The organism is Paracoccus lichenicola, from assembly GCF_009708075.1.
Taxonomy (GTDB): domain Bacteria; phylum Pseudomonadota; class Alphaproteobacteria; order Rhodobacterales; family Rhodobacteraceae; genus Paracoccus; species Paracoccus lichenicola.
Genome location: NZ_WMBT01000001.1, coordinates 217952 through 332973, shown reverse-complemented (window position 1 = coordinate 332973; position 115022 = coordinate 217952). Strand labels below are relative to the sequence as shown.

The following is a 115022-nucleotide window of genomic DNA, read 5'->3' as shown; positions in this document are numbered from 1 at the left end:
GTGTATTTCAAGACCTTCGGGATGCCGCTGGTGATCTTCGTCTTCCTGATGGCGAACGCCGGCCTTTACCGCGCCCATTCCATCGAGGTTCCGACCGACGACGCCACGAAATAGGCTCAGGCCCGCACCCCGCCGAACTGCGCGGGCCGGGCCAGCAGGCGCGACCAGCGCGGTTGGGTGCCGCCGGGCAGGCGGGCGCGCAGCATCGGCAGCGACAAGGCCCAGGGTTGCGCCAGGGCGGTACGGTAGAAATCGAACAACCCGCGCCGCAGATAGGGCGTCCAGTGCGACAAGCGCAACGGGCGCCGTTCGACCGGAAAGCCCAGGCGGTCCAGGGCGGCCAGCGTCGCCCCTTCGTCGATCTGCACGTCCAGCCAGTTGCCCGCCGGGCGGTCCAGCCCAAAGCCCAGGGCCTGCCTGCGCCCGCGGTCCAACCACAGCTCCATCGCGAAGTCGAACAGGTCGTTCTCGCGCGAGGTGATGTTCAGCACCTCGGCCCGCCGCCCGGCGGGACTGTCCAGCGCCGCGGCGGCGGTATCACGGAACTCGGCTCCCGCCAGCAGGACCAGCCGTCCGATGCTGCCGGGATCGGCGTGGCGCAGCGCCTGCAAGGCAACCCGCGCGCCCAAGGAATGACCGATCACCGCGACCGGCCTGTCTGCCCGCTCCGCCACGGCGGATGCCAGCGCCGCGACCGACCGACCCGCGTCCCCCGCGCGGCCGTAAGCCCGGCCCAGCATCCCCCGCGCTTCCCAGCCAAAGGCGATGGCCAGCCCCTCGTCCTCGGACCCCCCGCCGAAGCCGAGCGCGCGGGGCCATGACACCGCCCGACGGATCGAGCAATCGGGATCGAGCGACAGGATATGCCGGTGCGGATCGCACCGGGCGGCGGCAGGCGAATAGCGGTAGCCGTGGATCATCAGGATGACCGGCGCATGGCCGGGCAGATCGGCCAGCGCCCCGGCCAGCCCGGGGGGCAGCGCGTGATCGGCATCGACCTTGATCACCGGCATGGACAGCGCCTCCCCTTCCTTGCCCAAAAGGGCATAGGCCAAGGGTGCAACACCGCCGTGAAAGAAGCGTTAAGGCCGCGTGACGCCCGTTGCGCGGCATTTTAGTCAGGCCGGAACCTGCCCATTGGGGGCCATGCCGTTTTCGCCATTGAATTTTCCCTGCCACCCCCTCTATGTTGCGGCTATGCGTCATGCGATCCTCAATCGCGGGTTGTGGGGCGCAAACAGTTTCGCAGCGCGGCACCTCTGGCACCGATTCACGGAAGGCGGCATGTGTCACGCGGAAAACCCGCCCGCGGCGCGCAGTGTCGTGCGACCGGGCGACATCAGACAGCGGCGCGGCGGGTTCTGCCTTCGCGTCAACCGTAAGGAACAGACGCGATGACGCGCGCACGGGATGGACAGGATCGGGACGGGGGGGCCTTGCGCCTTTCCCGCCCGGTCGCCATTGCCGCTGCCGCGCCCGCGTCCCCATCACAACGCGGCCTGCATTCGGGGGTGCCACTGGCGCCGCCCGGCGCGCGCCTGCGCGAAAGACATACACATGGCAAAGAAAATGCTGATCGACGCCACCCATGCCGAGGAAACTCGGGTGGTCGTGGTGGACGGAACCAAGGTCGAGGAATTTGATTTCGAGACCGTAAACAAGCGCCAGATCTCGGGCAACATCTACCTGGCCAAGATCACGCGGGTCGAACCCTCGTTGCAGGCGGCCTTCGTGGATTACGGCGGAAACCGCCACGGTTTCCTGGCCTTCGCGGAAATCCACCCGGATTACTACCAGATCCCCGCCGCCGACCGGGACGCCCTGATCGCCGAGGAACGCGCCTATGCCGAGGCGCAGGAGGCCGAGGATGCGGCCCGCGCGCGTCGCCGCCAGTCCCGCGCCGAACGCGCCGAGACGGGCGACGAGGTTGCCGCCGAGGATGCCGAAGCCGCGGCCGATGAGGAGCAGGCAACCGACGCCGACGAAACCGGCGACGACACCGATGCCGAGGAGGCAACCGTCACCGACGCGTCCGACAAGGACGAGGAGATCGAATCGGTCGCTGAGGAAGACGTGGCCGAGGAAATTCGCGTCCAGAAGAAGCCGCGCCCTCGCCGCTACAAGATCCAGGAAGTGATCAAGGTCCGGCAGATCATGCTGGTCCAGGTCGTCAAGGAGGAACGCGGCAACAAGGGCGCCGCGCTGACCACCTATCTGTCGCTGCCGGGCCGTTATTGCGTCCTGATGCCCAACACCGCGCGCGGCGGCGGCATCAGCCGCAAGATCACCAACGTCGCCGACCGCAAGAAGCTCAAGGACATCGCCGGGGAACTGGACGTGCCGAAAGGGGCGGGCCTGATCATCCGCACGGCGGGCAGCCAGCGCACCCGGACGGAAATCCGGCGCGACTACGAATACCTGCTGCGCTTGTGGGAACAGATCCGCGACCTGACCTTCAAGTCGGTGGCCCCCGCCCCGATCTATGAGGAAGGGGATCTCATCAAGCGGGTGATCCGCGACCTTTACAGCAAGGACATCGACGAGGTCCTGGTCGAGGGCGAGCGCGGCTATCGCGTCGCCAAGGACTTCATGAAGATGATCATGCCCGACCACAGCCGGGCCGTGCAGCAATACACCGACCAGATGCCGCTGTTCGCGCGCTACCAGGTGGAAAGCTACCTGTCGGGCATGTTCAACCCGACCGTCCAGCTGAAATCCGGCGGCTATATCGTCATCGGCATCACCGAGGCGCTGGTCGCCATCGACGTGAACTCGGGCCGTTCCACCCGCGAAGGCTCGATCGAGGAAACGGCGCTCAAGACCAACCTGGAAGCCGCGGACGAGGTGGCGCGCCAGTTGCGCCTGCGCGACCTTGCGGGCCTGATCGTCATCGACTTCATCGACATGGAGGAACGGCGCAACAACGCCGCGGTCGAGAAGCGTCTGAAGGACAAGCTGAAATCGGACCGCGCGCGCATCCAGGTGGGCCGCATCTCGGGCTTCGGCCTGATGGAGATGTCGCGCCAGCGCCTGCGTCCGGGAATGCTGGAATCCACCACGCAGCCCTGCGCGCATTGCCACGGCACGGGCCTGATCCGGTCCGACGACAGCCTGGCCCTGACCATCCTGCGCGCCATCGAGGACGAGGGCACGCGCAAGCGGTCGCGCGAGGTTCTGGTCAAAGCGCCGGTGGCGGTGGCCAACTTCCTCATCAACCAGAAGCGCGAGCATATCGCCGGGATCGAGGCGCGCTATGGCCTGTCGGTCCGGCTCGAGGCCGATCCGTCGCTGATCTCGCCCGATTTCGCCATCGAGAAGTTCAAGACGGCGATCCGCAACGTTCCCGAAGTGTCGGCCTCGGTCTTGTCGGTCGATGCCGACTTGATGGCCCAGATCGACGACGAGGACGAGGATCTGCCCGAGGAGATCGAGACGGAAGCGGAAGCCGAAGCCCCCGACAGCGCCGAGGCCGCCGGGACAGAGGATGAGAATGGCGAGGGCCGTTCGCGCCGCCGCCGTCGCCGCCGCCGGAAGAATGGCGAGCGAGCCGAGGGCGAAACGGCCGAGGCGGGCGACGAAGCCGATGACGCGGCCGAGGACATGGCCGAGGCCGCCGATGGAGCCGCCGATGGATCCAGGGCCGCCGACGCCGAGGGGAACGGCCGCCGCCGCCGCTCGCGGTCGCGCAACCGCCGCCGGGGTGGCGATCTGTCCCCCGCCGGAGGCCTGCCCGAGGTCGTCGATCTGCAGGACGCCCCCGGCGACCAGGCCGAATCGCTGCCCGGCCTGAACGCCCGGCCCGAGCCGGCCCTGGCTGCCGAGGAGGAGGGCGAGATCGTCCCGCTGTCCGAGATCGCGTCCGAACCCCAGGCGTCCGAACCCGAGCCGCAGGCCGAGGCCTTCGTGCCCGCCGACGTGGTCGCGGTGCATGTCGAGGAAACGGTGATCGACGCCCTTGTGGTGGAGACGGCCGAGCCTGAAACCGCCGAGCCTGAGAGCGCCGAGCCTGAGAGCGCCGAGCCTGACGCCCCCCAGGAACAGCCTGCTGCCGCGCCCGAACCCGAGGCCGAGCCGGTTGTGGAAACCCCCGCCGAGCGTGAACCCGAGATGGCCGAGGCCGAGGCCGACCGGCCCAAGCGCCGCGGTTGGTGGTCGGGCAACCGCTGATCTTGCAAGGGGCGCGGGTCACACCGCGCCCTTTTCGCGCAGGCGTGACGCCATGACCCATGGCGGGCGCCGCCGCAGCGGCTAGACTGCGCGCCATGTTGGGAATCGAACTCGCCACCGCCGCCTTCCTGCCCGCTGCCCTTGTGGCCTTGCTGGCAGGCGTCCTGTCCTTCCTGTCGCCCTGCGTGCTGCCCATCGTGCCGCCCTATCTGGCCTACATGACCGGAGTGGGCGTGAACGGGCTGAAGGCGCAGGAACGCAGCGCCGTGCTGCCCGCGCTGTTCTTCGTGCTGGGCCTGTCCACGGTGTTCCTGATCATGGGCTTCGCGGCCTCGGCCTTCGGGCGGGCCTTTCTGCAATATCAGGAACTGCTGGCCAGGATCGCAGGCGGCGTGGTGATCGTGATGGGCCTGCATTTCCTGCACGTGATCCGCATCCCCTTCCTGGACCACGAGGCGCGGATCGACACGGGCCAGCAGGGCGGCGGCGCGTTCGGGGCCTATGTGCTGGGACTGGCCTTCGCCTTCGGCTGGACCCCCTGCATCGGCCCGCAACTGGGCATGATCCTGTCGCTGGCCGCCACCGGGGGCGAGATGTCGCGCGGCACCGCGCTGCTGGCCGTCTATGCGCTTGGCCTGGGGATCCCCTTCCTGCTGGCCGCCATCTTCATCAACCGCGCCATCGGGCTGATGAACCGCATCAAGCCCTGGCTGCACGTGATCGAACGCGTGATGGGCGCGCTGCTGCTGGTCGTGGGGGCGATGCTGCTGACCGGGGCCTTCTCGGCCTTTTCCTATTGGCTGCTGGAAACCTTTCCGGGGCTGGCGAGCCTGGGCTGATACCGCATGACGATCCCCAGTAGCGCGGCCCCGATTTTCGCGCTATGCTGACCGCCAGACCCGGAAAAACCGGGCAGGATCAGAGGCAGTGACGGCGGTATCCCCATGACCGAGATGGTCTTTGGCACGACGCCCGTGCGGGCGGGCGACCCGATTCTTCCACGCTGGTGGCGCACGCTGGACAAGTGGTCGCTGGCCTGCGTGCTGGGGCTGTTCGCCATCGGCATCCTGCTGGGGCTGGCGGCGTCCGTGCCCCTGGCGGAAAAGAACGACCTGCCGCGCTTCTACTATGTCCAGCGGCAGGGGGTCTTCGGCGGCATGGCGCTGGTCATCATGCTGGTGATCTCGATGATGTCGCCGCGCCAGATCCGGCGCATCGGCGTGACCGGTTTTGCGGCGGCCTTCGTGCTGATCCTGCTCTTGCCCTTCATCGGCGAGGATCATGGCAAGGGCGCGACCCGCTGGCTGTCCGTCGCCGGGATCTCGATGCAGCCGTCCGAATTCCTGAAACCCGGCTTTGTCGCCATCTGCGCCTGGTTCCTGGCCGCGGCCCAGATGATCGGCGGCCCGCCGGGCAGGCTTTATTCCTTCGTCACCGCCATGGCCGTGGTCGTCCTTCTGGCCCTGCAACCGGATTTCGGGCAGGCATCCCTGGTGCTGTTTTCCTGGCTGGTGATGTATTTCATCGCGGGCGCGCCGATGGTGCTGCTGCTTAGCGTCATGGGGATCGCGGCGGCGGGCGGGTTCTTCGCCTATGGCGCGTCCGAACACTTCGCCCGCCGGATCAACGGGTTCCTGAACCCGGAAATCGACCCGCGCACCCAGATCGGCTATGCCACCAAGGCCATCCAGGACGGCGGCTTCTTCGGCGTGGGCGTGGGCGAGGGCAGCGTGAAATGGTCGCTGCCCGATGCGCATACCGACTTCATCATCGCGGTCGCGGCCGAGGAATACGGCACCATCATGGTTCTGGCGATCATCGCGCTCTATTGCACCATCGTCGTCCGCTCGCTTTTGCGGCTGCTGCGCGAACGCGATCCCTTTGCCCGCATTGCGGGGGCGGGGCTGGCCTGCGCCTTCGGCGTGCAGGCGCTGATCAACATGGGCGTGGCCGTGCGCCTGCTGCCCGCCAAGGGGATGACGCTGCCTTTTGTCAGCTATGGCGGGTCGTCCGTCATCGCCTCGGGCATCGCCGCCGGGATGCTGCTGGCGCTGACCCGGACGCGCCCCCAGGGCGAGCTGGCCGAGATCCTGCGGCGGGGACGCTGATGGCTGCGCCCACCAAGACACCCCTGGCCCTGATCGCCGCCGGAGGGACCGGCGGCCACATGTTTCCCGCCCAGGCCCTGGCCGAACTGCTGCTGGCCGAGGGCTGGCGGGTCAGGCTGTCCACCGACGACCGCGGCGCGCGCTATGCAGGCGGCTTCCCGGATGCGGTGGAACGCAGCATCGTCCGGTCGGCCACCACCGCGCGGGGCGGGTTGCGGGACAAGCTGACCGCGCCGCTGAAGATCGCGGCGGGCGTGCTAGCCGCGCGCGCGGCGTTCCGCCGGAACCCCCCTGCCGTGGTGATCGGCTTTGGCGGCTATCCGACGATCCCGGCGCTGTCGGCGGCGCTGTCGCTGGGCGTGCCGCGCATGATCCATGAACAGAACGGCGTGATGGGCCGGGTCAACCGCCTGTTCGCGCCCCGGGTCCATCGCATCGCCTGCGGCACCTGGCCCACCGCCTTGCCCCAGGGCGTCACCGGCATCCACACCGGCAACCCCGTCCGCCAGACGGTGCTGGACCATGCCGCCACCCCCTATGCCCCGCCGGGCGACGGTCCGCTGCACCTGCTGGTGATCGGCGGCAGCCAGGGCGCGCGGGTGCTGTCGGACGTGGTGCCCGCCGCCATCGCGGCCCTGCCCGACGACCTGCGCGCCCGCCTGCATGTCAGCCATCAGGCCCGGGCCGAGGACGGCGCGCGCGTGACCGAAGCCTATGCGAATGCAGGCATTGCCGCCGACGTGCAACCCTTCTTTGCCGACGTTCCCGAACGTCTGGCCCGGGCGCAACTGGTCGTCAGCCGGTCGGGCGCCTCGTCCCTGGCCGACATCACCGTGATCGGGCGGCCCGCGATCCTGATCCCCTATGCTGCGGCCACCGGCGATCACCAGACCGCCAATGCGCAGGCCTTGGCCGAAACCGGGGCCGCGCTGATCCATCCCGAATCGGTGCTTGACGCACCCGGCCTGACGCGCGACATCCGCGCGATCCTGAACGACCCCGCCCGCGCCGCCCAGATGGCCGCCGCCGCCCTGTTCCTTGCCCGGCCCGACGCGGCGCGGCGCCTTTACGACCTTGTCACGGAGATTGCCCGATGAACGCCGCCACCAAACTGCCGCACGAACTGGGACCGATCCACTTCATCGGCATCGGCGGCATCGGCATGTCGGGCATCGCCGAGGTGCTGCTGACGCTGGGCTATGACGTGCAGGGCAGCGACGCGAAGAAATCGAAGATCACCGACCGCCTGGAAACCCTGGGCGCCCGCGTCTTCGAGGGCCAACGGGCCGAGAACATCGGGGCCGCGGGCGTCGTGGTGATTTCCACCGCGATCAAGAAGGGCAACCCCGAGCTTGAGGAAGCGCGCCGCCGCGGCCTGCCCGTGGTCCGCCGGGCCGAGATGCTGGCCGAACTGATGCGGATGAAATCCAACATCGCCATCGCCGGCACCCACGGCAAGACCACCACGACCACGATGGTGGCGACGCTGCTGGACGCGGGCGGCTTGGATCCGACCGTTATCAACGGGGGCGTGATCCATGCCTATGGGTCCAATGCGCGGGCTGGAGCGGGCGAATGGATGGTGGTCGAGGCGGATGAAAGCGACGGCAGCTTCAACCGCCTGCCCGCCGACATCGCCATCGTCACCAACATCGACCCCGAACACATGGAGCATTGGGGCAGCTTCGACGCCCTGCGCCAGGGCTTCTACAACTTCGCCTCGGGCATCCCGTTCTACGGCCTGGCCGTCTGCTGCACCGACCACCCCGAGGTTCAGGCCCTGGTCGGCAAGCTGACCGACCGCCGCGTCGTGACCTTCGGCTTCAACGCCCAGGCCGACGTGCGCGCGATGAACCTGCGCTATGACGACGGCATTGCCCATTTCGACATCGCCCTGCAAGGCGAAGGCCCGACCGAGACGGGTGACATCGAGATGATCGAGGGCTGCACCCTGCCCATGCCGGGCGATCACAACGTCTCGAACTGCCTGGCCGCCGTGGCGGTGGCCCGCCACCTGGGCATCAAGAAGGCGGAAATCCGCGAGGCGCTTGCCAAGTTCGGCGGCGTCGGTCGCCGCTTCACCCGCGTGGGCGAAGTGGGCGGCGTCACCATCATCGACGACTACGGCCACCATCCGGTCGAGATCGCCGCCGTCCTGAAGGCCGCGCGCCAGGCCACCAAGGGCCGCGTGATCGCCGTCCACCAGCCGCATCGCTATTCGCGCCTGTCGAACCTGTTCGACGATTTCTGCACCTGCTTCAACGAGGCCGACGTGGTCGCCATCGCCGAGGTCTATGCCGCGGGCGAGGATCCGATCCCCGGCGCCAGCCGCGACGACCTGGTGGCGGGCCTGATCGCCCACGGCCACCGCCACGCCCGCGCCATCCTGGACGAGAACGACCTGGAACGGCTGGTCCGCGAACAGGCGCGCCCCGGCGACATGGTGGTCTGCCTGGGGGCCGGGACGATCTCGACCTGGGCCAACGGCTTGCCGGAACGGTTGCTGGGGCGGGCCGCATGATCCACTCGGCGGTCCTGGCGCTTGCGGTGGTGATAGGCTGGCTGATCCTGGCCCGCCTGGCCCGCAGCCTGCGCAGGCGCCAACGGCAGCGCGCCTTGTGGATCCTGGTCGCCACGGGCGTCCCCATCCTGGGCTGGCTGACCTATACCTGCGGTCCTTGGGCGGGCATCGCCTTCCTGTCGGTGGGCGTGCTTGTGCTGGTCCGCCTGCCGCTGCGGACACGGACCCGGGCGGCCCCGTGATTCCCTTCTACCTGGGTATCGCCCTTGTGGTGCTGTGGTCCGTCTGGACCGGGGCCTCCCGCATCGGCGCGCGATCCTTTCGCCCCCTGCTGACCGCGCTTGCCGTGCTGCTGGCGGGGGCAGGGGCCTGCTGGCTGATCGGGGCGCAGAAGACGGGGCACGCTCATTCCGGCCTGCTGGGGACATTGGCGACGATGCTGCTGATACTGGCGGCAGGCTCGCTGGCCTTCGGCGCCGCGCTGCGCGGGCTGCATGACGCGACCCGCCGCCGGGTGGCCGCGGAACCCGCCACGCCCTTGCGGCCCGCCTGGGACATCTGGGGCCTTTGCGCGCTGGCCGCCCTGGCCGTTACGGCCAGCCTGCTGGAATGATCCCGCGCGGTTGACCAAGGCACCCCCGCTGGCTACCACACCCGCCATGATGACCGATCTTCCCCCCACCCGTGGCACCCTGACCCCCGACCGTCCCCTGGACAGCCTGACCTGGCTGCGCGTGGGCGGACCCGCCGACTGGCTGTTCCAGCCCGCGGACGAGGACGACCTGGCCGAGTTCCTGCGCGGCCTGGACCCCTCGGTCCCGGTCTTTCCCTTGGGCGTCGGCAGCAACCTGATCGTGCGCGACGGCGGCATCCGGGGCGTGGTGATCCGCCTGGGGCGCGGCTTCAACGGCATCACGGTTGAAGGCGACCGGGTGGTCGCGGGCGCCGCCGCGCTGGATGCCCATGTCGCCCGCCGCGCGGCGGACGCGGGGCTGGACCTGACCTTCCTGCGCACCATTCCGGGCAGCATCGGCGGGGCGGTCCGCATGAACGCGGGCTGTTACGGCAGCTATGTCGCCGACCACCTGGTCGAGGCCCGGGCCGTCACGCGGGCAGGCGAGCGAATCGTCCTGACCCCCGGCGACCTGCGTTTTGCCTATCGCCACGCCGACCTGCCCCCGGGCTGCGTCGTGACCGAGGCGACGTTCCGCGCATCCCCCGCCGATCCCGACGCGCTGCACGGGAAGATGGCCGACCAGCTGGCCAAGCGCGACGAGACGCAGCCCACCAGGGAACGCAGCGCCGGATCGACCTTCCGCAACCCGGCAGGCTACAGTTCCACGGGCCGGGCGGACGATGTCCACGACCTCAAGGCCTGGTCGCTGATCGACCGGGCAGGGTTGCGCGGGCACAGCTGGGGCGGGGCGCAGATGTCGGAAAAGCACCCGAACTTCCTGCTCAACACCGGCGGCGCGACGGCTTCGGAACTGGAAGCCCTGGGCGAACTGGTCCGCCGCCGCGTGCTGGAGGACAGCGGCCACGACCTGCAATGGGAGGTGATCCGGGTGGGTGATCCCATGTCACAACCACAAGCTGATTAACGAATTACCCAACAATCTTTGGCAGATAGCGAAAATTACCCTTTTGTGATTTTCCTGCATCAGCTATCCTTTCATCCCAAGGGCAGGACCGGGGCAAACCCGGCTGCGCGGGGACAGAAAATCCCGGGTCAACCGGGGCGAAAGGCAAAAACGTGGCGGGCAGGTCGAGCAGGACAGCCCATACCGTAGCCGTTCTGATGGGCGGACCCTCGGCCGAGCGCGAGGTGTCGCTGTCATCGGGGCGCGAATGCGCGAACGCGCTGCGGGTGGCGGGCTATGACGTGATCGAGGTCGAACTGGGTCCGGACCGGGGCGGCGACCTGGTCGCGCGGCTGGCGGGCCTGCGCTGCGATGTCGTCTTCAACGCGCTGCATGGCCGGTTCGGAGAGGACGGCTGCGTCCAGGGCATCCTGGAGTGGCTGGACCTGCCTTATACCCATTCGGGCGTGCTGGCCTCCGCCTTGGCGATGGACAAGACGCGGGCCAAGGACGCGCTGCGGGTCGCAGGTCTGCCGGTGGTCGAAAGCATCATCGCCTGCGCCGCCGAGGTGCGCGCCCGTCACGTCCTGCCGCCCCCTTATGTGGTCAAGCCGAACGACGAGGGATCCTCGGTCGGTGTCTATATCGTCCACGACGGTGCCAACCAGCCGCCGCAACTGGCCCCCACGATGCCCGCGCAGGTGATGGTCGAGACCTATGCGCCGGGGCGGGAACTGACCACGGCGGTGATGGGCGACCGCGCCCTGGGCGTCACCGAGATCGTGACCGAGGGCTGGTATGACTATGCCGCGAAATACTCGGTCGGCGGATCGCGCCATGTGATCCCCGCCGGGATCCCCGCTGACATCACGGCGGCCTGCCTGGATTACGCGGTCCGCGCGCACCGGGCGCTCGGCTGCCGGGGGCTGTCGCGCACCGATTTCCGCTGGGACGATTCACGGGGCCTCGACGGGCTGATCATCCTCGAGGTGAACACGCAGCCCGGCATGACGCCCACCTCGCTGGCCCCCGAACAGGCCGCCCATGCGGGCATCGACTTTCCCGCCCTGATGCGCTGGATGGTGGAGGATGCGCTGTGCCCGAGGTGATCGACCACCGCCCGAACCGGGCCTTGCTGCCGGCGGACCGCATCAGGCGCGACCCCGCGCCCTCGCGCCTGCAATACCGGCTGGAACGCATGTGGCTGCGCCCGATCTGGCGGCGCGCGGTGCGGATCGGCGTTCCGGCGGCTCTGGTCGTCCTGATCGCAGGTCTCTGGCTGTCGGACCCGGACCGCCGCGCGCTGCTGTCCGACGGCGTGCAACAGGTCATGGACAAGGTCCAGAACCGCAAGGAATTCCAGGTCACGACCATGGTGGTCGAGGGCGCTTCGCCCGTGGTGGACGGGGCGCTGCGCCAGATGCTGCCGGTCGATCTGCCCGCCTCGTCGTTCGACATCGACCTGGCGGCGCTGCGGTTGCAGGTGATGCAGCTGGACGTGATCGAATCGGTGGACCTGCGCATCAAGCCGGGCGGCATCCTGTCCGCCGTGGTGAAGGAACGCGAACCCGCCGTCCTGTGGCGTCATGCGCGGGGGATCGAGATCCTGGACCGGACCGGGCACCGCGTCGCCTCGGTCACGTCGCGCGACGTGCGGGCCGACCTGCCGCTGATCGCGGGCGAGGGCGCGGATCTGGCCGTCCCCGAGGCGCTGTCGCTGATCGACGCCGCCGGGCCGATCCTGCCCCGCGTGCGCGGCCTGGTGCGCAAGGGCGAGCGCCGCTGGGATCTGGTGCTGGATCACGGGCAAAAGATCATGCTGCCCGCCGAAGGGGCGGTGATCGCCTTGCAGGCCGCCATGGCGCTGGACGGGGCGCAGGACATGCTGGGCCGCGACATTGACACGGTCGATCTGCGCGACCCGTCGCGCCCGGTCCTGCGGCTTGGGCTGGACGCGCGCAACACCATCCGCGAGGCCCGCGGCCAGGCGCTGCTGGGACCGGACGGCAAGGTCATCATTCCGGAAGACGACAAGAAGGGGGGCTGAACGATGGCGGAACTTTACCAGACGCAACGCGCGATGCGGAACATCCGCCGGGCCGCCCTGCAACGCGGCGTGATCGGCATCCTGGACATCGGCACGTCCAAGATCGCCTGCCTGGCGCTGCGCTTTGACGGCACCGGCACCTTCCGCGAAACCGACGGCGTGGGACCGATGGCGGGGCAGGTCAACTTCAAGGTGATCGGCGCGGCCTCGACCCGCTCGCGCGGGATGCGCCGGGGCGAGATCGACGTGATGGCCGAAACCGAACGCGCCATCCGCACGGTGGTCGCCGCCGCGCAAAAGGTCGCGGGCACGCGCGTCGATCACGTCATCGCCTGCCTGTCGGGCGGGCGCCCGGCCTCCTACGGGTTGGCCGGGGAAATCACGCTGGAAACAGGCCGCGTCCATGAACATGACGTGGCCCGCGTGCTGGCCGCCTGCGATGCGCCCGACTTCGGCCGGGGCCGCGAGGTGCTGCACGCCCAGCCGGTCAACTTCGCCGTGGACAACCGCAGCGGGCTTGGCGATCCGCGCGACCATGTGGGCAACCGGCTGGCCTGCGACATGCACCTGCTGACGGTGGATGGCGACGTGATCGGCAACCTGGTCCAGTGCATCCGCCGTTGCGACCTGGAGCTGGCGGGCATCGCCTCGGCCTCCTATGCCTCGGCCCGCGCCGCGCTGGTCGAGGATGAACAGGAACTGGGTTCGGCCTGCATCGACTTTGGCGGCGGCGGCACGGGCGTGTCGATTTTCGTTAAGAAACACATGATCTTCGCCGACAATGTTAAGATCGGCGGTCAACTGGTCACCCAGGACATCGCCCAAGGGTTGCGGGTGCCGCTGCCGGTGGCCGAACGCCTCAAGACCCTGAACGGCGGGGTCGAGGCGACGGGCCGCGACGACCGCGACATGCTGGACCTGGGCCAAGACGCGTCAGGCTGGGACGGAGAGCGCCGCGCGGTCAGCCGCGCCGACCTGATCGGCATCATGCGCCCGCGGGTCGAGGAGATTCTGGAAGGCGTGCGCGAAGTCCTTGATGCGGCAGGATTTGACGCGATGCCCAGCCAGCAGATCGTCCTGACCGGCGGGGGCAGCCAGATTCCCGGTCTGGACGGGCTGGCCGCGCGCATCCTGGGACCGAACATCCGGTGCGGGCGTCCGCTGCGCATCGACGGGCTGGCCCACCAGTTCACCGATCCCGGCTTTTCCAGCGCGGTCGGGCTGGCGCTGTTCGCCGCCCATCCCCAGGACGAATGGTGGGATTTCGAGATGCCCGCCGACAGCTATCCGACCCGCAGCCTGCGCCGCGCCTATCGCTGGTTCAGGAACAACTGGTAAGTCCTTGAGGGCAAATATGTGGTGACCCGGGCAGGGCCACCACATGCTGTCGCATTGGCAAGATACCGCCGAAATCACCTGCGAATACGGCCAGATTTTGCGGTTTTTGCGTGTTTTTTAAGTGACGGAACACCGGCTGCCCGCTAGGATTGAGACTGGCACGAGGGATTCGACGGGCGGCAGGTCATGACCCGATCGACATAGCAAAAACAGGCGGAATCATGAACCTCAATCTGATGATGAACGACGAGGACGAACTGAAGCCCCGGATCACCGTCTTTGGGGTCGGTGGCGCGGGCGGCAACGCGGTCAACAACATGATCGAGAAGAAGCTCGACGGCGTCGAGTTCGTGGTTGCCAACACCGACGCGCAGGCTCTTGCCGGGTCCCGTGCCACCAGCCGCATCCAGATGGGTCCGAAAGTGACCGAAGGCCTGGGCGCGGGCGCCAAGCCCTCGATCGGCGCCAAGGCCGCCGAGGAAACCATCGAGGACATCGTCGATCACCTGATGGGCGCCCACATGTGCTTCATCACCGCCGGCATGGGCGGCGGCACCGGCACCGGCGCCGCCCCGATCATCGCCCAGGCCGCGCGCGAGATGGGGATCCTGACCGTCGGCGTCGTGACCAAGCCCTTCCAGTTCGAGGGCACCAAGCGGATGCGCCAGGCCGAAGAGGGCGTCGAGGCCCTGCAGAAGGTCGTGGACACGCTGATCATCATCCCGAACCAGAACCTGTTCCGCCTTGCCAACGAAAAGACCACCTTCACCGAAGCCTTCGCCCTGGCCGACGACGTGCTGTACCAGGGCGTCAAGGGCGTGACCGACCTGATGGTGCGTCCGGGCCTGATCAACCTCGACTTCGCCGACGTGCGCGCCGTGATGGACGAGATGGGCAAGGCCATGATGGGCACCGGCGAGGCCTCGGGCGAGAACCGCGCCCAGGAAGCCGCCGAGCGCGCCATCGCCAACCCGCTTCTGGACGAGATCAGCCTGAACGGCGCCAAGGGCGTGCTGATCAACATCACCGGCGGCTACGACATGACCCTGTTCGAGCTGGACGAGGCCGCGAACGTCATCCGCGACAAGGTGGACAGCGACGCCAACATCATCGTGGGTTCCACGCTGGACCCGGACATGGACGGTTCGATCCGCGTGTCGGTCGTGGCCACCGGCATCGACGCCAGCGCCGCCGCGGCCGAAGTCCCGGCCCCCCGCCGCACCATGGCCGAGCCGCTGACCCAGCATCCTTCCGTTTCGCAAAAGGCCGAAGCCGCGCCCCAGCAGCAGGACGACCTGCCGCCCCGGCGCGTCGCCCCGCCCCTGGCCGAAACCCGTCCGGCCGCGCCGGCGCCCGCCGCCCCGGCGCGGGTCGAGGACGACATGCCGGCCCCGGCCTATCAGCGCAGGGAACCCGCGCAGCCGGCGATGCTGAACGTCCGGGAGGATGCGGGCTTCATCGCCCCGCGCGCCCCGCAGGGCGCCGCTTCGCGCGGCCAGGCCTCGCCCGAGACGCTGGAGCGTCTGCGCCGCGCGGTCGAACACAAGGGCGAACGCAACCAGCAGCCCGCCCCGCAACCGGCCGAGCCTGCCCGCCCCCACAGCCGCATGGCCGGTCTTGGCCGCATGTTGGAACGGATGGCGGGACATGACGCCTCGGCGCCGAAGCCTCCGGCGGCCTCGATCTCGGAACGGGTGAACGAACGCGTGGCCGTCCGCGCCCGCCAGCAGGAAACCGATTTCGACGATCTGGCCAGCCCCGATGCGGGCCAGGACAATGTCGAAATTCCCGCCTTCCTGCGCCGCCAGGCGAACTGAGGAGGTCACATCTCTGACCGGGGAAAAGGCCGCGCCACGCGGCCTTTTTCTTTTGCATCCTCAAGGTTTTCAGCCCTTCCAACCCCCTTGCCGCAGCACCGGCCCGGCGATTGTTTCATGCCGTCACAAAACGTTAGTTGAAGGATCGGCACCCTGGCCCTAGGTGCTTCGTTGAACCGGTGGACGATGTCGTTCCGGTCCAGGAAGAAGGCAGGAAGCCATGCAGGCGACGTTGAAGAAGATGGTGACCTTTGGGGGCGTGGGGCTGCATTCCGGCGCCCCGGCGCGGCTGGAGATCCATCCCGCGCCCGCAGGCCATGGCATCGTCTTTCGCCGCAGCGACCTGACGCCCGCCGTGGAGATTCCGGCCCGCTGGGACCATGTGACGCCCTCGAAGCTGTGCACGCTGATGGATGACGGCCAGGGCACGACGCTGTCCACGGTCGAGCATGTGATGGCCGCGCTGGCGGGCACGGGGATCCACAACGCCCTGGTGATCGTCGATGGTCCCGAGGTTCCGATCCTGGACGGGTCCGCCGCGCCCTTCGTGCGGGGCATCCTGCGCGCGGGCATCGCGATGCAAGCGGCGCCCCTGCGCGCCATCCGCGTGCTGCGCCCGGTCGAGGTGCGCGAGGGAGAGGCCTTTGCCCGCCTGGCCCCGGCCGATCACCTGGAGATCGACTTTCAGATCGACTTCACGGATGCGGCCATCGGCCGTCAGGAAAAGCGGCTGGACATGGCCAACGGCGCCTTCCTGCGCGAACTGGCCGACAGCCGCACCTTCTGCCGCCAGGCGGACGTGGACGCGATGCGCCGGAACGGGCTGGCGCTTGGCGGCACCTATCTGAACGCCGTGGTCGTGGACGGCGCGCGGGTCCTGTCGCCCGGCGGTCTGCGCCACCGGGACGAGGCCGTGCGCCACAAGATGCTGGACGCCATGGGCGATCTGGCGCTGGCCGGGGCGCCTCTGCTGGCGCGCTATACCGGGCACCGCGCGGGCCATGCGATGACCAACCGGCTGCTGCGCGCCTTGTTCGCCGATCCGGCGGCCTGGCAGTGGGAGACCTGCTCGCCCGCGCTGGAGGACCGCCTGCCGGGTGCGGGGGTCGCGGCCTATGACCTTGTGGCGACCGATTGGGCCGCCGCCTGAGGCGGCCTTTCGCGGCGCGGGATATGTTCCATAAAACGCACGTTGAATTCAACGGATTGCCATTTTGCGCCCCCTGATGTTCTGTGTTAGAGGGTCCGGGCAGCGCGGCCCGAAGGGGTTTGCTGCAAGGAAGAAGTCTTAGGCAGGGTGAAGATGGCGCGCTCGAAAATCTCGGCTTCCATGATGGCGGCGGTTCTGGCGGGCCTGGTGCTGACCGGCTGCGGGGGCCGTGGATCCTCTGGCGCCGACACGAAGAACCTGGACCGCTTCACCGCCGAGGAAATCTACAAGCGCGGCGAATTCGAGCTGGAAAACAGCCGCAGGCCCGAGGATGCGGTCATCTACTTCTCGGAGGTGGAGCGGCTGTATCCCTATTCCGAATGGGCCAAGCGCGCGCTGATCATGCAGGCCTATTCCAACCACCGCGCCCAGAATTACGAAGAAGCGCGCAGCGCGGCGCAGCGGTTCATCGACACCTATCCGGGCGACGAGGACGCGGCCTATGCGCAATATCTGCTGGCCTTGTCCTATTACGACCAGATCGACGAGGTGGGCCGCGACCAGGGCCTGACCTTCCAGGCGCTGCAATCGCTGCGCACGGTGATCGAGCAATATCCCGACAGCGAATACGCCCGCAGCGCGATCCTGAAGTTCGACCTGGCTTTCGACCACCTGGCCGCCAAGGAAATGGAGATCGGGCGCTATTACCTCAAGAAGGGGCATTACAGCGCCGCGATCAACCGCTTCCGCGTCGTGGTCGAGGAATTCCAGACCACCGGCCAGACGCCCGAGGCGCTGCTGCGCCTGGTCGAGGCTTATCTGGCGCTTGGCCTGACGGACGAGGCGCAGACGGCGGGGGCGATCCTGGGCCACAACTTCCGGTCCTCGCCCTTCTATCAGGATGCCTACAGCCAGTTGCGCGGACGCGGACTTGCGCCCGAGGCGCGCGGCGACAACTGGCTGATGAACGTGTATCGCCAGATGATCCAGGGCCGGTGGCTGTGACGGTGGGGTGAAACCCCACCCTACGGGGGTTTATCCATGCTGCGATCGCTGGACATTCGGAACATGCTGCTGATCGACCGGCTGTCGCTGGCCTTCGGTCCGGGACTGAACGTGCTGACCGGGGAAACCGGGGCGGGCAAGTCGATCCTGCTGGACTGCCTGGGCTTCGTGCTGGGCTGGCGCGGTCGGGCCGACCTGGTCCGCCAGGGCGCGGCCCAGGGCGAGGTGACGGCGGTCTTCGACCTGCCCCCTGGCCATCCGGCCCGCGCCGTGCTGGCCGATGCGGGGATCGAGCTTGAGGACGACGAATTGATCCTGCGCCGCGTGAACGGGGGCGACGGGCGCAAGACCGGCTTTGTCAACGACCGCCGTGTCTCGGGCGAGGTGCTGCGGCAGTTGTCGGACACGCTGGTCGAACTGCACGGCCAGCATGACGACCGCGGGTTGCTGAACCCGCGCGGCCACCGTGCCCTGCTGGATGCCTTCGGTGGCACCGACCTGACGGCGGTGCGCGCCGCATGGACGGCCCGCCGCACCGCCCGCCGTGACCTGGACGAGGCCGAAGCCCGCCTGACCGCCGCGCGCGCCGAGGAGGATTTCCTGCGCCACGCCGTCAAGGAACTGGACGACCTGATGCCCGAAGCGGGCGAGGAAGCCACGCTGGACACCCGCCGCCGCGCCATGCAGGGCGCCATCCGCATCCGCGAGGACGTGGCCCGCGCGCTGAAGATGCTGGGCGGCGACGGGGCCGAGGGCGCGATGCTGGACGCGACCCGTTGGCTGGAAGGCGCCTCTGACCGCGCCGAGGGGCGGCTGGACGAACCCCTGGCCGCGCTGTCCCGCGCGCTGGTGGAACTGGGCGAGGCGCATCGGGGGGTCGAGGACGCGCTGTCGGCGCTCGATGTGGATCCGTCCCAGCTGGAGGCGACCGAGGAACGGCTGTTCGCCCTGCGCGCGCTTGCCCGCAAGCACAACGTGCTGGCCGACGACCTGGCGGGGCTGGCGGACGAGTTGCGTGACCGGTTGGGCCGGATCGACGCGGGCGAGGCGCAGATCGCCGCCCTGCGCCGGCAGGTCGAGGACGCCGAGGCCCGCTATGACGCCGAGGCCGAGGAAGTGACGCGGGCGCGGACGGATGCCGCCATTGCCCTGGACCGCGCCGTCACCGCCGAACTGGCGCCGTTGAAGATGGAACGCGCGGTGTTCCGGACGCTTGTCACGTCCGGCGAACCCGGCCCTGACGGGCGCGACGACGTGGCCTTCACCGTCGCCACCAACCCCGGCGCGCCTTCGGGGCCCCTGGACAAGATCGCATCCGGCGGGGAACTCTCGCGGTTCCTGCTGGCGCTGAAGGTCTGCCTGGCGCGGGGCAACGACGCCCTGGTGCTGATCTTCGACGAGATCGACCGGGGCGTGGGCGGGGCCACTGCCGATGCCGTGGGGCGGCGGCTCAAGCGCCTGTCCGAGGATGCGCAGGTTCTGGTCGTCACCCATTCGCCGCAGGTCGCGGCGCTTGGGACCAATCATTTCCGGGTGTCGAAGTCGGTCCATGACGACATGACCACCTCGACCGTGGCGGCGCTGTCCGCGCCCGAGCGGGTCGAGGAGATCGCCCGGATGCTGTCGGGCGACCGGATCACCGACGCCGCCACGGGGGCGGCGCGGGCGCTGTTGCAGGGCTGACCCCTTATGCGCTGATGAAGTCGCGCACGAAGGGGGTCGCGGGCTTGGCACGGATGTCCTGCGGCTTGCCGATCTGTTCGATCCGGCCCATCGACATGACCACCACCAGATCGGCCAGTTCCATCGCCTCGTCCTGGTCATGCGTGACGAACACCGTGGTCAGCCCGGTTTCGTCATGGATGTCGCGCAGGCCCTGGCGCAGTTCCTTGCGCACCTTCGCGTCCAGCGCGCCGAAGGGTTCGTCCAGCAGCAGCATCCGGGGTTCGATGGCAAGGGCGCGGGCCAGGGCCACGCGCTGACGCTGGCCGCCGGACAGTTGCGTCGGATAGCGGGTGGCGATTTCCGGCAGCTGGATCAGATCCAGAAGCTTGGTCACGCGCCGGGCGATCTCGGCCTTGGGGGGGCGCTGGCCGCGCGGGCGGGCGCGCAGGCCATAGGCGATGTTGTCGAACACCGTCATGTGCCGGAACAGCGCATAGCTTTGGAACACGAAGCCCGCGCGGCGTTCCTGCACCGTCAGGCCGGTCGCGTCCTGGCCGTTGAACAGGACGCGCCCCGAGGTCGGGAATTCCAACCCGCCCAGGATGCGCAGCAGCGTGGTCTTGCCCGAACCGGACGGCCCCAGCAGGGCCACGAGCGCGCCCGAGGGGATGTTCAGCGACACCGGCAACAGCGCGGTGGTGCCGCCGAAGGTCTTGGCGATTTCGTCGATGTCGATATGCATGATCGGTCCCTTCAGTGGCGGCGGATGGCGGCAAGCTGGTCGGCGTGACGCAGCTCCAGCAGGGTCTTGAGGCACAGGGTGACAAGCGCGAGCGCCGTCAGCAGCGCGGCCATGCTGAAGGCCGCGACAGACAGGTATTCGTTGTACAGCATCTCGATGGTGATCGGCATGGTGGCGGTCTGGCCGCGGATCTTGCCCGACACGACCGCGACCGCGCCGAATTCGCCCATTGCGCGGGCGGTGCACAGCAGCGTGCCGTACAGCAGCGCCCAGCGGATGTTGGGCAGGGTCACGGTCCAGAAGGTCCGCCAGCCGGAGGCGCCAAGGGTCAGGGCCGCTTCCTCCTCGGCCCGGCCCTGTTCGATCATCACGGGGATCAGCTCTCGCGCGACAAAGGGGAAGGTCACGAAGATCGTCGCCAGCACGATGCCGGGGATGGCGAAGACGATGGGCCAGCCATGCGCGATCAGCCAGCCGCCGAGGGCGGAGTTGGCCCCGAACAGCAGCACGATGCAAAGGCCCGCAACGACCGGGCTGACCGAAAACGGCAGGTCGATCAAGGTGATCAGGAAGGCCTTGCCGCGGAAATCGAACTTGGTGATGAACCAGGCCGCCGCGATGCCGAAGGCGGCGTTCGCGGGCACGGCGATGGCGGTGATCAGCAGCGTCAGATGGATCGCCGACCGGGCATCGCGGTTGCCCAAGCTTTCGACGGCGGCCAGCCAGCCGTCCTTCAGCGCCTCGGCAAAGACGACGGCCAGGGGGGCGAAGACCAGCACGGCCAGGCCCGCGACGGCGATGCCGATCAGGGCCGCGCGCAGCAGGGGGGCTTCCTCGGTCGCGGTGCGGAACGTGGGCAGGGTGGTGTCAGACATGGCCCATCTTCCTTCGGCTGACGATCTGGATCAGGTTGATCGCCAGCAGCATGGCGAAGGAAATCACCAGCATGGCGATGCCGATGGCGGCGGCGGCGTCATAGTTGAACTCCTCGAGCTGGATCACGATCAGCAGGGGCGCGATTTCCGTGCGCAGGGGGATGTTGCCCGCGATGAAGATGACCGACCCGTATTCGCCGACCGCCCGGGCCAGGGCCAGGGCGAACCCGGTCAGCGCGGCGGGCGTCAGCATGGGCAGGATCACGTGGCGCAGGGTGTAGAGGCGGGACGCGCCCAGGGTGGCGGAAGCTTCCTCGACCTCGCGGTCGATTTCCTCGATCACCGGCTGGACGGTGCGGGTGACGAAGGGCAGGCCCACGAAGACCAGGGCGATGAAGATGCCCGCCTGGGTATAGGCGATCTTGACGCCCAGTTGCACGGCCAGGCTGCCGAAGGTCCCGTTCGGCGCATACAGCGCGGTCAGCGCAATGCCCGCCACGGCGGTCGGCAGGGCGAAGGGCAGGTCCACGGCGGCGTCCAGCAACCGCTTGCCGGGAAAGCGATAGCGGACCAGCACCCAAGCCAGCAGCACGCCGAAGACCAGGTTGAACAAGGCCGCCAGCAGCGCCAGCTTGAAGGACAGGATCAGCGAGGCCATGACGCGCTCGCGCCCCACCACCTCGAGGACATTCGACAGGCCGAAACTGGCGCCCTTCATCAGAAGGGCGCCGATGGGCAGCAGCACGACGATGGACAGCATCGCCAGCGTGATGCCCGCCGACAGGCCGAGGCCGGGCATCGCCGTCTTGTGGACCAGGGGACGCGCGGTCATGGTCACTTGGCCACGTAGATCTGGTCGAAGATGCCGCCGTCACCAAAATGTTCGGGCTGCACCTTCTTCCAGCCGCCGAAATCCTGAATGCTGACCAGATCCAGCTTGGGAAAGCGGGCCACGTCCGCAGGATCGGCGGCGCTGGTATCCCAGGCACGGTAGTAGTGCTTGAAGGCCAGCGCCTGGCCTTCGGGGGAGTAAAGGAAGTCCAGATAAGCCGTCGCCAGTTCGCGCTGCGCGTCATTGGCGATGTTACCCTCGACAATCGCGACCGGGGGTTCGGCCAGGACGCTGACCGAGGGCACGACGATGTCGAACTGATCCTCGCCGATTTCCTCGAGCGCTAGATAGGCCTCGTTTTCCCAGGCCAGCAGCACGTCGCCGATGCCGCGTTGCGCGAAGGTGGTGGTGGCGCCCCGCGCGCCGGTGTCCAGCACCGGGACGTGGGTATAAAGCTGGCCCACGAAGTCCTGCGGGTTCTGGCCGTTCTTTTCCGCCCAGGCCCAGGCCGCGAGATAGTTCCACCGCGCCCCGCCCGAGGTCTTGGGGTTCGGCGTGATCACCTCGACCCCCTCTTTCACCAGATCGCCCCAGTCGGCGATGCCCTTGGGGTTCCCTTCGCGCACCAGGAACACGATGGTCGAGGTATAGGGGCTGGAGTTGTGCGGCAGCTTGCCCTGCCAGTCGGCGGGCAGCTTGCCGGCTTCGGCGATCTTGTCGATGTCGGATGCCAGGGCCAGCGTCACCACCTGCGCGGCCAGCCCGTCGATCACCGCGCGGGCCTGCGCGCCCGATCCGCCGTGGCTGGTCTCGATGGTGGGGGCCTCGTGTCCGTCGGCGGCCCATTTCTCGGCAAAGGCCGCATTCACGTCGCGATAGAGTTCCCGCGTGGGGTCATAGCTGACGTTCAGCAGCGTTTCGGCGCTGGCCGGGGCGGCGACTGCCAGGCCCAACAGCAGGGCGCCGATGCGGCTGGAATTCGATCCGAACATTTAACGTCTCCTGAAGCGATTCGTCATTGGTGGGTGCGGGTGGCCAGCGGTTCGATCCGAGCCTCCCACAGGGCGGGGTCGCGCCCTTCCAGCAGGGAGGCTGCGGCAGCCTGCGGTTCCCGGCTCAGCGCCAGAAGGGGGGCGCCGTTGACGCGGTGGACCTGGCCCGTGCGCCGGTCGATCAGGCGCACCGAATAGAGCGGGGGCGTCTTAGCGTCGATGGTCTGACTGATGATCGTCATCTGCGTCGCTCCTCTGGCTGGCCGTTTTCTATGCCACAAATAACGACAGGGAAAGTCGTGTTTAGCAAGAGGAGAGATCTGCTGAAAATGCGGGTGAGGAGAGAAGATTATTCTCTCTACGTCATGAAAAAGGCCCGCCGTCCGGGCGGGCCTTTCAAGCGGCGCGGCGGTCGTGTCAGGCGGGGATCACCTTGTCCAGGACCGCCCGCAACCGGGCGACGGTGCCGTCCACGTCCTTCAGCTTGTCCAGGCCGAACAGGCCCAGGCGGAAGGTGGAAAACCGGTCCCCCTCGTTCACCGCCAGCGGAACCCCCGCCGCGATCTGCATCCCTTGGGCCGCGAACTTCCTGCCGTTCTTCACGTCAGGATCGTCGGTATAGCTGACCACCACCCCCGGCGCGGCAAAGCCGGGCGCCGCCACCGACCGCACCCCGCGCTGCGCCAGCATGTCGCGCACCGCATGGCCCAACCGCCATTGCGCGTCGCGCGCGGCGTCGAATCCCATCGCCCGCGTTTCCTCCATCGCGTCGCGCAGGCCCAGCAGGGCGTCGGTCGGCATGGTGGCGTGATAAGCGTGGCCGCCATCCTCGTAGGCTTGCATGATCGCGCGCCATTTCTTCAGATCCAGGGCAAAGCTGTTGCTGTCGGTCGCCGCCAGCCGTTCCGCCCCGCGTTCCGACAGCATCACCAGACCGGCGGCAGGGGACGCCGACCACCCCTTCTGCGGGGCCGAGATCAGCACGTCCACGCCCGTCGCCGCCATGTCCATCCAGACCGCACCCGAGGCGATGCAGTCCAGCACCATCAGCGCGCCCACGTCATGCGCGGCATCCGACAGCGCGCGGATATAGTCGTCGGGCAGGATCAGCCCGGCCGAGGTTTCCACATGCGGCGCAAAGACCGCGTCGGGCCGCGCCTCGTGGATCTTCGCCACCACCTCGTCGATGGGCGGGGGCGCATAGGCGGGCTGCGGTTCGTTCCCGGCGGGGCGGGCCATCGCCACGGTGGTCTCGCGCGCGAAGCCGCCGGTGTCGAAGATCTGGCTCCAGCGATAGCTGAACCAGCCGTTGCGCACGATCAGGGCGTGGCCCGTGCCGAACTGGCGGGCGACCGATTCCATCGCATAGGTGCCGCCGCCCGGCACGATGGCAACCTGCGCCGCGCCATAAACCTCGCGCAGCGTGGCGGACAGGTCGCGCATGACCCCCTGAAACCGCTGCGACATGTGGTTCAGCGAGCGGTCGGTGAACACGACCGAGAATTCGTCCAGGCCATCGGGGTCGATGTCGGGGTGAAGATGGGGCATCGCGCTCTCCTGTCCAAGCCGGGTGCAGCCTAGCGCCCGGCGGCGGGGGGCGCCAGACAGCCAAAGGCCGCAGGGTCAGCCGGGAACAAGCGCGCTCAGCCCGATCAGGATCATCGCCCCCGCCGTCACGTAACGCAAAAGCCGGGCCGTCCCCGGCGTGCGGCCGCGCATGGCGGTTGAAAACAGGATTGCCAGGGCCGAATACCAGATCAGGCTTTGCAGGATAATCAAGCCGAATATCCGGGCATAAAGATGATCCGGCGCGGTTGCAGGCATGGCTGCCAGAAACGTCCCCAGCCAGAAGGCAATGGCGAAAGGATTTGCCAGGGCCGTCAAAAGCCCGACCAGGAACGGCTGTCCCCCGGCCAGTGCCGGACGGGGGGACAGGGGCAGGACCAGCATCCGCAGGCCGATCCCGATCAGATACAACGCCGCCACGGCCCGAAGGCCCAGGAAAAGCTGATGGTTCCAGGCGACCACCGCGCCTGCGCCAAGCATCGCGATCCCGGCCCACAACCCCGTTGCCGCGACCACGCCCGCCGCCGCCGACAACCCGTCCCGCCGGGATCCGGTGCTGGCCACGCAGCATATCGCGAAGGTATTGGGACCGGGCGTCATGGCCATGGCAAGATGCAGGCCGGATATGATGAATATATTCGTTGAAACATCCATTTCGGAAATCCTTGCAATAAGGAAAATATAAAATGAATCGTTCAATATTAATATTATTATTTTCATAAATCCATTCGCCCCCTGTTTCGGATCGGCGAACAGGCCCCCTTGCGGCCCCCCCGTCCGGGCGACTACCCTTGTTGCCGACAGCAACACCGCAGGGTCTTCATGCGCATCGGCATCCTTCAATGCGGCCAGGCGCCCGCCGAACTGAAGCAGGACATGGGCGATTACCCCGACATGTTCGTCCGGCTTCTGGACGGGCGCGGCTTCGATTTCCGCACCTATCACGTCGAGGCGATGGAGTTTCCCGCGTCCGTCCATGACGCCGACGGCTGGCTGCTGACCGGATCGCGCCATGGCGCGTACGAGGATCACGAATTCATCCCGCCCCTGGAACGCTTCATCCGTGACGCTTATGCCGCAGCGGTCCCGATGGTCGGCATCTGCTTCGGCCACCAGATCATCGCGCAGGCGCTTGGCGGCACGGTGGTCAAGCACCCGGACGGCTGGTCGGTCGGCACGCAGGATTACGACTTCGGCGGGGAAACGGTGCGGCTGAACGCCTGGCACCAGGACCAGGTGGTGGTCCTGCCCCCGGACGCGCAGGTGGCAGGGCGCAACGAATTTTGCGAAAACGCCGCGCTGATCTATGGCGACCGGGCCTTTACCGTGCAGGCGCATCCCGAATTTTCCGACGGCTTCATCCAGGGCCTGATGGACACCCGCGCCCCCGGCGTCGTGCCGCAACCGCTGCTGGACCGCGCGGCGGACCGCATGGGCGAACCGAAGGGGGCGTCCCTTGTCGCCGACCGGATCGCGGCCTTCTTCAAGCAGCCCCGTGCCATCGCCAAAGGTGCCGCATGAGCGACTGGATCGAACGCCTGCCCCAGGCCGCCCGCGACTTCGTGGCCGGCCGCCGGCTGGACGAGGTCGAATGCATCCTGGCCGACATCGCGGGCGTCGCGCGCGGCAAGGCCATGCCCGCGTCGAAATTCGCGCGGCAGGACAAGTTCTATCTGCCGAACTCGATCTTCCTGCAGACGATCACGGGGGAATGGGCGGACAATCCGGCGGGGGCCTTCACGGAACCCGACATGATCCTGACGCCCGATTTCAGCACCGCGACCGCCGCGCCCTGGACCGCCGACTGGACGCTGCAAGTGATCCACGACGCCTATGACCAGCAAGGGAACCCGGTTCCCATTGCGCCGCGCAACGTGCTGAAACGCATCGTGGGTCTTTACGCAGAACGCGGCTGGAAACCCGTCGTGGCGCCCGAAATGGAATTCTTCCTGGTCGCCCGCAACATCGACCCCAACCAGCCGATCATCCCGCCCATGGGCCGGTCGGGCAGGCGGGCCGCCGCCAAGCAGGCTTATTCCATGTCGGCGGTGGACGAATACGGCAAGGTCATTGACGACATCTATGATTTCGCCGAGGCGCAGGGGTTCGAGATCGACGGCATCCTGCAGGAAGGCGGCGCGGGGCAGGTGGAAATCAACCTCAACCACGGCGATCCGGTGGCGCTGGCCGACGAGATCTTCTACTTCAAGCGCCTGATCCGCGAAGCCGCGCTGCGCCACGACTGTTTCGCCACCTTCATGGCCAAACCGATCGAGGGCGAGCCGGGCAGCGCCATGCACCTGCACCATTCGATCATCGACATGGCGACGGGCCGCAACATCTTTTCGGACGAAAAGGGGGCCGAGACGCCTGCCTTCCTGCATTTCATCGCCGGGATGCAGAAGCACCTGCCCGCCGCCGTGGCGCTGCTGGCACCCTACGTGAACAGCTATCGCCGATACGTCCCGGACTTCGCCGCGCCCATCAACCTGGAATGGGGCCGCGACAACCGCACCACCGGATTGCGCGTGCCGATTTCCAGTCCCGAGGCGCGGCGGGTGGAAAACCGGCTGGCGGGCATGGACTGCAACCCTTACCTGGGGATCGCGGCCAGCCTTGCCTGCGGATACCTGGGCCTGATCGAGGGCGAGAACCCCCGCGCCGAATGCCTGGGCGATGCCTACATGTCGGAAGACGAGCTGCCCTATAACCTGGGCGACGCGCTGGACATCATGTCCGAAAGCGCCCCCATGCGCGGCGTGCTGGGCGAGGATTTCACCGCCGTCTATGAATCCGTGAAGCGCAACGAATACAAGGAGTTCCTGCAGGTCATCAGCCCCTGGGAACGCGAACACCTGCTGCTGAACGTATGAAGCTGCTCTATGCCAACGACCGGCGCGGGGAATATCCGCCCAGCGTCTATGCCGAAACCTGCGCGGCCCTGGACCGTTTTCCGCCGCTGAAGGGGGAAACGCGCGCGGATGTCGCGGTGATCGGCGGGGGCTACACGGGCCTGTCCGCCGCGCTGCATCTGGCGCGGGCGGGGCGGGACGTGGTGCTGGTCGATGCGCATCGGGTGGGCTTTGGCGCGTCGGGGCGCAACGGCGGGCAGATCGGGTCCGGCCAGCGGCAAGAGGTGGACTGGCTGGAACGCCAGTTCGGCCGCGACACGGCCCGCCGGCTGTGGGATCTGGCCGAGGAGGCCAAGGCGCTTGTCCGGTCGCTGGCGGCGGAAAGCGGCGTGCCGATCCGCGACGGCGTGGCCCATGCCTGCCGCACAGGGTCCGAGGTCGCCCATGCCGCCCGGATGGCCGAACATCTGGCCGCGCGTTACGATTACGACAAGGTGCAGCCCCTGGACCGCGACGGCTTGGCCGCGCATCTGGGAAGCAAGGCCTATGCGGGCGGCGACGTGGATTGGGGCGCGGGCCATGTGCATCCGCTGAACCTGGCCTTGGGCATGGCGCGGCTGGCCCTGGCGGCGGGGGTGCGTATCCACGAAGGCACCCATGTCCACCGGATCGAACACGGCACGGCGACCACCAAGACCCGCGTCCTGTGCGACACCGGCCGGATCCTTTGCGATCACGTGATCCTGGCCGGAAACGGCTATCAGGGGCGGCTGGACGCGCGGGTCGCGGCGCGGGTCATGCCGATCAACAACTATGTCGTCGCGACCGAGCCGCTGGGCGACTGCTTCCCCGAGATCCTGCCGCGCCGCATTGCCGCCGCCGACACCAAGTTCGTCGTGAATTACTGGCGGCTGGACGACGACCGCCGCCTGATCTTCGGCGGGGGGGAAACCGCGACCTATCGTTTCCCCAAGGACATCGCCGCCCTGGTGCGCCCGCATCTGCTGTCGGTCTATCCGCAACTGGCGGACGTGGCGATCACCCATGCCTGGGGCGGCACGCTGGCGATCACCATGAACCGGATGCCGCATTTCGCCCGGCCCGCGCCGAACTGCCTGTCGGCGGGCGGTTACAGCGGCCACGGGGTCGCGATGGCGACACTGGCGGGCAGGCTGATGGCCGATGCGGTGGGGGGCCAAGAGGACGGGTTCGACGCCATGGCCGCGATCCCGGCGCGGCCCTTTCCGGGTGGGTCGATGCTGCGCAGTCCGCTGCTGGTGGCGGGGATGGCCTGGTATGGCTTGCGCGACCGGCTGGGGTTCTAGCGCCCGCCGGCCACGCGCCTGCGTTGCAGGGCGGAATCGCGGTCGGTCACGCCAAGCAATCCCGACACCAGGCGGATCGCCGTTTCCTCGTTCGCGGCGCGATGGTTGTCGGCAAGCGAGATTTCCCACATCGCGCCGATGATGGCCATGCGGTCGTCCAGCGACACGCGGTCCTTGATCAGGCGCGTGAAGCGGACGGTGTCGGGCGCCTCGGCCTCGATCATCTCGGCCACGGAACGACGTTCGGCGGCATCGGCAAGGCCCAGGCCGTGCAACCGGGCCAGCACCTGGTCGATCCGCCGCTTTTCGACCGCGTTGTAATGGTCGTCCGCGCGGGCCACGCGGACCAGCAGCGCGGCCACCGCAACCTCGGCATCGTCCGCGGCCAGGGGCCTCGGCTCGGTGTCTTCCGTGAACAGGCGGTTCAGGAGATTGCGGAACATGCCTTCACCTTACGATGTCATGAACAACATTCAAGGATTAAGGGTGCGGCTATTCTTTTGTTATACCTCACGTTGACCGACCGGCAAAGTCCCGCCGTCCGTCAGTATCTCTGCGGCACATACAGGTCGCGCGACAGCACGTCGCGTTCGTAATCGGGGTTGAAGACCCGGTCGGGCAACGTCACCTCCTCATGTTCGACATCGCCATAGGGGATCATGCTCAGCAGGTGGCTCATGCAGTTCAGGCGGGCGCGCTTCTTGTCGTTGGCGGGCACGATATGCCAGGGCGCCTCGGGGATGTTGGTGTGTTCCAGCATGTCCTCCTTGGCCTTGGTATAGGCTTCCCAGCGGACGCGCGATTCCAGGTCCATGGGCGACAGCTTCCACTGCTTCAGCGGATCGTGGATGCGCATCAGGAAGCGCATCTGCTGTTCCTCGTCGGTGATGGAGAACCAGTATTTCACCAGCCGGATCCCCGACCGGACTAGCATCCGTTCGAATTCGGGAACGTCCAGGAAGAACTGGTCCACCTCTGCCTCGGTGGCGAAACCCATCACGCGTTCCACGCCCGCGCGGTTGTACCAGCTGCGGTCGAACAGCACGATCTCGCCGCCGGCGGGCAGGTGGGGGACGTAACGCTGGAAATACCATTGGGTCTTTTCGCGGTCGGACGGGGCGGGCAGGGCGACGGTGCGCACCACGCGGGGGTTCAGGCGCTGCGTGATGCGCTTGATGGCGCCGCCCTTGCCCGCGCTGTCGCGGCCCTCGAAGATCACCACGACCTTTTCCCTGGTGTGGGCGACCCAGTCCTGCAGCTTGATCAGTTCGGTCTGGAGCCGCAGCAATTCGCGGAAATACAGCCTGCGGTCCATCTGTTCGGGCCGCTTGTCGCGATAGATGCGGCGGATCTCCTCGGACAGGACGGCGTCTTCCAGCTCGATCTCGTAGTCTTCGTCCAGGGTTTCCTGAAGCTCGGCTTCCAGCCAGTCCTTGGGTTCTTGGTTCATGGTCCACTCCGGCTCATCAAGGTTCGTCTAGGGGCCGAACGTAACGAATTTGCGGCGGTCCCGTGTTCCTGCACGAGTTTGTCAGCGGCCAAAGCGCGCGGCGCAGGCGGGGGTGACGGCCAGCACGAAATCGGCGCGCCCGCCGTCGACCGTGCCGCACCATTGGCCGGTGACGGTGAACAGGCTGCGCGTGCCGCCTGCCGGGCGATAGGCGATGCGGCGGCCGGTCACGTCGAACAGGTTCAGCACGCCGCCGGGATTGGTCGCGTAATAGCCCAGCACGCCCCCGTCGGCGGTGATGATCAGGCGCTGTGCGTTGTCGGGATTGCCGGGCCGGTTCTGCCAGGTCGTGCCGGCATTGGCGGTGTTGCCGGACGAATTCCAGGCGGCGTGCGGGGAATTGGCGGGGCTGGCCGGGTTGTTCGACGGATGGCCCGGCCCCAGGTCGAAGGGCAGGCGGGTCTGGTCCAGGACGATCAGCGGCGCATCGGCATGGACCGCCGTGGCGGCCAGGAACAGGGCGATGGCCGGGGGCAGGCCGCGCATCTCAGTCCAGCGCGGGCGGATCGGGGCGGATCCGCATGGCTTCGGGCAGGTCCGCCGATCCTTCGGCCCGGTCCCGGTGCAGGGACGCGCGCGCCAGCATCATCAGCGTGACGGGCGTGGTCACGATGATGCAAAGGCCGATGACGAATTCGTGGATCACGGCCCGCCCCTCGATCGCGCTGAACATCAGGGCGGATGCGATGATGATCCCGCCCGTCCCCCAGCTGGTCGCCAGGGTGGGCGCGTGAAGCCGGTCATAGAAGCTGGACAGCCGCGCGAATCCAAGCGCGCCGATCAGCGTCAGGGTCGAACCCAGGACGACCAGGATGGCGACCGGGATGGCCACGGCCAGGGGCACGGCCTGAAGCGGGTTCATTCGATCACCTCGCCGCGGAACAGGAACTTGGCCAGCGCGACCGAGGTGACGAAGCCCATGATCGCGACCACGGTCGCCGCCTCGAAGAAGAAGGCCGTGCCAAGCTGCATTCCGGTGACCAGGAACAGAAGCATGATCGAGACATACAGCGCATCCAGCGCCAGCACCCGGTCCTGCGCGCGCGGGCCGCGCAGGATCCGCGTGCCGACCAGGCAGCCCGCCAGCGCAAGGGCCACCTGGGCGTAACCCAGGGCGATGGTCAGGATCGTCGCGCTCATTCAAAGATCTCCATCAGCATCGGTTCATAGATCTTGCCGATCACGTCGCGGTAATGATCGGCCTGGGCGGCATCGAAGACATGCAGCGTCAGCGTGCCCGTTTCCACGACATATTCAAGCCAGGCCGTGCCGGGCGTGGCCGTCAGGATGATCGCCAGCAGCGCCAGGGCGTTCTCGTCGGTGATCTTCAAGGGGATCTGGACAAAGGCCGACCGGCGCGTGCCGCGTCCTTCGGTCAGCAGCAGGCGCGCGACATTGATGTTGGACTGGACGATGTCCCGGAACAGCGTGGCGGCCAGGCGCGGGATGACGCGCCAGCGCCTGACGCGGGGCTTGGCCGGATGCAGCGCCGAATAGGCCCGGCCCGCGACCAGCGACAGCGCGGTGCCCAGGATCAGGTAGCCCAGCGAGAAACGCGTCAGCATCAGCCACAGCATCACCATCGAAAGCGACAGCACGGGATGGGGGATCAGCCTGGTCACGGTTGGGCGCCCTCCTCGGGGCGGTCGGCCACGCGGGGGGTCGCGAAGACGCCATAGGCATAGGCCACCGTGTCATGCAGCGCGGCGGCGGTGCCGGATGTATAGCGCAGCATCGCCTCGGCCTTGAAGCTGGTGAAGGCAAGGACGACCAGCAGCCCGACCACCGGGGCGATTTCCAGCGCCAGCACGCGGGGCAGGGCCGAATCGCCGGCCCAGAAGGTCTGGATGCCGATCCGCGCCATGCCGACCAGGGTCGCGAACCCCGACACGACCAGCAGGGCGATGAAGGCCCAGGCCAAGCCCGCGGGCAGGGCGGTCTGCGCGATCAGCGCCTGCACCATCGCCAGCTTGCCGATGAAGCCCGGCAGCGGCGGCAAGCCCGCCAGCATCAGCACGCAAAGCGCAAAGCAGATGCCCAGCACGGTCATTGCCGGAAGGGCCAGGCCCGCGTCCGGCACCTCGTCCAGGTCGGAATCGTCCAGGCCGTAGGCGTCGGCGGTCAGCGCCAGCATCGCGGCGATGCCGCCGTCCTCGCGGTCCATCGGCTCGATCAGCAGGAACAGCGCGCCGGTTGCCAGGACCGATCCGATCAGATAGTAAAGCGCGCCCGACAGCATCGCCGGACCTCCGCCCGCCAGGGCAAAGCCGGTGATGCCCAGCACGGTGCCCGAGGAAATCAGCACCGAATGCGCGGCCATCCGCCCCAGGCCTTGCGAGGCGAGGATCCCCAACAGCCCGAACAGAACCGTGGCCATCCCCAGAACGATCAGGATATTGGCCCCGAACCCCGCCGAGGGCCCGCCCGTTTCGCCGAACAGCAGCATCGACAAGCGCAGGATCGCATAGACGCCGACCTTGGTCATGATCGCGAACATCGCCCCCACCGGCGCGGCAGCGGCCATGTAGGCCGTGGGCAACCAGAAGGACAGCGGCCAACTGCCCGCCTTGACCAGGAAGGCCACCGCCAGCACCGCCACGCCCGCGTGCAGCAGGGGCCGATCCTCGACCGAGACCGAGGAAATCAGGTTCGCCAGATGCGCCATGTTCAGCGTGCCGGTGACGCCATAGATCAGGCTGACCCCGATCAGGAACAACAGCGAGGCGGCCAGGTTCATCGCGATGTAATGCATCCCCGCCCGCACCCGCAACTGCCCCGAGCCGTGCAGCAGCAGGCCATAGGACGCCGCCAGCAGGATCTCGAAGAAGACGAACAGGTTGAAGATGTCGCCGGTCAGGAAGGCGCCGTTCAGCCCCATCAGCAGGAACTGGAACAGGGAATAGTAATGCGGACCCTGCCTGCTCCAGCCCGCCTGGGCATAGACGAGCGACGGAATCGCCAGCAGCGCGGTCAGCACCAGCATCATCGCGGCCAGCCGGTCCAGCACCAGCACGATCCCGTAGGGCGCGGCCCAGTCCCCCAGCAGATAGAAGCTGATGCCCTCGGCGTCGCTGATGTCGCCGCCGGTCTTGGCGCGCACCACCAGTTCGACCGCGATCAGCAGTTGCGCGGCGGCCGACACGATGGACAGCCAGAACTTTGCCTCGCGCCGCTGCCGGTCGTCGTAAAGCAGCATCAGGGCGCCCGTGACGAAGGGGATCAGGATCGGCGCGATGATCAGGTGTTCGTTCATTGCTGGCTGCGCTCCTTCCCGTCCACGTGGTCGGTGCCGGTCATCCCGCGCGAGGCGATCATGACCACCAGGAACAGCGCCGTGGTGGCGAAGCTGATGACGATGGCGGTCAGGACCAGCGCCTGCGGCACGGGATCGGCGTAAAGCGTGGGGTCGATGAAGCCGCCCTTGGGCATGATCGGCGGCGCGCCCGGCGTCAGGCGGCCTGTCGAGAAGATGAACAGGTTGACCGCATAGGACAGCAGGCACAGCCCGATCACGACCTGGAAGCTGCGCGGGCGCAGCACCAGCCAGATGCCGGATGCCGACAGGATGCCGATGGCGGCGGACAGGATGATCTCCATCAGGCGGCCTCCTTCCGGGGGGCTTCGTCGATCTCGCGCCTGCGGCTGGCGCGCAGCGACTGGTGGGCGATGGCGACCAGCATCAGCACCACGGCGCCCATGACGGTGGCAAAGACGCCGATGTCGAACAGCATCGCGGTGGCCGCCGGAACCTCGCCGATCAGGGGAATGTGGACATAGCGCGCGTGCGCCGTCAGGAAGGGATAGCCGAAGAGCCACGCCCCCATGCCGGTCGCCGCCGCCGCCAGCAGGCCGATGCCCATCCAGCGGATCGGCAGGACCGTGATGCGCGATTCGACCCAGCGGACATTGGTGCCGATATACTGGATCAGGAAGGCGATGGCCAAGGTGACGCCTGCCGCGAAGCCCCCGCCCGGCAGGTCATGGCCGCGAAAGAAGAAATAGCCCGCGACCATGATCAGGACCGGGAACATCCAGACCATGATGACCGAGGGCACGTAAAGATAGTCGTCCAGCGACGGGCTGCCGTCCACGGTCTGCTGGGCAGGTGCCGCGATGCTTTCGGGCGCGGGGCGAAAGCGGCGCAGCAGCGCATAGACGGTCAGCGCGACGATCGCCAGAACCGCGATTTCGCCGAAGGTGTCGAAGGCGCGGAAATCGACCAGGATGACGTTCACGACATTGGTGCCGCCGCCCTCGTAATAGGCATTGCCCAGGAACCAGTCGCCCACGTTGTCGATCAGCGGCCGCGTCATCAGGGCAAAGGCGATGGAGGCCAGGCCCAGGCCCCCCGCGACCGCGATCACCAGGTCGCGCCCGCGCCGGATCTTGGCGGGCAGCAGCTTGTCCTCGGCGATCTCGGACCGGCGCTTGGGCAGCCAGCGCAGGCCCAGAAGCAGCAGCACGGTGGTCGCCACCTCGACCAGCAGCTGGGTCAGCGCCAGGTCGGGCGAGGAAAACCAGGCGAAGGTCAGGCAGGTCACGACCCCCGCGCCGCCCAGCAGGACCAGGGCTGCAAAGCGGTGATACTTGGCCTGCCAGGCCGCGCCGACGGCGCAGGCCGCGCCCACCAGCCACAACAGCGCGAAAGCCGGGTTCGGCGCGTGCAGCCGCAGGTCGGACGCGAAGAACAGCACCCCCCACAGCGACCCGCAGGCCACCGCGATGGCCGCCAGGACCAGCAGGCGAAGCTGGGGCTGCAACGCCTCGGTCGAAAGCCAGCGCAGCGCAAGGCGCGGCAGCCGCCAGGTCAGGCGGAACAGGATCCAGTCGTAAACCCGCTGGCCCCGGATGCGGTGCAGCAGGAAGGGGCCTTCGGGACCATGCGGGATGGATTTCGCGCTGAAGGCATAGATCAGCGTGCCGACCCCCAGGGCGATCAGGCTGAGGATCAGGGGCGCGTTGACGCCGTGCCAGACCGCGATGTGGTAATAGGGCATGTCGGCCCCCGCGACCGACCGGGCGGCGGTGTTGATGAACGGTCCCAGCGTCAGGGCGGGGAAGATACCCACCAGCAGGCAGATCAGGACCAGCAGCTCGACCGGGCGGCGCATCCAGGCGGGGGGTTCGTGGGGCGCTTTCGGCAGGCCGGTCGCGGGCGGTCCGAAGAACACGGTGGCGATGAAGCGCAGCGAATAGGCGACCGACAGGCTGCTGCCGACGATGGCGAAGTAGGGCAGGGCGTCGTCCAGCCAGGTGCCGTTGTGCCAGTCCACGGCCTCGGCCAGGAACATCTCCTTGGACAGGAACCCGTTCAGCAGCGGCACCCCCGCCATGGCCGAGGCCGCGACGATCGCCAGCAACGCGGTGAAGGGCATCGGCCGAAACAGCCCGGACAGGCGGCGCATGTCGCGGGTGCCGGTCTCGTGGTCGATGATGCCGGCAGCCATGAACAGGGACGCCTTGAAGACCGCGTGGTTGCAGATGTGAAAGATCGCGGCCAGGATCGCCACCGGCCCGCCGATCCCGGCCAGCGCCGTGATCAGGCCCAGGTGGCTGATGGTGGAATAGGCCAGCAGGCCCTTCAGGTCGTGACGATACAGCGCAACCGCCGCGCCCAGGACCAGCGTGATGCAGCCCGCGCCGGTCACGATGAAGAACCAGGCCTCGGTCCCGCCCAGGACGGGAGAGAAGCGGACCAGCAGGAACACGCCCGCCTTCACCATGGTCGCGGAATGCAGGAAGGCGGATACCGGCGTGGGCGCGGCCATGGCGCCGGGCAGCCAGAAATGGAACGGGAACTGCGCCGACTTGGTAAAGGCGCCCAGCAGGAACAGCACCAGCATCGGGCCGTACAGCGGATGCGCGCGCACCCGGTCGCCCGCCCGCAGGATCATCCCCAAGTCGTAACTGCCCGCCGCATGGCCCAGCATCAGCATCGCCACCAGCAGGCACAGCCCGCCGAAGGCGGTGACGATCAGCGCCGTTCGCGCCCCGTCCCGCGCCGCCGCCCCCTGGTGCCAGAAGCCGATCAGCAGGAACGACATGAACGAGGTCAGTTCCCAGAACACCACCATGACCAGCACGTTGCCCGAGATCAGGATGCCCTGCATGGCCCCTGTGAAGGCCATCAGCAGCGCATAGAAACGCGGCAGGCTGTCGCTTTCGGCCATGTAGTAGCGCGCATAGATCACCACCAGCACGCCGATGGACAGGACCAGCGTCGTGAACAGCCAGGAAAAGCCGTCCAGCCGCAGCGCCATGTTCATGCCGAGCGATGGCACCCATTCCAGGCTGGCGCGCAGGACATTGCCCGCCTGGATGCCGGGCAGGAAACCCGCCAGGACCACCAGCCCCCCCGCCAGCGACAAGGCCGACAGCCAGGTCGAGGCCCCGCGCGCCCTTGGCGGCAGGGTCAGCAGGATCAGCGAGGTCGCGAAGGGAAGGCAGGCCAGCAACAGGAACAGATTGTGTTCGGCCATGCTTGCCCTGCCCTTGCCCTGTCAAACGTGTCGCGAACCCCGCGCATGTCGGTGGGGATCCTGTTCCGGGATAGCGGGAACAAGCGGCACCAAGCGTTCCGGGGGTTTGAACCCGAATGCCTTTCGCCCCGCCCAAGATCAAGGCTGGATTATCGGCAAAGACCAGATTTTTCCAACTTTTTCGTGACCCGGCCCTGAAGGGGCGCCGGGGCTGCGGCAGATTGCCCCGGCGCCGTCAGACCTCGACCTCGATCCGGCCCATGGGATGGGAACAGCAGGCGAGGATATAGCCCTCGGCGATGTCGTCGTCGCTGATGCCGCCGTTGTGGACCATGTGCACCTCGCCCGAGATTTTCCTGATCTTGCAGGTGCCGCACAGGCCGAAGGTGCAGCCGGACGGGATGTTCAGCCCCGACCGCTTGGCCACCGCCAGAACCGTGTCGGTTTCCGCGCAGGGGGCGGTGACGCCGCTGGCGGCGAAGGTGATCTGGGCCTTGGCGCCTTCCTCGGGGGCCACGTCGTCGATCACCGGGGCGTCGGCCTCGGTCCTGACGGGGGCGCCGAAGCTTTCCTGGTGGTAATGGTCCATGTCGAAGCCCAGCGACACCAGCATGTCGCGCACCGACTGCATGAAGGGTTCCGGCCCGCAGCAGAAGACCTCTCGCTCCAGGTAATCTGGCGCCATCAGGCCCAGCATGATCTGGTTCAGGCGGCCCAGATAGCCGGTCCAGGCGGTGAAGGGGTCGTTCTGCTCGACCGTGAAGCGCAGTTGCAGGCCGGGCACGCGGTCGGCGAACTGTTCCAGGCGGCGGCGGAAGATGATGTCGGACGGGCTGCGGGCGGCGTGGACGAAGACGATGTCCGGCATCTCGCCCGAATCCCACGCCCAGGTGGTCATCGACATCATCGGCGTGACGCCCGACCCGGCCGAGATGAACAGGTGCTTCTTCGCCGGGTGCCGCAGGCTGGTGAAGATCCCCGACGGGCCATAGGCCTTGATCCGCATCCCCGGCCGCAGGTGGTCCAGCATCCACCGGGTCGCCAGCGACATGCGCTGCGCCTTGACCGTGACCGAGATCGACAAGGGCCGCGACGGGCTGGAACTGATCGTGTAGGTCCGCTGGATGTTGCCGCCGGGCAGGGGCAGGTCCAGCGTCAGGAACTGCCCCGGCTGGTAATCGAACCACGCCCCCGACGGCGCCCGAAAGGTGAAGGTGGCGGCGTCCGCGGTTTCGGGGACCACCATCGCGCATTCCAGCAACTCGTCGTCGGACCACGGTTCCGTGGCCCAGTTCAGGCGTGGTTTCTTCATGTGGTCCTTCACTCCGCCGCGACGCTTGCCGGGGTCAGGCGCCGGGCCATCAACCCGCAATACCAGTCGATCAGGTGGATGACGCCCGCTTCCTGCGTGGGCGAATAGGGACCGGGCTGATAGGCGGGCGACAGGATGCCGCGCTGATTTTCCTCGACCACCTGGCGGTCCTCGTCATTGGTCGCCAGCCAGACCTCGGTCAGTTTCTGAAGGTCGTAGTCCACGCCCTCGACCGCGTCCTTGTGGACCAGCCATTTCGACGTGACCTCGGTTTCCGTGGGGCTGATGGGCAGCACGCGAAAGACGATGGCGTGATCGGGCAGGAAGTGGTTCCAGCTTGACGGGAAGTGATAGAACATCAGGCTGCCCGCGTCGTTCCAGGGGATCGTCCCCATGCGGCGCGACACGGCCGCCTTGCCCGACATGGTGAAGCTTTCCTGGTTGTCCATCAGCGGCACGCGGGCCATGCGCCACTGCATGTCGGGCGTGTTGACGAAGCGCGAGGGCAGGTTTGCCGCATCGCAGCGCGCCCAGTGGTCCAGGATCTCGGGCGAGGCCGAATTCGGGCCTTCCATCACCGTCATCAGCGGATCGTCGGAATAGGTCCGGCACAGCGAGGGGTGGGAACCGCCGCAGTGATAGCATTCGCGGTTGTTTTCCATCACCAGCTTCCAGTTGCCCTTCTCGATGATGGTCGAGGTGAAGGCGACCTTGCTGTCGGCCAGGCCCGAAGGCGCGACATAGCGCGTCAGGTTGGCGGCCAGGTCGTTGATGGCGGGCGGGATCTGGGCCAGGCAGATGAAGACCATGCCGCCCAGATCGACGCAATGGACCGGCTTCAACCCGTATTTGCTGGCGTCGAAGTCCTCGCCCATGTCGCGGGCATACAGAAGCTTGCCGTCCAGGTCATAGGTCCACTGGTGATAAGGGCAGACCAGCTTCGGATTGGACCCGTTCGTCTTGGCGCACAGCCGCTGGCCGCGGTGGCGGCAGACGTTGTGGAAGGCGCGCACGCGGCCATCCCCGCCGCGCACCACGATCACCGGATAGGCGCCCACGTTCAGCGTGACGAAGTTGCCGGTCTTGGGGATTTCGCAGGACGGCAGCGCGAAAAGCCATTCGCGATACCAGATCTGTTCCAGGTCGTCCTGGAAGGCCTGCTGCCCGCAATACAATTCGCGGGGCAGGGAAAAGCCGGGGACGCGTTCGGCGATCAGGCTGGCGGTCGAGGTCGTGTTCATGTCTGGACCCATGGAGGTGCTGGCTGCTATGGGGTGCAAATTAGCCGCATCCTGGCAAGGCCATGGCAAAATTACGACCTTGCAGGGCGCGATTGAGACATGGGCCAAATCATCGTTCCCCGACCGCCGGATGGCTTCCGAAAGTTATCCACAGGGAATTTCCCGGAGAGGCTGGAACCTCGTTCGCCTTCCATATATTGTTAGGGTGAAGATGATTTGTCCCAGATGATGTGGCTGCAACGGTTTGTGGTTGTTTCGCAACAGATGGGAAAACGTCTGGACCGGATGGAAAGACACCGTTTGCCTGCCCTTGGCGGTTGCGGCAGTCTGACAGGAAAACGACACCGGGCAGGCCTGATGGAACGGCGCGTGGGACTTCGTCCCGCGGCCTGTTTGGCCCTGCCCAAAGCAGAAGGAGCAGTGGGCATGACCATCACCGTTTATTCCAAACCCGCCTGCGTGCAATGCACCGCGACGACGCGCGCGCTTGACGCCCGCGGCCTGTCCTATGACGTGATCGACCTGACCGAAGACGAGGCCGCGATGGCCCGCGTCGTGGCACTTGGCTATCGCCAGGCGCCGGTGGTGATCGCGGGCGATGCGCATTGGGCGGGCTTCCGGCCCGACATGATCGGCCGGCTGGCCTGACCGGCCATGGCGGGCCTGGTCTTCTATTCCTCGGCCTCGGGCAACACGGCGCGATTTGTCGCGCGGTTGGGCCTGCCCGCGCTGCGGATCCCGATCCGGCCCGCCGATCCGATGCCGGCCGTGGACGCGCCCTTCGTGCTGATCTGCCCGACCTATGCCGACGGGCAGGGGCGCGGCGCGGTGCCGAAGCCCGTGATCCGGTTCCTCAACGATCCCCGCCGCCGCGCCTTGCTGCGGGGCGTGATCGGCGCGGGCAACCGCAATTTCGGCGCGACCTATGCGCTGTCGGCCCGCGTCATCGCGGAGAAATGCGACGTCCCCGTGTTGTGGCGGTTCGAGCTGGCGGGGACGGAAACCGATATTCAAAAGGTCCGCGCGGGCCTTCATCAATTCCGGGGGTTGGAATGCTTGACGGTCTGAAACCAGAACTGGACTATCACGCGCTGAACGCGATGCTGAACCTGTATGACGCCGACGGGCGCATCCGGTTCGACGCCGACCGCATGGCCGCGCGGCAGTATTTCCTGCAGCACGTGAACCAGAACACCGTCTTCTTCCATTCCCTGGACGAGAAGCTGGATTACCTGGTCGAGGAGGGTTACTACGAACCCGAAGTCCTGGACCAGTATTCCAGGAACTTCCAGCGCGCGATCTGGGACGCGGCCTTCAAGCGCAAGTTCCGCTTTCCCACCTTCCTGGGCGCGTTCAAGTATTATACCAGCTATACGCTCAAGACCCGCGACGGGCAGCGTTACCTGGAACGCTATGAAGACCGTGTGGTCATGGTCGCCCTGACGCTGGCGCGCGGGGACGAGGCGCTGGCCATGCGCTTCATGGAGGAGATGCTGTCGGGCCGCTTCCAACCCGCCACGCCGACCTTCCTCAACGCCGGGAAAAAGTCGCGGGGCGAGCTGATTTCCTGCTTCCTGCTGCGGATCGAGGACAACATGGAGTCCATCGGCCGGTCAATCAATTCCGCCCTGCAACTGTCCAAGCGTGGCGGTGGCGTGGCCTTGATGCTGACCAACCTGCGGGAAGCCGGGGCGCCCATCAAGGGGATCGAGAACCAGTCGTCGGGCGTGATCCCGGTGATGAAGCTGCTGGAGGATTCGTTCAGCTATGCCAACCAGCTTGGCGCGCGGCAGGGGGCGGGGGCGGTTTATCTGAACGCCCACCACCCCGACATCATGCGCTTCCTGGACACCAAGCGCGAGAACGCGGACGAGAAGATCCGCATCAAGACGCTGAGCCTTGGCGTGGTGATCCCCGACATCACCTTCGAGCTGGCGAAAAAGAACGCCGACATGTACCTGTTCTCGCCCCACGACGTGCAGAAGGTCTATGGGGTGCCGTTCTCGGAAATCTCGGTTTCCGAGAAATACGCCGAGATGGTGGACGACAAGCGCATCAAGAAGCGCAAGATCAACGCGCGCGAGTTCTTCCAGACCATCGCCGAGATCCAGTTCGAGAGCGGCTATCCCTACATCATGTTCGAGGACACGGTGAACCGCGCCAACCCCGTGCATGGCCGCATCACCATGTCGAACCTGTGCAGCGAAATCCTGCAAGTCAACGAGGCGTCCGAGTTCAACGAGGATCTGAGCTATTCCCACCTGGGCACGGACATTTCCTGCAACCTGGGCTCGCTGAACATCGCCGCGACCATGGACGGTCCCGACTTCGGCGGCACGGTCGAGGCCGCGATCCGCGCGCTGACCGCCGTGTCGGAAATGTCTGCCATCGAGGCTGTCCCGTCCATCCGCCGCGGCAACGACGAGGCGCACGCGGTGGGCCTTGGCCAGATGAACCTGCACGGCTTTTTGGCGCGGGAACGCATCCATTACGGCAGCCCCGAGGGGGTGGAGTTCACGTCTGTCTATTTCGCCGCCGTGGCCTTTCACGCGATCCGCGCGTCGAACCTGCTGGCGCAGGAAAAGGGGGCGAGTTTCCGTGATTTCGAGAAGTCGAAATACGCGGACGGCACGTTCTTCGACAAATACGTCAGCCGCGACTGGCTGCCCACGCTGCCCGACGTGGCGCGGGTCTTCGGGAACGTGACCCTGCCCACGCGCGAGGATTGGGCCGCGCTGAAGGCCGACGTGATGAAGCACGGGCTGTACAACCGCAACCTCCAGGCGGTGCCGCCGACCGGGTCGATCAGCTATATCAACAACTCGACCAGCTCGATCCACCCCATCGTGTCCAAGATCGAGATCCGCAAGGAAGGCAAGATCGGCCGCGTCTATTACCCCGCAGCCTTCATGTCGAACGACAACCTGGAATACTATCGCGACGCCTACGAGATCGGTCCCGACGCGATCATCGACACCTATGCCGCCGCGACGGAACACGTGGACCAGGGCCTGAGCCTCACGCTGTTCTTCCCGTCCGAGGCTACGACCCGCGACATCAACCGCGCGCAGATCCATGCCTGGAAGAAGGGCATCAAGACGATCTATTACATCCGCCTGCGCCAGACCGCGCTGGAGGGGACCGAGGTCCAGGGCTGCGTGTCCTGCACGTTGTGACGGCCGTTGCGCCGGGGGTTTCACACCCCCGGACCCCCGTGGGATATTTATGCAAAGATGAAAGGGGTTCTTCGGGATGAAGGATCAGGTGATGCAGACGGTCGCGCGCGCGATCAACTGGAACCGGCTGGATGACGACAAGGATCTGGAGGTCTGGAACCGGCTGACGGTGAACTTCTGGCTGCCGGAAAAGGTGCCGCTGTCCAACGACGTGCAAAGCTGGGCCACGCTGCGGCCCGCCGAGCGCGAGCTGACGATCCGCGTCTTCACCGGGCTGACGCTGCTCGACACCGTGCAGAACACGGTCGGCGCGCCCTCGATGATGCCTGACGCCATCACCCCGCACGAGGAAGCCGTGCTGTCCAACATCGCCTTCATGGAGGCGGTCCATGCGCGGTCCTATTCCTCGATCTTCTCGACCCTGTGCCTGACCAAGGAGGTAGACGAGGCCTTCCGCTGGGCCGAGGAGAACCCCCATCTGCAAGCCAAGGCGCGGCTGATCCTGGAGGAATACAAGGCCGGGTCCGATCCGCTGAAGCGCAAGGTTGCGTCGGTCTTCCTGGAAAGCTTCCTGTTCTATTCGGGCTTCTACCTGCCCATGTACTGGTCCTCGCGCGCCAAGCTGACCAACACCGCCGACCTGATCCGCCTGATCATCCGGGACGAGGCGGTGCATGGCTACTATGTCGGCTACAAGTTCCAGCGCGGCTTGGAGCGCGTGGACGAGGCGCGGCGGGCGGAACTCAAGGACTTCGCCTTCTCGCTAATGTTCGAGCTTTACGACATCGAGCAGAACTATACCGCCGAGCTTTACGACGGCATCGGGTTGACCGAGGACGTGAAGGCCTTCCTGCATTACAACGCCAACAAGGCGCTGCAGAACCTTGGTTATGAAGCCCTTTTCCCGCCTGCCGCCTGCGAGGTGAACCCCGCGATCCTGGCCGCGCTGTCGCCTGACAGCGAGAACCACGATTTCTTCAGCGGGTCGGGTTCGTCCTATGTCATCGGCAAGGCCGTCGCGACCGAGGACGAGGACTGGGATTTCTGAAGCCCGCGCAGGACGGCGGGGATCAGGTCCGGCAGGTCGTCGGCGATCAGGCCGGGGCCGAAACCGCGGGCGGTCTGGGCGTGGATGAGCGTGCCTAGGCTGGCGGCGTCCAGCGGTTGAAACCCGCGCGCCAGAAGGCCGGCGATCATCCCCGCCAGCACGTCGCCCGCGCCTGCGGTGGCGAGCCAAGGCACGTCGAAGGCGGAATGGAGGCGGGCGCTGCCGTCGGGGGCGGCAATGACCGTATCGGGGCCTTTCAGCAGGACCACGGCCCCGCAGCGGGCGGCGGCTTCGCGGGCGGCGTCCAGCTTGGAATAGGCGGGACCTTGGGTCCACTCGATCATTTCGCAGTTGTAGCGTGCCATGTCGGCGCTGAACTGGGCCAGCCGGCCAGGGTCGCCTGCATCGACATGGCGGAGTCGGGCAGGCGGCTTCGGCCCTTCCATCTGCCGCGCGAGATCCGGGAACAGGCGGGCGAACTCGCCCATGTGCGGGGTCAGCACGCAGTCGCGGTGAAGCGCCGCCATGAGGGCAGGGTCATGCGACAGGGCGGTCAGCGCATCGGCATCCAGCACGGTGGCGCGTCGGGCGGGCAGGGCGGCCGCCAGCAGGTCCGCCGACCGGTCGATGCCGCAGCCGGGACCGAAGCACAGGGCGTTGATGCGGCTGTCCGCCAGGGCCTCGCGCAGGTCGCCGCCGCCGTCGATGGCGCGGCGCATCAGGGCATCCGGCTGGCCCGCGTGTTCAGGCAGCGCGTCTTGCGGCGGCGCGATGGTCGCAAGACCCGCGCCGATCCGCAGCGCCGTGCGGGCGGACAGGCGCGCGGCGCCGCCCTTGGCGGGGCCTCCGGCAAGGATCAGGGCGTGGCCGTGGCCGTATTTGTGCGGGCTTGCGGACGAATGCTTCCCCAGCCGGTCCGACAGCGGAACCCCGATCCGCCGCCCGTCGCGAATGTCGAACCTTGGCCAGATCGCCTCCAGCCTGGCTGGCCGCTGGCCCAGGCCGCCCGGATGGCGCTCTCTCCATTGGCGCAGCCCGATGTCCGCCACGACCAGTTCGCCGCACAGGGCCGGGCCGAGGCCGATCAGATGGCCGGGCTTGGGGCTGTCGAAGGCCACGGTCAGCCGGGCAGGGCTGTCGAACGTGCCGCGCCCCGGAGGAAGGGCGGGCGCCTTGCCGCTGTCCATGCAGAACCCGCTCGGACAATCCACGGCAACCAGACGACGGCAGTAATAGGCTCCATCTCCGCCCCGGCCAAAGACTCGGGCCAAGATGTTGGCGATCTCGCCCTCGGGCGGACGGGTCAGGCCGGTGCCGAAGATGGCATCGACATAGACATCGCTTTCCGTCCCGCTCTGCAATTCCTGCTCCGTCAGCGGCGCGATCCCCCCGATCTCCCGCCACCGCCGCCTCATCTCGCCCGCGTCCGGCCCGGGCGTGTTGTCCATCCCCAGCACCCGCACCCGCCATTCCGCCCGGTGCAGCAGCCGCGCCACCACATAGCCGTCGCCGCCGTTGTTGCCCGGCCCGCACAGCACCGTCGCGCGCCCGGCCTTGGGCCAGCGCAGGCGAATCTGGCCTGCGACCGCGCGGCCCGCCCGCTCCATCAGCTCCAACCCCGTCACCTGTCCGCTGGCCATGGCTGCGGATTCGATGGCGCGCATTTGGGCGGTCGTCAGGACTTCGGTGCCTTCCAGCATGGCAACTGCCCTTTTCTTCATCATAAAGCACAAAAAACAGGCAACCGAACCTTGCCCGACCGATTGCCGCGGCAAACCACGCGACACCCCGTTTACCCGTGCCATGAAACCCGCCAATCAGGCGACAGGCAAGCCGCGAGGAAGGATCATTGCGATGAAGAAGGTCGAGGCGATCATCAAGCCGTTCAAGCTGGACGACGTGAAGGAGGCGCTGCAAGAGGTGGGCGTGCAGGGTCTTTCCGTCACCGAGGTCAAGGGCTTTGGCCGCCAGAAGGGCCACACGGAACTGTATCGCGGCGCGGAATACGTGGTCGATTTCCTGCCCAAGGTGAAGATCGAGATGGTGCTGCCCGACGACCAGGTCGATGCGGCGGTGGACGCCATCATCAGCGCGGCCCGCACCGAAAAGATCGGCGATGGCAAGATTTTCGTTTCGCCTGTCGAGCAGGCAATCCGCATCCGCACGGGTGAAACCGGCGACGACGCCGTCTGAACACAACAAGAAACAGCATCCCAACAGGACTTTCAGGCCCGGTTCCGCTAAGGCCGGGCCGCATCTACGCAGAAAGGGAAGAGATGACAGTCAATGACGTTTTGAAGCTGCTGAAGGATGAGGAGGTCGCCTATGTGGATGTCCGCTTCACCGATCCCAAGGGCAAGCTTCAGCATGTGACGCTGGATGTCGATCTGATCGACGAGGACTTCTTCGAGGAAGGCTTCATGTTCGACGGCAGCTCGATCGCCGGGTGGAAATCCATCGACCAGTCCGACATGAAGCTGATGCCCGATGCCGCCTCGGCCTATCTGGATCCGTTCTATGCCGAAAAGACGCTTTGCGTGCATTGCAACGTGGTCGAACCCGACACGGGCGAGGCCTATGCCCGCGACCCGCGCGGCACGGCGGTCAAGGCCGAGGCCTACCTGAAGTCCTCGGGGATCGGCGACGCGGCCTATTTCGGTCCCGAGGCCGAGTTCTTCATCTTCGACGACGTGCGCTATCAGGTGACGCCGCAGAAGGTGTCCTACCAGATCGACGCGACCGACGCCGCCTGGAACACCGACACCGAATACGAGATGGGCAACCAGGGCCATCGCGCGGCCCACAAGGGCGGCTATTTCCCGGTGAACCCCATCGACGCCGCCCAGGACATCCGCGGCGAGATGCTGTCCACGATGAAGCGCATGGGCATGAAGGTGGACAAGCACCACCACGAGGTCGCCTCCGCGCAGCACGAGCTGGGGCTGATCTTCGGCGGGCTGACCGAGCAGGCCGACAACATCCAGAAATACAAGTACGTCATCCACAACGTCGCCCACGCCTATGGCAAGTCGGTGACGTTCATGCCCAAGCCCATGAAGGGCGACAACGGGTCGGGGATGCACGTCAACATGTCGATCTGGAAGGACGGCAAGCCGTTGTTCTCGGGCGACAAGTACGCCGACCTGAGCCAGGAGGCGCTGTATTTCATCGGTGGCATCCTCAAGCACGCCAAGGCGCTGAACGCGCTGACGAACCCGTCCACCAACAGCTACAAGCGGCTGATCCCGGGCTTCGAGGCCCCCGTGCTGCGCGCCTATTCGGCCCGCAACCGCTCGGGCTGCGTGCGGATTCCGTGGACCGAGTCGCCGAAAGCCAAGCGCGTCGAGGCCCGCTTCCCCGATCCGGCGGCCAACCCCTATCTGGCCTTCGCGGCCCTGCTGATGGCGGGCCTGGACGGGATCAAGAACCGGATCGACCCCGGCCCCGCGTCGGACAAGGATCTGTACGACCTGCCGCCCGAGGAACTGGCCGAAATCCCGACCGTCTGCGGTTCCCTGCGCGAGGCGCTGGAGGAGCTGGAGAAGGACATGGACTTCCTGCTGGCGGGCGACGTGTTCACCCGCGACCAGCTGGAATCCTACATCAAGCTGAAGTGGGAAGAGGTCTATGCCTACGAGCATACGCCCCATCCCATCGAATACGCGATGTATTACAGCTGCTGACAGCTTCGGGACAGTGACCCGGAAAGGCGCCCTTCGGGGCGCCTTTTTCATGGCAGCCGCAGGCTGGTCGCGAAATCCAGGAAGATGCGCATCGCCCCGGTCAGCAGCTTGCCCGAGGGATAGACGAGGTTCACCGGCAGGTCGGGCAGGGTATAGTCGGTCATCAGCGCGTCCAGCCTGCCCGCCGCGATGTCGTCGCGCACGATGAATTCGGGCAGCAGGGCAAGCCCCCTGCCATTCAGCGCCATGGAATGCAGCAGTTCGGTATTGTTGCTGGAAAAGCTGGGCCGGACCGGCTGGCGGATGGTCCGGCTGCCCCGCCGCAGCGGCCAGGTCATCGTGCCGGGCAGGTTGGTGTAATGCAGGCAATCGTGGCGCAGCAGATCGGCGGGCCGTTCCGGGCGCCCGGCCCGCGCCAGATACCCGGGCGCGGCGACCAGCAGGATCTGCACCGAATGCAGGCGCCGGGCGTGCAGGGTCGAATCCGCAAGGTTGCCGATGCGGATCACCGCGTCGAAGCCGTCGCCCACGATGTCGCTGGCGCCGTCGTCCAGCACGACCTGCAACCGGATGTCGCGATAGCGTTCCATGAAGTCCAGCAGGTGCGGTTGCAGGACCTTCAGCGTGTAGAAGATCGGACTGCCGATCTTCAGCGCGCCGGATTGGCTGGTGGTGGTCGCCTTGACGGCCTCGGTCGCGGCATCCAGCCGGGCCAGCACCTCGCGCAACTCGCGGCTGTAGGACAGGCCCGCGGCGGTGGGCGTCACCTTGCGCGTGGTGCGCACCAGCAGGCGGACGCCCAGATGGGCCTCCAGATCCGCGACATGCTTGCTGCACAGGCTGCGGGAAATGCCCATGCGGCCGGCGGCGGCGGCAAAGCTGCCTTCGTCCACGACGCTGACGAAGGTGCGGAAAACGCTGATATCCATGGCCTTACCATGCACCGGGCCGGGACAAAGGAAAACCGCCCCAAGGGGGGCGGCGTCCGGGATGCCGGCTGCGCGATCAGCGCGTATAGGTCGAGCGGGGACCGGGGGCCGAGAAATCGCTGACCGTCAGTTCCGCGTCGGCGGGCAGGCCCAGGCGGGCAAGTTCCTTGCCGGACAGCACCTGGCCCGCCTTGACCTGCACGGGGTTCTGCGCCGTGACCGGGGCCTTGGGCACGTCGTTGTGGCCGTTGGTCTCGTTCAGGCCGGTGGCCTGGGCCGCGCCCGCCGCCAGAACCAGTGCGCCGATAAGGGTTGCAACGTTTTTCATCGGTTCATTCCTTCTGTGTTCATTCGATGACAGAGAGATAAGCCCATGAAATCGAAACCATTAGCCCGACGAGACTGGCTTCAGTGTTCGATGATGCTGCACAATCCCGTCCTGCCCGAAGGGTCAGCCCAGGCCAAGCAGGCGGACCGCCTGGGCCACCTGATCCCCGGCCGACAGCGCCATGTCGATCACCACGCCGTCCTCGTCCGCCGCCAGCGGCTCCAGCGTCGCCAGTTGCGAGTCCAGCAACTGGGGCGGGAAGAAATGCCCGGCGCGGTGGTTCAGCCGGTCCGCCAGCAACTCGCGCGTGCCGTGGACATGCAGGAACCGGACGCGCGGCGCGCCCGTGCGCAGGATGTCGCGATAGGCGCGCTTCAGCGACGAACAGCCCAGGACCGAGCTTTCGCCCCGCGCCTCGGCCGCCGCGATCTGGTCGGCCAGCGCCTGCAGCCAGGGCGCGCGGTCGGCGTCCATCAGGGGCGTGCCATGGGCCATCTTGTCCACGTTCGACTGGGGGTGGAAAGCGTCGCCCTCGACAAAGGGCCAGCCCAGATGGGCGGCGAGCGCCAGGCCCGTGGTGGTCTTGCCCGCGCCCGACACGCCCATGACGACGATATGCTGCGGGCCGGTCACAGCAGCCACCAGCCCATCAGGGCGAAGGCGAAGGCGGTCAGGCCGATGGTCGTTTCCATCACGGTCCAGGTGCGCAGGGTGGTCTTTTCATCCATCTTCAGGAAACGCCCGACCAGCCAGAAGCCCGAATCGTTGAAATGGCTCAGCACCGTGGCGCCGCCCGCGATGGCGATGACCAGGAAGCACAGGTCCAGTTCGCTCAGGCCCGGCGTGGCGGCGACGGTGGGGGCGATCAGGCCGGCGGTGGTGGTCAGCGCCACCGTGGCCGACCCCTGGGCCACGCGCAGCGCGGTGGCGATCACGAAGGCCGCGACGATCAGCGGCAGGCCCACCGATTGCAGGCTGCCCGCCAGGGCCTCGCCAATGCCGCTGGCGCGCAGCACGCCGCCGAACATGCCGCCCGCGCCCGTGACCAGCACGATGGCGCAGATCGGGCCAAGCGCGCCGTCCACGATCTTTTCCATGCGCGCCGGATCCGTGCCGCGTCCCAGCAGGTAAAGCGCGATCAGCAGCGTGATCAGCAGGGCAACCGGGGTCTGGCCCAGCATCCGCAGCAGGCTGACCCAACCGCCATCGCCATTCACGACCCCTGCCGTCGCCAGCGTGTTCAGCCCGGTGTTCAGGAAGATCAGCAGCAGCGGCAGCAGCAGGATCAACAGGACGGTGCCGAAGGCCGGCGGCTTTCCGGTCAGCTTGTGTTCCTCATTCGCGCCCAGCAGTTCCGGCACCGGCACGTTGAAGCGCCGGCCCAGGACCATCGAGACCAGATAGCTGCCGACATACCAGGTGGGGATCGCCACGATCGTGCCGACGATCAGCAGCAGGCCGATGTCCGCCCCCAGCAGGTCGCCCGAGGCGACCGGGCCGGGATGCGGCGGCACAAGCGCGTGCATGACGGCAAAGGCCCCCGCGGCGGGCAGGGCGTAAAGAAGGACCGACCCGCCGAACCGCAACGCCACGCTGAAGATGATGGGCAGCATCACCATCAGGCCCGCGTCGAAGAAGATCGGAAAGCCGAACAGCAGCGAGGCGATGCCAAGCGCGAAGGGCGCGCGCCGTTCGCCGAACTTGTTGATCAGCCGGTCGGCCAGCACCTGCGCGCCGCCCGTGACTTCCAGCAGGCGGCCGATCATGGCGCCAAAGCCGACCAGCAGCGCGACCGTGGCCAGCGTGTTGCCAAAGCCGGTCAGCAGCGTCGGCACGATATCGGCCAGGGGGATCCCGGTCGCCAGGCCGGTCAGCAGGCTGACCAGCACCAGCGCGATGAAGGCGTGCAGCTTGAAGCGCATGATCAGGACCAGCAGCACCGCGACGGCGGCGGCGGCGACGGACAGCAGGAACAGCGTGCTGTGGATTGTTTCGATGGTTTCCAAGGGGCTTCTCCCGTTCGTTTGAACGACCTCTGCGTGATAGCGGTACCAAGGTCAACCGATGCTGCGCGGATGACGACGCGAGGGAAGCTCAGTCCTCGGCCAGGATATCGACGCTGTGGCTGCCCGTCTGCGACCCCGCCAGACGCATGGACCCCGTGACGGGCGCCACGTCGCTGTAATCGCGGCCATAGCCGATGGTGACGTGGTTCGCCGCGACGAAGCAGGCGTTCGTGGGGTCGTATTCGCACCATCCCGCCTCGGCCCCGGTCCAGGCGCGGACCCAGGCGTGCATGGCGTCCGCGCCCTCCAGCCGGGGCTTGCCGGGCGGCGGGACCGTGCGCAGGAAGCCCGACACATAGGCCGCCGGAATCCCCAGGCTGCGCAGGCCCGAGATCATGATCTGCGAGAAATCCTGGCAGACCCCGTGGCGACCGGCAAAGGCCTGGGCGATCGGGGTGTCCACCTCGGTCGCGCGGGCGTCGAAGCGCATGTGGCGGTGCAGCGCGCGGCCCAGGGCTTCCACCGCCTCGCGCACGGTGGCGGCGTTGCCGCAGGACTCGCGGGCGAAACCGGCGATCCCCGCCAGCAGCGGTATCCGGGGCGAGGCGCGCAGGAAATGGTGGGGCGAATGGGGACCAAGGTCGGTGATGTCGTCCAGATCGTCCGACAGGCAATCCGGCGTGGCCGACAGGTCCAGTTCCGATTCGCCTTGCAGGCGCAGCACCCGGCCCGCCATGTCGAAGCGGATCTGCGTCAGCCCGGCGGGCAGGACCAGTTGCGTCACCTCGTTCCCGAAGAAGTCGAGAAAGCCGCTGCGTTCCGTCGGGGGCGGGGTGATGGTGATGCTGGCCTGCTGGACCTCTTGCACGCCGGGCAGGTCGGCCGGGCTGATGCGCAGAAGCTGGCGTCCCGCGCCCGTGGGGCGGGCGAAGTCATAGCGGATGGACAGGCGCAGGCAATACAGCATCAGGACAGATAGCTGGTGGTCAGCAGGTCGGACAAGGCGGCGATCCGCCCGCGCAGCCGCCACAAGGCATCGGTCGTCAGGCTGTCGGGATCGGTGGTGGCCAGCTTCGCGTGCAGGCGCAAGACTTCTCGGGCCAGGGGCGACAGGGCGCCGTGGTCGTTGGCGGCGGGCAGCATGTCCACCTGTTCGCGCAAGCCGTCGATCTGGTGGCGCAGCGCGCGCGGGTTCAGCGAATCCAGCGCCAGAAGGTCGATCACGGTGGCGCGCGAGGCGCTGAAGGAAAAGCGCCGCCGGTGGGTCAGCACGCTGTCGCCGACCTCGATCGCCAGATCCAGCGCGCCTTCGGGCGCCTTGGGATCGCACAGCACCGCTAGCAGCACGGCGGTGCCCATGGCGCGTTCGTGCAGCCGCCCGATGGTCAGGAAGCGCCAGCCGACGAAACGGTACATGTTTTCATGCACCAGGCCCGAGATCCCCGCCAGCTTGCGCAACAGCGCGGACAGCGCGCGGGCCGCGTCGTCGCCGGGCGCGACCTTGGGGGCCATGCGGCGCGCGCTGCGGTCGATGTCGTGCAGCGCCGACCAGGCGTCGGGGGAAAAGCGGTCGCGCACGCTGCTGGCGCTGCCGATGGCGGCGGCCAGGTTGTCCAGCAGCCTTTGCGGGATGGCCTCGCCGCGGGCGATGCCCATCTGGCGGAACAGGGGGTCGAAGCCCCCCAGCAGATGTTCGCCCGCCTTGCCGGATTCGGCCAGGCGCGTGTGATAGGCGCGCATCAAGCGCACGATCCCTTCGGCCCGTTCGGCATAGCGGCCCAGCCAGAACAGGTTGTCGGCGGCCCGCGCGGGCAGCCCGCCCGGCGCCAGGCGCTTGTCCGCCGCGCTGGCCTGCCGCGCCATGGTGATGACGGGCACGGGCGAGCGGCTGACGACCCAGACATCGGCCGCCGTGCCGCCTTCCTGCATGGCGATCGCCGAGACATCCGCGCCCGTCCCGATGCGGGCAAAGCCGCCCGGCATGACGGCCCAGCCATCGGCGGTCCGCGCCAGATAGACGCGCAGCGTCATGGGGCGGGGCACCAGCTTGCCATCCACAAGGGCGGGGGTGGTGGACAGCGTCACGGCCTCTTGCGCGACAAGATCGCCGCCGCCCTCGGCCAGCCGCCGGTCCAGCACGTCGGCGGGCAGGCCGACCGCGCGGGTCAGGTCGTCCTTGGGGTCGAAAGGCAGGCACGTCGTCAGCGCATCGGCCAGCACCATCCGGCGGGGGCTGGCGCGCACCGCCGCGCGGGCGGCAGGGGCGCCGCACCACCAGGTCGCGATATTGGGCATGGCCAGCGGTCCCCCCACCAGCTCGGGCGCAAGCTGCGGCAGAAAGGCCATCAGCGCCCGCGTCTCGAGAACCCCCGAACCCAGCGAGTTGACCATCGTCACCGCGCCCGCCCGCAGCGCCGCGACCATGCCGGGCGTGCCGATGCGGGACGCGGGGTCCAGTTCCAGCGGGTCGGCGTAATGCGCGTCCAGCCTGCGCCACAGCACATCGACCTGGCGCATCCCCTGAACGGTGCGCACCATCAGCCGGTCGTCCGCCACGCCCAGGTCGTCGCCCTCCAGCAGGGCAAAGCCCAGGTAGCGCGCGATATAGGCGTGCTCGAAATAGGTCTCGTTCATCGGGCCGGGGGTCAGGATCGCGATCCGGCTGTCCTTGTCGCTGGTCTGCGCCTGTAGGGCGTCGCGGAAGTCGCGGAAGAACCCGGCCAAGCGGTGGACGTTTTCGTCGGGATAGAACTCGGAAAAGGCGCGGGCGGTGGCGACGCGGTTTTCCAGGGCATAGCCCGCACCCGAGGGCGCCTGCGTCCGGTCGGCCAGCACCCACCATTCGCCATCCGGGCCGCGCCCCAGCTCGAAGGCCAGAAAGTGCAGAAAATGCCCGCCCTTCGGCCTGACGCCCACCATCGGGCGCAGCCATTCCGGGTTGCCCGCCACCAGCGCGGCAGGCAGGCGCCCCGACGCGACAAGCGCGTTGGGACCGTAAAGGTCGGCCATCACCGCTTCCAGCAGGTCGGCGCGCTGCCGCAGGGCGTGGCTGATGTCGGTCCATTCCTCTTCGGCCAGAAGGACGGGGATATGGCTCAGCGGCCAGGGACGTTCGACGGATTCGCCGCCGCCGTACTGGCGATAGAAGACGCCGCTATCCAGAAGATAACGGTCGGCGCGGGACAGGTCGCGGTGCAGGTCCTCGTCGGACAGCGTGTCCAGATGCGCGACCAGACGCCGCCACAAGGGGCGGACGGCGCCATCGGGCGCGGCCATCTCGTCGGGGACGCCGGGCAGGGGGCGGTATGTCGCGGTCCGCGATGGCCGCAGGGTGGTCGTGGCCCGCTCGCCCGCCATCACGACCCCGGCGCGCGGCGCAGATCCAGCGTCAGCGGGAATTCGCGGTGGATGCGTTCGGGCTGGACCCTGCGGTCGTGGCCGGGGCGGTGGCCGTTGGGGCTGAAGCGGGCCAGCCTGCGCGCCTCGGCCTCGTTCCCGTTCACGGGGAAGGTGTCATAGTTCCGCCCGCCCGGGTGGGCCACGTGATAAACGCAGCCGCCCAGCGGACGGCCCGACCAGGTGTCGAAGATGTCGAAGGTCAGCGGGGCATCGACGGGCAGCACCGGATGCAGCGCCGATGCGGGCTGCCAGGCCTTGTAGCGCACGCCCGCCACGGATTCGCCCGCGCCGATGTCCGTCAGCGGCACCGCGCGCCCGTTGCACAGCACCTGATAGCGCGAGGGATCTGAAGCCCCCAGCCTGACCTGCAAGCGTTCGGTCGAACTGTCGGTATAGCGCACGGTTCCGCCGATCGCGCCGGTCTCGCCCAGGACGTGCCAGGGTTCCAGCGCCTGGCGCAGTTCCAGGCGGACGCCCTCGACCTCGATCTCGCCGCAGAAGGGAAAGCGGAACTCGGCCTGGGCCTTGAACCAGTCTTCCTGCATGGGAAAGCCGTGGTCGGTCAGGTCGCGCAGCACGTCGCGGAAATCGGCCCACACGAAATGCGGCAGCATGAAGCGGTCGTGCAGCGCGGTGCCCCAGCGGGTCAGGTCGCCCGTCGCGGGATGCTTCCAGAACCGCGCGATCATCGCGCGCAGCAGCAGTTGCTGGGCAAGGCTCATCCGGGCGTCGGGCGGCATCTCGAAGCCGCGGAATTCCACCAGGCCCAGGCGGCCGGTCGGGCCGTCGGGGGAATACATCTTGTCGATGCAGATTTCCGCGCGATGCGTGTTGCCGGTCACGTCGGTCAGGATGTTGCGCAGCAGCCGGTCGGTCAGCCAGGGCAGGGGTGTGGTCCCCGCCCAGGGCGCCGGGATCTGGGCCAGCGCGATTTCCAGTTCATAAAGCGAATCGTTGCGCGCCTCGTCGATGCGCGGGGCCTGAGAGGTCGGCCCGATGAACAGGCCCGAAAACAGGTAGGACAGCGAGGGATGCCGGTTCCAGTGCAGGATCAGGCTGGCCAGCAGGTCCGGGCGGCGCAGGAAGGGGCTGTCGTTGGTGGTGGCGCCCCCCACGACGACATGGTTGCCCCCGCCGGTGCCGACATGCTTGCCGTCTATCATGAACTTTTCCGCGCCAAGCCGCGACTGGCGCGCGTCCTCGTAAACGCCTTGCGTGATCGCCACGCAGTCGTCCCAGGTGGCGGCGGGGTGGATGTTCACCTCGATCACGCCGGGGTCGGGGGCCACGCGGATCACGTTCAGGCGCGGGTCGTGGGGGGGCGCATAGCCTTCGACATGGACCCTGAGCTTCAGGCGCAGGGCCGCGGCCTCGACCGCGTGCAGCAGGTCCAGGTATTCCTCCAGCGTGGCGACGGGGGGCATGAAGACGCACAGCCGCCCGTTCTTGGGTTCGACCGACAGGGCGGTGCGCACCAGGCCTTGCAGCTCATGCGCGCCTTCGCCCGATTGCTGGGGCTGGCCCTGTTCGCTCACGTCCTGCACCGGGGCGTTCTGCACGAAGCTGGCCATCGGCTGCGACTTGCGATGCGGCGCCACGGGCGCCGGCTCGGGCAGGGGGGCGCGTTCGACGGTGGGATCGGCCGGGTTGACATAGGGGTAAACCGAAGGCGACAGCCAGGGCAGCGCGTTCAGCGGCAGGCGGTATCCCACCGGGCTGTCGCCGGGCACCAGGAACACATGCCCGCGCCGCAGCCGCCAGCGTTCGGAATACCATTTCAGGCCCGCCTTCGACTGCCAGCTTTGCACCGGCAGCACGAAGCCCGTGGGCGTGGTCAGGCCCCGGTTGAAGACGGCGGCGATGCGGTGGCGCGCCTCGGGGTCGTCCAGCTTGCTGTTCTCGGGGCTGACATTGGCGGGCAGGTTCGCTTCCCTGACCAGCCATTCGGCGGGGTCTTCATAGGCGGGCAGGACGTTTTCGTCGCTGACGCCCAGTTCGGCGGCCATTTCGCGCAGCAGTTCCTGCGCCTGAAGGGGCGTCACCGCGCCTTCGTCCGCTTCGGGCGCGATCAGGTCGGGGTTGCGCCAGACCGGCAACCCGTCCTTTCGCCAATACAGCGAAAAGGTCCAGCGCGGCAGCGTCTCGCCCGGATACCACTTGCCCTGGCCGTAATGCAGAAAGCCGTTCGGCGCGAAGCGGTGGCGCAGCTTGCGGATCAGCACGTCGGCGCGGTGGCGTTTCGTGGGACCCACGGCATCGGTGTTCCATTCCGGGGACTCGAAGTCGTCGATGGACACGAAGGTGGGTTCGCCCCCCATGGTCAGGCGCACGTCGCCCTCGCGCAGGACGGCATCGACCTGGTGGCCCAGGCGGTTGAGATCCGCCCAGGCCTGGTCGCTGAAGGGCTTGGTGATGCGCGGATGTTCGGCCACGCGGCGGATCTGCATGTCGAAGTCGAACTCGACCTCGGCGAAACTCGCCATGCCGCTGATGGGGGCGCAGGACCGGTAATGCGGCGCGGCGGCCAGCGGGATATGGCTTTCCCCCGCCAGCAGGCCGGATGTCGGGTCCAGCCCGATCCAGCCCGCGCCGGGCAGGTAAACCTCGGCCCAGGCATGGAGGTCGGTGAAGTCATGGGCGGTGCCGGACGGGCCGTCCAGCGCCTGCAGGTCCGGCTTCAACTGGATCAGATAGCCCGACACGAAGCGTGCGGCAAAGCCCAGGTGGCGCAGCGCATGGACCAGCAGCCAGGTCAAATCGCGGCAGGATCCGCTTTTCGATGTCAGCGTTTCCTCGGGCGTCTGCACGCCGGGTTCCATGCGGATGGTATAGGTGGTCTCGCCCGCGATGCGCGCGTTCAGCGCCACCACGAAATCCACGGTGCGGGTCTTTTCGCGCGGGATGCTGTCCAAGAGCGCGCGCAGCAGCGGCCCGGGGGTTTCGGTGGCGCGATAGGGAATCAGCTCCTCGGCCAGTTCGGGGGCATAGTCGAAGGGCCAGGTTTCGGCGTTGTCTTCCACGAAGAAGTCGAAGGGGTTGTAGACGGTCATGTCCGCGACCAGATCGACCTCGATCTTCAACTCGCGCACGGGTTCGGGAAAGACGAAGCGGGCCAGCCAGTTGCCGAAGGGATCCTGCTGGTGGTTCACGAAATGCGTGTCCGGCGAGACCTTCAGCGAATGGGAAATGACGCGGGTGCGCGAATGGGGCGCGGGGCGCAGCCGGATCACCTGCGGCCCAAGGACCACCGGACGGTCGTATTTGTAATGCGTCAGGTGATAGATGCTGGCCTTGATCGACATGCGCGCCGCCCCCGTGGTCTTTTCCGCAGCTTACACATTGTGAAGCCCCGTGCGAGAAGGAAAGCCGGGGCGGCACATGTCCGGGACCGGCCGGGTGGTTTGCCTAGTTTTTGCGCAAGGCAGCCGACAGGCGGTCCCATTCGTCGCGGGTGGCGGGGATGCCAAGGCGCAGCAACCCGGGCGAACAGCGCCGCGCCCGGATATGCGCCCGTGCCAGCCGGTCCTGCGCGGCAAGGGCGTCGCCCGTGTCGTACAGGCGGAACAGATGCGTGCCGCCCGCGAACCGCCAACCTGCGGCGATGGCGATGCGGTCCAGGCGCAGCGCGGCCTCGGCATGGTAGAGGATCGCGTCGTCGGCCCAAGGACGGTCGGCCAGCGCCAGCGCGGCGACATGCAGCGCGCGGGCATCGGCGGGGGCATCGGACAGGCGGTCCAGCAGCGCCGGATGCGCCAGCACGACGCCAAGCCGCAGCCCCCAGAGGGGCCGCAGGCTGCGCAGCACCAGCGCGTTCGCGGGCAGGGCAGGGGCCAGCGACAGGTCGGGCCGGGCGTCGGCCAGGCTTTCGTCCACGACCAGGTGCCCGACGCGGCGGGCCAGTCGCGCCAGCGCCTCGGGGTGCCATTCGCGGCCATCGGGATCGCCCGGATTGGCGAGGATGGCCAGGTCGGCGCCCTCCATCGCCTCGACCGTTCCGGCCCGTGCCACCTGCCACCCTGCCGCCCGCAGGGTGGCGGCGTGCCGGATGCAGCCGGGCGCCATGACCGACGCGCGGCCCGGGGGCCACAGGCGGGGGACCGGCCGCATCGCCGGGCAGCCGACCGCCAGGACCTGTGCCGGCAGGCAACCGAACCGTTCGGCTGCGGCCCGGACCAGCCGGTCCATGGCCGTCGGGTCGTCCCCGATTTCAGGCAAGGCAGGCACGGGCCAGGGGCTGCGGTTGATCCCCTTGGACAGGTCGATCCAGCCGTCGGCGTCGGACCCTGCCGCCGCCCTGTCGATGTCGCCGGGATGGTTGCGCGGCATGGTCCTCGCCTGTTGTCGGACGGCATGGCGCGATTTAGCCGGCGGCGCCGTTTTCCACAATCTTTTCAGGAAACCCGCTTTACAGCGCCTCAAATCGCGCCCACGATGTTGGGGGAACATTCCGGCACCAGGCCCGGTCTTGTTCCGGAACAAAGGGTATGCGGCGGCAGAATCGCTTCCCGATCGAGGGCAGGACGCAGGAATGGCACAAACGGAAGCAGTGATTCCGACCGATGAGATTCATCCCATCGACATCGTCGAACTGGTGGCGGCCCATCACGACTGGGATTTCGACCGCCTGACCGACGACCAGATCGCCATGACGGTCGAAGGCCAGTGGCGCAGCTATTCGCTGACGCTCGCCTGGTCCGCGCGCGAGGGGGTGCTGCGGCTGATCTGCACCTTCGATCTCGACCCGCCCGCCGACCGGATGCCCGCCCTTTACGAGACGCTGAACCTTGCCAACGACCAGGTCTGGGACGGCGGCTTCACCTTCTGGTCCAAGCAGCGGCTGATGGTCTGGCGCTATGGCCTGGTGCTGGCGGGCGATGCCGTCGCCTCGGCCGAGCAGGTGGACCAGATGATCAGCAACGCGCTGATCTCGTGCGAGCGGTTCTACCCGTCCTTCCAACTGGTTGCCTGGGGCAACAGCAGCCCCGCCGCCGCGCTGGACATCGCCTTGGGCGAGGCCTACGGACGGGCCTGATGGGGCGCGTGGCCCCGCCAGGGGAGGGGGGACCGGATGGGCGATTTCGACAATATCAACGCGCGCGGGCTGGTGCTGGTCGGTTGCGGCCGGATGGGCGGCGCGATGCTGCGCGGCTGGCTGGCGCGCGGGCTGGAACCCGGCGCGGTGACGGTGATCGACCCCCGGCTGGCCCCTGAATGGCAGGACAAGGGCCTGCGCGTGAACGCCGCGCTGCCTGCCGATCCCGCCGTGCTGGTGCTGGCGGTCAAGCCGCAGATGATGGCCGATGCGCTTGGCGGCATCCCCAGACTGTCCGACACGCTGGTCCTGTCGGTCGCGGCGGGCACCACCCTCGCGACCTTTGAAGCGGCCTTTCCCGGCGCGCCCATTGTCCGCGTGATGCCGAACACCCCCGCCGCCATTGGCCAGGGCATTTCCGCGATGATCGGCAACACCCACGCCACGCCCGCGCATCTGGACTTGGCCGAGACGCTGATGGCCGCCGTGGGACGCGTCGTGCGTCTGGACGACGAGGACCAGATGGATGCCGTCACCGGCCTGTCGGGCAGCGGCCCGGCCTATGTCTTTCACCTGATCGAGGCGATGGCAAAAGCCGGCGAGGCGCAGGGCCTGCCCGCCGCCCTGTCGCTGGAACTGGCGCGCATGACCGTGGCCGGGGCAGGCGCGCTGGCGGTTGACGCCGACGAGGATCCGGCGGTCCTGCGGGAAAACGTCACCTCGCCCGGGGGGACCACCGCTGCGGGCCTCAAGGTGCTGATGGACCCGGACACCGGCCTGCCGCCCCTGATGGCGCGCACCGTGGCCGCCGCCACCGAACGGGGGCGAGAGTTGGGGCGCACGCAATGACGATCAGTTTCGACGATTTCCTGAAGGTCGATATCCGCACCGCCACCATCACCCGCGCCGAACCCTTCCCCGAGGCGCGAAAGCCCGCGATCAAGCTGTGGCTGGATCTGGGGGACCTGGGGGAACGCAAGTCCTCGGCCCAGATCACCCGGCATTATGACCCCGCAGAACTGGTCGGCAAGCAGGTGCTGTGCGTGGTGAACTTTCCGCCCCGCCAGATCGGTCCCGTCCGGTCCGAGGTCCTGGTCCTGGGCGTTCCCGACCCGGACGGAGAGGTCGTGCTGGTCCGCCCTGACCTGCCCGTGCCGAACGGCGGAAGGCTTTACTGATGCGGCTGCTGGTCACAAGGCCCATGACCGACCGCGCGACGGCCGCGATCCGCGACCGGTTCGAGGCGACCTTTCGCGACAACACCCCGTTGTCCGAGGCCGAGGCCGCACGGGCCTTGCGCGATCATGACGCCATCATCCCGACGCTGGGCGATGCCTTCACGGCGGCAGCCTTCGCGGACGCGCCGCGCTGCCGGATCCTTGCCAACTTCGGGGCGGGCTACAACCATATCGACATCCAGGCGGCCGCGGCTGCGGGCGTGGTCGTCACCAACACCCCCGATGTCGTGACCGATGCCACCGCCGACATCGCCCTGACCCTGATCCTGATGACCATGCGCCGCGCCAGCGAAGGCGAGCGGATGCTGCGCGCGGGCCAGTGGACCGGCTGGAATCCCACGCAGCTTCTGGGCGGGCATGTCACGGGCCGCACCGTCGGCATCATCGGCATGGGCCGCATCGGCCGCGCCATCGCCCGGCGCTGCCATGGCGGGTTCGGGATGAAGGTGGTGTTCTTCAACCGCTCGCCTGTTTCCGACCTGGACTTCCCGGCCCGGCAGATCCCGGATTTGAACGCGATGCTGCACCAGGCGGATGTCGCCGTCGTGGCCGTCCCCGGCGGGGCGAACACGCGCCACCTGATCGGGACCGACCAGATGGCGGCGCTTGGGCCGGAGGGCTATCTGGTCAACATCGCGCGCGGCGACGTGGTGGAGGAAGCGGCGCTGATCGAGGCGCTGACCAGCCGCCGGATCGCGGGCGCGGGGCTGGATGTCTATGAACGCGAACCGCATGTGCCCCGGGCCTTGCTGGATGCGCCGAACGCGACGCTGCTGCCGCATCTGGGCACCGCGACCGACGACGTGCGCACCGCCATGGGCCTGCGCGCGCTGGACAACCTGATCGCCTTTGCCGAAGGCCGCGACCCGCCCGACCGGGTGACGTGAACGGAACCCTTGAAGCTGCGGAATGTTAATTGGCCGCAACGCAGCTTCAAACGGAGGCATCACATGAACTGGGACATCATCCAGGGCAAATGGAAACAGCTCCAAGGCTCGGTCAAGGAAAAATGGGGCGACCTGACCGATGACGAACTGACGCAGATCGACGGCGACAAGGACCGTCTGGCCGGCAAGCTCCAGGAAAAATACGGCTGGACCAAGAACGACGCCGAACGCGCCATCGACGACCATTTCCGCGACCGCACGATCTGACACGGGCGCGAAACGGCCGAAGGGGGTGCCGTCATGGCACCCTTTTTCTTTGCTCCATGCCGCGCTACCAAGGCCCGAACTCAGCGGGGTTTCGCTTTCATGATGTATTCCTATGTCATCCGCCAGGGCCGCATCGCGCGCCAGGACAAGGGCGACCCGCTGGCGGACGCGATCTGGATCGACCTGATCGCCCCCGACAAGGACGAGACCGCCCGCCTGCGCGAGCTGGGCGTCGATGTCCCGACCCTGGCCGACATGGAGGAGATCGAGATCTCGAACCGCCTGTATCGAGAGGCGGGGATGGACACCATGACCGCCGTGCTGCCGGGCGAACGGGGCGACGGCAACCGCGTGGCGATGCCGGTCAGCTTCATCCTGTCGCCGCGGCGGCTGGTCACGGTGCGCCACCATTCCCCGCGCCCCTTCCTGACCTTTCCCGAACGGGGCGAGCGTTCGACCCTGGGCTGTTCCACCCCGCACCGCCTGTTCATCGGCCTGGTCGAGGAGATCGTCGCCCGCCTGGCCGACATCCTGGAAGGCTCGGGCCGGCTTCTGGACGACACCACGCTGATGATCTTCGAGACGCAAAGCGCGCGCGGCCAGAGCGATCGGTTGCAGGCCGCCCTGCGCCAGGTGGGCCGCGAGGCCGAGGCCATGGCCCGCATCCGCCTGGGCCTGCTGACGATCGAGCGGATGCTGGCCTTCTACATGTCCACCATCGACGAACAGCCCGAAGCGGGCCGGTTGCGCCCGGTCATCAAGGGCCAGTTGCGCGACGTGCAGGCGCTGGAGGTTCATGCCGACTTCCTGGGATCACGCGTCAGCCTGGCGGTGGACACGACGCTGGGCATGATCAACCTGGAACAGAACAACACCGTGCGCATCCTGTCGGTGGTGGCCGCCCTGTTCCTGCCGCCGACGCTGATCGCCAGCATCTACGGCATGAACTTCGACGTGATGCCCGAACTGCATAAGGCCTGGGGCTATCCCATGGCCCTGGTGCTGATGGCGGCGACCGCCGGGGCGACCTGGCTGGTGCTGCGCTGGAAACGCTGGCTTTAGCCGTGCGGCCGGTGGGGGCGGACCCCTCCGGGCACCAGGGGCGTCCGTCACCCCGCCAGCAGCGCTGCGTTGCCGCCTGCCGCGGTGGTGTCCACGCACAGGTGGCGTTCGTGGGCGACATGGGCCAGGTCGGGCATCCCGGTGACAAGCTGCACGATCTCGCCTTCGCGTGCCGCCAGGGCCTGGGCATAGGCGCGGCCTTGCGCGTCGTCGCCCCACCACAGGACGGCGGCCATGGCGGGCAGGCGGGTCAGGGCATCAGGCGGCAGGGGACCGTCCGCGCCTACGGCATCCCCGCCAAGCGCGGCAACGGCGGCGATCTGGGCCGCGACCGTTTCCGTGCCGGGGCCGAGGCAGAGGACCGGCGGGCGGGTGTGGGCGGTCAGGCGGTTCAGTTCCCCGGTCGGGCCGGGCATCAGCCGTTCGTCGATCTTGCGCGACCGGTGGGCGGCAAGCTGGGAGCGGATGCGGCTTTCGTCGGCCTGGCCCTGCCAGTGGCCGCCCGCCGGTGCAGGGGCCTGCGGCGCGTAGAAGCGGGGGACATAGCGCGGGCCGCCCGCCTTGGGTCCGGTGCCGGACAGGCCTTCGCCGCCGAAGGGCTGACTGCCCACCACCGCGCCGATCTGGTTGCGGTTGACGTAGATGTTGCCCACGTGGATCGCGTCCGAAACCTCTTGGACGCGGCTGTCGATGCGGGTGTGCAGGCCGAAGGTCAGGCCGAAGCCGCGGGCGTTGATATCGGCCACGACCTGGTCCAGCTTGTCGCCCTTGAAGGTGGCGACGTGCAGCACGGGGCCGAAGATTTCGCGTTCCAGGTCCGCGATGCCCCCCACGCGCAGCATGGTCGGGGGGACAAAGGTGCCCTGCGCCGGAACCTCCAGCTTGTGGATCACGCGGTTGCCGTTGGCGGCGATATAGCCCGCGATGTCGTCTCGCGCGCCCGCGTCGATCACCGGGCCGACATCGGTCGCCAGATCCCAGGGGTCGCCCACGACCAGTTCGTCCATCGCGCCCCGGATCATCGCGATCACATGGGGGGCGATGTCCTCCTGCACATACAGGCAGCGGAGCGCGGAACAGCGTTGCCCGGCCGACCGGAAGGCGCCGTTCACGATGTCGCGCACCGCCTGTTCGGGCAGGGCGGTCGAATCCACGATCATCGCGTTCAGCCCGCCGGTTTCCGCGATCAGCGGCGTGCCGGGGGCCAGGTTCGCGGCCATGGTCCGCGCGATGGTCTGGGCCGTCGCGGTCGAGCCGGTGAAGACCACGCCCTTTACGCGCGGGTCCGCCGTCAGCGCCGCGCCCACCACGCTGCCGCGACCGGGCAGCAGTTGCAGGGCCGACAGCGGCACGCCCGCCTGGTGCAGCAGGCGGACAGCATAGGCCGCGATGATCGGAGTCGCCTCGGCAGGCTTGGCGATCACGGCATTGCCCGCCATCAGCGCCGCCGCGATCTGTCCGGTGAAGATCGCCAGCGGGAAGTTCCAGGGGCTGATCGCACCGATGATGCCGCGCGGGGCCTCGGCGCGGGGTTCCCCTTCGGCGGCGTAGTAGCGCAGGAAATCCACCGCCTCGCGCAGCTCGGCCACGGCGTCGGCCAGGGACTTGCCCGCCTCGCGCGCGAGGATGCCTAAGATCGGGCCGAAGTTCTCCTCATACAGGTCGGCGGCCCGGCGCAGCACGGCGGCGCGTTCGGCGGCGGGCGCGTCCCAAGGGCGCGCGTCCTCGATGGCCCGCGCGGCGGTCTCGGCATCGGCCATCATCACGGTGGCGATCTTCTCGCCCGTGGCGGGGTTCGTCACGTCCTGCGCCGTGCCCGAAGGTTCGCGGACCGTCAGCGGCACCGCATCGGGAATGGCCACGTCGCGCGCCGCCCGGATGCGGGCCAGCGTCTGTTCATCGCTGATGTCGAACCCGGTCGAGTTGCGGCGCGACGTGCCGAACAGATCGGCGGGCGCCAGCAGGGACGCGGGGGGCTTGGCGGTCGCCAGCGCGTCGAAGGGATCGCGCGCGACCTCCTCGGGCGTCACGCCTTCATCGACGATCTGGTTCACGAAGCTGCTGTTGGCGCCGTTTTCCAGCAACCGGCGGACCAGATAGGCCAGCAGGTCGCGATGCGCGCCCACGGGCGCATAGATGCGGCAGCGCCCCTTGGTTTCGCGCAGAACAATGTCGTGCAGGCGTTCGCCCATGCCGTGCAGGCGCTGGAACTCGAACCGGATGTCGCCCGCCATCTCCCCGATCGCGGCGACGGTATGGGCGTTGTGGGTGGCGAATTGCGGATAGATGCGGTCGGCGTAACCGATCAGCTTGCGGGCATTGGCGATATAGCTGACATCCGTGCCGGTCTTGCTGGTGAACAGCGGGAAACCCGGGTGGCCTTCGACCTGGGCGCGCTTGACCTCGCTGTCCCAATAGGCGCCCTTGACCAGGCGCACCATGATGCGGCGGTCCAGACGTTGCGCCAGTTCATAGAGGAAATCAATCGTCTGGCCCGCGCGCTTGCCATAGGCCTGCACCACCACGCCGAAGCCGTCCCACCCGGCAAGCGAGGGGTCGGACAGCACCGCCTCGATCACCTTGAGCGAGATGACCAGCCGGTCCTGCTCCTCGGCGTCGATGTTCATGCCCATGCCGGCGGCCTTGGCCTGTTGCGCCAGGCGCAGCACCACGGGCACCAGCTCTCGCATGACGCGGGCTTCCTGCGCGACCTCGTATCGGGGATGCAGCGCCGACAGCTTGATCGAGATGCCGGGGTTCTGTTCGACCGATCCCTGAGTGCAGGATTTCGCAATCGCCGCGATGGCGTCGGCATAGGCGCGGTCATAGCGCGCGGCATCGGCCCCGGTCATCGCCGCCTCGCCCAGCATGTCGTAGCTGTAGGTGAAGCCCTGCTTTTCGCGCGTCCGCGCCCGGTCCAGGGCGTCCGTGATGGTCTGGCCCAGCACGAACTGGCGGCCCATTTCCTTCATCGCCCGGCCCACGGCGGTGCGGATCACGGGTTCGCCAAGGCGGCGGACCATGCGGCGCAGGGTGCCCGCCTGGTCGTCGTCCAGAACCTTGCCCGTCAGCATAAGCGCCCAAGTCGAGGCATTGACCAGCGACGACGACGCCTCGCCCAGGTGCCTGCCCCAGTCCGAGGGGGCGATCTTGTCCTCGATCAGGGCGTCGATGGTGATCTTGTCGGGGACGCGCAGCATCGCCTCGGCCAGGCACATCAGGGCCACGCCCTCGCGCGTGGACAACCCGTATTCGGACAGGAAATGTTCCATCAGGCTGGGGCGCGCCTCGGCCCGGATGCGGCGGACCAGATCGGCGGCGCGGGCGGTGATGGCGGCGCGTCGGTCGGGGGACAGGGCGGCCGCTGCTGCAAGGCGTTCCAGAAGCTGCGCTTCGTCCGCGAACTTGGCCGTGGTGGAAAAGACGGGGGAAGCAACAGGGGCCATGCCGATCTCCTTGACTGATCGGACAGGTTTATCATAGGTGCGGCAGGCCGTGCGCCTGAAGATGGCGGCGAACGTGGTCGGATCGCATATTATCAGGGGGTTTTTCAGGATGAACGCCAAGCTGGACGCCCTGGACCAGAAGATCCTGGCCGAACTGACCCGGAACGCCCGTATCCCGGTCGCCGAACTGGCCCGCAAGGTGGGCCTGTCCAAGACGCCCGTGGCCCTGCGCATCAAGCATCTGGAGGAGATCGGCCTGATCACCGGATACCGAGCGATCCTGTCGCCCCTGAAGCTGGGCCTGACCCACGTCACCTATGTCGAGGTCAGCATGAACGACACGCGCGAGGCCGCCCTGCAACAGTTCAACGCCGCCGTCCGCGCCATCCCGGAAATCGAGGAATGCTACATGATCGCGGGCGGCTTCGATTACCTGATCAAGGTCCGCTCGCGCGACATGGCCGATTTCCGGCGCATCATGGCCGAAAGGATCTCGGGCCTGCCGCACATCAGCAACACGTCGAGCTATGTCTCGATGGAGGCGGTGGTCGAGCAGACCTTCACCTTCGGCTGATCACGCCAGCCGGTCGATGATCCAGGACGCGATCATCAGGTCCAGATGCGCCCCGCCGCCGTTCTTGAAGACGGTGATGTCGTCGTCCGTCTGCCGCCTGCGGGCATCGGGGCGCACGAGGTCGTAAAGATCGCCCAGCACGCTTGCGGGCGTGATCGCGCCCGAGGCCAGTGGCAGCAGCAGTTCCCCGATATGCGCCGTGGTTTCGCGGCTGTCCACGAACAGGCGCGCGCGGGCCATCAGGGTGTCGTCGGCTTCCCGCATGTCGGCCTTGTAGGCGCCGATCAGGTCCACATGGGCGCCAGGGCGCACCCAGTCGCCCCGGATCACGGGATCGCGCGCCATGGTCGTGGTGGCGACGATGTCGGCCCGGCCCACGGCCTCTTGCAGGTCGGTTGCAACAGTCAAGCGGGCAGGGATTTCAAAGCGGTCCACCAAGGCCTGCGCCTGTTCAGGACGCCGCGCCCAGATCGTCACCCGGTCGATCCCCGGCATGACCGCCGTATAGGCACTGACCAGGCTGGCCGCGACCGCGCCTGCACCGACGATCAGCAGGTGGCGGCTGTCGGGCCGGGCCAGCAGGCTGGCCCCCAATACCGAGTCCGCCGCCGTCTTCCATGCGGTCACCAGCCGGTTCTCGACCATGGCGCGCAGATGCCCGTCGTTTCCATCGAAGACCAGCATCGCCCCTTGCACGGTGGGCAGGCCGCGGGCCGCATTGCCGTCGAACACCGTGAAGGGCTTGGCCCCGTAACCCAACCCCGCGACATGGGCCGACCGCGTCATCATCGTGGCCGTCGCGGGGCCAAGAAAGGTGTCCGCGATCTCGGCCCGGGGCAGGGCATGGCCTTCCCGCAGCGCCTGCACGGCGCCCGGCCAGTCCAACCGCCCGGCGGCGGCGTCACGGGTGATGAAAGGGGGGCTGTCCCGCATCGTGCAAACCATCATTGGACGTTCGCGCAAGGGGGATGGAAAATGGCGGAGAGGGTGGGATTCGAACCCACGGAACCCGTGAAGGCTCAACGGTTTTCGAGACCGCCGCATTCGACCACTCTGCCACCTCTCCGCGCTCTCAAGTGGTGAGGCGGGGATTTAGAGGGGTGGGGGTTGAAGCGCAAGGGGTTTTGGCGAAAAAAGCGACTGTGTTGGAAAAGGATGCCGGATGCTGCGGTTTTTGTGTCTAAGCCTGCTGATCGCCCTGGCCGGCCCCGTCGCCGCGCAGCCGCAAACGCCGCTGCCGCAGCACCGGCAGGCCGCCGATGCCGTCTGGGAGGTGATGGACCTGGACAGCCTGGCGCCCGTCCTGCAGGCCGAAGCGGTGGCCGAGGGCGAGGAGATGGCCGCCACCCTGTTCCAGGGGCGCGGCACGGGCCGCTGGCTGGACCGGGTGGGGGCGATCCACCATCCGGCCCGGATCAAGGCGTTGTTCCTGGCCGGGATGGCCGCCGCCATGCCCGGGACCGATCCCGCCCAGGTTCGGGCGGGCCTGGATTTCTATCGCACGGGCTTCGGGCAGCGGATGCTGGCGCTGGAAAGCTCGGCCCGGGTGGCGATGCTGGACGGGGATGTCGAGGCGGCGGCGCGCGAGGCCCTTGCGCAGGCCCGCCGCCGGGGCGATCCCCGCGCCGCGCAAATCGACCGGCTGATCGAGACCGCCGACCTGATCGAGCCGAACGTGGCCGGGGGTCTCAACGCCGCCATCGCCTTTTCCCGGGGCTTCCAGGCCGGGGGCGGCTTTCCCATGCCGATGACCGAGGCCGAGATCATCCGGGACGCCTGGGCGCAGGAGCCGCAGATGCGCGCGGAGACCGAGGACTGGATCGGGGCCTATCTGTTCCTGGCCTATTCCTCGCTGTCGGATGCGGAACTGGACGGCTATATCGCCTATGCCGGGTCGGCCGGGGGGCAAGCCCTGTCGCGGCTGATGTTCGCGGGCTTCGACGCGGTCTTCGGGCAAACCTCCCATGACATGGGCCTGGCCGCGGCGTCCGAGATCCGGGCGCGCCCGCTATGAGCGGCGACCTCCTGCTGGCGGGCCTTCTGGCCGATGCGCGGATGCTGGCGGTCTTCGGCCTGGCCGGGACGCCCGTGGCGGTGGCGGGCCGTCTGGAAGGCGGCGGACGGGCGGGGATCGACCGGGACGGCTGGCCCAGGCTGGAGCCGGGGCAGGGGACCGTCGCGGCAATGCGCGTCCGGCCCAATGCCGCGCTGGACCGCTATGCCGCCGTGATGGGCCTTGCGCCGCAGGACTGCCCCGAGGGGCCGGTCCTGGGTCTTGGCGCGGGCGGTGCCGAGGGCGCGCCGCATGTGGACCTGGCCGCCGCGATCGCGCGCCATATCCTGGCGCTGCCTGCCGACCGGCCCGCCGAGGCGATCGCCAAGCGCCTGCCCGCCATTGGAACCTGGGCGGCGTCCGAACTGCGCGGCGCGCAGATCCCGCCCTCGGGCGGCGATCTGGTCGAACGCCGCGGACCGGGGGATGTCGAGATCATCCGGCAGGACGAACCATTCGCCGGCTTCTTCTCGGTCGGGGTCAGCCATCTGCGCCATCGCACCCATGCCGGCGGCATGACACCCGTCGTGCGGCGCGAGGCCCTGGTTCTGGGCGACGCGGTCGTGGTGCTGCCCTGGGATCCGGTGCGCGACCGGGTGCTGCTGATCGAACAGTTCCGCATGGCGCCCCTGCTGCGCCGCGACCCGCAGCCCTGGCTGCTGGAAACCGTCGCGGGCCGCGTCGATGCGGGCGAAACGGTCGAGGACGCCGCCCGCCGCGAGGCGCGGGAGGAGGCGAACCTGACCCTGGCCCGGCTGTTTCCCGCGCTGCATCATTATCCCAGTCCGGGCGTGCTGGGCGAATACCTGTATCTGTATGTCGGCATCGCCGATCTGCCCGACGGGATCGAAGGCGTGCACGGCCTGGAAAGCGAGGCCGAGGACATCCGCGGCCACCTGGTCCCCCGCGCCGACCTGACCCGGATGGCGATGGGAGGGCAGGTGACGAACGGTCCTCTGGCCATGCTCGCGCTGTGGCTGGAACTGCGCCGGGACGCGCTGCGCACGGAATTGGGACTGGGCTGAACCGGGGGGTGGGGTTGTGCCCCGGCGGGGGCCATGTGTAGGTAACGCGGAACCTGATCCAGACCGAAAGGTTGCTTGACCATGCGAATTTGCCCCGACCTGGCCGACATGATCGGCAACACGCCCCTGATCCGCCTGCGCCAGGCCAGCGAGGCGACGGGCTGCGAGATCCTGGGCAAGGCCGAGTTCATGAACCCCGGCCAGTCGGTCAAGGACCGCGCGGCGCTGTACATCATCCGCGACGCCGTGGCGCGCGGCGAACTGCGCCCGGGCGGCACCATCGTCGAAGGCACGGCGGGCAACACCGGGATCGGGCTGGCCCTGGTCGGCGCCTCGATGGGGTTCCGGTCGGTGATCGTGATCCCCGAAACGCAAAGCCAGGAAAAGAAGGACATGCTGCGCCTGGCGGGCGCGTATCTGGTCGAGGTTCCGGCCGCGCCCTACAAGAACCCCAACAATTATGTCCGCTATTCGGGCCGCCTGGCCGCCGAACTGGCGCGGACCGAACCCAACGGCGCGATCTGGGCCAACCAGTTCGACAACGTGGCCAACCGCCGGGCGCATGTGGAAACCACCGGACCCGAGATCTGGGAACAGACCGGCGGCAAGGTGGACGGTTTCATCTGCGCGGTCGGATCCGGCGGCACGCTGGCGGGCGTCGCCATGGCCTTGCAGCACAAGGGCGTGAAGATGGGGCTGGCCGATCCCGAAGGCGCGGCGCTGCATTCCTTTTACACCACCGGCGAATTCGACGCGCCCGGCAGTTCCATCACCGAGGGCATCGGCCAGGGGCGCATCACCGCGAACCTGGAAGGCTTCACCCCCGATTACAGCTATCGCATTTCGGACGAGGAAGCCTTGCCGGTGGTCTTCGACCTGCTGGAACACGAAGGGCTGTGCCTGGGCGGGTCGTCGGGCGTCAATGTCGCGGGCGCGATCCGCATGGCCCGCGACATGGGACCTGGCCACACCATCGTCACGATCCTGTGCGATTTCGGCAACCGCTACCAGACCAAGCTGTTCAACCCCGACTTCCTGCGCGCCAAGGGCCTGCCCGTGCCCGGCTGGCTGACGCGCGAAGCGCCCGGCATTCCCGAAGTTTACGAAGGCTGAACCTCCATGATCCGTGCGTTCCTGGCTGTCCTTCTGACAGTCCTCGTCCTTGTCATGTCGCCCGCCTTGGCCCAGGAACCGCCGCTGCCGGACTATTCCCGCTGGAACCAGGTCGCGGCCCAGGCCGAACAGCTGACCGGGGACACCGAGACCGCGACGGCCCAGCTGGAATCGATCCGGGGCGACATCGTCGAATGGCGCAGCCGGTTCGAGGAAGCCCAGGGCGTCAACGGCGAACGCATCGCCACGCTGGAATCGCAGATCGCCGCCCTTGGTCCTGCCCCGGCGGAAGGCGCGACCGAGGCCGAAGACATCGCCACCCGCCGCGCCGACCTGCAAAAGCAGCTGTCCGAGGCGCAGGCTCCGCGCCTGACGGCGGTCGAGGCCTTCAGCCGCGCCGATGCCATCGTCCGGCGGATCGACGACACCCTGGCGCGGCGCGCGGCCAGCCAGATGGCGCAGCAATCGACCTCGCCCCTGCTGCCCGGGAACTGGATCACCGCCGCATCGGAAACCCGGCGGCTGGCGGCCGGCATCGTCGAGAACACCGGCCTGCGCATTTCCGAACGGGCGACCTGGCCCGAACTGAAGCCGCGCCTGCCGCATGTGCTGGGCTATCTGATCACCGCGCTGGTGCTGCTGACCTTGGGCAGGCACTGGGTCGAGACGCTGCCGCGCCGGATTTCCGCGCGCACCAGCGACTATTCCCGCGCGGCGGTCACGTTCGTGGTGTCGCTGTTGCAGATCTTCCTGCCGATGGTCGGCATCTACCTGATGATCAGCGCCCTGACGGCGACGGGGATCTTCGGTCCCTGGACGCGCCCCTTCCTGGAGGCCCTGCCGGGCGCGGGCGTGATCCTGTTCGGCAGCGCTTGGCTGGCCCGCCAGCTGTTTCCGGGGCAGTCGATCAACTACGACACGGTGAACATGGCGCCCAAGGACCGGCAGCGGGCGCGGTGGCTGACGAACGCGCTCGCCGCCGTCTTTGCCGTCCATTACGTCGCCTCGCAGGCCTTCCTGCCGCTGTCCGGCCTGGTCGAGCGCAGCAGCACCCTGCAACGCATCCCGATGGAGTTCGCCGAAGGCGCGGCCGTCGTCTATAACTTCGTGCTGATCACGGTCGCGGCGGCCCTGCTGTTCAAGCTGGGCAACATCCTGCGCAAGCTGAGGCCCTGGTCGGACAAGACCGGCACATCGTATCGCCACCGCGTGCTGGCCTGGGCGGGGGCGCTGACCCGCGTCGTCAGCATCCTGGCCGTGGCCCTGGCAGCCCTGGGCTTTGTCAACCTGGGCAACCTGGCCACATGGCCCTGGCTGCAATCGCTGGCGCTGATCGGCCTGCTGGTGCTGCTGCAGGACTTCATCGCCGACGTGTTCAACATGCTCAAGCGCGGGCAGGAAGGGGCGCGCGACGGGCTGGCGCCCCTGCTGATCGGGTTCGCGCTGATCGTGCTGTCGGTGCCGGTCTTCATGCTGATCTGGGGCGCCTCGGTCAACGAGCTTGCCGAATACTGGGTCCGCTTCCGCCAGGGCGCGACCCTGGGCGGGGTGCGGCTGTCGCCCGGCGCGGTGCTGATGTTCATCCTGGTCTTCGGCATCGGCTATTCGATCACGCGCGGCGTCCAGGGGGCGATGCGCACGTCCGTCCTGCCCAAGACGAAACTGGACGCGGGCGGGCAGAACGCGGTCGTGTCGGGCATCGGCTATGTGGGGATCGTGCTGGCGGCGATGCTGGCGATCACCTCGGCCGGGATCGACCTGTCGTCATTCGCCATCGTCGCGGGGGCGCTGTCGGTCGGCATCGGTTTCGGGTTGCAGAACATCGTGTCGAACTTCGTGTCGGGCATCATCCTGCTGATCGAACGCCCGGTCAGCGTGGGCGACTGGATCAGCGCGGGCGGCCAGCAGGGCATCGTCAAGCGCATCTCGGTCCGGTCCACCCAGGTCGAGACCTTCGACAAGCAGCAGGTGATCGTCCCCAACAGCGACCTGATCAGCCAGCCGGTGACGAACTGGACGCGGCAAAGCAAGACGGGCCGGATCATCATCCCCATCGGCGTCAGCTACGGCAGCGACACCCGCAAGGTGGCCCGCATCCTGACCGAGATCATCGAGGATCAGCCGCTGGTCACCATCGACCCCGCGCCCGCCGTCCTGTTCCGCGGCATCACCGTGGATGCGCTGAACTTCGAGATCCGCGCCGTCATTTCCGACATCGGATCGGGCATGTCCGTCACCTCCGAGGTGTATCACCAGATCGTCGAACGCTTCGTCCACGAAGGGATCGGGATGCCCTTCACCACCCGCGACATCTGGCGCGACGGCCAGGATCTGCCCGATGCCGACAAGGATGCAGAGGAAGACGTGCCGCCCCCCCCTGCGCAAGCCCCCGTGCGGTCGCAGCAGCGGGAATTGCCCCACGACGGCAAGTGACGATCAGGGGCGGGCCGTCTCGGTATCGGCCAGCCCTTCGCGCGACAGAAGGATCGCGACCGGGCGCAGCCAGGGGACATGCCAGCAGACGATCATGACGGCCACCATGATCGGCACCGCCAGGAAGGCCCCGGCGATCCCCCAGATCGCGCCCCAGAAGGCCAGCGACAGGATGATGCCGAACGAGGACAGTTGCAGCGTCTGGCCGGTCAGCATCGGGTCCAGGATGTTGCCCACCACGAAATGCACGATCATGCAGGTGGCGCCGACGACGACCGTGGTGGTCGGATCGCCGGTCAGCACGAAGGCCAGCGCCACCGTGATCCCCCAGGCGATGACCGAGCCGATATTGGGGATGAAGTTCAGCACAAAGGTCAGCCAGGCCACCGCCGCGGCCAGTTCCAGCCGCCCCAGCACGAAGATCAGCCAGACGGTCACGGCGGTCAGCGCGCTGACGAAGGTCTTGACCACCAGATAGCGGTTCACCCGCCGCATGATCGTGGCGATGATCGTGCGCATCCGCATGGCCTGCGCGGGATCGCCGGTCAGCCGCTCGATCTTGACGGGCAGCCAGGTGCGTTCGGCGAACATGAAGCCCACGAACAGGATCACCAGCAGGCTGCCCGACAACAGCCCCGAGGCCTGCCCCGCCAGCGACCGCAGCCAGCCGGTGATGTTGAATTCCGTCAAGGCGGCCATCAGGCGGGTTTCGGCCTCGGGACCGAAGCGTTCGATCAGGGCGGACAGCGCGATCTGCACCGATTCGGCATAGGCGATGGCGCGGCCGATGACGACGTTCACCTGGGACATGATGGTGGTGGACAGCCAGATCAGCCCCAGCGTGATGCCGATCAGCGCCAGCGTGGTCGCCAGCCAGTTCGGCACCTTCAGCCGCCTGGAAATCGCCTGGATCGCGTCCGAGGTCAGCGAGAACAGGATGATCGCGATGGCCAGGCAGATCAGCACGAAGCGCGCCTGGAACAGCATGAACAGGATCAGCGAAAAGGCGATGATGCCCAGGAACCCGGTCTGGAGCCTTTGACGCAGCACATCGTCGCTGGATGGAGTCACGCTGTCCCTCGTTGAAAGAAAGGCCCGGTCATTGCCGGGCCTTGGTTCGATCAGTCCTCGGAGGTCTCCTCGCCGTCGCCCTGTTCCGCGATCCGCGCGACCGACACGACCTCCTCGCCCGGGGCGGTGCTGAAGACCCTGACGCCGCCCGCGCTGCGGGACCGGAAGCTGATGCCGTCCACCGGCACCCGGATCGACTGTCCGGTGGATGTCGCCAGCATGATCTGGTCGTCCATGTCCACCGGGAAGCTGGCCACCAGGGCGCCGCCGCGCATGGCCTTGTCCATCGCCATCACGCCCTGGCCGCCGCGCCCGCGCACCGGATAGTCGTGGCTGGAACTGATCTTGCCCGCGCCACCCGCGGTGATGGTCAGGATCAGATCCTCGGCCGCCGACATCTGGGCATAACGGGCCGGGGTGATGCTGCCCTCGGCCACGGCTTCCTCGTCCTCGTCGGCCTCGGCCCCGTCGTCGAGCGCACCTGCCACCGCGCGGCGCATCTTCAGATAGGCGGCGCGTTCCGCGGGGTCGGCCTCGAAATGGCGGATCACGGACATGCTGACCACGCGGTCGCCATTGGTCAGGCGGATGCCCCGCACGCCGGTCGAATCGCGGCCCTTGAAGACGCGCACGTCGGTCGTGGGGAAACGGATCGCCCGGCCCGAGTCCGTGACCAGCATCACGTCGTCGTCTTCGGTCGCCATGCGAACCCCGATCAAGCTGACCCCCTCGGGCAGCTTCATGGCGATCTTGCCGTTCGTCCGCACGCTGGTGAAATCCGACAGCGCGTTGCGCCGCACGTCCCCGTCCGAGGTCGCGAAGATCGCCTGATAGCGGTCCCATTCCGCTTCGGGCGCATCGACGGGCATCAGGGCGGCGATGGACACCCCCGGCTCGATCGGCAGGATGTTGACGATGGCCTTGCCCTTGGCCGTCCGCCCGCCCAGGGGCAGGCGCCAGGTCTTGAGGCGATAGACCATGCCGTCGGTGGTGAAGAACAGCAGCTCGGTATGCGTGTTGGCGACGAACAGCGTGGTGACCACGTCGTCTTCCTTGGTCGCCATGCTGGACAGGCCCTTGCCGCCGCGCCGCTGACTGCGGAACTCGGCCAGGGCCGTGCGCTTGATGTATCCGCCCGAGGTGATGGTGACGACCATGTCCTCGCGCTCGATCAGATCCTCGTCCTCCATGTCGCCGGACCAGTCGGTGATCTCGGTCCGGCGGGGGACGGCGAACAGGGCGCGCACCTCGCGCAACTCGTCGCTGATGATGCCCATGATGCGTTCGCGCGACCCCAGGATCGCCAGGTAATCGCGGATCGCGTCGGCCAACTGGCCCAGTTCCTCGGTCACTTCCTGCACGCCAAGCTGGGTCAGGCGTTGCAGGCGCAGGTCCAGGATGGCGCGGGCCTGCGTTTCCGACAGGTTGTAGGTGCCGTCGTCGTTCACCGGATGCAGCGGATCGTCGATCAGCCGCAGGTATTCCAGAATGTCGTGCGCGGGCCAGCGGCGTTCCATCAGCCGCTCGCGCGCCTCGGCCGCGTCTGCCGAGGACCGGATCGTCGCCACGACCTCATCGACGTTGCTGACGGCCACCGCCAGGCCGCACAGCACGTGGCTGCGTTCGCGCGCCTTGCGCAGTTCGTATGCAGTGCGGCGGGCCACGACCTCCTCGCGGAAGCCGATGAAGTGGGTCAGGAAGTCGCGCAGCGTCAGTTGCTCGGGCCGACCGCCGTTCAGCGCCAGCATGTTGCAGCCGAAACTGGTCTGCAACGCGGTAAAGCGGAACAGCTGGTTCAGCACCACGTCGGGCGTGGCATCGCGTTTCAGTTCGACGACGACGCGGACGCCCTGTCGGTCGGATTCATCCTGCACCAGGGCGATGCCTTCCACCCGCTTTTCCTTCGCCAGTTCGGCGATGCGTTCGATCAGGCTGGACTTGTTCACCTGATAGGGCACCTCGTCCACGACGATGGCCCAGCGGTCCTTGCGCAATTCCTCGATATGCGTCTTCGCGCGGATGATGACGCTGCCGCGCCCTTCCAGATAGGCCTTGCGCGCGCCCGACCGGCCCAGGATCAGCGCGCCGGTCGGAAAATCGGGACCGGGAATGATCTCCAGCAGGCGTTCGGTCGGCAGGTCGGGGTTCTCGATCAGCTCCAGCGTGGCGTCGATCACCTCGCCCAGGTTGTGGGGCGGGATGTTGGTCGCCATGCCGACGGCGATGCCGCCCGCGCCGTTGACCAGCATGTTCGGGAACCGCGCGGGCAGGACGGTGGGTTCGCGGTCCTTGCCGTCATAGTTGTCCTGGAAATCGACCGTGTCCTTGTCGATGTCCATCAGCAGGAAGTTCGCGGGCTTGTCCATCCGCACCTCGGTATAGCGCATGGCGGCGGGGGGATCGCCGTCCATCGACCCGAAGTTGCCCTGTCCGTCCAGCAAGGGCAGCGACATGGAAAAGTCCTGCGCCATGCGGACCAGCGCGTCATAGATCGCCGCATCGCCATGGGGGTGATACTTACCCATCACGTCGCCCACCGGACGCGCCGACTTGCGATAGGCCTTGTCGGGCGTGTTGCCGCTTTCGTCCATCGCGTACAGGATGCGGCGGTGCACCGGTTTCAGCCCGTCGCGCAGGTCGGGGATCGCCCGGCTGACGATCACCGACATGGCATAGTCCAGATACGAAGTCCGCATCTCGGCGCTGATGTCGATCACCGGGCCGTCGTGGTGCATCACGGTCCGCGCAGCAGTGCCGTTTTCATCGCCCGCCTCGGGGGTGTCGGGCAGGTCGTCTTCGGGGGTATCGGCCACGGGATTTCCTCAACATCTTGTTGGGTTACATATAGGCGACATGGCGGCCCGGGGCAATGTTCCCGGGGGGTTTTGACGGCCTAAAACCCGCCCTAGGCCCGTTTCGCCGCCGCCCCCCAGACCACCGCCAGACCGGCGGAAAAGACCGCGTTCCAGGCGGCCATCGACAGGCCCAGAAAGCGCCAGGCGACCTCGTCGCAGCGGATCACGGGGGCGGATTGCAGCCGGGTCATCAGTTCCTGCGGGGACATGCTGGCCAGGTTGCCGACGGTGCCCGAGCAATGCGTGGGTCCGGCCCACAGCTTCCATTCGACCCCGGCGTGATAAAGCGCCAGCCCCATGGCGACGCCCGCCGCGATCATGCCCAGGACGGCCAGCCCCCGCACCCGGCCGGTCCACCAGACCAGCAGCGCCACGACGGCGGCGGCGACATGGGGCCAGCGTTGCAGGATGCACAGCTCGCACGGGGCATAGCCCGCCGCCTGGAAGCCAAGCGCGGCGATCAGCAGCGCCGCCGATCCGGCCCCCGCCAGCAGGGAAAGTTGTCGTCCGTCCATGATCCCCTCGGTCCTTGATTTGCCTTGTGGATCGGCCCGCAGGGCGGCCGCGTCAAGAACCTTGCGGTTTCGTCGCGCCGCTGTGATCATCGGCCTTGGGGGCCGTCTTGCGGAACCCGCGGGACGGGCTGGTGTTCTGGTGATGACGGCCCCACATGACCGGGGCAACGGAGGTCAAGGCACATGCAATGGCGGGGACGGCGCGGCAGCGGCAACATCGAGGATCGGCGCGGCATGGGCGCCGCCGGGGCAGGGGGCGTGGGCGTCGTGGGGATGCTGGCGATCCTGGCCGTCGGCTATTTCTTCGGCATCGACATCTCGCCGCTGGTGCAAGGCATGGACCAGGGGCAGCCGGGGCAAAGCCGCCCCCTGACCGAGGAAGACCAGCAATGGGGCGAGTTCGTCTCGGTCGTTCTGGCCGATACCGAGGAGGTCTGGGCGCCGGTCCTGCCGGAGCAGGCGGGGATCGCCTATGTGGACCCGAAGCTGGTGCTGTTCAGCGGCGTCGTGCAATCGGCCTGCGGGGGCGCGTCGGCAGCCATGGGACCCTTCTATTGCCCGGGCGACCAGCGCGTGTATCTTGACACCGACTTCTTCGACATGATGGCCAGCCGCATGGGGGCGGGGGGCGACTTCGCCTATGCCTACGTGATCGCGCACGAGGTCGGCCACCACGTCCAGAACCTGACCGGCACATTGGGCGAGACGAACCGCCTGCGCAGCCAGATGGGCGAACGCGACGCCAACCAGATCTCGGTGCTGACAGAACTTCAGGCCGATTGCTATGCGGGCATCTGGGCGCGCCACGCGCAGCAGCGGTTCGGCGCCATCGAGGCGGGCGACCTGGAAGAAGCCATGCGCGCGGCCCAGGCGGTGGGCGACGACGTGATCCAGTCGAACGCGGGGCGCACCCCCGTGCCCGACAGCTTCACCCATGGCAGCGCGGCGCAGCGCCAGGAATGGCTGATGCGCGGCTTCAACTCGGGCGATATGGCCCAGTGCGACACGTTCAAGGCGGCGGGGCTGTAAGGCCCGCGCGGCGAAAAGGAGAAGACGGATGCTGACGATCTTCACGATCCTGTCCATCGGGCTTGGCGCGGCGATGCTGCGCCGCCCGGAACCGCAGCGCATCGCCCGGCGGGACCGCCGCCGGTCCTAGCGCGGGATGCGCGGGGCGCGGCCTTCCTCCAGCGTGGCCCAGTCGGGCCACAGGTCCAGTCCCTCCAGCGCCGCGATGGCAAGGCCTGCCGCAACAATCGCCAGCACCAGCTTGACACTGCGCGCGCTTGGCGGGTTTCGCGCCCATTTCGAAGCCCGAAGCAGCCAGATCAGGTTGTTCATGGGGGCAGCCTCCTGCTAGATCGGGGCGACTCGATCAGAGTCCCCGTCGCCTTTCAAGACCGAACCCTGCGAGACCGTTTTGCCGAACCATCAGGATTCCCGCGTCCTTCCCTATAGCGCCAAGCAGATGTTCGACCTGGTGGCCGATGTCGAAAGCTATCCGCAGTTCCTGCCCTGGAACAGCGCCGCCCGCATCCGGTCGCGCGAAACCCGCCCCGACGGGTCCGAGGAGATCGCCGCCGACCTGGTGATCAGCTTCAAGGTCTTCCGCGAACGCTTCGGCAGCCGCGTGGTCCTGTGGCCCGCCGACCCGGCGACCGGCGCGCTGAAGATCGACACGGAATACCTGGACGGTCCCTTCAAGTACATGCGCAGCGGCTGGACCTTCACCGACCGTCCCGAGGGCGGCTGCCGCGTCGATTTCTTTGTGGATTTCGAGTTCAAGAACCTGATCCTGCAAAAGCTGATCGGGGTCGTGTTCCACGAGGCGATGGTGCGGATCGTGCGCGCGTTCGAGGCGCGGGCGAAAAAGCTCTACGGTCCCAGGTAAGGTCCCTTTGCCTTGGGCCAAATATCCCTGGGGGCCAGGGGGGCAGCGCCCCCCTTTCTGCCGGTTCAGCTCAGCGCTGCCTTCAACGCCTCGGCCCGGTCCGTCTTTTCCCAGCTGAACGCCGTTCCCCGGTTCAACTGATAGGGCTGGCGCCCGAAGTGCCCGTAACTCGCAGTCGGGCGATAGATCGGGTGCAGCAGGTCCAGGTCGCGGATGATGGCGAAGGGGCGCAGGTCGAAGACCTCGCGCACCGCGGCCACGATCTTGTCGTGGGGCACCGTTTCCGTGCCGAAGGTGTTGAGGCTGATCGAGGTCGGCTGCGCCTCGCCGATGGCATAGCTCACCTGGATCTCGCAGCGGCGGGCAAGCCCGGCGGCCACGATGTTCTTGGCGACCCAGCGGCCCGCATAGGCCGCCGAGCGGTCCACCTTGGACGGATCCTTGCCCGAAAACGCGCCGCCGCCGTGCCGCGCCATGCCGCCATAGCTGTCCACGATGATCTTGCGGCCCGTCAGCCCGCAATCGCCCACCGGCCCGCCGATCACGAACTTGCCGGTCGGGTTGATGAAATACTTGGTCGCGTCGGACAGCCATTCGGCGGGCAGGACGGGCTTGATGATCTCCTCGATCACGGCCTCTCGCAGGTCGGACAACGTGATTTCCGGGTTGTGCTGCGTGGACAGCACCACCGCGTCGATCCCCGACGGGCGGCCGTCCGCGTCATAGCGCAGCGTCACCTGGGATTTTGCGTCCGGGCGCAGCCATTTCAGCGTGCCGTCGCGGCGGACCTTGGATTGCTGCTCCACCAGCCGGTGGGCATAGGTGATGGGGGCGGGCATCAGCACGTCGGTCTCGTCTGAGGCATAGCCGAACATCAGCCCCTGGTCGCCCGCGCCCTGGTCTTCCAGGTTGTCGCGGTCCACGCCCTGGTTGATCTCGGGCGATTGCTTGCCGATGATGTTGATGACCGAACAGGTGGACCCGTCGAAGCCCACGTCGGACGACGTGTAGCCGATGTCGTTGATGACGCCGCGCACGATGCTTTCCAGATCGACCCAGGCAGCCGTCGAAATCTCGCCCGAGATGATGGCGACGCCGGTCTTCACCATCGTTTCGCAGGCCACGCGGGCGCGCGGATCCTCGGCCAGGATGGCGTCCAGGATGGCGTCGGAAATCTGGTCGGCGATCTTGTCGGGATGGCCCTCGGAAACGGATTCCGAGGTGAACAGCGAATATTCCATGACTCAATACCGGTAATGATCTGATTTGAACGGGCCTTGGGGCGTCACGCCGATGTATTCGGCCTGCTCGCGCGACAGTTGTGTCAGCTTCGCGCCCACCTTGTCCAGATGCAGACGCGCGACCTTTTCATCCAGCGCCTTGGGCAGGATATAGACGCCGGGCGCATAGTCGTCGCCCTTGGTCCACAGCTCGATCTGGGCCAGCACCTGGTTGGTGAAGCTGGCCGACATGACGAAGGACGGATGGCCCGTGGCGTTACCCAGGTTCAGCAGGCGCCCCTGGGACAGCAGGATGATGCGGTTGCCCGAAGGCATCTCGATCATGTCCACTTGGTCCTTGATGTTGGTCCATTTGTGGTTGCGCAGGGCGGCCACCTGGATTTCGTTGTCGAAATGGCCGATGTTGCCGACGATCGCCATGTCCTTCATCTGGCGCATATGCTCGATGCGGATCACGTCGCGGTTGCCGGTGGTGGTGACGAAGATGTCGGCGGTCGCGGCGACATCCTCCAGCAGCACGACCTCGAACCCGTCCATGGCGGCTTGCAGGGCGCAGATCGGATCGACCTCGGTCACCTTCACCCGCGCGCCCGCGCCTTGCAGGGACGCGGCCGACCCCTTGCCCACGTCGCCATAGCCGCAGACGACCGCGACCTTGCCCGCCATCATCGTGTCGGTGGCGCGGCGGATGCCATCGACCAGCGATTCCTTGCAGCCGTACTTGTTGTCGAATTTGGACTTGGTGACGCTGTCGTTCACGTTGATCGCCGGGAAGGGCAGCAGACCGCGCTTGTGCAGGTCGTACAGGCGATGGACGCCGGTGGTCGTTTCCTCGGAAACGCCCTTGATGGCGTCGCGCTGGCGGGCGAACCAGCCGGGGGTTTCGGCGATCCGCTTGCGAATCTGGGCGAACAGGGCTTCTTCTTCCTCGCTGGTCGGCACGTCGATCAGGCCGGTCTCTCCCGCCTCGACCCGCGCGCCCAGCAGGACATACATGGTGGCATCCCCGCCGTCGTCCAGGATCATGTTCGCCGTGCCCTCGGCAAAGCGGAAGATCCGGTCGGTATAGGCCCAGTATTCCGCCAGCGTCTCGCCCTTGACGGCGAAGACCGGCACGCCCGTGGCGGCGATGGCGGCCGCCGCGTGGTCCTGGGTGGAATAGATGTTGCAGGACGCCCAGCGGACATCGGCGCCAAGGGCGGTCAGGGTTTCGATCAGCACGGCGGTCTGGATCGTCATGTGCAGGCTGCCCGCGATGCGCGCGCCCGCCAGGGGTTTCGCCGCGCCGTATTCCGCCCGCAGTGCCATCAGGCCGGGCATTTCCGTTTCGGCGATGTCCAGTTCCTTGCGGCCGTAATCGGCCAAGGCGATGTCGCGGATGATGTGATCGGTCACGGCGGTTCGTCTTTCGTCTGTCCTGTGGTCTGCGACCGGATAGCCCAAGCCAGCCCTGATCAAAAGCGAAAAGGGCTGACGCCGCCCGCCTGCCGTGGCAAGGTCATGTGGCTGCGGCGGAACCCCAGATCCGCCGCAGCCCGGAAGGCGGCAGTGCGCTGTCCGCCTTCCTTCCCCACGACACCCCCCGTCGGACCGGATGGCGGCAGGCCCGCCCCTTCACGCGACAGGGTGTCAGACCAATCTGAATATTTGATTAAGACGATGCCGGGGACGTGTCCTGCCGCGTCACACGGGCGAAATGGAGGTATCGAAACGGCGCACCGCGATCGTGACGGCGTCACCTTGCGCGGGAAGACCGCCTTGCGGCCGTGCGGGCGAAGCGCATGACGAAATCGGCCAGGGCGCGTTCCGCCACCTCGATCGGATCCTGAGAGGGAAGCAGGCTTTCCATCCGGCCATCGACCACCATGCGCGCCAGGCCATAGGCAAAAGCCCGCGACGACAGCACGATCATCGCGATGTTCTCGTCCTCGCGCAGGTGGCCCGCCGCCCGGGCGCGTTCCAGCATCCGGACCATGAGATCGGTCACCGAATCCAGATAGCGGCGCAGTTCGGGGATCCGCATGGCGTCCATGGTCGGATGGCTGGTGATCAGCCGGAACTGCGCCCGGTGATCCGCCGCCCAGCGGATATAGGCACTGCCAAGCGCAAGGAACTGGGCAACCGCATCGTCAGGGTTGATCTTGACGACCGCCTTCGTGCAGGAATCCATCAGCCGGACCAGGGCCTGCTCTGCCACGGCGATCAGCAGGCTCTGATCGTCAGGGAAGATCCGGCGCAGGTCGCAGGCGGGCATCCCGATCCGACGGGCGACATGATCCAGATCCGGATCGCGCTTGCCCAAGTCCGCCATCAGCTCGATCGTCGCGACGACAGCCTGGCCATGCAGGCCCAGTCCCTTCATGATGTCGTCGTGCTTGCTCATGCTCCGTTTCCGTATGACAGGATTCATGGCCGGGCAAACGGTGCAGCGTCGCAACCATCCCCCCGACAAGATGAACCGTTCTTCAGGCGTCGGGTTCCCGGCAGCGGTCCCCGGACGGCAATAATATGTGCAGACGAATCCGCAACCGCATTTCCTGCTGTCCTGGCGGGAAGTGAATGACCTCTGACCATTGCCGATGATCCCGATACGGGTGCCCTGACAGAACCCTATCACGGCATCCGATGGGTGCGAACTTCGCTAAAACTACAGCTTGACCTTGGGGAAACTTTTGTCAGCCTTCCGCGCGGGCCTGGCGCTTGCGTTCGTGCGGATCCAGGTGGCGCTTGCGCAGGCGGATGTTCTTGGGCGTCACCTCGACCAGTTCGTCGTCGTTGACATAGGCGATGGCCTCTTCCAGCGACATGCGGACCGGGGGCGTCAGGCGCACGGCCTCGTCGGTGCCCGAGGCGCGGACGTTGGTCAGCTTCTTGCCTTTCAGCGGGTTCACTTCCAGGTCGTTGTCGCGGGAATGTTCGCCGATGATCATGCCCTGGTACAGCTGTTCCTGGGCGCCGATGAACATCTTGCCCCGGTCTTCCAGGTTCCACAGGGCATAGGCGACGGACACCCCGTCCTCCATGGAGATCAGGACGCCCTGGCGGCGGCCCTGGATCGGACCCTTGTAGGGAACCCAGCCGTGGAAGATGCGGTTCAAGACGCCGTTGCCGCGCGTGTCGGTCATGAATTCGCCGTGGTATCCGATCAAGCCGCGCGAGGGCACGTGCGCGACAATCCGGGTCTTGCCCACGCCCGCCGGGCGCATGTCCACCATGTCGCCCTTGCGTTCGCCGGTCAGCTTTTCGATCACCACGCCGGTGTAATCGTCGTCCACGTCGATGATGACTTCCTCGACCGGTTCCAGGCGTTGGCCGTCCTCGTCGCGGAAGATCACGCGGGGGCGGGAGATCGACAGCTCGAAGCCTTCGCGGCGCATGTTCTCGATCAGCACGCCCATCTGCAATTCGCCCCGGCCCGAGACGACAAAGGCGTCGCCGCCCGGCGTGTCCTCGACCTTGATGGCGACGTTGACCTCGGCCTCGCGCATCAGGCGTTCGCGGATCACGCGGGACTGGACCTTCTTGCCGTCCTGACCGGCCAGGGGCGAGTCGTTGATCCCGAAGGTCACGCTGATGGTGGGCGGGTCGATGGGCTGCGCGGGCAGGGCGGTGTCCACCTCCAGCGCGGCGATGGTGTCGGCGACGGTGGCCTTGGACATGCCGGCCAGGGTCACGATGTCGCCCGCCTGCGCCTCGTCGATGGTGGTCTGGGTCAGGCCGCGGAAGGCCAGGATCTTGCTGATGCGGAACTGCTCGATCCGCTCGCCGTCGCGCGACAGGGCCTTGACGGTGTCGCCTGCCTTGGCGCGGCCCGCCTCGACCCGGCCGGTCAGAAGGCGGCCCAGGAAGGGGTCGGCGGACAGCGTGGTCGCCAGCATCTGGAACGGCTCGCCCGACCGGGCGATCTGCTTGGGCGGCTGGACGTGGCTCAGGATCAGGTCGAACAGCGCCGACATGTCCTTGCGCGGACCGTCCAGCGTCTCGTCCGCCCAACCGCCGATGCCCGAGGCATAGACATGCGGGAAATCAAGCTGTTCGTCGCTGGCGCCCAAGTTCGCGAACAGGTCGAACACGTCGTTCAGCGCGTTGTCGGGTTCGGCTGCGGGCTTGTCCACCTTGTTCAGCACCACGATGGGGCGCAGGCCCAGGGCCAGCGCCTTGGCCAGCACGAACTTCGTCTGCGGCATCGGGCCTTCGGCGGCATCGACCAGCAGGCAGACGCCATCGACCATGGACAGGATCCGCTCGACCTCTCCGCCGAAATCGGCGTGGCCCGGCGTGTCCACGATGTTGATCCGCGTGCCCTTCCATTCGACCGACGTGGCCTTGGCCAGGATGGTGATGCCGCGTTCGCGTTCGATGTCGTTGCTGTCCATCGCCCGTTCGGCGACGGCCTGGTTTTCGCGGAACGACCCCGATTGGCGCAACAGCTGATCGACCAGCGTCGTCTTGCCGTGGTCAACGTGAGCGATGATGGCGATGTTGCGGATATCCATGAGCGACCTTTTCGATTTGCGGTCGCCCTAAACAATCGCAGGCCAAAAGGCCAGATGAAATCGGGACGGGACCGGTCACGACAGCGCCACGGAAAACCCCGCCGCATGACGGCGGCGGGGTCGATCGGGGCGATGGGGCAGGGGTTCAGCGGTTGCGGATGCCGCGATGCAGGCCTGCCCAGACCCGGCCTTCGTCGCGGTCATGGCCGCCGCGAATGGCCGCAAGGAAGGCCACCGCGCCCGCGATCAGGGTCGATGCGGCCAGCAGGAAGGCCGACCAGACGGCGGCGCTTCGGGCAGCCTCGGCCGCATCGATGGCGGCCTGGCGGGCTTCCTCCAGCCGCTGCGCAGCCTCGTCCTGCAGACGCTGCGCCTCGGCCTGGGCGGTGTCCAGGGCCTGTTGCGCCTGGGCCTGGACATCGGCCAGGCGCTGTTCTGCCTCGGCCCGCAGGGTCTGCACCTCGGTCACGGCCTGATCGACGCGGGCCTCTACCTCGGGTTGGGTCAGCCGGGTGCGGGCGGCGACGGCGCGGATCAGGTAATCGCGGTCTTCCTGGGGCAGTTCGCCGGTGCGCAGCACGGTGCCCACGATGCCCGCGATCTCGCTGCGGATCGCCTCGTCCGAAAAGGCATCCGGCGCGGTGTCCTGTGGGCGCAGCAGGCGGTTCGTGATGTAGTCCATCGGGTTCTGCTGCATCCCTTCGGGCAGCATGTCGTCCAGCGTGCCGCCGCCCGCGGCCTCGCCCGCGCCTTGCAGGGCGCCGCCGGCCGCCTGGCCCGCGCCGCTGATCACGCCACCCGCGACCTGGCCCACGCCGCCCACGACGCCGCCGGCCAGTTGGCCCGCGCCTTGCAGGGCGCCGCCCACGGCCGATCCGCCCGCCTCGATCGCGGTGCTTGCGGCCGAACCCACGGCGCGCACGCCGCCGGATAGCAGGCCCAGGGTCATGATCGCGCTGATCAGCGTGCCGATGGCCCAGACGGTCAGGCCATGCACGCCGTCACGGGCGCGGGTTTCATCCGCCGTCACGGTCGTGGCGGAAGCGTGGGCGGTGGCGGGGGTGCGCATCCGCCCGGCGACATATCCGCCCAACGCATAGGAAGCCAGCGTGCTGAGGAACGCGAACAGGCCGAACAGGATGGCCGCGAACGTGCCCAGGCCTTCGCCCGGTTCCGCCGAAACCGACCCCAGGCCGATGGCGGCGGTGAAGCCGGTGAAGACGACCATGGCGCCTGCGGCGATGGCGGCACCCGACAGGATGGCGGGCCAGTCCATGATGGGGCGCTGCGGGGTCGCGTCGGGATTGATGCTCATGTCGATCAGCCTTTCAGCAAGAACGGCTTAGCGAAGGCCAAGGAACGACAGGATGAACAGGACGACGACCACCAGGCCGACGATATAGATGATGGAATTCATGGTTTGTCTCCGCTGTTGATCACGCCCGGGAACCGGATTTTTCCGAACGATGGCATGGCGGTAACGCAAGGGGGAAACCCCGGTTCCCTGCAGGCGCGATCCCTCAGGCGGGGCTTCGCGGCAGCCAGCCCAGGCCCTCGGTCGTCAGCCCGGCCGGGTTGTATTCCGCGCTGACCCAACCCTTGTAGCCCGACCGGTCGAGGGCCGCGAAGAAGCCCTGATAGTCGATCATTCCGCCTGACGGTTCGTGCCGTCCCGGAACGCCGGCGATCTGGATGTGGCGGATGATGCCCGCGTGCCTGCGCCAGACAGCCATGGCGTCGCCCGTGATCCGCTGCGCGTGATAGGCATCGAATTGCAGCCCCAGGTTCGGCGCGCCCGTCTCGGCGATCAGTTCGGCCGCCAGGTCGAAATCGGCCAGGAAATAGCCGGGCTGGTCCACCGGGTTCAGCGGCTCGATCGTCAGGTTGACATGGGGCGCGCGCTCGGCGGCCCAGCGGAGGTTCCGGGCGAAGGTGTCGCGCGCCTCACGCCCCTGGGCATGGCCCGCCATGACATGGATGTGCCGCGGCCGCAGCACCCCCGCAAAGCGCAGCGCCCGATCGAAGTCGCTGCGGAACCGTTCCTCCCGGCCCGGTTCGGCGGCAAAGCCGCGCGGGCCGCCCGCCCAGTTCGGGGGCGGCGTGTTCATCAGGACGAAGTCCAGCCCCGCCGCGATGGCCGCGCGCGACAGGTCGCGGGCCGCGATGTCATAGGGGAACAGGATCTCGACGCCCTGGAAGCCTGCCTTTGCGGCGGCCGCGAATCGCTCCAGCATGGGCAGTTCGGTGAACAGCATCGTCAGGTTGGCGGCGAAACGGGGCATCACGGCTCCAACGGAAAGAAGATGCCGCCCGAGCGGATGCCGCTGCGGCCCCCCTCCTCGGCCGCGGCCTCGGCCAGGCGGTAAAAGGTCTTGCGGTCGATCAGCGCCTCCAGCCCCGCGCGGACATGGATATAGGGGCGGGGTTCGCCCGCCGTGCCGCGCAGGGTGATCGGGTTGTCCGGCCCTGCCGTCACCCGGTCGCCCACGTTGGTGGTGAAGGTCACGGCGTCCGGCGCGATCTCGGCATCGACGGCCAGGAAAGGCGCGTCCACCACGCGGATTCCCACCTTTTCGACGGGCGTGACCAGGAAGAAGCGGTCCCCCTCTCGCTTCAGGATGGTGGAAAACAGCCGCACCATCGCGGGCCTGCCGATGGGCGTGCCCTGATAGAACCAGGTGCCGTCGGCGCGGATCTCCATGTCCAGGTCGCCGCAGAAGGGCGGGTTCCACAAATGCACCGGCGCGGGTCCGCCCTTGGCCGCCTTGCTGGCGGCGGCGGCAATGCCCTCGGCGCTCACAGCTTTGTCACCGCGATCTGCCATTCCCTGTGGTCGCCTTTCGCATATCCTCTTATGGTCGGTCTAAAGCAGCGAAGGGGCATTGTCATGGCTTCGGATGAGATTCTGGTTACCCGGGTCGAACAGCTTGCGCAGGCCCTGGCCGATGCCCGCACCAGCATCGAGCGCCGTTTCGTGGGCCAGCACGAGGTGGTCGAGCAGGTCCTGGCCGCTATCCTGTCGGGCGGCCACGCGCTGCTGGTGGGCCAGCCGGGCCTGGGCAAGACCATGCTGGTCGATACGCTGTCCACGGTCCTGGGCCTGGGCAGCCAGCGCATCCAGTTCACCCCCGACCTGATGCCCGCCGACATCCTGGGGTCCGAGGTGCTGGACGTGCTGCCCGACGGTTCCCGCGCCTTCCGCTTCATCGAAGGGCCGGTCTTCACCCAGCTTCTGATGGCGGACGAGATCAACCGGGCGTCTCCCCGCACCCAATCCGCGCTGCTGCAAGCCATGCAGGAGCGAGAGGTCACGATCAGCGGCCAGCACCGCCCCTTGGGCCGCCCGTTCCACGTGCTTGCCACCCAGAACCCCATCGAGCAGGAGGGCACCTATCCGTTGCCCGAGGCGCAGCTTGACCGCTTCCTGTTGCAGATAGACGTGGATTATCCCGACCGCGACACCGAACGCGCGATCCTGCTGGCCACCACGGGGGTCGAGGACGGGCGCGCCCATGCCGCCTTCGACGCCGACAGCCTGATTGCCGCGCAGCGCCTGATCCGCCAGATGCCGGTGGGCGAAGCGGTGGTCGAGGCGATCCTGGATCTGGTCCGCGCCTGCCGCCCAGGCAGCGCCGAACAGGCCAGCTTCGTGGGCGACGCGCTGGTCTGGGGACCGGGGCCGCGCGCCGCGCAGGCCTTGATGCTGGTCACGCGGGCGCGCGCCGTGCTGAACGGCCGCTTCGCCCCCACGCTGGAGGATGTCGAGGCCATGGCCGCCCCGGTCCTGCGCCACCGCATGGCGCTGTCCTTTGCCGCCCGTGCGCGCGGGGACACCGTGGACAGCGTGATCGCCCGACTTCTGGACGGCCGCTTCGGCAGAAGCCAGGCCGCATGAGGATGCCTTGACTCGAAACCCCGCCGAGTTCCGCGCCGCCCATCTCCGTTCAGGGGCGCAATCGGCAAGCGCGCATCTGCCCGCGCTGATCCTGTCGGCCGAACGCCTGGCCGCGATGATCGCCCCCGGCGCGCACGGGTTGCGGCGCGGCGGCCCGGGCGAGGATTTCTGGCAATACCGCCCCGCTGCCCAAGGCGATTCCGCCCGCAGCATCGACTGGCGCCGGTCTGCCCGGTCGGACGCGCAATTCGTGCGCGACCGCGAGGCGCAGACGGCGCAGGCCGTGGGGCTGTGGATTTCCGCCGGGCAGGGGATGGGTTACTCCGGCAGCCCCGACCGCCCGACCAAGGCCGACCGCGCGCATCTGCTGGCGCTGGCCTTGGCGATGGTGCTGCTGCGCGGGGGGGAAAAGGTGGGGCTGCTGGGCCAGCCCGCCCGCGCGGGCCGGGTGCAGGCGGACCGGCTGGCCGAACGGATCGTGGCGCTGCGCCCGCAGGCTGGCGACGACGACGCGCCTGTCGCCGACCATCTGCGCCCGAACCAGCGGCTGGTGATCCTGTCGGATTTCCTGGACGATCCGGCCTGGGTCGATGGCCTTCTGGCGCGCGCCGCGGGCATGGGGGTCGGCGGCGTCCTGATGCAGGTGCTGGACCCGGATGAGGAAGTCTTTCCCTACAACGGCGCGGTCCTGTTCCGCTCGCTATCGGGTGCGATCCGCCATGACAGCCGCGATGCGGGGGGCCTGCGCGAGGCCTATCTGGCGCGCCTGGCCGAACGCCGTGACTGGCTGCGCCGCCGGGCAGAAGGAGCGGGCTGGCACTTTGGCCATCACACCACCGACCATGCCCCTGCCGTTGCGCTAAGCTGGCTTTATCAGGTGCTTGCGGGCTGATGTTGATGCTGGGTCCCATAGGCTTCGCGGCCCCCTGGGTGCTGACGGCGCTGATCGCGCTGCCGATCCTGTGGGTGATCCTGCGCGCCATGCCGCCCGCGCCGCGCCTTGTGGCCTTCCCCGGCGTGGCGCTGCTGCGCGGGCTGGTGGACCGCGTGCCGGTCGCCCGCCGCACGCCGTGGTGGCTGCTGCTGCTGCGCCTGGCCGCCGTGGCCGCGCTGATCCTGGGTTTTGCCGGGCCAAGCTGGAAGCCCGTGGTTGCATCCGGCCAGACCGGCCCGCTGCTGGTGGTGCTGGATGCGGGCTGGTCCGCCGCCCCCGACTGGCCCGCCCGCCTGACCCGGGCCGAGGCCGCGCTGACGGATGCCGCAGCCGAGGGCCGCCCCGCCGCCCTGCTGCTGGCCGACGGGCGCAAGGCAGGCGCCCTGGCCTTTGCCCCCGCCGACAGCCTGCTGGCCGGATTGCGCGCGGCCCAACCCCGGTCCTGGGCGACCAGCCTGCCCGAGGATCCCGCCGCGATCCTGGCCGCCGCGCCCGAAGGTCCGCTCGAGACGCTGTGGATCGCGGACGGGCTGGATCATCCGAACCGTGCCGCCTGGCTGTCCGCGCTGACGGATCGCGGGAGCGTCACCGTGGTCCCGCCCGCCCGGGCCGTCCGGTCGCTGTCGCTGCACGCGGGCGACACGCCTTCGCTGACGCTGGCCGCGATGGACGAGGCCGCGCCCGCGATCCTGGCCATCGGTCCCGACCCGCAGGGCGTCGAACGCGAACTGGCCCGCCTGACTCCCGGCGATGCCGCGACCGCCGCCGGTGTCAGCACCCGCCCCGTGGCCATCGACCTGCCCCCCGAACTGCGCAACCGCATCACCCGCTTCCAGGTCGAGGGCGATGCCCATGCCGGCGCGGTGGTCCTGGCCGACGACCGCGTGAAACGCCGCAAGGTGGGCTTGGTGGGCGAAGCCGACCGCCAGGCCGAGGGACAGGAACTGCTGTCTCAACTGCATTACCTGCGCCGCGCCCTGACGCCGACGACCAACCTGGTCGAGGGCGGTCTGGGCGATGTGCTGGACAGCGCGCCCGACGTGATCGTGCTGGCCGACCAGGTGGACCTGGCCGAGGCGGAAGACCTGGCGGATTGGGTGAACGACGGCGGGCTGCTGATCCGCTTTGCCGGGCCGCGCATGGCCGCGTTCGAGGATTTGCAGAACGAACCCCTGATCCCCGTCGCCCTGCGCCAGGGCGGGCGCGACATCGGCGGCGCGCTGTCCTGGGGCGATCCGCGCGCCATCCTGCCCTTTGCGGCGAATGGCGTCTTCGCGGGCCTGACCCCGCCCGCCGAAGTCGCGATCCGCGCGCAACTGATGGCGCAGCCCGCGCCCGATCTGGCGGACAAGACCCTGGCCTCGCTGACGGACAACACGCCCCTGGTGACGCGCGCCCGCGCGGGGCAGGGGCAGGTGGTGCTGTTCCACGTCACCGCCAATGCCGAATGGTCGAACCTGCCGATCTCGGGCCTGTTCGTGGACATGCTGAACCGGCTGGTCGAGACCGCCCGCGTCTCGCCTGCCGAGGCGCAGGGGGATAACCGCGACCAGCCCTTCTGGACGGCCGAGACCGTGCTGGACGGCTTTGGCCGCGCCTCGCCCGCAGAAGGACTGGCCCCGGTGCCCGCCGCCGACCTGGCGCTTGGCCCCGGCCCGGACCGCCCGGCGGGCATCTATGCCGCGGGCGAACGGCGGGTGGCGCTGAACGCGGGCGGGCCGCTGGCGCGGGCCGAATGGCCGGGCGCGACCGTCGAGGCGACCGGCACGACGGGCGGGCGCGACCTGAAGGGACCGTTGCTGGCCTTGGCCGCCCTGATCCTGGCGCTGGACGCGCTCGGCTCGGCGGCGCTGGTGCAGGGCGGGCGGGTCGCGGCGGCCCTTCTGCTGGCGCTTCTGGTCCAGCCCGTGCCGCCTGCCGCCGCGCAGGATCTGGACCGCGAACTGGTCCGCGCCGCCAACGAGGTCGCGCTGGCCTATGTCGTGACCGGCGACGCCCGCGTGGACGAGGCGTCCCGCCAAGGCTTGCGGGGGTTGTCGGCGGTGCTGGCGCAGCGCACCTCGGTCGAGCCGGGGGAACCGGTGGCCGTCGATCTGGACGATGACGACCTGTCGATGCTGACGATGCTGTACTGGCCGATCACCGACACGCAGGCAGCGCCGTCGCCGCAGGCTTACGTTCGGCTCAATCACTTCATGCGCTCGGGGGGCATGATCCTGTTCGACACGCGCGACGGCGATGTCGCGGGCGTGGGCGGGCCGGACATGTCGCAGGCCTTGCAGGCCCTGGCCTCGCCCCTGGAAATCCCGCCGCTGTCGCCTATCCCGCAAGACCACGTCCTGACCCGCAGCTTCTATATGCTGGCCGATTTCCCGGGCCGATGGCAGGGCAACCCCGTCTGGCTGGAAGCGCCCCCCGCGGGCGCCGAGGCTGCCGAGGGCGTGCCCTTCCGCCAGTTGAACGACGGCGTCAGCCCGGTCGTGATCGGCGGCAATTCCTGGGCCGAGGCCTGGGCCGTGGACGCCAACGGCTTTCCCGCCTATCCCATCGGCCGTGGCTGGGAAGGCGAGCAGCAGCGCGAGATGGCCTTCAGGTTCGGCGTGAACCTGATGATGTATGTGCTGACCGGCAATTACAAATCCGACCAGGTCCATGTTCCCGCCCTTCTGGACCGGATGCGGACCGAGGAGACGCTTGGCCCATGACCCAGCTTCGCTTCGATCCCCTGCTGCCCTGGTGGGCCATCGCCATTCTGGCCGCGCTGGCGGTTCTGGTCGCGGGTTTCGCGCTGTGGCGGGGCTTGCGCGGGTGGGCCTGGCGCGGGCTTGCGGGGCTTGCCGCCGCGCTGGCCGTGGCCGGTCCTGCGCTGGAGATCGGCAGCCGCACGGGCCTGTCGGACATCGTGATCCTGATCGACGACCGCTCGGCCAGCCAGACCCTGCCGGAACGCAGCGTGCAGGCGGACGGGGCCGTCGATGCCCTGACCCGCCAGATCGCCGCGCTGCCCAACACCGAGTTGCGCCGCGTCACGGTGGGCGACAACGACGACGGCACCCTGCTTGCGACCGAGATGGCCCGCGCCATCGCGGCCGAACCCGAAACCCGGCTGGCGGGCGTGATCGCCGTCACCGACGGGCGGCTGCACGACCCGGCCATGCTGCCACCTGCCGTCCCCGCGCCGGTCCATGTCCTGCTGACCGGCCGCCCCCAGGACTGGGACCGCCGCCTGGTGATCGAGGAAGCCCCCGCCTTCGGCCTGATCGACCAGCAGGTGACGATTCGCCTGCGCATCGAGGACCAGGGCGCCGTCCCGCCCGAGGCGCAGACGGGTTCCGTCAACCTGCGCCTGTCCCTGGACGGAGAAGACGAGCAGGTGGTGGCCGTGTCCCTGGGCCAGCCGATCACCCTGCCGCTGACGCTGGACCACGCGGGCCAGAACGTCGTCCAGATCGCTTTCGATGCCCCCGAAGGCGGCGAGTTGACCGACCGCAACAACGCCGCCGCCATCAGCATCAACGGCGTGCGCGACCGGCTGCGCGTGCTGCTGGTGTCGGGCGAACCCCACGCAGGCGAACGGACCTGGCGCAACCTGCTGAAATCGGACGCGGCGGTCGATCTGATCCACTTCACCATCCTGCGCCCGCCCGACAAGTCCGACGGCGTGCCGGTGAACGAACTGTCCTTGATCGCATTCCCGACCCAGGAACTGTTCATGGAGCGGATCGAGGATTTCGACCTCATCATCTTCGACCGCTACAGCGTGCGGGGCATCCTGCCGCCGGATTACTATGCCAACATCGCGCAATATGTCGAAGACGGCGGCGCGATCCTGGTCTCGGCGGGGCCGGAGATGGCGGGGGTGGAGAGCCTCTACCTCTCGCCCCTGGGCCGCATCCTGCCCGCGCGTCCCACCGGGCAGGTGCTGGAGGAACCCTTTCTGCCGCGCCTGACCGAGGATGGCCAGCGCCACCCCGTCACCGCCGGGCTGCCGGGATCGGAAGGCGAGGATCCCACCTGGGGCCGATGGCTGCGCATGGCGACGGTCACGCCCGATCCCGGCGCGCAGGTCGCCATGACCGGGGTGGACGACCAGCCGCTGCTGATCCTGAACCGCGTGGGCGAGGGGCGGGTGGCGCTGCTGACCTCGGACCAGGTGTGGCTGTGGGGGCGCGGCTTCGAGGGCGGCGGGCCGCAGCTGGAACTGCTGCGCCGCATTGCCCACTGGTCGATGAAGGAACCGGAACTGGAGGAGGAGGCGCTGCTGGCCGATGTCGCGGGCGACTTGTCGGTCCGCTTCACCCGCCGCACCATGGCGGACAGCGCCGGGCCGCTGGTCGTGACCCGCCCCGATGGCGGGACCGAGGAGGTTCCGCTGGTCCCCGCCGGCCCGGGCCGCTTCACTGCGGACTGGACCGCGCCGGAACCGGGCCTCTACCGCCTGGCCGACGGCGAGTTGCGCCGGGTGCTGGCGCTTGGCCCTGCCGCGCCGCGCGAGTTCGAGCAGACCGTGGCCGATGCCGCGGCCCTGGCGCCCCTAGTCACGGCGACGGGCGGGGGCGTGGTGGCCCTGTCGGACGGGGTGCCCGACCTGCGCACCGTGGCGCCCGGCCGGACCGCGCATGGCAGCGCGGGCCTGGGCGACTGGATTGCCCTCACTCCGCGCGAGGCGGCATCCGTCACCGGGCTGGAACGACGGGCGCTGCTGCCGGGTTGGGCCTGGCTTTTGCTGGTGGCGGGCCTGATCCTGACCGGCTGGCTGCGCGAAGGACGCGCCGGACGCGGCAGCGGAGGGGCGCCGAGGGCCGGGGCAGCGGCCCCCTGATCGGCTTGCCAACGGCCAAGGGCATTGCTAACCGGGACAAAACGCCCCGAAGGAACGATCATGGCCGACGAAACGCGCGCCCCCGCCCCTTACACCCAGGCCGATCTGTCGCTGATCAAGCGCATCATCCCGCACCGCTATCCGTTCCTGTTCATCGACAAGGTGCGCGACATCGTCCCCCACGAAGGCGGCGTGGGCGTCAAGATGGTCACGAACAACGAACCCCATTTCCAGGGCCATTTCCCCGAGGAACCCGTGATGCCGGGCGTCACCATCGTCGAGGCGATGGCCCAGACCGCGGCCGTGATCGTGGGCATCAGCATGAACATCATCGACCGGCCCTTGGCGACCTATTTCATGGGCATCGACAAGTGCAAGTTCCGCCGCATGGTCGTGCCCGGCGACGTGCTGGAACTGCATTGCAAGGCCCTGCGCGGCGGCGGCAAGATCTGGAAGTTCGAGGGGCGCGCGACCGTGGACGGCCAGCTGTGCGCCTCCGCCGAATTCACCGCCATGATGGCGCTGAAGGCCGATGACTGACATCCACCCCACTGCCGTGGTCGAGGACGGCGCGCAGATCGGCGCGGGCGTCCGCATCGGGCCGTTCTGCGTGATCGGTCCCAGGGTGCGGCTGGCCGAGGGCGTGGTGCTGAAATCCCACGTCGCCATCGCCGGGGATACCAGCGTTGGCGAGGGCACGGTGATCTTTCCCTTCGCCTCGATCGGCGAGGTGCCGCAGGATCTGAAGTTCAAGGGCGAGGACGTGCGGCTGGAAATCGGCGCGCGCAACCGCATCCGCGAATATGTCACCATGAACCCCGGCACCGAAGGGGGCGGCAGGGTGACGCGCATCGGCGACGACGGGCTGTTCATGGCGGGCTGCCATGTGGGCCACGACTGCCAGCTGGGCGACCGGGTGATCCTGGTGAACAACGCATCCCTGGCCGGGCATTGCCACCTGGACGACGACGTGATCATCGGCGGGCTGTCGGGCGTGCATCAATGGGTGCGCATCGGGCGCGGCGCGATGATCGGCGCGGTGACGATGGTGACGGCGGACGTGATCCCCTATGGCCTCGTGCAGGGACCGCGCGGGCATCTGGACGGGCTGAACCTGGTCGGGCTGAAACGCCGGGGCGCCAGCCGCGCCGACATCCACGAATTGCGGGAAATGCTGGACAAGCTGGGCGGCGGCAGCTTCCGCGACCGCGCCCGCCATCTGGCCGAGGGCGAAACCGGGCCGATGGTCCGCGACGTGCTGGACTTCATCCTCGGCCCGTCCGACCGCAGCTTCCTGACCCCGAAATCCGAATGACCCGCACCGCCATCATCGCAGGCCAGGGCGCCCTGGCCCCCGCCGTCATCGCCGCGCTGGACGCGCCGCTGGTCTATGCGCTGGACGGCTTCGCGCCCGAAGGGGTCGAGGCGCAGCCCTTCCGGCTGGAGCGGCTGGTGCCGTTCCTGGACAGCCTCATCGACCAGGACGTGTCGCGCGTGGTCTTTGCCGGCGCGATCCGCCGCCCGCGGTTGGACCCGGAACTGTTCGACAACCGCACCGCGCAACTGGTGCCGCGCATCATGATGGCGATGCAGTCGGGCGACGACGGCGCGCTGCGGGCGGTGCTGGACGTGTTCGGGGACCATGGACTGCAGATCGCCTCGGTCGCCGAGGTTGCCCCGGACCTGATCCCCGGCGAAGGGGTGCTGACGGGCGAGCCTTCCGCCGCCGACCGCCGCGACGCGGCCCGCGCCGCGCTGATCCTGCAAACGCTGGGACCGCTGGACGTGGGGCAGGGGGTCGTCGTGGCCCAGGGCCAGTGCCTTGCCATCGAGACGCTGCCGGGCACGGCTGCCATGCTGGACTTCGCGGCGCGTCATGCGGGGCTGCGGCCCAATCCGAACGGCGCCAAGGGCGTGTTCTGGAAGGCGCCAAAGCCCGGCCAGGACATGCGCATCGACCTGCCGACGCTTGGTCCCGACAGCGTGACCCAGGCTGCGGCGGCTGGCCTGGCGGGGATTGCCTGGCAAGCGGGCGGCGTGATCCTGCTGGACCGGGCAGAGGCGATCCGTCGCGCGCAATCGGCAGGGTTGTTTTTGTGGGCGATGTCGCATTTGGATATTTGAGTGAAGAAGAAATCTTGGCCGAGCCGTCAGGCGAAGGTGGACCCATGAAGTTCTTCCTGATCGCGGGCGAGCCTTCGGGCGACCTTCTGGGCGGGGCGCTGATGGCAGGGCTGCGCGAACTGGTGCCGGATGCGGAATTCGTGGGCATCGGCGGCGAGGCGATGACGGCGCAGGGCCTGGACAGCCTGTTTCCCATGGGGGAACTGAGCGTCATGGGCATCTGGGAAGTGCTGCCGAAATACCGCCACCTGAAACGCCGCATCGCCGAAACGGCGGCCCGCGTCGCGGCGGAAAACCCCGACGCGCTGATCGGCATCGACAGTCCGGATTTCTGCCTGCGCGTGGCCCGCGCCGCGCGGGCGGAACGGCCCGGCTTGCGGGTGATCCATTACGTCGCGCCCTCGGTCTGGGCCTGGCGGCCAGGGCGGGCGCTGAAGATGGCCGAGGTGGTGGATCACGTCCTGGCGATCCTGCCCTTCGAGCCGCCCTTGATGCAGGCCGCGGGCATGACCTGCGATTTCGTGGGCCATCCCATCGCCACCGCCCCCGTGGCCGGTCCCGACGACGCGGCGCTGTTCCGCGACCGCCATGCCATCGCGCCCGAAAGCCCGGTCGTGCTGTGCCTGCCGGGATCGCGGCAGGGCGAGGTCGCGCGCCTGCTGCCTCGGTTCGGGCAGGCCCTGGACATCGCGCGCCGCGATACTCCGGACATGCGCGTGGTGCTGCCCACCGTCCCGGGGGTCGCGCCCCTGGTCGCATCCCTGACCGCGTCCTGGACCGCGCCGCCCATCGTGGTCGCGGAGGCCGAGGACAAGCGCGCGAGTTTCGCGGCGGCGGACGCGGCCCTGGCGGCATCCGGCACGGTCAGCCTGGATCTGGCGGCGAACCGGGTGCCCATGGTGATCGGCTACGACATGGCGCCGGTCAGCCGCTGGCTGGTCGGGATGCTGCTGAAAACCGAAACGGTGACGCTGGTCAACCTGGTCAGCGACACGCGCGCGGTGCCGGAATTCCTGGGCCGGAACTGCAAGCCCGCGCCGATGGCGCAGGCGCTGCGCGGGCTGCTGGACGACCCTGCCGCCCGGACCGCGCAGTTGGACGCGATGGACCTGACCATGGACCGCCTGGGCAAGGGGGGCGAGGCGCCGGGCCTGCGCGCGGCCCGGTCCGTTCTTGGCGCGATCAGAGAACCGCGGTGACGATCACCTCGACCTTGTAGTCGGGGGTGGCCAGCTTCGCCTCTCCGGTCGCGCGGGCGGGGGCGTGGCCCTGGGGCGCCCACCCGTCCCAGACAGCGTTCATTTCGGCGAAATCGGCCATGTCTGCTAGCCATATCTGCGCGGACACGATGCGGGTCTTGTCGGTGCCCGCAAGGGCCAGCAGGCGGTCCACCTGCTCCAGCACGGCGCGGGTCTGGTCGGCGACGGATGCGCCCGGCTCGCCCACCTGGCCCGCCAGCCAGACGATGCCGTTCGCGATGACCGCCTGGCTCATGCGCGGGCCGGTCTCGATACGCTTGATGTCGCTCATGGTCTCATGCTCCTTGATAAAGACGCCAGAAGAAGATCGCGGTCATGCCGAGGCCGATCACGGCGATCAGCAGACGCAGGGTGTCGCGCGGGATGCGCCGGGCCACGGGCGCGCCTGCATAGCCGCCGGTGATGGTGCCCGCCGCCATGATCGCGGCCGGTCCCCAGGCGACCGCGCCGCCCGCCGCGAAGATCGCGAAGGCCACCACCGACAGCGCGAAGGACATCCAGCATTTCAGCCCGTTCATCTGGTGCAGGTCGGTCATGCCCCACATCGCGAACATCGCCAGCAGCACGATCCCCAGGCCGCCGTTGAAATAGCCGCCATAGATCGCCACCGGCATCAGGATGCCCAGGCCGAAGGGCTTGACCACCGACCGCCAGCGCGACGCCATGCGCCGCACGTCGTCGGCGAAGGAAAACACCAGCGTCGCGGTCAGCAGCAGGAACGGCACCAGGGCCGAGAACGCCTTGTTGGAACTGACCAGCAGCAGCCCGCTGCCCACCGCGCCCCCGACCATCGTCCAGACCGTCAGCTTCAGGAACGGCGCGCCCTGGATGGCGCGGATGTCGCCGCGAAAGCCGATGGCCGAGGCGAGATAGCCCGGCAGCGCGGCCACGGTGGTGGTGGCATTGGCGACGACCGGCGGGATGCCGATGAAGACCAGCGCGGGAAAGGTGATGAAGGTGCCGCCGCCCGCGACCGCGTTCAGCATCCCGCCAAGCAGCCCGGCGAAAAACAGCAGGGCAGCTTCCAGCATGGGCGGCCTTCCGGTTCGTGAACGGCTTCGTCAGCCGCGGGATTCGATCGGTTGCGACGCTAGCGGCAGGACTGCAAGGGCACAAGCCCCGGCCTGCCGCGCCGCCTGCCCATCCTTTCGGCGGACCTGCCTGTTTTCCGGGCGGCGGCGGCGGATGCATGTTAGCGACCTTCAAGGGCGAAGAAATGTCGCAAACGGTGTTGCGCCTGTCCCGTGGCGCTGCTTAACGTGTTGATGCGCTGATCAAGAAAACAGAAACACGGGGAGAGCGCCTTTTGCTGGACGACCGCCACGGCGATGCCTTCGTCGCATTCGAGCATGTGCAAAAAAGCTATGACGGACAAACGCTTGTCGTCAAGGACTTGAACCTGTCCATCGGCAAGGGGGAATTCCTGACCATGCTTGGCCCCTCGGGGTCGGGCAAGACGACCTGCCTGATGATGCTTGCGGGCTTCGAGACCGCGACTCATGGCGAGATCCGGCTGGCCGGGCGGCCCATCAACCAGGTGCCCCCGCACAAGCGCGGGATCGGCATGGTGTTCCAGAACTATGCCCTTTTTCCGCACATGACCGTGGGGGAAAACCTGTCCTTCCCGCTGGAGGTGCGGGGCATGTCCAAGTCCGACCGCGAGGCCCGCGTGGCGCGCGCGCTGGACATGGTGCAGATGGGCCGCTTCATCAACCGCCGCCCCGCGCAACTGTCGGGCGGCCAGCAGCAGCGGATCGCGCTGGCCCGCGCGCTGGTCTTCGACCCGGAACTGGTGCTGATGGACGAACCCCTGGGCGCGCTGGACAAGCAGCTGCGCGAACACATGCAGTTCGAGATCAAGCACCTGCACGAACGCCTTGGAATCACGGTGGTTTACGTCACCCATGACCAGGGCGAGGCCTTGACGATGTCCGACCGCGTGGCGGTCTTCAACGACGGCCGCATCCAGCAGCTTGCCGCGCCCGCCGACCTTTACGAACGCCCCGAGAACAGCTTCGTCGCCCAGTTCATCGGCGAGAACAACAAGCTGCCCGGCACCATCGAGGAGCTGTCGGGCGACAAGGCCCTGGTGCGTCTGGCCACCGGCGAGGTGATCGACGCGACCCCGGTGAACGTGACGGCCAAAGGCCAGCAGACGCTGGTGTCCATCCGCCCCGAGCGGGTCGAGTTCAAGCCCGAGATGATGCCCCCCGGCGCCCACATGATCGGCGCGACGGTGGTGGACGTGATCTACATGGGCGACATCCTGCGCGCGCGCCTGAAGGTGGCGGGCAGCGACGATTTCGTGATGAAGATGCGCAACACCATCGGCCAGACCCGGCTGGAACCCGGCCAGCGGATCAAGGTCGGCTGGCACCCGGCGGATGCCCGTGCGCTGGATCCGGTCTGACGGGCCGGCCCACGAATGACGGCGAATGCCGCATGTCCTTGCAGTTGGAGTGATAGATGAAAAAGACGCTTGCCCTGACCACCGCGCTTGGGCTGATCGCCCTTCCCGCGCTGGCCGACGTGAACCTGCTGTCCTGGGGCGGGGCTTACGGCAACAGCCATCTGGAAGCCTATGCCAAGCCCTTCGAGGCCGAGACGGGCATCAAGGTGACGATGGCCGACGCCGACAACCCCGCCACCCCCATCAAGGCCATGGTCGAGGCCGGGAACGTCACCACCGACGTGGCATCCGTCGAATATGCCGACGCGGTGCGGCTGTGCGACGAAGGGCTGCTGGAAACCATTGACCCCGCGATCCTGGTCGCGGCCGAGGATGGAACGGCTGCGGCGGACGACTTCATCGAGGGCGCTGTCACGGAATGCTTCGTGGCGACCGATGTCTATTCGATGGTTCTGGCCTTTGACGACAGCAAGTTCCCCGACGCCAAGCCCGCCACGCCCGCGGATTTCTTCGACCTTCAGAAATTCCCCGGCAAGCGCACCATGCGCAAGGGCGCCAAGTTCAACCTGGAACTGGCCCTGATGGCCGATGGCGTTCCCGCAGCCGAGGTGTACGAGGTGCTGGGCACACCCGAGGGCGTGGACCGCGCCTTCGCCAAGCTGGACACCATCAAGGACGACGTGATCTGGTGGGAAGCCGGCGCGCAGCCTCCGCAACTGCTGGCGGATGGCGAGGTCGTGATGGCCTATGCCTTCAACGGCCGGATCTTCAGCGCCGCGCAGGGCGAAGGCAAGCCCTTCGAGATCATCTGGGACGGCCAGATCTATGAAATGGAAGGCTGGGTCGTGCCGAAAGGGGCCGCCAACCTGGAGGACGCGATGAAGTTCGTGGCCTGGACGACCTCGCCCGCGCCGCAGGCCCGCGCGGCGGAATTCATCAGCTATGGACCCCCGCGCAAATCGGCGGCGGCCCTGGTCGGCAACATCGAGGGGACCGATCAGCCGATGGGTCCGCACCTGCCCACGACCGCGGCGAACATGACCAACGCCCTGGCGTCGAACCTGGAATTCTGGGTGGATCGCGATGCCGAGCTGAACGAACGCTTCAACAGCTGGCTGGCCAGCTGACCGGATCGGGGGCGGGTGCTGCCCGCCCCCTTGCCCCGGAAGGGGCCAAGAACAAGGGGCAACACACCCCATCACCAACGGGAGTAAGAACGTGAAAACCACTCTGGTTCTATCCACCGCCCTTGCCGGCATGGCCTTCGCCGCGACCGCGCAAGAGGTCAATGTCGTCTCCTGGGGCGGCGCCTACGAGGTCAGCCAGGTCGAGGCCTATAACAAGCCCTTCACCGAGGCGACCGGCATCACCGTCAACATGATCGCCGCCGACAACCCCTCGACCCCGCTCAAGGCGCAGATCGAGGCGAACAACATCACCGGCGACGTGTTCGACATCGAGGTGTCCGACGCGATCCGCCTGTGCGACGAGGGCGCCCTGGTCGAGATCGACCCGGCGACGCTGCCCCCCGCGCCCGACGGCACCCCCGCGGCCGAGGATTTCATCGACGGCGCGTTGCAGGATTGCGCGGTCGCCAACATCTTCTGGGGCACGGTCATCGCCTTCGACACCACGAAGTTCACGGGCGAAAAGCCTGATTCCGCGGCGGATTTCTTTGACACCGAGAAATTTCCCGGCAAGCGGGGCCTGCCCAAGAACCCCAAGCGCACGCTGTATCTGGCGCTGATCGCCGATGGCGTGCCCGCAGACCAGATCTATGACAAGCTGGGCAGCCCCGAAGGCGTCGATCAGGCCTTTGCCAAGCTGGATACCATCAAGGACGACGTGGTCTGGTGGGAAGCCGGCGCGCAGCCCGTGCAACTGCTGGCGGACGGAGAGGTCGTGATGGCCACCGGTTACAACGGCCGTTTCTTCGACGCCATGGTGGGCGAAGGCAAGCCCTTCGAGATCATCTGGGACGGGCAATACATGGACATGGACATGTTCGCCATTCCGAAGGGCGCGCCGAACCCCGAAGCCGCGATGGAATATCTGAAATTCGCCACCGACACGCAGCGGCTGGCGGACCAGGCGAAATACATCGCCTATGGCCCGTCGCGCAAATCCTCGGCCGCGCTTGTGGGGCTTTACAAGGACGGCAAGACGGAAATGGCGCCGCACATGCCGACCAATGCGGAATACATGACGACCGCCGTGATGGACGATCCGACCTTCTGGGCCGACCACGACGCCGAACTGACCGAACGGTTCAACAGCTGGCTGGCCGGTTCCTGATAACGATTGCCGCCGTCCCTGCCGGGGGCGGCGGCCCTGATACCTTGGGGAAGACATGGCGAACGCTTTAGATCCGCACGCGGCCATCGCGACGACGGCCGGTGGCCTGACCGACGGGGGCCTGACGGACGGCGCGCTGCGGACCGCCGACGGCAGGCCGCTGGTCCGCGCCCTGGCGCGGTCGCAATCACTAGCCCGCCGCCGCGCCTTTCTGCTGGTGCTGCCGCTGCTGGCCTTCATCCTGATCACCTTCGTGGTGCCGATCGGGCAGATGCTGCAACGGTCCTTCTACAACGACGGCTTTTCGGCGCACATGCCGCAACTGTCGCAATGGTTCGCAGGCAACCCGCGCGGCGCGGAACCCGACGAGGCCGCCTGGGCCGCGCTTGCCGCCGACCTGCAAGCAAGCGCCGAGGCGCGCACCATCGGCATCGTCGGCACCCGCATCAACTACGACGTGCCGGGCACGCGGTCGCTGTTCACCGCGACCGGGCGGCAGGTGCGGCGCGGGATCGAGCCGCCCTATCAGGCCGCCCTGCTGGAGATCGACGAGGATTGGGGCGATCCCGCCCTGTGGTCCGCCATGCGCGAGGCGTCCAGCCCTCTGACCGGCAACTTCTACCTGGCCGCCCTGGACCGCACCCGGGCCGACGACGGCAGCATCCAGCAGGTCGAGGAACGCCAGCAGGTTTACGTGATGCTGTTCATGCGCACCTTCTGGCTGTCGCTGGTGATCACCGTCATCACCTTCGTGCTGGGCTTTCCCGTCGCGCATCTGCTGGCCACCCTGCCGATGCGGAAATCGAACCTGCTGATGATCCTGGTGCTGCTGCCCTTCTGGACCTCGCTTCTGGTGCGCACCACAAGCTGGATGGTGCTGTTGCAACAGCAGGGGGTGATCAACGACATCCTGACCTGGCTTGGCGTGATCGGGCCGGACGGGCGGTTGCAGATGATCTACAACCAGACGGGCACGATCATCGCCATGACGCATATCCTGCTGCCCTTCATGATCCTGCCCCTCTATTCCGTGATGCGCACCATCAACCCGTCCTATGTCCGCGCCGCGCGGTCCCTGGGCGCGACAAGCTGGACCGCGTTCCGCCGGGTCTATTTCCCGCAAACGCTGCCGGGGTTGGGGGCAGGGGCGCTGCTGGTGTTCATCCTGGCCGTGGGCTACTACATCACGCCCGCGCTGGTCGGCGGATCGTCGGGGCAGTTGATTTCCAACATGATCGCGATGCACATGACCGACACGCTGAACTGGTCCATGGCCGCGGCGCTGGCCGCGCTGCTGCTGGGCGCGGTCCTGCTGCTCTACTGGGTGTATGACCGCATGGTCGGCATCGACAACCTGAAGCTGGGGTGATCCATGGCAGTTCCCACCTATGCAACCCCGCTGGAGCGCGTCTGGCATTACGCCTATCTGGTGATCTGCGGGCTGATCTTCTTTTTCCTGATCGCGCCCATCGTGGTCATCATCCCGCTGTCCTTCAACGCGGAACCCTATTTCACCTTCACCGACCGGATGCTGTCCTTTGACCCCGAGGGATACAGCTTGCGCTGGTATCGCAGCCTGCTGACCTTCGGGATGCAGAACCCGGACGCGACCGGCTGGGCCTTCTGGTCGGATGCCTGGGCCAATGCGAACTGGGTCAAGGCCGCCAAGAACTCGATCATCATCGGGGTGGCCTCGACGGTCGTGGCGACGGGGTTGGGCACGCTGGCGGCTCTTGGCCTGTCGCGCCCCGAGATGCCGTTCCGCCGGGCGATCATGGCGATCCTGATCTCTCCCATGATCGTGCCGCTGATCATCACGGCGACGGGGATGTTCTTTTTCTATTCCAACCCCTGCGAGTTGCTGGGCATCTTCGGCCTGCCCACGAATTGCGGGCGGCTGGCGGGCACCTATGTCGGCGTGATCCTGGCCCATGCCACGCTGGGCATCCCCTTCGTCATCATCACCGTGACGGCGACGCTGGTGGGCTTCGACCAGTCGCTGAACCGGGCGGCGGCCTCCCTGGGGGCCAACCCGCGCACGACCTTTTTCCGCGTGACCATGCCGCTGATCCTGCCGGGCGTGATCTCGGGCGCGCTGTTCGCCTTCGTCACCTCGTTCGACGAGGTGGTGGCCGTGCTGTTCATCGCAGGCCCGGACCAGCAGACCATCCCGCGCCAGATGTGGAACGGCATCCGCGAGCAGATCAGCCCCGCCATCCTGGCAGTGGCGACGCTGCTGGTGATCTTCTCCATCGCGCTGCTGACCACGGTGGAGTTGTTGCGGCGGCGGTCGGAGAGGATCCGGGGCGTTACGCCGCGTTGATAGCGAAGGCCGGGGGTTTCACACCCCCGGACCCCCGTGGGATATTTGGGCAAAGGTGAAGGATCAGGGCAGGATCGCCAGCCACATCCAGATCGACAGGATCGAGATGGCGGTGGCGACCAGAACCGTGGTGGCCGCGACCCGCTTGGCGGCGCCGTAGAGGTTCGCGAACAGATAGGCGTTCACGCCCGGCGCCATGGCCGCCGTCATCACGGCCGACCGCAGGCCCGCCTCGTCCAGTCCCGTGATCCGGGCAAGGGCATAGACGATGCCCGGATGGACCAGCAGCGAACAGGCGCAGCACATCGCGATGGCGCCCGTGTCGCCTTCGGGGCGATAGCGGTAGAGGACGCCGCCCAGGCCGAACAGCGCGGCGGGCAGGGCGGCGTCGGCGATCATGTCCACGGCAGCCCAGAAGCCTTCGGGCATGACCAGGCCCGCCTGTTGCAGCACGTTCATGGTCATGCCCGCCAGGATGCCGATCACCAGCGGCGTTCGCAGCACCCCCGTCATGGCGCGCAGGGCGACCCGGCCCATGGACAACCCGCTGCCATGGGCGCGGGTAAACTCCATGAACGTGATGCCGAAGGTATAGAGCAGCGGCGAATGAATCGCGATGATCGCCCAGTTGCCCGACAGCGAGCCGGGCCCATAAGCGCGTTCCATGATCGGGATGCCCAGCAGCAGGCTGTTGGAAAACAGGCAGGTGAAGCCGATGGCCACGCAATCCATCGGCGGGCGGCGGAAGACGAACCGCGCCCCCGCCCAGCCGATGAGGAAGCTGGAGAATGCGCCGATATAAAAGGGCAGCAGCAGGGCCGGGCGGAACTCGGTCCCCAGGTCCAGCCGCGACATGGACGCGAACAGCAGCGTGGGCGCGGCGAAGTTCTGGGCGAAGACCATCAGCCCGTCCACCGCGCTTTCGCGGAAGATGCCGCGCCAGGCCACCAGATAGCCGAAGCCCACGATCAGGAAGACCGGGACAATGATGGTGAACAGCGCGCTCATAGCGCGGCGGGGTGGTCGGGGGTCTGGGCCGTGGTTTCAATGACCATGCCGTCGAAGGCAGGCTGGATGTGGTCGGGGGTGCTGGCCGCAACCGTGGCGTAATCCATGTCGATATGCATGTTCGTCAGCACCCCGCGCGGGCAGCCCGAATGCGCGATCCAGTCCAGCGCCTGCGCCAGATGGGCGTGGCTGGGATGGGGCTGCGGGCGCAGGGCGTCGCAGACGAAGACCTCGGCCCCGTGGATCAGGGGCCAGGCGGCGTGGGGGATCTCGGACACGTCGGGCAGATAGACCAGGCCGCCGATGCGCAGGCCCAGGGCGGTGATCTCTCCATGCTGGACGCGGAAGGGGATCAGCGTGACCGGGCCGCCGGGACCGTCCACGGTGATCGGGCCGTCGATCAGATGCAGGTCGCAGATGGGCGTGTAGTAGCTGCCGGGCGGGGTCTTGAAGATATAGCCGAAGCGGTCCAGCAGCTGTTCCGACGTGGGGATGTCGGCCCAGGCGGGGATCAGCCGGCCCGCGTTGAAGGCCACCTGCCGCAGGTCGTCGATGCCGTGGATGTGGTCGGCGTGCGGGTGGGTGAAGACCACGGCGTCCAGCGTGGCGACGTTGGCGTCCAGCAGTTGCGGGACCATGTCGGGACCGGTATCCACCAGCACCTGCGTTGTGCCCTGGGAACCGGGGCGTTCGACCAGCAGCGAGCAGCGGCGGCGGCGGTTCTTCGGATTGGCGGGGTCGCAGGCGCCCCAGCGGTTGCCCAAGCGCGGCACGCCGCCCGAGGATCCGCAGCCCAGGATCGTCGCCCGAATCATGCGGCCTTCCAGAACAGGCGGTCGAAATTGGCCGAGGTTTGCGCCGCAAGCTGCGGATAATCCATGCCAAGGGCCTCGGCCATGATGGCGGCGGTCTTCGCCACATAGGCCGGTTCGTTGCGCCTGCCGCGATGCGGGGGCGGGGCGAGATAGGGGCTGTCGGTTTCCACCAGGATGCGGTCCACCGGGGCTGCGGCGAAGATCGCGCGCAGGTCCGAGGATCGCGGAAAGGCCGCGATGCCGGACATCGACAGATAGAAGCCCAAATCCAGCGCCGTTTGCGCCAGGGGCGCGCCGGAGGTGAAGCAGTGCATCACGCAGGCGAAGGCGCCCGCGCGGTGTTCATCCGTCAGGATGCGGGCCATGTCGTCGTCGGCGTCACGGGAATGGATGATCAGGGGCAGGCCCGTGCGGCGCGCGGCCTCGATATGGACGCGCAGGCTTTCGGCCTGCCGGGCGGCGCTGTCGGCGGTGTAGTGGTAATCGAGACCCGTCTCGCCGATGCCCACGAATTTCGGATGGGCGGACAGGGCGACAAGCTGGTCCACCGTCGCCATGGGTTCCTCGGCCGCGCTCATGGGGTGGGTGCCGGCGGCGTAGAAGACGGCCTCGTATCGTTCGGCTAGGGCGCGGACCTGCGGTTCCTGACGCAGGCGGGTGCAGATCGTCACCATGCGGGTGACGCCTGCCGCGCGGGCGCGGGCGACCAAGACGTCGTGTTCGCCGTCGAAGTCGGGGAAATCCAGGTGGCAATGGCTATCGACGACAGGCGGGGGGGCCGCATGGGGCATGGATCAACCTTTGGCTGGCAGGGCGGATCGCGCGGGCGGCAGATGCGCCAGTTCCAGCAGCATATCCATCACCAAGGCGGAAGGGTCAAGGTTGACCGCCCGCCCGGTCCGCGCCCGCGCCGACAGCCGCGCCTGCGCGTCCGCCCAAGCTCGGGCGGCGTGATCGTCGGGCGAGATGCGGGCCAGCAGCGCGCCTTCGCCGCGCGCGGCCTGGGGCAGGGGGGCGCCCATCAGCCCGGCGCGGGCGGTGCGGGCCAGGAAGCGGTCCAGCACCGTCATGGTCAGGTCGAAGGGATCGCCATCGGCCCCCGCGCGGCCTGCCGCCGCGTCGGCAAAGGTTGCGGCCAGCGGGCGGTCAAGGCGGGGCAGGGTCGCCATCAGGTCCACAAGTTGCTGATAACGGTCGAGGCCCCCTTGGCCCGCCAGCCGCAAGGCCTCGCCCACGGAACCGTCGGACAGGGCGGCCAGCGCCTCGGCATCCTCGTCGATGCCCAGCTGCGACAGGACGTTGCCCATCTGCGCCGGGTTCAGCGGCGACAGGCGCAGGGTGCGGCAGCGGGACCGGATCGTCGGCAGCAGGCCCGCGGGCTGGTGGGCGACGATCAGGATCAGGGCGTCGGCGGGCGGTTCCTCCAGCACCTTCAGCAGGGCATTGGCGGCGGCCACGTTCATGTCGTCGGCGGCGTCGATGATGGCGATGCGGCGCCCGCCCTCGGCCGCGGAGAGGTGAAAGAAGGACAGCAACCGCCGGATTTCGTCCACGGTGATCTGGGCCGACAGCCGCCCCGCCTTGTCGTCCCAGGAGCGGCGGACCAGATGCAGGCGCGGTTCCGACAAGGCAGCAATGCGCCGCGCCTCGCGCGTGTCGGTCGCGCCGAAGGGACCGGAAGCCCCCGCCAGCATCCAGCGGGCGATGGCCCAGGCGAGCGTCGCCTTGCCCACGCCGCGCGGGCCGGTCAGCAGCCAGGCGTGGTGCAGCCGCCCGCCCCGCGCGGCCTCGGTGAACTCGGCGATGGCATGGTCCTGGCCGATCACCCGGTCCGTGTGGCGCGGATGGGGCGCGCCGGGAACGCGGTCGGGTTCGGGAATGTCGTCGGGATCGGTCTTCACAATGCGGCCTGGATGCGGGCGGCGACCTCGGCCTGGGTGCCGCTGCCGTCGATCAGGCGCACGCGGGCCGGGAATTCATCGGCAAGCGCGCGGAACCCCTGCGCCAGGCGCTGCTGGAAGGACAGGCCCAGGCTTTCAAAGCGATCCTCGGCCCCGCCGCGCGCATTGCCCCGGCCAAGCGCCGTTTCGGGGTCCAGGTCGATGACGAAGGTCAGGTCCGGTTCAACCCCGATCGCCAGATCGTGCATCCGGTCCACGAGGCCGCGCAAATCGCCACGCGTGGCACCCTGATAAACGCGGGTCGAATCGGCGAAGCGGTCGGTGATGACGGTCCGGCCCGCAGCCAAGGCTGGGCGGATGGTGCGTTCCAGGTGGTCGCGGCGGGCGGCGGTGAACAAAAGGCACTCGGTTTCCGCCGACCAGCGTTCGCCCGCGCCCTCCACCAGCAACCGCCGGATCTCCTCGGCCCCCGGGCTGCCGCCGGGTTCGCGGGTCAGGACGACCGCGCGGCCCTCGGCCTGCAGGGCCTCGGCCAGCAGGCGGGCCTGCGTGGACTTGCCGCAGCCGTCGATCCCCTCGAAGCTGATGAACATCAAAGGCCGGCGGCCTCGACCGCCTTGTGGCCAAGCCGCATCACCGCGCCCTTCATCCGGCCCGCGAAGCCGGCCTCGGGCACGTCCTCGGCGGCCAGCAGGGGGGTGATGGCCTCTTGCGTGCCGGGCATGGTCACGACCAGGCGGCCGATGGGGTCGCCCTTGGCGATGGGGGCGGGGATGGGGGCGTCGTAAACCGCCTCGACCTTGACCTGGTCCTGCGATCCGGCGGGGACCAGCACGTTCACGCCGTCCTTGGTGGTCAGGCCCACGCGGGACCGGGCACCCAGCCAGACCGGAGCCTCCAGCACCGTCTCGCCCGCGGGCACCAGCGTTTCCATGCTGAACTGGCGGAAGGCCCAGTTGGCGATGCTCTCGGATTCCTCGGCCCGCGCGGTGTCGGACGGCAAGCCGCTGATGACGAAGATCACCCGCCGCCCGTCCTGCACGGCGGACCCGACCAGGCCATAGCCCGCCTCCTCGGTGTGGCCGGTCTTGAGGCCATCGGCCCCGATGTCCAGCTTCAACAGCGGATTGCGGTTGAAGCGGTTCGACGGCACCCGGTCCATGTAGCGGAACTCGGTCAGCGAAAAATCGTCGTAGTACTGCGGAAAGTCCCGAATGATGTGCATCGCCAGCATCCCCAGATCCTCGGCCGACATGACATGCCCCTCGGCGGGCCAGCCGGTCGAGTTCCTGAAGACCGAATGCTTCAGCCCCAGCGTTTTCGCGCGTTCGGTCATCTGGCGGGCAAAGGCTTCCTCGGTTCCGCCAAGGCGTTCCGCCAGCACGACGCAGGCATCGTTGCCCGACAGCACGATGATGCCCTTGATCAGTTGTTCGACCGTCGGGGTATCGGACGGTTCCACGAACATCTTCGAGCCGCCCATCTTCCAGGCCCTTGTCGAGACCGGAACCGCCTCGTCCATCTTCAGCGCGCCTTTTTCCAACGCCTCGAACACCATGTAGAGCGTCATCAGCTTGGACATCGAGGCGGGCGGGATCGGCACATCGGCGTTCTTGGACATCAGAACGGTGCTGGTGTTCACGTCGTAAACCCAGGCCGAGGTCGCGGTGGTCTCGAACGCCTGAACCGGGGCGGCCAGACACAGAAGGACCAGAAGCCTTGTCAGGAATGCACGCATGGAAAGTCCTTTGCCTGTTTGGCGCCGATGGTTACAGCATGGCCCCGCCCCTCGCAACGCGGGCCACACGCATTCCGGGATATTTGAACGTCAGTTCCCCGTGGCCTCGCGCCAATGGCGGCGGCACAGGGACACATAGGTCTCGTTGCCGCCCACCTGCACCTGCGCGCCTTCGGTAATGGTGCGGCCCGCCTCGTCGCGGCGGATCACCATGGTGGCCTTGCGCCCGCAATGGCAGATGGTGCGGACCTCGCGCAGGTCGTCGGCCAGCGCAAGCAGCGCCGCGGATCCGGGGAACAACTCGCCCCGGAAATCGACGCGCAACCCATAGCACATGACGGGGATCCGCCCGTCGTCGGCCACGCGAGCCAGTTGCCAGACCTGGGCAGGGGTCAGGAACTGCGCCTCGTCCACGAAGACGCAGGCGCAATCCCCGCCGCGGTCCCGGACCAGCGCGGCCATGTCGGTGGCCGCGTCGAAGGTCAGCGCGTCCTCGCCGATGCCGATGCGGCTGGCGATGCGCCCCGGCCCCGCGCGGTTGTCGATGGCCGCCGTCAGCAGCAGCGTCCCCATCCCCCGCTCGCGATAGTTGTAGGACGCCTGCAGCAGCAGCGTGCTCTTGCCCGCGTTCATCGTGGAATAGTGGAAATAGAGCTTGGCCATGCCGCCAGTTACCCCCGGGCGCGGCTCTCATCAAGCCTTGCCGCCGCGCCGACAAGCTGGCACCAAGCAGGCTTTGATCAATCCCGGGAAACCCGATGCGCGATCCCCTGTTCCGCATGGCCGTCGTGCTGGGCGTCCTGTCCGCCGTGGGTCCCTTTGCCATCGACATGTACCTGCCCGCGCTGCCGCAGGTCGCGGCCGATCTTGGCACGACCGAGGCCGGGGCGGCGCTGACGCTGACCTCCTATTTCATCGTCTTCGGCATCGCGCAGATGATCTATGGCCCGATGGCCGATGCCCTGGGGCGCAAGACGCCGTTGGTGGTCGGGGTGGCGATCTTCACCGTCGCAACCGTCGCCGCCGCCCTGGCGCCCACCCTCGGCTGGCTGATCGCGGCGCGTGCCATGCAGGGTCTTGGCGCGGCGACCCTGATGGCCGTGCCGCGCGCCGTCATCCGCGACGTGGCGACTGGGCCACAGGCCGCTAAGGTCATGTCCACCATCATGATCGTCATCGCCGTCTCGCCCATGCTGGCCCCCTTGACCGGGTCGGTCATCATGGCCTGGGGCGGCTGGCGAGAGATCTTCGCCGTGCTGGCTGTCGCCGCGCTGGTCAGCCTGGCCCTGATCCTGTTTGTCCTGCCCGAGACGCTGGCCCCCGAACACCGCCGCCCCGTCAGCCTGCGCCCGATGCTGTCGGGCGCGCGCCGCCTGCTGACCGACCGCCGCTTCATGGGGCTGACGATGATCGGCGGCTTCGGCATGGCCAGCTTCTTCGTGTTCCTGTCCAGCGCCAGCTTCGTCTATACCCGGCAATACGGGCTGTCGCCGACCGGCTTCTCGCTGGCCTTCGCGGTCAATGCCGTGGGCTTCTTCGCGGCGTCCCAGTTCGCGGGACCGATGGCGCAACGGCACGGGATGGAGCGGGTGATTTCCCTGGCGATCACCGGGTTCGCCGGGATCATGATCGCCTTGGCGGCGGTCGTCTGGCTGGGCCTCGATGCGCTGCCGGTCGTCATGGCCGGATTGTTCCTGGGCAACGCCTGCCTGGGGCTGGTGATGCCCACGGCCATGGTCATGTCGCTGGATCCCCATCCCGACATCGCCGGGCTGGCCTCATCCCTGGGCGGGACGTTCCAGATGCTGACCGGAGGCTTGATGATCGCGCTGACCGGGCCGTTCATGAACAACAGCGCCGCCAGCATGGTCACGGCCATCGCGCTTTGCGCGGCGCTTGCCTGGGCTGCCGCCGCAGCATCCCTGCCGCGCCTGCGCCTGGCATGAAGAAGCCGCAGGGCGCGAACCCTGCGGCTTCTTCTTCACTTAAATATCCTCTGGGGTGAGACGCGCCCGGAAAAAGGTCCAGTGGACCTTTTTCAGCGGCGAACGCCTGCCGCTGGTGGCAGGCAGGGGGGGCGAAGCGCCCCCGGCGTCACGCCTGCCGGCTTTTCGGCTGACGCGAGGGACGGCGCGCCGGACGCTTGTTCGCGCCCGCGCCCATCGGCTTGCCCATGCCCGGACCACGCCCGCCCTGCGGACGGGCCGAGGGGATCGGTCCCACCGGCGCCTCGCCGCCGATGACCGGGATCGGCGCCTTCATGGCCTTCTCGATGGCGCGCAGTTCGCCGACCTCGCCTGGCGCGCACAGCGCCACGGCCCGGCCGTCGCGGCCCGCCCGCGCGGTGCGGCCGATCCGGTGGACATAGTTTTCCGGCACGTTCGGCAGGTCGTAGTTATAGACATGCGCGACCTCGGGAATATCGAGACCCCGCGCCGCCACGTCGGTCGCCACCAGAACCTGCGTCTGCCCCTTGCGGAAGGCGTCCAGCGCCCGTTCCCGTTGGCCCTGGCTCTTGTTGCCATGGATCGCGGCAACGGCGAAGCCCCATTTTTCCAGCAGCTTGGCCAGCTTTTCCGACCCGTGCTTGGTGCGGCCAAAGACCATCGCCAGCTCGCCCGGATGCTTGGACAGGTATTCCGCCAGCAGCGTGGCCTTGTCGCCCTGGCCCACGAAATGCACGCCCTGCGTGATCTGCTTGGCCGCCTGGCCCGGAGGGTTCACGGCCACCCGGACCGGATCGGTCAGATAGGTGTCCGACAGTTCCGACATCAGCTTCGGCATGGTGGCCGAGAACATCAGCGTCTGGCGGTCCCTGGGCAGCATCCGCGCGATCTTGCGCAGGGTGTGGATGAAGCCGATGTCCAGCATCTGGTCGGCCTCGTCCAGCACCAGATAGGTCGTGGCCTCAAGGCTGATGGCCCGGCGTTCGATCAGGTCCATCAACCGGCCCGGCGTGGCGATCAGCACATCGACGCCGCGCGACAGCCGCTCGGTCTGGGTGTTGATCGAGGCGCCGCCCACGACGCGGAAGGACCGGATCGGGGTGCCCTCGGCATAGGCGTCGATGTTGGCGGCGATCTGGGTCGCCAGTTCGCGGGTCGGCGCCAGGATCAGCGCGCGGCAGGTCTTGGGATCGGGCTTCTTGCCGAAGTTGATCAGCCGGGTCAGCATCGGCAGGCCGAAGGCCGCCGTCTTGCCGGTGCCGGTCTGCGCCAGGCCCAGCACGTCGCGGCCCTGGACGACCGCCGGGATCGCCTGGTCCTGGATCGGCGTCGGCTTGGTCAGCCCGAGCGCCGCGATGTTGGCGTTGATGCGGTGGTCAATGCCCATCTCGGCAAAGGGACCGGTGGGCAGCGGATCGCGCGCGGGCGCCCGGCGGCCTTCGTTCGCGTCGAAATTGGGCAGGTTGCGGGGCCGGGGCTTGGAGCCGCGCGAAGGGCGGCGGGTGGTGTTCTGTTCCATCAAACTCTCATCCTCGCATCCCCCGTATCGGACGCAAGGCAGGGGCCGCGTCCGATGCGCGGCGATCAGCAGGGATGCGGGCGCGATAGGGTGCCCGCAAGCCTCCCCGCGTGAATGGGAAACTGGAATGAGATGCCGGACCCTTGGCGAAAACGCGGCTGCTCACGCGGCAGCGGGTAGCGACAGGGACCACATGGGGCTTCACGGTCTGCAAGTCAAGCAGGATCGACGGCGCGGCGCCCCGCGGGCCGTTAAGGAAGATGAAGATTTGAAGTGGCACGGGGCGGAAGACCATGCAAAAATAACACGGAATCAGTGTTAACCCGTGCAATCGTTGCCTTTCTTGCAGGAAAAATCATGGCGATCATCAAGACCAGCTATCAATCCGATAGCTTTGCAATGGACCTCAATTACTATGACCGCTGGTTCTACGAAGATTTTTTCTACAACGATTCCTACCTTACGCTCAGCGGAAGGGTTTATCAGGATACCTACCTGATCAACGGCTTCGACGGCGACAACGACCTGGTGCTGGGTCTTGGCGGAACGGGCATCACCTTCAACTGGCAAGGCGATGTCATTGGCGGAACCGTCGGCGGGATTTCCGAAGCGATCTATGATGGCCCGGAAGTCCTGTCGATGCAGGGATTTTCCGTGTCGGCCGTCAGCCTTTACCAGGCCGCCCTGACCTACGGGAACGCTGACGACCGGGCGGTGCTGTCGTCGATCATGGCGGGCAACGACACCGTCACCCTCAGCGCCTACAACGACCGGTTTGAAGGCTGGGCGGGGAACGACCAGATGTTCGGCAACGGCGGAAACGACACGCTGATGGGCGGGACCGGCGGCGACATGCTGAACGGCGGCGGGGGCAACGACCGCCTCGTGGGGGCCGATGGGAATGACCGCCTGATCGGCGCCGCGGGTAACGACCTTCTGGAAGGCGGAGGCGGCAGCGACATGCTGGACGGCGGCACGGGCCGCGACCGGATGCAGGGCGGCCTTGACGCGATCCGGGACGTGTTCATCTTCCGCGCCGCTGCGGAAACCGCACTTGGCGCGCAGCGGGACGAGATCCTGCAGTTCCGGGCGGGTCAGGACGACATCGACCTGTCGCTGATCGACGCCAATGCCGCCCGCG

Annotated in this window: 104 protein-coding genes and 1 tRNA gene (2 of these 105 running past the window's edge); 53 read left to right on the top strand and 52 right to left on the bottom strand. The window is 67.9% G+C overall.

Annotation, left to right across the window (positions count from 1 at the left end; genetic code table 11):
* A protein-coding gene (locus GIY56_RS01645) for an inner membrane-spanning protein YciB (protein WP_154763068.1) crosses the window boundary here: on the top strand, positions 1-114 show its end. It extends 495 nt beyond the left edge of the window; 114 of the gene's 609 nt are visible here — the last part of the coding sequence; its start codon lies beyond the left edge, outside the window; its stop codon occupies positions 112-114.
* Positions 115-116: 2 nt separating this feature from the next.
* Here GIY56_RS01645 and GIY56_RS01640 read toward each other — a convergent pair whose 3' ends face one another.
* Positions 117-1055 carry a hypothetical protein gene (locus GIY56_RS01640; RefSeq protein WP_154763067.1) on the bottom strand — a complete coding sequence of 313 codons (939 nt, stop codon included), beginning with the start codon at positions 1053-1055 and terminating at the stop codon, positions 117-119.
* A 502-nt stretch (positions 1056-1557) separates the two neighbouring features.
* Between GIY56_RS01640 and GIY56_RS01635 the strand changes: the two genes are divergently transcribed.
* From GIY56_RS01635 to recN, 15 genes are all read left to right on the top strand, one after another.
* A complete protein-coding gene (locus GIY56_RS01635; RefSeq protein WP_154763066.1) occupies positions 1558-4167 on the top strand; it encodes an Rne/Rng family ribonuclease in 2610 nt (869 codons plus the stop codon).
* Positions 4168-4262: 95 nt separating this feature from the next.
* On the top strand, positions 4263-5006 hold the full coding sequence (locus GIY56_RS01630; protein WP_154763065.1) for a cytochrome c biogenesis CcdA family protein: 744 nt from the start codon (positions 4263-4265) through the stop codon (positions 5004-5006).
* Positions 5007-5111: 105 nt separating this feature from the next.
* Positions 5112-6275, top strand: coding sequence for a putative lipid II flippase FtsW (ftsW, locus tag GIY56_RS01625; protein WP_154763064.1), 1164 nt, complete (start codon positions 5112-5114; stop codon positions 6273-6275).
* Positions 6275-7372 carry a UDP-N-acetylglucosamine--N-acetylmuramyl-(pentapeptide) pyrophosphoryl-undecaprenol N-acetylglucosamine transferase gene (locus GIY56_RS01620; protein WP_154763063.1) on the top strand — a complete coding sequence of 366 codons (1098 nt, stop codon included), beginning with the start codon at positions 6275-6277 and terminating at the stop codon, positions 7370-7372. The genes ftsW and GIY56_RS01620 overlap by 1 nt, the downstream gene beginning before the upstream one ends.
* Positions 7369-8796 (top strand): UDP-N-acetylmuramate--L-alanine ligase, encoded by a 1428-nt coding sequence (gene murC, locus GIY56_RS01615; protein WP_154763062.1) that lies wholly within the window; start codon positions 7369-7371, stop codon positions 8794-8796. The genes GIY56_RS01620 and murC overlap by 4 nt, the downstream gene beginning before the upstream one ends.
* A complete protein-coding gene (locus GIY56_RS01610) occupies positions 8793-9038 on the top strand; it encodes a DUF2484 family protein (RefSeq protein WP_154763061.1) in 246 nt (81 codons plus the stop codon). Before murC ends, GIY56_RS01610 begins: the two co-directional genes overlap by 4 nt.
* A complete protein-coding gene (locus GIY56_RS01605; RefSeq protein WP_154763060.1) occupies positions 9035-9409 on the top strand; it encodes a hypothetical protein in 375 nt (124 codons plus the stop codon). The genes GIY56_RS01610 and GIY56_RS01605 overlap by 4 nt, the downstream gene beginning before the upstream one ends.
* A 46-nt stretch (positions 9410-9455) precedes the next feature.
* On the top strand, positions 9456-10397 hold the full coding sequence (gene murB / locus GIY56_RS01600; RefSeq protein WP_154763059.1) for a UDP-N-acetylmuramate dehydrogenase: 942 nt from the start codon (positions 9456-9458) through the stop codon (positions 10395-10397).
* 197 nt (positions 10398-10594) lie between these two features.
* Positions 10595-11485, top strand: coding sequence for a D-alanine--D-alanine ligase (locus tag GIY56_RS01595; protein WP_154763058.1), 891 nt, complete (start codon positions 10595-10597; stop codon positions 11483-11485).
* Entirely contained in the window at positions 11473-12423 is a 951-nt protein-coding gene (locus tag GIY56_RS01590; protein ID WP_328288407.1) for a cell division protein FtsQ/DivIB, read from the top strand. Before GIY56_RS01595 ends, GIY56_RS01590 begins: the two co-directional genes overlap by 13 nt.
* Positions 12424-12426: 3 nt before the next feature.
* Positions 12427-13761 carry a cell division protein FtsA gene (gene ftsA / locus GIY56_RS01585; RefSeq protein ID WP_154763057.1) on the top strand — a complete coding sequence of 445 codons (1335 nt, stop codon included), beginning with the start codon at positions 12427-12429 and terminating at the stop codon, positions 13759-13761.
* 221 nt (positions 13762-13982) lie between these two features.
* The gene (ftsZ, locus tag GIY56_RS01580) at positions 13983-15578 is read left to right on the top strand and encodes a cell division protein FtsZ (RefSeq protein ID WP_154763056.1); all 1596 of its coding nucleotides are present in this window, start codon (positions 13983-13985) and stop codon (positions 15576-15578) included.
* 220 nt (positions 15579-15798) lie between these two features.
* On the top strand, positions 15799-16728 hold the full coding sequence (lpxC, locus tag GIY56_RS01575) for a UDP-3-O-acyl-N-acetylglucosamine deacetylase (RefSeq protein ID WP_154763055.1): 930 nt from the start codon (positions 15799-15801) through the stop codon (positions 16726-16728).
* Positions 16729-16881: 153 nt separating this feature from the next.
* Entirely contained in the window at positions 16882-17733 is an 852-nt protein-coding gene (locus GIY56_RS01570; RefSeq protein ID WP_230312217.1) for an outer membrane protein assembly factor BamD, read from the top strand.
* Positions 17734-17769: 36 nt separating this feature from the next.
* Positions 17770-19416 carry a DNA repair protein RecN gene (gene recN / locus GIY56_RS01565; RefSeq protein WP_154763054.1) on the top strand — a complete coding sequence of 549 codons (1647 nt, stop codon included), beginning with the start codon at positions 17770-17772 and terminating at the stop codon, positions 19414-19416.
* Positions 19417-19420: 4 nt separating this feature from the next.
* On the opposite strand, the gene GIY56_RS01560 is transcribed toward recN, so the two are convergent.
* The 7 genes from GIY56_RS01560 to GIY56_RS01530 all read right to left on the bottom strand — a co-directional run bounded on the left by GIY56_RS01560 (position 19421) and on the right by GIY56_RS01530 (position 25011).
* Positions 19421-20140 (bottom strand): sulfate/molybdate ABC transporter ATP-binding protein, encoded by a 720-nt coding sequence (locus tag GIY56_RS01560; RefSeq protein WP_154763053.1) that lies wholly within the window; start codon positions 20138-20140, stop codon positions 19421-19423.
* A gap of 11 nt (positions 20141-20151) precedes the next feature.
* Positions 20152-21015, bottom strand: a complete 864-nt coding sequence (cysW, locus tag GIY56_RS01555; protein ID WP_154763052.1) for a sulfate ABC transporter permease subunit CysW — start codon at positions 21013-21015, stop codon at positions 20152-20154.
* On the bottom strand, positions 21008-21847 hold the full coding sequence (cysT, locus tag GIY56_RS01550) for a sulfate ABC transporter permease subunit CysT (RefSeq protein WP_154763051.1): 840 nt from the start codon (positions 21845-21847) through the stop codon (positions 21008-21010). Before cysT ends, cysW begins: the two co-directional genes overlap by 8 nt.
* Positions 21848-21849: 2 nt before the next feature.
* Entirely contained in the window at positions 21850-22839 is a 990-nt protein-coding gene (locus tag GIY56_RS01545) for a sulfate ABC transporter substrate-binding protein (protein WP_154763050.1), read from the bottom strand.
* Positions 22840-22862: 23 nt separating this feature from the next.
* On the bottom strand, positions 22863-23081 hold the full coding sequence (locus tag GIY56_RS01540) for a hypothetical protein (protein WP_154763049.1): 219 nt from the start codon (positions 23079-23081) through the stop codon (positions 22863-22865).
* A 175-nt stretch (positions 23082-23256) separates the two neighbouring features.
* Positions 23257-24387: an aminotransferase class V-fold PLP-dependent enzyme gene (locus GIY56_RS01535; protein ID WP_154763048.1), complete on the bottom strand. Its 1131-nt coding sequence runs from the start codon at positions 24385-24387 to the stop codon at positions 23257-23259.
* Between the two features lie 75 nt (positions 24388-24462).
* Positions 24463-25011, bottom strand: a complete 549-nt coding sequence (locus GIY56_RS01530) for a LysE family translocator (protein WP_196053513.1) — start codon at positions 25009-25011, stop codon at positions 24463-24465.
* Between the two features lie 216 nt (positions 25012-25227).
* Between GIY56_RS01530 and GIY56_RS01525 the strand changes: the two genes are divergently transcribed.
* The 3 genes from GIY56_RS01525 to GIY56_RS01515 are packed head-to-tail and all read left to right on the top strand — an operon-like array spanning position 25228 to position 28582.
* A complete protein-coding gene (locus GIY56_RS01525; RefSeq protein WP_154763046.1) occupies positions 25228-25926 on the top strand; it encodes a type 1 glutamine amidotransferase in 699 nt (232 codons plus the stop codon).
* Entirely contained in the window at positions 25923-27278 is a 1356-nt protein-coding gene (locus GIY56_RS01520; RefSeq protein WP_154763045.1) for a glutamine synthetase family protein, read from the top strand. Before GIY56_RS01525 ends, GIY56_RS01520 begins: the two co-directional genes overlap by 4 nt.
* Positions 27275-28582, top strand: coding sequence for an NAD(P)/FAD-dependent oxidoreductase (locus tag GIY56_RS01515; RefSeq protein ID WP_154763044.1), 1308 nt, complete (start codon positions 27275-27277; stop codon positions 28580-28582). The genes GIY56_RS01520 and GIY56_RS01515 overlap by 4 nt, the downstream gene beginning before the upstream one ends.
* Here GIY56_RS01515 and GIY56_RS01510 read toward each other — a convergent pair.
* From GIY56_RS01510 to GIY56_RS01460, 11 genes are all read right to left on the bottom strand, one after another.
* Positions 28579-29025, bottom strand: coding sequence for a tellurite resistance TerB family protein (locus GIY56_RS01510; RefSeq protein WP_154763043.1), 447 nt, complete (start codon positions 29023-29025; stop codon positions 28579-28581). The two genes, GIY56_RS01515 and GIY56_RS01510, sit on opposite strands and share 4 nt — an antisense overlap.
* Positions 29026-29126: 101 nt before the next feature.
* Entirely contained in the window at positions 29127-30032 is a 906-nt protein-coding gene (ppk2, locus tag GIY56_RS01505) for a polyphosphate kinase 2 (protein WP_154763042.1), read from the bottom strand.
* A gap of 81 nt (positions 30033-30113) precedes the next feature.
* The gene (locus GIY56_RS01500; RefSeq protein ID WP_154763041.1) at positions 30114-30578 is read right to left on the bottom strand and encodes a hypothetical protein; all 465 of its coding nucleotides are present in this window, start codon (positions 30576-30578) and stop codon (positions 30114-30116) included.
* Between the two features lies 1 nt (position 30579).
* Positions 30580-30954, bottom strand: a complete 375-nt coding sequence (gene mnhG / locus GIY56_RS01495) for a monovalent cation/H(+) antiporter subunit G (RefSeq protein ID WP_154763040.1) — start codon at positions 30952-30954, stop codon at positions 30580-30582.
* A complete protein-coding gene (locus GIY56_RS01490) occupies positions 30951-31232 on the bottom strand; it encodes a K+/H+ antiporter subunit F (protein WP_154763039.1) in 282 nt (93 codons plus the stop codon). Before GIY56_RS01490 ends, mnhG begins: the two co-directional genes overlap by 4 nt.
* Positions 31229-31714: a Na+/H+ antiporter subunit E gene (locus GIY56_RS01485; RefSeq protein ID WP_328288406.1), complete on the bottom strand. Its 486-nt coding sequence runs from the start codon at positions 31712-31714 to the stop codon at positions 31229-31231. The genes GIY56_RS01490 and GIY56_RS01485 overlap by 4 nt, the downstream gene beginning before the upstream one ends.
* Positions 31711-33345, bottom strand: a complete 1635-nt coding sequence (locus tag GIY56_RS01480) for a monovalent cation/H+ antiporter subunit D (protein ID WP_154763038.1) — start codon at positions 33343-33345, stop codon at positions 31711-31713. The genes GIY56_RS01485 and GIY56_RS01480 overlap by 4 nt, the downstream gene beginning before the upstream one ends.
* On the bottom strand, positions 33342-33689 hold the full coding sequence (locus tag GIY56_RS01475; RefSeq protein ID WP_154763037.1) for a Na+/H+ antiporter subunit C: 348 nt from the start codon (positions 33687-33689) through the stop codon (positions 33342-33344). Before GIY56_RS01475 ends, GIY56_RS01480 begins: the two co-directional genes overlap by 4 nt.
* Positions 33689-36571: a monovalent cation/H+ antiporter subunit A gene (locus tag GIY56_RS01470; RefSeq protein WP_154763036.1), complete on the bottom strand. Its 2883-nt coding sequence runs from the start codon at positions 36569-36571 to the stop codon at positions 33689-33691. The genes GIY56_RS01475 and GIY56_RS01470 overlap by 1 nt, the downstream gene beginning before the upstream one ends.
* A gap of 235 nt (positions 36572-36806) precedes the next feature.
* On the bottom strand, positions 36807-37883 hold the full coding sequence (locus GIY56_RS01465) for a hybrid-cluster NAD(P)-dependent oxidoreductase (protein ID WP_154763035.1): 1077 nt from the start codon (positions 37881-37883) through the stop codon (positions 36807-36809).
* A gap of 8 nt (positions 37884-37891) precedes the next feature.
* Positions 37892-39136 carry an aromatic ring-hydroxylating oxygenase subunit alpha gene (locus GIY56_RS01460; protein ID WP_407946933.1) on the bottom strand — a complete coding sequence of 415 codons (1245 nt, stop codon included), beginning with the start codon at positions 39134-39136 and terminating at the stop codon, positions 37892-37894.
* Between the two features lie 414 nt (positions 39137-39550).
* Between GIY56_RS01460 and nrdH the strand changes: the two genes are divergently transcribed.
* From nrdH to nrdF, 4 genes are all read left to right on the top strand, one after another.
* Positions 39551-39772, top strand: coding sequence for a glutaredoxin-like protein NrdH (nrdH, locus tag GIY56_RS01455; protein ID WP_154763034.1), 222 nt, complete (start codon positions 39551-39553; stop codon positions 39770-39772).
* A 6-nt stretch (positions 39773-39778) separates the two neighbouring features.
* Complete coding sequence (gene nrdI, locus GIY56_RS01450; RefSeq protein WP_154763033.1) at positions 39779-40192, top strand: class Ib ribonucleoside-diphosphate reductase assembly flavoprotein NrdI; 414 nt, start codon at positions 39779-39781, stop codon at positions 40190-40192.
* Positions 40177-42300: a class 1b ribonucleoside-diphosphate reductase subunit alpha gene (gene nrdE / locus GIY56_RS01445; protein WP_154763032.1), complete on the top strand. Its 2124-nt coding sequence runs from the start codon at positions 40177-40179 to the stop codon at positions 42298-42300. The genes nrdI and nrdE overlap by 16 nt, the downstream gene beginning before the upstream one ends.
* Positions 42301-42391: 91 nt before the next feature.
* Positions 42392-43348, top strand: coding sequence for a class 1b ribonucleoside-diphosphate reductase subunit beta (gene nrdF, locus GIY56_RS01440; RefSeq protein WP_407946932.1), 957 nt, complete (start codon positions 42392-42394; stop codon positions 43346-43348).
* On the opposite strand, the gene GIY56_RS01435 is transcribed toward nrdF, so the two are convergent.
* Positions 43297-45048, bottom strand: a complete 1752-nt coding sequence (locus GIY56_RS01435) for an NAD(P)H-hydrate epimerase (RefSeq protein ID WP_154763030.1) — start codon at positions 45046-45048, stop codon at positions 43297-43299. The two genes, nrdF and GIY56_RS01435, sit on opposite strands and share 52 nt — an antisense overlap.
* A 154-nt stretch (positions 45049-45202) precedes the next feature.
* Between GIY56_RS01435 and GIY56_RS01430 the strand changes: the two genes are divergently transcribed.
* Positions 45203-45541, top strand: a complete 339-nt coding sequence (locus GIY56_RS01430; RefSeq protein WP_154763029.1) for a P-II family nitrogen regulator — start codon at positions 45203-45205, stop codon at positions 45539-45541.
* Positions 45542-45624: 83 nt separating this feature from the next.
* Positions 45625-47031 carry a type I glutamate--ammonia ligase gene (glnA, locus tag GIY56_RS01425; RefSeq protein ID WP_154763028.1) on the top strand — a complete coding sequence of 469 codons (1407 nt, stop codon included), beginning with the start codon at positions 45625-45627 and terminating at the stop codon, positions 47029-47031.
* Between the two features lie 47 nt (positions 47032-47078).
* On the opposite strand, the gene GIY56_RS01420 is transcribed toward glnA, so the two are convergent.
* The 8 genes from GIY56_RS01420 to GIY56_RS01385 form a co-directional block, all read right to left on the bottom strand.
* A complete protein-coding gene (locus GIY56_RS01420) occupies positions 47079-47960 on the bottom strand; it encodes a LysR family transcriptional regulator (protein WP_154763027.1) in 882 nt (293 codons plus the stop codon).
* Positions 47961-48036: 76 nt separating this feature from the next.
* Positions 48037-48288, bottom strand: a complete 252-nt coding sequence (locus GIY56_RS01415; protein WP_154763026.1) for a hypothetical protein — start codon at positions 48286-48288, stop codon at positions 48037-48039.
* Positions 48289-48411: 123 nt separating this feature from the next.
* Entirely contained in the window at positions 48412-48930 is a 519-nt protein-coding gene (locus tag GIY56_RS01410) for a gluconokinase (protein ID WP_328288405.1), read from the bottom strand.
* The gene (locus GIY56_RS01405; protein ID WP_154763025.1) at positions 48918-50294 is read right to left on the bottom strand and encodes a GntP family permease; all 1377 of its coding nucleotides are present in this window, start codon (positions 50292-50294) and stop codon (positions 48918-48920) included. Before GIY56_RS01405 ends, GIY56_RS01410 begins: the two co-directional genes overlap by 13 nt.
* Positions 50295-50382: 88 nt before the next feature.
* Positions 50383-51261: a transglutaminase family protein gene (locus GIY56_RS01400; protein ID WP_154763024.1), complete on the bottom strand. Its 879-nt coding sequence runs from the start codon at positions 51259-51261 to the stop codon at positions 50383-50385.
* The gene (locus GIY56_RS01395) at positions 51261-53651 is read right to left on the bottom strand and encodes a circularly permuted type 2 ATP-grasp protein (RefSeq protein WP_154763023.1); all 2391 of its coding nucleotides are present in this window, start codon (positions 53649-53651) and stop codon (positions 51261-51263) included. Before GIY56_RS01395 ends, GIY56_RS01400 begins: the two co-directional genes overlap by 1 nt.
* A complete protein-coding gene (locus GIY56_RS01390) occupies positions 53651-56995 on the bottom strand; it encodes a transglutaminase family protein (protein WP_154763022.1) in 3345 nt (1114 codons plus the stop codon). The genes GIY56_RS01395 and GIY56_RS01390 overlap by 1 nt, the downstream gene beginning before the upstream one ends.
* A 103-nt stretch (positions 56996-57098) precedes the next feature.
* Positions 57099-58019, bottom strand: a complete 921-nt coding sequence (locus GIY56_RS01385; protein ID WP_154763021.1) for a threonine-phosphate decarboxylase — start codon at positions 58017-58019, stop codon at positions 57099-57101.
* A 202-nt stretch (positions 58020-58221) separates the two neighbouring features.
* On the opposite strand from GIY56_RS01385, the gene GIY56_RS01380 reads away from it, so the two are divergent.
* From GIY56_RS01380 to GIY56_RS01355, 6 genes are all read left to right on the top strand, one after another.
* Positions 58222-58725, top strand: coding sequence for a type III secretion system chaperone family protein (locus GIY56_RS01380; RefSeq protein WP_154763020.1), 504 nt, complete (start codon positions 58222-58224; stop codon positions 58723-58725).
* 36 nt (positions 58726-58761) lie between these two features.
* Complete coding sequence (gene proC / locus GIY56_RS01375) at positions 58762-59574, top strand: pyrroline-5-carboxylate reductase (protein WP_154763019.1); 813 nt, start codon at positions 58762-58764, stop codon at positions 59572-59574.
* Entirely contained in the window at positions 59571-59903 is a 333-nt protein-coding gene (locus GIY56_RS01370; protein ID WP_154763018.1) for a tRNA-binding protein, read from the top strand. The genes proC and GIY56_RS01370 overlap by 4 nt, the downstream gene beginning before the upstream one ends.
* Positions 59903-60850: a 2-hydroxyacid dehydrogenase gene (locus GIY56_RS01365; RefSeq protein ID WP_154763017.1), complete on the top strand. Its 948-nt coding sequence runs from the start codon at positions 59903-59905 to the stop codon at positions 60848-60850. Before GIY56_RS01370 ends, GIY56_RS01365 begins: the two co-directional genes overlap by 1 nt.
* Positions 60851-60913: 63 nt before the next feature.
* Positions 60914-61117 carry a CsbD family protein gene (locus tag GIY56_RS01360; protein WP_154763016.1) on the top strand — a complete coding sequence of 68 codons (204 nt, stop codon included), beginning with the start codon at positions 60914-60916 and terminating at the stop codon, positions 61115-61117.
* Between the two features lie 99 nt (positions 61118-61216).
* Positions 61217-62179, top strand: coding sequence for a magnesium transporter CorA family protein (locus GIY56_RS01355; protein ID WP_154763015.1), 963 nt, complete (start codon positions 61217-61219; stop codon positions 62177-62179).
* A gap of 47 nt (positions 62180-62226) precedes the next feature.
* Here the strand turns inward: GIY56_RS01355 and putA are convergent, their stop codons facing one another.
* Positions 62227-65625, bottom strand: a complete 3399-nt coding sequence (gene putA / locus GIY56_RS01350) for a bifunctional proline dehydrogenase/L-glutamate gamma-semialdehyde dehydrogenase PutA (RefSeq protein ID WP_154763014.1) — start codon at positions 65623-65625, stop codon at positions 62227-62229.
* Between the two features lie 109 nt (positions 65626-65734).
* On the opposite strand from putA, the gene GIY56_RS01345 reads away from it, so the two are divergent.
* Positions 65735-66199 (top strand): Lrp/AsnC family transcriptional regulator, encoded by a 465-nt coding sequence (locus GIY56_RS01345; RefSeq protein WP_154763013.1) that lies wholly within the window; start codon positions 65735-65737, stop codon positions 66197-66199.
* Here GIY56_RS01345 and GIY56_RS01340 read toward each other — a convergent pair whose 3' ends face one another.
* Together GIY56_RS01340 and GIY56_RS01335 are read right to left on the bottom strand one after the other, a co-directional pair.
* Positions 66200-67132: an ornithine cyclodeaminase family protein gene (locus GIY56_RS01340; protein ID WP_154763012.1), complete on the bottom strand. Its 933-nt coding sequence runs from the start codon at positions 67130-67132 to the stop codon at positions 66200-66202.
* A gap of 43 nt (positions 67133-67175) precedes the next feature.
* Positions 67176-67265, bottom strand: a tRNA-Ser gene (locus GIY56_RS01335).
* A gap of 96 nt (positions 67266-67361) precedes the next feature.
* Here GIY56_RS01335 and GIY56_RS01330 point away from each other — a divergent pair.
* The 4 genes from GIY56_RS01330 to GIY56_RS01315 all read left to right on the top strand — a co-directional run bounded on the left by GIY56_RS01330 (position 67362) and on the right by GIY56_RS01315 (position 72823).
* On the top strand, positions 67362-68213 hold the full coding sequence (locus tag GIY56_RS01330; protein WP_154763011.1) for a DUF2059 domain-containing protein: 852 nt from the start codon (positions 67362-67364) through the stop codon (positions 68211-68213).
* Positions 68210-69277 (top strand): NUDIX domain-containing protein, encoded by a 1068-nt coding sequence (locus tag GIY56_RS01325; RefSeq protein ID WP_154763010.1) that lies wholly within the window; start codon positions 68210-68212, stop codon positions 69275-69277. The genes GIY56_RS01330 and GIY56_RS01325 overlap by 4 nt, the downstream gene beginning before the upstream one ends.
* 81 nt (positions 69278-69358) lie before the next feature.
* Positions 69359-70390 (top strand): cysteine synthase A, encoded by a 1032-nt coding sequence (locus tag GIY56_RS01320; RefSeq protein ID WP_154763009.1) that lies wholly within the window; start codon positions 69359-69361, stop codon positions 70388-70390.
* Positions 70391-70396: 6 nt separating this feature from the next.
* On the top strand, positions 70397-72823 hold the full coding sequence (locus GIY56_RS01315) for a DUF3772 domain-containing protein (protein ID WP_230312214.1): 2427 nt from the start codon (positions 70397-70399) through the stop codon (positions 72821-72823).
* 3 nt (positions 72824-72826) lie between these two features.
* Here GIY56_RS01315 and GIY56_RS01310 read toward each other — a convergent pair whose 3' ends face one another.
* The 3 genes from GIY56_RS01310 to GIY56_RS01300 all read right to left on the bottom strand — a co-directional run bounded on the left by GIY56_RS01310 (position 72827) and on the right by GIY56_RS01300 (position 77264).
* Complete coding sequence (locus GIY56_RS01310) at positions 72827-73894, bottom strand: AI-2E family transporter (RefSeq protein WP_328288404.1); 1068 nt, start codon at positions 73892-73894, stop codon at positions 72827-72829.
* 50 nt (positions 73895-73944) lie between these two features.
* On the bottom strand, positions 73945-76629 hold the full coding sequence (gene gyrA / locus GIY56_RS01305) for a DNA gyrase subunit A (RefSeq protein ID WP_154763401.1): 2685 nt from the start codon (positions 76627-76629) through the stop codon (positions 73945-73947).
* 170 nt (positions 76630-76799) lie between these two features.
* The gene (locus GIY56_RS01300) at positions 76800-77264 is read right to left on the bottom strand and encodes a disulfide bond formation protein B (protein WP_154763008.1); all 465 of its coding nucleotides are present in this window, start codon (positions 77262-77264) and stop codon (positions 76800-76802) included.
* A 183-nt stretch (positions 77265-77447) separates the two neighbouring features.
* Here GIY56_RS01300 and ypfJ point away from each other — a divergent pair, with 183 nt between their 5' ends.
* Entirely contained in the window at positions 77448-78293 is an 846-nt protein-coding gene (gene ypfJ, locus GIY56_RS01295) for a KPN_02809 family neutral zinc metallopeptidase (RefSeq protein ID WP_154763007.1), read from the top strand.
* 126 nt (positions 78294-78419) lie between these two features.
* Here ypfJ and GIY56_RS01290 read toward each other — a convergent pair whose 3' ends face one another.
* The gene (locus GIY56_RS01290) at positions 78420-78605 is read right to left on the bottom strand and encodes a hypothetical protein (protein ID WP_154763006.1); all 186 of its coding nucleotides are present in this window, start codon (positions 78603-78605) and stop codon (positions 78420-78422) included.
* Positions 78606-78684: 79 nt separating this feature from the next.
* Between GIY56_RS01290 and GIY56_RS01285 the strand changes: the two genes are divergently transcribed.
* On the top strand, positions 78685-79155 hold the full coding sequence (locus GIY56_RS01285) for a type II toxin-antitoxin system RatA family toxin (RefSeq protein ID WP_154763005.1): 471 nt from the start codon (positions 78685-78687) through the stop codon (positions 79153-79155).
* A 65-nt stretch (positions 79156-79220) separates the two neighbouring features.
* On the opposite strand, the gene metK is transcribed toward GIY56_RS01285, so the two are convergent.
* From metK to GIY56_RS01245, 7 genes are all read right to left on the bottom strand, one after another.
* Positions 79221-80396, bottom strand: coding sequence for a methionine adenosyltransferase (gene metK / locus GIY56_RS01280; protein ID WP_154763004.1), 1176 nt, complete (start codon positions 80394-80396; stop codon positions 79221-79223).
* Between the two features lie 3 nt (positions 80397-80399).
* Positions 80400-81791 (bottom strand): adenosylhomocysteinase, encoded by a 1392-nt coding sequence (gene ahcY / locus GIY56_RS01275; protein WP_328288403.1) that lies wholly within the window; start codon positions 81789-81791, stop codon positions 80400-80402.
* 340 nt (positions 81792-82131) lie between these two features.
* Positions 82132-82779, bottom strand: a complete 648-nt coding sequence (locus GIY56_RS01270; protein WP_196053512.1) for a TetR-like C-terminal domain-containing protein — start codon at positions 82777-82779, stop codon at positions 82132-82134.
* A 292-nt stretch (positions 82780-83071) separates the two neighbouring features.
* A complete protein-coding gene (gene typA / locus GIY56_RS01265) occupies positions 83072-84892 on the bottom strand; it encodes a translational GTPase TypA (RefSeq protein WP_154763002.1) in 1821 nt (606 codons plus the stop codon).
* 145 nt (positions 84893-85037) lie between these two features.
* The gene (locus GIY56_RS01260; RefSeq protein ID WP_154763001.1) at positions 85038-86207 is read right to left on the bottom strand and encodes a hypothetical protein; all 1170 of its coding nucleotides are present in this window, start codon (positions 86205-86207) and stop codon (positions 85038-85040) included.
* Positions 86208-86412: 205 nt separating this feature from the next.
* Positions 86413-87174: a hydroxypyruvate isomerase family protein gene (locus tag GIY56_RS01250; protein WP_154762999.1), complete on the bottom strand. Its 762-nt coding sequence runs from the start codon at positions 87172-87174 to the stop codon at positions 86413-86415.
* Entirely contained in the window at positions 87174-87716 is a 543-nt protein-coding gene (locus GIY56_RS01245; RefSeq protein ID WP_154762998.1) for a DUF1285 domain-containing protein, read from the bottom strand. Before GIY56_RS01245 ends, GIY56_RS01250 begins: the two co-directional genes overlap by 1 nt.
* A 63-nt stretch (positions 87717-87779) precedes the next feature.
* Between GIY56_RS01245 and GIY56_RS01240 the strand changes: the two genes are divergently transcribed.
* From GIY56_RS01240 to lpxB, 8 genes are read left to right on the top strand one after another with little or no spacing between them, the layout of a single operon-like run.
* Positions 87780-88787, top strand: coding sequence for an AAA family ATPase (locus GIY56_RS01240; RefSeq protein ID WP_154762997.1), 1008 nt, complete (start codon positions 87780-87782; stop codon positions 88785-88787).
* A gap of 7 nt (positions 88788-88794) precedes the next feature.
* Positions 88795-89679, top strand: a complete 885-nt coding sequence (locus GIY56_RS01235) for a DUF58 domain-containing protein (protein ID WP_230312212.1) — start codon at positions 88795-88797, stop codon at positions 89677-89679.
* Positions 89679-92426: a DUF4159 domain-containing protein gene (locus GIY56_RS01230; RefSeq protein ID WP_154762996.1), complete on the top strand. Its 2748-nt coding sequence runs from the start codon at positions 89679-89681 to the stop codon at positions 92424-92426. The genes GIY56_RS01235 and GIY56_RS01230 overlap by 1 nt, the downstream gene beginning before the upstream one ends.
* Positions 92423-94543, top strand: a complete 2121-nt coding sequence (locus GIY56_RS01225; protein ID WP_154762995.1) for a hypothetical protein — start codon at positions 92423-92425, stop codon at positions 94541-94543. The genes GIY56_RS01230 and GIY56_RS01225 overlap by 4 nt, the downstream gene beginning before the upstream one ends.
* A gap of 60 nt (positions 94544-94603) precedes the next feature.
* Positions 94604-95083: a 3-hydroxyacyl-ACP dehydratase FabZ gene (gene fabZ, locus GIY56_RS01220; protein WP_154762994.1), complete on the top strand. Its 480-nt coding sequence runs from the start codon at positions 94604-94606 to the stop codon at positions 95081-95083.
* On the top strand, positions 95076-95858 hold the full coding sequence (gene lpxA / locus GIY56_RS01215; protein ID WP_154762993.1) for an acyl-ACP--UDP-N-acetylglucosamine O-acyltransferase: 783 nt from the start codon (positions 95076-95078) through the stop codon (positions 95856-95858). The genes fabZ and lpxA overlap by 8 nt, the downstream gene beginning before the upstream one ends.
* On the top strand, positions 95855-96667 hold the full coding sequence (locus tag GIY56_RS01210; RefSeq protein WP_154762992.1) for an LpxI family protein: 813 nt from the start codon (positions 95855-95857) through the stop codon (positions 96665-96667). The genes lpxA and GIY56_RS01210 overlap by 4 nt, the downstream gene beginning before the upstream one ends.
* A 44-nt stretch (positions 96668-96711) precedes the next feature.
* Positions 96712-97866: a lipid-A-disaccharide synthase gene (gene lpxB, locus GIY56_RS01205; RefSeq protein ID WP_154762991.1), complete on the top strand. Its 1155-nt coding sequence runs from the start codon at positions 96712-96714 to the stop codon at positions 97864-97866.
* Here lpxB and GIY56_RS01200 read toward each other — a convergent pair.
* Entirely contained in the window at positions 97850-98197 is a 348-nt protein-coding gene (locus tag GIY56_RS01200; protein ID WP_154762990.1) for a RidA family protein, read from the bottom strand. The two genes, lpxB and GIY56_RS01200, sit on opposite strands and share 17 nt — an antisense overlap.
* Before the next feature lie 4 nt (positions 98198-98201).
* Complete coding sequence (locus GIY56_RS01195) at positions 98202-98957, bottom strand: sulfite exporter TauE/SafE family protein (RefSeq protein ID WP_154762989.1); 756 nt, start codon at positions 98955-98957, stop codon at positions 98202-98204.
* 275 nt (positions 98958-99232) lie between these two features.
* On the opposite strand from GIY56_RS01195, the gene GIY56_RS01190 reads away from it, so the two are divergent.
* The 5 genes from GIY56_RS01190 (at position 99233) to GIY56_RS01170 (ending at position 104954) form a co-directional block, all read left to right on the top strand.
* Positions 99233-100336 (top strand): ABC transporter ATP-binding protein, encoded by a 1104-nt coding sequence (locus GIY56_RS01190; RefSeq protein ID WP_154762988.1) that lies wholly within the window; start codon positions 99233-99235, stop codon positions 100334-100336.
* Positions 100337-100392: 56 nt separating this feature from the next.
* Entirely contained in the window at positions 100393-101463 is a 1071-nt protein-coding gene (locus GIY56_RS01185; RefSeq protein ID WP_154762987.1) for an ABC transporter substrate-binding protein, read from the top strand.
* A 91-nt stretch (positions 101464-101554) separates the two neighbouring features.
* Positions 101555-102631 carry an ABC transporter substrate-binding protein gene (locus GIY56_RS01180; protein WP_328288402.1) on the top strand — a complete coding sequence of 359 codons (1077 nt, stop codon included), beginning with the start codon at positions 101555-101557 and terminating at the stop codon, positions 102629-102631.
* A gap of 55 nt (positions 102632-102686) precedes the next feature.
* Positions 102687-104000, top strand: a complete 1314-nt coding sequence (locus GIY56_RS01175) for an ABC transporter permease (RefSeq protein WP_154762986.1) — start codon at positions 102687-102689, stop codon at positions 103998-104000.
* 3 nt (positions 104001-104003) lie between these two features.
* Entirely contained in the window at positions 104004-104954 is a 951-nt protein-coding gene (locus GIY56_RS01170) for an ABC transporter permease (RefSeq protein WP_154762985.1), read from the top strand.
* Between the two features lie 63 nt (positions 104955-105017).
* Here GIY56_RS01170 and GIY56_RS01165 read toward each other — a convergent pair whose 3' ends face one another.
* The 7 genes from GIY56_RS01165 to GIY56_RS01135 form a co-directional block, all read right to left on the bottom strand.
* Positions 105018-105962 carry an AEC family transporter gene (locus tag GIY56_RS01165; protein WP_154762984.1) on the bottom strand — a complete coding sequence of 315 codons (945 nt, stop codon included), beginning with the start codon at positions 105960-105962 and terminating at the stop codon, positions 105018-105020.
* Positions 105959-106777 carry an MBL fold metallo-hydrolase gene (locus GIY56_RS01160; protein ID WP_154762983.1) on the bottom strand — a complete coding sequence of 273 codons (819 nt, stop codon included), beginning with the start codon at positions 106775-106777 and terminating at the stop codon, positions 105959-105961. The genes GIY56_RS01165 and GIY56_RS01160 overlap by 4 nt, the downstream gene beginning before the upstream one ends.
* On the bottom strand, positions 106774-107568 hold the full coding sequence (locus GIY56_RS01155) for a TatD family hydrolase (protein WP_154762982.1): 795 nt from the start codon (positions 107566-107568) through the stop codon (positions 106774-106776). Before GIY56_RS01155 ends, GIY56_RS01160 begins: the two co-directional genes overlap by 4 nt.
* A gap of 3 nt (positions 107569-107571) precedes the next feature.
* Positions 107572-108681 (bottom strand): DNA polymerase III subunit delta', encoded by a 1110-nt coding sequence (locus tag GIY56_RS01150; protein ID WP_328288421.1) that lies wholly within the window; start codon positions 108679-108681, stop codon positions 107572-107574.
* Entirely contained in the window at positions 108675-109271 is a 597-nt protein-coding gene (gene tmk, locus GIY56_RS01145; protein ID WP_154762981.1) for a dTMP kinase, read from the bottom strand. Before tmk ends, GIY56_RS01150 begins: the two co-directional genes overlap by 7 nt.
* Positions 109271-110416 (bottom strand): D-alanyl-D-alanine carboxypeptidase family protein, encoded by a 1146-nt coding sequence (locus tag GIY56_RS01140; RefSeq protein ID WP_154762980.1) that lies wholly within the window; start codon positions 110414-110416, stop codon positions 109271-109273. The genes tmk and GIY56_RS01140 overlap by 1 nt, the downstream gene beginning before the upstream one ends.
* A gap of 90 nt (positions 110417-110506) precedes the next feature.
* Positions 110507-111079: a thymidine kinase gene (locus GIY56_RS01135; protein WP_154762979.1), complete on the bottom strand. Its 573-nt coding sequence runs from the start codon at positions 111077-111079 to the stop codon at positions 110507-110509.
* Positions 111080-111174: 95 nt separating this feature from the next.
* Here GIY56_RS01135 and GIY56_RS01130 point away from each other — a divergent pair, with 95 nt between their 5' ends.
* A complete protein-coding gene (locus tag GIY56_RS01130) occupies positions 111175-112362 on the top strand; it encodes a multidrug effflux MFS transporter (protein ID WP_154762978.1) in 1188 nt (395 codons plus the stop codon).
* Positions 112363-112510: 148 nt separating this feature from the next.
* On the opposite strand, the gene GIY56_RS01125 is transcribed toward GIY56_RS01130, so the two are convergent.
* On the bottom strand, positions 112511-113881 hold the full coding sequence (locus tag GIY56_RS01125; protein WP_154762977.1) for a DEAD/DEAH box helicase: 1371 nt from the start codon (positions 113879-113881) through the stop codon (positions 112511-112513).
* Between the two features lie 357 nt (positions 113882-114238).
* On the opposite strand from GIY56_RS01125, the gene GIY56_RS01120 reads away from it, so the two are divergent.
* A protein-coding gene (locus tag GIY56_RS01120) for a calcium-binding protein (RefSeq protein ID WP_154762976.1) crosses the window boundary here: on the top strand, positions 114239-115022 show its 5' portion. It continues 176 nt past the right edge of the window; the window shows 784 of its 960 coding nt (coding positions 1-784); its start codon is at positions 114239-114241; the stop codon falls past the right edge of the window.

Bases quoted from the DNA above. Each gene is read 5' to 3' on its own strand.
- GIY56_RS01635 (WP_154763066.1), top strand. From the start codon at position 1,558: ATGGCAAAGAAAATGCTGATCGACGCCACCCATGCCGAGGAAACTCGG.
- GIY56_RS01630 (WP_154763065.1), top strand. From the start codon at position 4,263: ATGTTGGGAATCGAACTCGCCACCGCCGCCTTCCTGCCCGCTGCCCTT.
- ftsW (WP_154763064.1), top strand. From the start codon at position 5,112: ATGACCGAGATGGTCTTTGGCACGACGCCCGTGCGGGCGGGCGACCCG.
- GIY56_RS01620 (WP_154763063.1), top strand. From the start codon at position 6,275: ATGGCTGCGCCCACCAAGACACCCCTGGCCCTGATCGCCGCCGGAGGG.
- murC (WP_154763062.1), top strand. From the start codon at position 7,369: ATGAACGCCGCCACCAAACTGCCGCACGAACTGGGACCGATCCACTTC.
- GIY56_RS01610 (WP_154763061.1), top strand. From the start codon at position 8,793: ATGATCCACTCGGCGGTCCTGGCGCTTGCGGTGGTGATAGGCTGGCTG.
- murB (WP_154763059.1), top strand. From the start codon at position 9,456: ATGATGACCGATCTTCCCCCCACCCGTGGCACCCTGACCCCCGACCGT.
- GIY56_RS01595 (WP_154763058.1), top strand. From the start codon at position 10,595: ATGGGCGGACCCTCGGCCGAGCGCGAGGTGTCGCTGTCATCGGGGCGC.
- ftsA (WP_154763057.1), top strand. From the start codon at position 12,427: ATGGCGGAACTTTACCAGACGCAACGCGCGATGCGGAACATCCGCCGG.
- ftsZ (WP_154763056.1), top strand. From the start codon at position 13,983: ATGAACCTCAATCTGATGATGAACGACGAGGACGAACTGAAGCCCCGG.
- lpxC (WP_154763055.1), top strand. From the start codon at position 15,799: ATGCAGGCGACGTTGAAGAAGATGGTGACCTTTGGGGGCGTGGGGCTG.
- GIY56_RS01570 (WP_230312217.1), top strand. From the start codon at position 16,882: ATGGCGCGCTCGAAAATCTCGGCTTCCATGATGGCGGCGGTTCTGGCG.
- recN (WP_154763054.1), top strand. From the start codon at position 17,770: ATGCTGCGATCGCTGGACATTCGGAACATGCTGCTGATCGACCGGCTG.
- GIY56_RS01560 (WP_154763053.1), bottom strand. From the start codon at position 20,140: ATGCATATCGACATCGACGAAATCGCCAAGACCTTCGGCGGCACCACC.
- cysW (WP_154763052.1), bottom strand. From the start codon at position 21,015: ATGTCTGACACCACCCTGCCCACGTTCCGCACCGCGACCGAGGAAGCC.
- cysT (WP_154763051.1), bottom strand. From the start codon at position 21,847: ATGACCGCGCGTCCCCTGGTCCACAAGACGGCGATGCCCGGCCTCGGC.
- GIY56_RS01545 (WP_154763050.1), bottom strand. From the start codon at position 22,839: ATGTTCGGATCGAATTCCAGCCGCATCGGCGCCCTGCTGTTGGGCCTG.
- GIY56_RS01540 (WP_154763049.1), bottom strand. From the start codon at position 23,081: ATGACGATCATCAGTCAGACCATCGACGCTAAGACGCCCCCGCTCTAT.
- GIY56_RS01535 (WP_154763048.1), bottom strand. From the start codon at position 24,387: ATGCCCCATCTTCACCCCGACATCGACCCCGATGGCCTGGACGAATTC.
- GIY56_RS01530 (WP_196053513.1), bottom strand. From the start codon at position 25,011: ATGGCCATGACGCCCGGTCCCAATACCTTCGCGATATGCTGCGTGGCC.
- GIY56_RS01525 (WP_154763046.1), top strand. From the start codon at position 25,228: ATGCGCATCGGCATCCTTCAATGCGGCCAGGCGCCCGCCGAACTGAAG.
- GIY56_RS01520 (WP_154763045.1), top strand. From the start codon at position 25,923: ATGAGCGACTGGATCGAACGCCTGCCCCAGGCCGCCCGCGACTTCGTG.
- GIY56_RS01515 (WP_154763044.1), top strand. From the start codon at position 27,275: ATGAAGCTGCTCTATGCCAACGACCGGCGCGGGGAATATCCGCCCAGC.
- GIY56_RS01510 (WP_154763043.1), bottom strand. From the start codon at position 29,025: ATGTTCCGCAATCTCCTGAACCGCCTGTTCACGGAAGACACCGAGCCG.
- ppk2 (WP_154763042.1), bottom strand. From the start codon at position 30,032: ATGAACCAAGAACCCAAGGACTGGCTGGAAGCCGAGCTTCAGGAAACC.
- GIY56_RS01500 (WP_154763041.1), bottom strand. From the start codon at position 30,578: ATGCGCGGCCTGCCCCCGGCCATCGCCCTGTTCCTGGCCGCCACGGCG.
- mnhG (WP_154763040.1), bottom strand. From the start codon at position 30,954: ATGAACCCGCTTCAGGCCGTGCCCCTGGCCGTGGCCATCCCGGTCGCC.
- GIY56_RS01490 (WP_154763039.1), bottom strand. From the start codon at position 31,232: ATGAGCGCGACGATCCTGACCATCGCCCTGGGTTACGCCCAGGTGGCC.
- GIY56_RS01480 (WP_154763038.1), bottom strand. From the start codon at position 33,345: ATGAACGAACACCTGATCATCGCGCCGATCCTGATCCCCTTCGTCACG.
- GIY56_RS01475 (WP_154763037.1), bottom strand. From the start codon at position 33,689: ATGGAGATCATCCTGTCCGCCGCCATCGGCATCCTGTCGGCATCCGGC.
- GIY56_RS01470 (WP_154763036.1), bottom strand. From the start codon at position 36,571: ATGGCCGAACACAATCTGTTCCTGTTGCTGGCCTGCCTTCCCTTCGCG.
- GIY56_RS01465 (WP_154763035.1), bottom strand. From the start codon at position 37,883: ATGAAGAAACCACGCCTGAACTGGGCCACGGAACCGTGGTCCGACGAC.
- GIY56_RS01460 (WP_407946933.1), bottom strand. From the start codon at position 39,136: ATGGGTCCAGACATGAACACGACCTCGACCGCCAGCCTGATCGCCGAA.
- nrdH (WP_154763034.1), top strand. From the start codon at position 39,551: ATGACCATCACCGTTTATTCCAAACCCGCCTGCGTGCAATGCACCGCG.
- nrdI (WP_154763033.1), top strand. From the start codon at position 39,779: ATGGCGGGCCTGGTCTTCTATTCCTCGGCCTCGGGCAACACGGCGCGA.
- nrdE (WP_154763032.1), top strand. From the start codon at position 40,177: ATGCTTGACGGTCTGAAACCAGAACTGGACTATCACGCGCTGAACGCG.
- nrdF (WP_407946932.1), top strand. From the start codon at position 42,392: ATGCAGACGGTCGCGCGCGCGATCAACTGGAACCGGCTGGATGACGAC.
- GIY56_RS01435 (WP_154763030.1), bottom strand. From the start codon at position 45,048: ATGCTGGAAGGCACCGAAGTCCTGACGACCGCCCAAATGCGCGCCATC.
- GIY56_RS01430 (WP_154763029.1), top strand. From the start codon at position 45,203: ATGAAGAAGGTCGAGGCGATCATCAAGCCGTTCAAGCTGGACGACGTG.
- glnA (WP_154763028.1), top strand. From the start codon at position 45,625: ATGACAGTCAATGACGTTTTGAAGCTGCTGAAGGATGAGGAGGTCGCC.
- GIY56_RS01420 (WP_154763027.1), bottom strand. From the start codon at position 47,960: ATGGATATCAGCGTTTTCCGCACCTTCGTCAGCGTCGTGGACGAAGGC.
- GIY56_RS01415 (WP_154763026.1), bottom strand. From the start codon at position 48,288: ATGAAAAACGTTGCAACCCTTATCGGCGCACTGGTTCTGGCGGCGGGC.
- GIY56_RS01400 (WP_154763024.1), bottom strand. From the start codon at position 51,261: ATGCTGTATTGCCTGCGCCTGTCCATCCGCTATGACTTCGCCCGCCCC.
- GIY56_RS01395 (WP_154763023.1), bottom strand. From the start codon at position 53,651: ATGGCGGGCGAGCGGGCCACGACCACCCTGCGGCCATCGCGGACCGCG.
- GIY56_RS01390 (WP_154763022.1), bottom strand. From the start codon at position 56,995: ATGTCGATCAAGGCCAGCATCTATCACCTGACGCATTACAAATACGAC.
- GIY56_RS01385 (WP_154763021.1), bottom strand. From the start codon at position 58,019: ATGCCGCGCAACCATCCCGGCGACATCGACAGGGCGGCGGCAGGGTCC.
- GIY56_RS01380 (WP_154763020.1), top strand. From the start codon at position 58,222: ATGGCACAAACGGAAGCAGTGATTCCGACCGATGAGATTCATCCCATC.
- proC (WP_154763019.1), top strand. From the start codon at position 58,762: ATGGGCGATTTCGACAATATCAACGCGCGCGGGCTGGTGCTGGTCGGT.
- GIY56_RS01370 (WP_154763018.1), top strand. From the start codon at position 59,571: ATGACGATCAGTTTCGACGATTTCCTGAAGGTCGATATCCGCACCGCC.
- GIY56_RS01365 (WP_154763017.1), top strand. From the start codon at position 59,903: ATGCGGCTGCTGGTCACAAGGCCCATGACCGACCGCGCGACGGCCGCG.
- GIY56_RS01360 (WP_154763016.1), top strand. From the start codon at position 60,914: ATGAACTGGGACATCATCCAGGGCAAATGGAAACAGCTCCAAGGCTCG.
- GIY56_RS01355 (WP_154763015.1), top strand. From the start codon at position 61,217: ATGATGTATTCCTATGTCATCCGCCAGGGCCGCATCGCGCGCCAGGAC.
- putA (WP_154763014.1), bottom strand. From the start codon at position 65,625: ATGGCCCCTGTTGCTTCCCCCGTCTTTTCCACCACGGCCAAGTTCGCG.
- GIY56_RS01345 (WP_154763013.1), top strand. From the start codon at position 65,735: ATGAACGCCAAGCTGGACGCCCTGGACCAGAAGATCCTGGCCGAACTG.
- GIY56_RS01340 (WP_154763012.1), bottom strand. From the start codon at position 67,132: ATGCGGGACAGCCCCCCTTTCATCACCCGTGACGCCGCCGCCGGGCGG.
- GIY56_RS01330 (WP_154763011.1), top strand. From the start codon at position 67,362: ATGCTGCGGTTTTTGTGTCTAAGCCTGCTGATCGCCCTGGCCGGCCCC.
- GIY56_RS01325 (WP_154763010.1), top strand. From the start codon at position 68,210: ATGAGCGGCGACCTCCTGCTGGCGGGCCTTCTGGCCGATGCGCGGATG.
- GIY56_RS01320 (WP_154763009.1), top strand. From the start codon at position 69,359: ATGCGAATTTGCCCCGACCTGGCCGACATGATCGGCAACACGCCCCTG.
- GIY56_RS01315 (WP_230312214.1), top strand. From the start codon at position 70,397: ATGATCCGTGCGTTCCTGGCTGTCCTTCTGACAGTCCTCGTCCTTGTC.
- gyrA (WP_154763401.1), bottom strand. From the start codon at position 76,629: ATGCACCACGACGGCCCGGTGATCGACATCAGCGCCGAGATGCGGACT.
- GIY56_RS01300 (WP_154763008.1), bottom strand. From the start codon at position 77,264: ATGGACGGACGACAACTTTCCCTGCTGGCGGGGGCCGGATCGGCGGCG.
- ypfJ (WP_154763007.1), top strand. From the start codon at position 77,448: ATGCAATGGCGGGGACGGCGCGGCAGCGGCAACATCGAGGATCGGCGC.
- GIY56_RS01290 (WP_154763006.1), bottom strand. From the start codon at position 78,605: ATGAACAACCTGATCTGGCTGCTTCGGGCTTCGAAATGGGCGCGAAAC.
- metK (WP_154763004.1), bottom strand. From the start codon at position 80,396: ATGGAATATTCGCTGTTCACCTCGGAATCCGTTTCCGAGGGCCATCCC.
- GIY56_RS01270 (WP_196053512.1), bottom strand. From the start codon at position 82,779: ATGAGCAAGCACGACGACATCATGAAGGGACTGGGCCTGCATGGCCAG.
- typA (WP_154763002.1), bottom strand. From the start codon at position 84,892: ATGGATATCCGCAACATCGCCATCATCGCTCACGTTGACCACGGCAAG.
- GIY56_RS01260 (WP_154763001.1), bottom strand. From the start codon at position 86,207: ATGAGCATCAATCCCGACGCGACCCCGCAGCGCCCCATCATGGACTGG.
- GIY56_RS01250 (WP_154762999.1), bottom strand. From the start codon at position 87,174: ATGCCCCGTTTCGCCGCCAACCTGACGATGCTGTTCACCGAACTGCCC.
- GIY56_RS01245 (WP_154762998.1), bottom strand. From the start codon at position 87,716: ATGGCAGATCGCGGTGACAAAGCTGTGAGCGCCGAGGGCATTGCCGCC.
- GIY56_RS01240 (WP_154762997.1), top strand. From the start codon at position 87,780: ATGGCTTCGGATGAGATTCTGGTTACCCGGGTCGAACAGCTTGCGCAG.
- GIY56_RS01230 (WP_154762996.1), top strand. From the start codon at position 89,679: ATGTTGATGCTGGGTCCCATAGGCTTCGCGGCCCCCTGGGTGCTGACG.
- GIY56_RS01225 (WP_154762995.1), top strand. From the start codon at position 92,423: ATGACCCAGCTTCGCTTCGATCCCCTGCTGCCCTGGTGGGCCATCGCC.
- fabZ (WP_154762994.1), top strand. From the start codon at position 94,604: ATGGCCGACGAAACGCGCGCCCCCGCCCCTTACACCCAGGCCGATCTG.
- lpxA (WP_154762993.1), top strand. From the start codon at position 95,076: ATGACTGACATCCACCCCACTGCCGTGGTCGAGGACGGCGCGCAGATC.
- GIY56_RS01210 (WP_154762992.1), top strand. From the start codon at position 95,855: ATGACCCGCACCGCCATCATCGCAGGCCAGGGCGCCCTGGCCCCCGCC.
- lpxB (WP_154762991.1), top strand. From the start codon at position 96,712: ATGAAGTTCTTCCTGATCGCGGGCGAGCCTTCGGGCGACCTTCTGGGC.
- GIY56_RS01200 (WP_154762990.1), bottom strand. From the start codon at position 98,197: ATGAGCGACATCAAGCGTATCGAGACCGGCCCGCGCATGAGCCAGGCG.
- GIY56_RS01195 (WP_154762989.1), bottom strand. From the start codon at position 98,957: ATGCTGGAAGCTGCCCTGCTGTTTTTCGCCGGGCTGCTTGGCGGGATG.
- GIY56_RS01185 (WP_154762987.1), top strand. From the start codon at position 100,393: ATGAAAAAGACGCTTGCCCTGACCACCGCGCTTGGGCTGATCGCCCTT.
- GIY56_RS01175 (WP_154762986.1), top strand. From the start codon at position 102,687: ATGGCGAACGCTTTAGATCCGCACGCGGCCATCGCGACGACGGCCGGT.
- GIY56_RS01170 (WP_154762985.1), top strand. From the start codon at position 104,004: ATGGCAGTTCCCACCTATGCAACCCCGCTGGAGCGCGTCTGGCATTAC.
- GIY56_RS01165 (WP_154762984.1), bottom strand. From the start codon at position 105,962: ATGAGCGCGCTGTTCACCATCATTGTCCCGGTCTTCCTGATCGTGGGC.
- GIY56_RS01160 (WP_154762983.1), bottom strand. From the start codon at position 106,777: ATGATTCGGGCGACGATCCTGGGCTGCGGATCCTCGGGCGGCGTGCCG.
- GIY56_RS01155 (WP_154762982.1), bottom strand. From the start codon at position 107,568: ATGCCCCATGCGGCCCCCCCGCCTGTCGTCGATAGCCATTGCCACCTG.
- tmk (WP_154762981.1), bottom strand. From the start codon at position 109,271: ATGTTCATCAGCTTCGAGGGGATCGACGGCTGCGGCAAGTCCACGCAG.
- GIY56_RS01140 (WP_154762980.1), bottom strand. From the start codon at position 110,416: ATGCGTGCATTCCTGACAAGGCTTCTGGTCCTTCTGTGTCTGGCCGCC.
- GIY56_RS01135 (WP_154762979.1), bottom strand. From the start codon at position 111,079: ATGGCCAAGCTCTATTTCCACTATTCCACGATGAACGCGGGCAAGAGC.
- GIY56_RS01130 (WP_154762978.1), top strand. From the start codon at position 111,175: ATGCGCGATCCCCTGTTCCGCATGGCCGTCGTGCTGGGCGTCCTGTCC.
- GIY56_RS01125 (WP_154762977.1), bottom strand. From the start codon at position 113,881: ATGGAACAGAACACCACCCGCCGCCCTTCGCGCGGCTCCAAGCCCCGG.